119 protein-coding genes (2 of these 119 cut by a window edge) are annotated in these 109034 nt (G+C 59.7%); 67 read left to right on the forward strand and 52 right to left on the reverse strand.

The genetic code is table 11. The features are described from left to right. Positions 1 to 54, forward strand: the 3' end of a protein-coding gene (gene pheT, locus ACXAH8_RS13335; RefSeq protein WP_475219141.1) for a phenylalanine--tRNA ligase subunit beta. The gene continues 2343 nt to the left of window position 1, outside the view; only the last 54 of its 2397 coding nucleotides appear in the window; its start codon lies off the left edge, out of view; its stop codon occupies positions 52 to 54. A gap of 80 nt (positions 55 to 134) precedes the next feature. Next, a complete protein-coding gene (locus tag ACXAH8_RS13340) occupies positions 135 to 581 on the forward strand; it encodes a YtoQ family protein (RefSeq protein ID WP_170379140.1) in 447 nt (148 codons plus the stop codon). Positions 582 to 629: 48 nt separating this feature from the next. Here ACXAH8_RS13340 and ACXAH8_RS13345 read toward each other — a convergent pair whose 3' ends face one another. Next, on the reverse strand, positions 630 to 1328 hold the full coding sequence (locus ACXAH8_RS13345; RefSeq protein WP_475219144.1) for a glutathione S-transferase N-terminal domain-containing protein: 699 nt from the start codon (positions 1326 to 1328) through the stop codon (positions 630 to 632). A 211-nt stretch (positions 1329 to 1539) separates the two neighbouring features. On the opposite strand from ACXAH8_RS13345, the gene ACXAH8_RS13350 reads away from it, so the two are divergent. Beyond that, positions 1540 to 2352, forward strand: a complete 813-nt coding sequence (locus ACXAH8_RS13350) for a mechanosensitive ion channel family protein (RefSeq protein WP_475219146.1) — start codon at positions 1540 to 1542, stop codon at positions 2350 to 2352. A gap of 195 nt (positions 2353 to 2547) precedes the next feature. Here ACXAH8_RS13350 and ald read toward each other — a convergent pair whose 3' ends face one another. Then, a complete protein-coding gene (gene ald / locus ACXAH8_RS13355; RefSeq protein ID WP_475219148.1) occupies positions 2548 to 3666 on the reverse strand; it encodes an alanine dehydrogenase in 1119 nt (372 codons plus the stop codon). Between the two features lie 138 nt (positions 3667 to 3804). On the opposite strand from ald, the gene ACXAH8_RS13360 reads away from it, so the two are divergent. After that, positions 3805 to 4263, forward strand: coding sequence for an Lrp/AsnC family transcriptional regulator (locus ACXAH8_RS13360; protein WP_170462590.1), 459 nt, complete (start codon positions 3805 to 3807; stop codon positions 4261 to 4263). A gap of 220 nt (positions 4264 to 4483) precedes the next feature. Then, positions 4484 to 5401, forward strand: a complete 918-nt coding sequence (gene ppk2, locus ACXAH8_RS13365; protein WP_170379135.1) for a polyphosphate kinase 2 — start codon at positions 4484 to 4486, stop codon at positions 5399 to 5401. 51 nt (positions 5402 to 5452) lie between these two features. On the opposite strand, the gene ACXAH8_RS13370 is transcribed toward ppk2, so the two are convergent. Beyond that, positions 5453 to 6664 (reverse strand): CAP domain-containing protein, encoded by a 1212-nt coding sequence (locus tag ACXAH8_RS13370; protein WP_475219150.1) that lies wholly within the window; start codon positions 6662 to 6664, stop codon positions 5453 to 5455. A 291-nt stretch (positions 6665 to 6955) separates the two neighbouring features. Beyond that, positions 6956 to 7162: a 30S ribosomal protein S21 gene (gene rpsU, locus ACXAH8_RS13375; protein ID WP_005614280.1), complete on the reverse strand. Its 207-nt coding sequence runs from the start codon at positions 7160 to 7162 to the stop codon at positions 6956 to 6958. Between the two features lie 111 nt (positions 7163 to 7273). Here rpsU and ACXAH8_RS13380 point away from each other — a divergent pair, with 111 nt between their 5' ends. Further along, positions 7274 to 7966 (forward strand): COQ9 family protein, encoded by a 693-nt coding sequence (locus tag ACXAH8_RS13380; protein ID WP_475219152.1) that lies wholly within the window; start codon positions 7274 to 7276, stop codon positions 7964 to 7966. Positions 7967 to 8021: 55 nt separating this feature from the next. Further along, positions 8022 to 9020, forward strand: a complete 999-nt coding sequence (locus ACXAH8_RS13385; RefSeq protein WP_475219155.1) for an NAD(P)H-quinone oxidoreductase — start codon at positions 8022 to 8024, stop codon at positions 9018 to 9020. Positions 9021 to 9032: 12 nt separating this feature from the next. On the opposite strand, the gene ACXAH8_RS13390 is transcribed toward ACXAH8_RS13385, so the two are convergent. Then, entirely contained in the window at positions 9033 to 9890 is an 858-nt protein-coding gene (locus ACXAH8_RS13390; RefSeq protein WP_475219157.1) for a DUF2189 domain-containing protein, read from the reverse strand. 193 nt (positions 9891 to 10083) lie between these two features. On the opposite strand from ACXAH8_RS13390, the gene ACXAH8_RS13395 reads away from it, so the two are divergent. After that, positions 10084 to 11067, forward strand: a complete 984-nt coding sequence (locus tag ACXAH8_RS13395; protein WP_475219160.1) for a quinone oxidoreductase family protein — start codon at positions 10084 to 10086, stop codon at positions 11065 to 11067. A gap of 54 nt (positions 11068 to 11121) precedes the next feature. Here the strand turns inward: ACXAH8_RS13395 and ACXAH8_RS13400 are convergent, their stop codons facing one another. The 10 genes from ACXAH8_RS13400 to ACXAH8_RS13445 form a co-directional block, all read right to left on the reverse strand. Beyond that, positions 11122 to 11652: a porin family protein gene (locus ACXAH8_RS13400; RefSeq protein WP_170639852.1), complete on the reverse strand. Its 531-nt coding sequence runs from the start codon at positions 11650 to 11652 to the stop codon at positions 11122 to 11124. A 267-nt stretch (positions 11653 to 11919) separates the two neighbouring features. Continuing rightward, positions 11920 to 12393, reverse strand: a complete 474-nt coding sequence (locus tag ACXAH8_RS13405; protein ID WP_170553758.1) for a YHS domain-containing (seleno)protein — start codon at positions 12391 to 12393, stop codon at positions 11920 to 11922. Positions 12394 to 12584: 191 nt separating this feature from the next. Beyond that, the gene (locus ACXAH8_RS13410) at positions 12585 to 12713 is read right to left on the reverse strand and encodes a hypothetical protein (RefSeq protein WP_475219165.1); all 129 of its coding nucleotides are present in this window, start codon (positions 12711 to 12713) and stop codon (positions 12585 to 12587) included. 136 nt (positions 12714 to 12849) lie between these two features. Then, complete coding sequence (gene plsY / locus ACXAH8_RS13415) at positions 12850 to 13455, reverse strand: glycerol-3-phosphate 1-O-acyltransferase PlsY (RefSeq protein WP_170721334.1); 606 nt, start codon at positions 13453 to 13455, stop codon at positions 12850 to 12852. After that, complete coding sequence (pyrC, locus tag ACXAH8_RS13420) at positions 13455 to 14735, reverse strand: dihydroorotase (RefSeq protein ID WP_475219167.1); 1281 nt, start codon at positions 14733 to 14735, stop codon at positions 13455 to 13457. Before pyrC ends, plsY begins: the two co-directional genes overlap by 1 nt. Next, positions 14732 to 15184: a hypothetical protein gene (locus ACXAH8_RS13425; RefSeq protein WP_170666774.1), complete on the reverse strand. Its 453-nt coding sequence runs from the start codon at positions 15182 to 15184 to the stop codon at positions 14732 to 14734. The genes pyrC and ACXAH8_RS13425 overlap by 4 nt, the downstream gene beginning before the upstream one ends. Continuing rightward, positions 15181 to 15567, reverse strand: coding sequence for a hypothetical protein (locus ACXAH8_RS13430; RefSeq protein WP_170480953.1), 387 nt, complete (start codon positions 15565 to 15567; stop codon positions 15181 to 15183). The genes ACXAH8_RS13425 and ACXAH8_RS13430 overlap by 4 nt, the downstream gene beginning before the upstream one ends. Beyond that, positions 15552 to 16070 (reverse strand): hypothetical protein, encoded by a 519-nt coding sequence (locus ACXAH8_RS13435; protein ID WP_475219170.1) that lies wholly within the window; start codon positions 16068 to 16070, stop codon positions 15552 to 15554. The genes ACXAH8_RS13430 and ACXAH8_RS13435 overlap by 16 nt, the downstream gene beginning before the upstream one ends. Then, complete coding sequence (locus ACXAH8_RS13440; RefSeq protein WP_475219173.1) at positions 16067 to 17002, reverse strand: aspartate carbamoyltransferase catalytic subunit; 936 nt, start codon at positions 17000 to 17002, stop codon at positions 16067 to 16069. Before ACXAH8_RS13440 ends, ACXAH8_RS13435 begins: the two co-directional genes overlap by 4 nt. Before the next feature lie 162 nt (positions 17003 to 17164). After that, positions 17165 to 17797 carry a scavenger receptor class F, member 2 gene (locus tag ACXAH8_RS13445; RefSeq protein WP_475219175.1) on the reverse strand — a complete coding sequence of 211 codons (633 nt, stop codon included), beginning with the start codon at positions 17795 to 17797 and terminating at the stop codon, positions 17165 to 17167. 83 nt (positions 17798 to 17880) lie between these two features. On the opposite strand from ACXAH8_RS13445, the gene ACXAH8_RS13450 reads away from it, so the two are divergent. From ACXAH8_RS13450 to ACXAH8_RS13475, 6 genes are all read left to right on the forward strand, one after another. Then, positions 17881 to 18645, forward strand: coding sequence for a uracil-DNA glycosylase (locus ACXAH8_RS13450; RefSeq protein WP_475219177.1), 765 nt, complete (start codon positions 17881 to 17883; stop codon positions 18643 to 18645). Then, positions 18645 to 19244: a metallophosphoesterase family protein gene (locus tag ACXAH8_RS13455; protein WP_475219179.1), complete on the forward strand. Its 600-nt coding sequence runs from the start codon at positions 18645 to 18647 to the stop codon at positions 19242 to 19244. The genes ACXAH8_RS13450 and ACXAH8_RS13455 overlap by 1 nt, the downstream gene beginning before the upstream one ends. Next, positions 19241 to 19861 carry a LysE family translocator gene (locus tag ACXAH8_RS13460; protein ID WP_475219181.1) on the forward strand — a complete coding sequence of 207 codons (621 nt, stop codon included), beginning with the start codon at positions 19241 to 19243 and terminating at the stop codon, positions 19859 to 19861. Before ACXAH8_RS13455 ends, ACXAH8_RS13460 begins: the two co-directional genes overlap by 4 nt. Before the next feature lie 6 nt (positions 19862 to 19867). Beyond that, positions 19868 to 20410: a molybdenum cofactor biosynthesis protein B gene (moaB, locus tag ACXAH8_RS13465; protein ID WP_170379098.1), complete on the forward strand. Its 543-nt coding sequence runs from the start codon at positions 19868 to 19870 to the stop codon at positions 20408 to 20410. Between the two features lie 107 nt (positions 20411 to 20517). Beyond that, positions 20518 to 21966 carry an efflux RND transporter periplasmic adaptor subunit gene (locus ACXAH8_RS13470; protein WP_475219185.1) on the forward strand — a complete coding sequence of 483 codons (1449 nt, stop codon included), beginning with the start codon at positions 20518 to 20520 and terminating at the stop codon, positions 21964 to 21966. Positions 21967 to 21971: 5 nt separating this feature from the next. Then, positions 21972 to 25373, forward strand: a complete 3402-nt coding sequence (locus ACXAH8_RS13475) for an efflux RND transporter permease subunit (protein WP_475219187.1) — start codon at positions 21972 to 21974, stop codon at positions 25371 to 25373. On the opposite strand, the gene ACXAH8_RS13480 is transcribed toward ACXAH8_RS13475, so the two are convergent. Together ACXAH8_RS13480 and ACXAH8_RS13485 are read right to left on the reverse strand one after the other, a co-directional pair. Next, positions 25370 to 25789 (reverse strand): NUDIX hydrolase, encoded by a 420-nt coding sequence (locus ACXAH8_RS13480; protein ID WP_475219189.1) that lies wholly within the window; start codon positions 25787 to 25789, stop codon positions 25370 to 25372. The genes ACXAH8_RS13475 and ACXAH8_RS13480 overlap by 4 nt on opposite strands. Before the next feature lie 4 nt (positions 25790 to 25793). Continuing rightward, positions 25794 to 26603, reverse strand: a complete 810-nt coding sequence (locus ACXAH8_RS13485) for a protein-disulfide reductase DsbD domain-containing protein (RefSeq protein ID WP_475219193.1) — start codon at positions 26601 to 26603, stop codon at positions 25794 to 25796. Positions 26604 to 26751: 148 nt separating this feature from the next. Between ACXAH8_RS13485 and ACXAH8_RS13490 the strand changes: the two genes are divergently transcribed. Beyond that, complete coding sequence (locus tag ACXAH8_RS13490) at positions 26752 to 27306, forward strand: YqgE/AlgH family protein (protein WP_170666785.1); 555 nt, start codon at positions 26752 to 26754, stop codon at positions 27304 to 27306. Here the strand turns inward: ACXAH8_RS13490 and ACXAH8_RS13495 are convergent, their stop codons facing one another. Further along, positions 27307 to 28254: an L-threonylcarbamoyladenylate synthase gene (locus ACXAH8_RS13495; RefSeq protein WP_475219197.1), complete on the reverse strand. Its 948-nt coding sequence runs from the start codon at positions 28252 to 28254 to the stop codon at positions 27307 to 27309. 129 nt (positions 28255 to 28383) lie between these two features. Here ACXAH8_RS13495 and ACXAH8_RS13500 point away from each other — a divergent pair, with 129 nt between their 5' ends. The 7 genes from ACXAH8_RS13500 (at position 28384) to ACXAH8_RS13530 (ending at position 34882) form a co-directional block, all read left to right on the forward strand. After that, complete coding sequence (locus tag ACXAH8_RS13500) at positions 28384 to 30087, forward strand: acyl-CoA dehydrogenase (RefSeq protein ID WP_475219201.1); 1704 nt, start codon at positions 28384 to 28386, stop codon at positions 30085 to 30087. After that, positions 30087 to 31133: an MBL fold metallo-hydrolase gene (locus ACXAH8_RS13505; protein ID WP_475219203.1), complete on the forward strand. Its 1047-nt coding sequence runs from the start codon at positions 30087 to 30089 to the stop codon at positions 31131 to 31133. The genes ACXAH8_RS13500 and ACXAH8_RS13505 overlap by 1 nt, the downstream gene beginning before the upstream one ends. A 3-nt stretch (positions 31134 to 31136) precedes the next feature. After that, positions 31137 to 31589, forward strand: coding sequence for a DUF6173 family protein (locus tag ACXAH8_RS13510; protein ID WP_170379083.1), 453 nt, complete (start codon positions 31137 to 31139; stop codon positions 31587 to 31589). 55 nt (positions 31590 to 31644) lie between these two features. Then, positions 31645 to 33483 carry a glycerophosphodiester phosphodiesterase gene (locus ACXAH8_RS13515; protein WP_475219206.1) on the forward strand — a complete coding sequence of 613 codons (1839 nt, stop codon included), beginning with the start codon at positions 31645 to 31647 and terminating at the stop codon, positions 33481 to 33483. Further along, a complete protein-coding gene (locus ACXAH8_RS13520; RefSeq protein WP_475219208.1) occupies positions 33470 to 34030 on the forward strand; it encodes a hypothetical protein in 561 nt (186 codons plus the stop codon). Before ACXAH8_RS13515 ends, ACXAH8_RS13520 begins: the two co-directional genes overlap by 14 nt. Before the next feature lie 67 nt (positions 34031 to 34097). After that, positions 34098 to 34232 (forward strand): aa3-type cytochrome c oxidase subunit IV, encoded by a 135-nt coding sequence (locus tag ACXAH8_RS13525; protein WP_170379077.1) that lies wholly within the window; start codon positions 34098 to 34100, stop codon positions 34230 to 34232. A 17-nt stretch (positions 34233 to 34249) separates the two neighbouring features. Continuing rightward, a complete protein-coding gene (locus ACXAH8_RS13530) occupies positions 34250 to 34882 on the forward strand; it encodes a hypothetical protein (RefSeq protein ID WP_170379075.1) in 633 nt (210 codons plus the stop codon). Here the strand turns inward: ACXAH8_RS13530 and ACXAH8_RS13535 are convergent. Together ACXAH8_RS13535 and ACXAH8_RS13540 are read right to left on the reverse strand one after the other, a co-directional pair. Further along, complete coding sequence (locus tag ACXAH8_RS13535; RefSeq protein ID WP_170469111.1) at positions 34871 to 35203, reverse strand: AzlD domain-containing protein; 333 nt, start codon at positions 35201 to 35203, stop codon at positions 34871 to 34873. The two genes, ACXAH8_RS13530 and ACXAH8_RS13535, sit on opposite strands and share 12 nt — an antisense overlap. Next, on the reverse strand, positions 35200 to 35916 hold the full coding sequence (locus ACXAH8_RS13540) for an AzlC family ABC transporter permease (RefSeq protein WP_170379071.1): 717 nt from the start codon (positions 35914 to 35916) through the stop codon (positions 35200 to 35202). The genes ACXAH8_RS13535 and ACXAH8_RS13540 overlap by 4 nt, the downstream gene beginning before the upstream one ends. Before the next feature lie 49 nt (positions 35917 to 35965). Between ACXAH8_RS13540 and ACXAH8_RS13545 the strand changes: the two genes are divergently transcribed. From ACXAH8_RS13545 to ACXAH8_RS13570, 6 genes are read left to right on the forward strand one after another with little or no spacing between them, the layout of a single operon-like run. After that, a complete protein-coding gene (locus ACXAH8_RS13545) occupies positions 35966 to 36853 on the forward strand; it encodes a formate dehydrogenase accessory sulfurtransferase FdhD (RefSeq protein WP_475219464.1) in 888 nt (295 codons plus the stop codon). Next, a complete protein-coding gene (locus ACXAH8_RS13550) occupies positions 36850 to 37380 on the forward strand; it encodes a hypothetical protein (RefSeq protein WP_475219214.1) in 531 nt (176 codons plus the stop codon). The genes ACXAH8_RS13545 and ACXAH8_RS13550 overlap by 4 nt, the downstream gene beginning before the upstream one ends. Continuing rightward, a complete protein-coding gene (gene mobA / locus ACXAH8_RS13555; protein WP_475219217.1) occupies positions 37377 to 38018 on the forward strand; it encodes a molybdenum cofactor guanylyltransferase MobA in 642 nt (213 codons plus the stop codon). Before ACXAH8_RS13550 ends, mobA begins: the two co-directional genes overlap by 4 nt. After that, positions 38015 to 38506, forward strand: coding sequence for a molybdopterin-guanine dinucleotide biosynthesis protein B (mobB, locus tag ACXAH8_RS13560; protein ID WP_475219220.1), 492 nt, complete (start codon positions 38015 to 38017; stop codon positions 38504 to 38506). Before mobA ends, mobB begins: the two co-directional genes overlap by 4 nt. Positions 38507 to 38526: 20 nt before the next feature. Beyond that, positions 38527 to 40572, forward strand: coding sequence for a molybdenum cofactor synthesis domain-containing protein (locus ACXAH8_RS13565; protein ID WP_475219466.1), 2046 nt, complete (start codon positions 38527 to 38529; stop codon positions 40570 to 40572). After that, positions 40569 to 41162, forward strand: a complete 594-nt coding sequence (locus ACXAH8_RS13570) for a GNAT family N-acetyltransferase (RefSeq protein ID WP_475219222.1) — start codon at positions 40569 to 40571, stop codon at positions 41160 to 41162. The genes ACXAH8_RS13565 and ACXAH8_RS13570 overlap by 4 nt, the downstream gene beginning before the upstream one ends. On the opposite strand, the gene ACXAH8_RS13575 is transcribed toward ACXAH8_RS13570, so the two are convergent. From ACXAH8_RS13575 to ACXAH8_RS13585, 3 genes are all read right to left on the reverse strand, one after another. Beyond that, entirely contained in the window at positions 41159 to 42148 is a 990-nt protein-coding gene (locus ACXAH8_RS13575) for a hypothetical protein (protein WP_170678678.1), read from the reverse strand. The two genes, ACXAH8_RS13570 and ACXAH8_RS13575, sit on opposite strands and share 4 nt — an antisense overlap. Positions 42149 to 42163: 15 nt before the next feature. Further along, a complete protein-coding gene (gene greA, locus ACXAH8_RS13580) occupies positions 42164 to 42634 on the reverse strand; it encodes a transcription elongation factor GreA (protein WP_170379061.1) in 471 nt (156 codons plus the stop codon). Positions 42635 to 42868: 234 nt separating this feature from the next. After that, on the reverse strand, positions 42869 to 43249 hold the full coding sequence (locus tag ACXAH8_RS13585; RefSeq protein ID WP_170469094.1) for a VOC family protein: 381 nt from the start codon (positions 43247 to 43249) through the stop codon (positions 42869 to 42871). Between the two features lie 88 nt (positions 43250 to 43337). On the opposite strand from ACXAH8_RS13585, the gene soxR reads away from it, so the two are divergent. The 8 genes from soxR (at position 43338) to ACXAH8_RS13625 (ending at position 51108) form a co-directional block, all read left to right on the forward strand. After that, the gene (gene soxR / locus ACXAH8_RS13590; protein ID WP_170379057.1) at positions 43338 to 43793 is read left to right on the forward strand and encodes a redox-sensitive transcriptional activator SoxR; all 456 of its coding nucleotides are present in this window, start codon (positions 43338 to 43340) and stop codon (positions 43791 to 43793) included. Between the two features lie 136 nt (positions 43794 to 43929). Continuing rightward, positions 43930 to 45576 carry an electron transfer flavoprotein-ubiquinone oxidoreductase gene (locus ACXAH8_RS13595; RefSeq protein ID WP_475219225.1) on the forward strand — a complete coding sequence of 549 codons (1647 nt, stop codon included), beginning with the start codon at positions 43930 to 43932 and terminating at the stop codon, positions 45574 to 45576. A 152-nt stretch (positions 45577 to 45728) separates the two neighbouring features. Beyond that, a complete protein-coding gene (locus ACXAH8_RS13600) occupies positions 45729 to 46280 on the forward strand; it encodes a TetR/AcrR family transcriptional regulator (protein WP_475219228.1) in 552 nt (183 codons plus the stop codon). A gap of 34 nt (positions 46281 to 46314) precedes the next feature. Beyond that, positions 46315 to 47418: a mandelate racemase/muconate lactonizing enzyme family protein gene (locus ACXAH8_RS13605; protein WP_475219230.1), complete on the forward strand. Its 1104-nt coding sequence runs from the start codon at positions 46315 to 46317 to the stop codon at positions 47416 to 47418. A gap of 9 nt (positions 47419 to 47427) precedes the next feature. Beyond that, the gene (locus ACXAH8_RS13610) at positions 47428 to 48522 is read left to right on the forward strand and encodes an alcohol dehydrogenase family protein (protein WP_475219232.1); all 1095 of its coding nucleotides are present in this window, start codon (positions 47428 to 47430) and stop codon (positions 48520 to 48522) included. Beyond that, the gene (locus ACXAH8_RS13615) at positions 48519 to 49643 is read left to right on the forward strand and encodes a mandelate racemase/muconate lactonizing enzyme family protein (protein WP_475219234.1); all 1125 of its coding nucleotides are present in this window, start codon (positions 48519 to 48521) and stop codon (positions 49641 to 49643) included. Before ACXAH8_RS13610 ends, ACXAH8_RS13615 begins: the two co-directional genes overlap by 4 nt. A gap of 2 nt (positions 49644 to 49645) precedes the next feature. Then, positions 49646 to 50377, forward strand: coding sequence for an SDR family NAD(P)-dependent oxidoreductase (locus ACXAH8_RS13620; RefSeq protein WP_475219236.1), 732 nt, complete (start codon positions 49646 to 49648; stop codon positions 50375 to 50377). After that, entirely contained in the window at positions 50374 to 51108 is a 735-nt protein-coding gene (locus tag ACXAH8_RS13625) for an SDR family NAD(P)-dependent oxidoreductase (protein ID WP_475219238.1), read from the forward strand. Before ACXAH8_RS13620 ends, ACXAH8_RS13625 begins: the two co-directional genes overlap by 4 nt. Before the next feature lie 2 nt (positions 51109 to 51110). Here the strand turns inward: ACXAH8_RS13625 and ACXAH8_RS13630 are convergent, their stop codons facing one another. Genes ACXAH8_RS13630 through ACXAH8_RS13645 form a run of 4 tightly spaced genes read right to left on the reverse strand, consistent with a single transcriptional unit; the run spans position 51111 to position 55886 of the window. Then, positions 51111 to 51902, reverse strand: a complete 792-nt coding sequence (locus ACXAH8_RS13630; RefSeq protein ID WP_475219239.1) for an NAD(P)/FAD-dependent oxidoreductase — start codon at positions 51900 to 51902, stop codon at positions 51111 to 51113. Beyond that, positions 51869 to 52348 (reverse strand): FAD-dependent oxidoreductase, encoded by a 480-nt coding sequence (locus tag ACXAH8_RS13635; RefSeq protein WP_475219241.1) that lies wholly within the window; start codon positions 52346 to 52348, stop codon positions 51869 to 51871. Before ACXAH8_RS13635 ends, ACXAH8_RS13630 begins: the two co-directional genes overlap by 34 nt. Positions 52349 to 52360: 12 nt before the next feature. Continuing rightward, positions 52361 to 53374, reverse strand: a complete 1014-nt coding sequence (locus tag ACXAH8_RS13640) for an Ldh family oxidoreductase (protein ID WP_475219243.1) — start codon at positions 53372 to 53374, stop codon at positions 52361 to 52363. 58 nt (positions 53375 to 53432) lie between these two features. After that, entirely contained in the window at positions 53433 to 55886 is a 2454-nt protein-coding gene (locus ACXAH8_RS13645; protein WP_475219245.1) for a GcvT family protein, read from the reverse strand. A 357-nt stretch (positions 55887 to 56243) separates the two neighbouring features. Here ACXAH8_RS13645 and ACXAH8_RS13650 point away from each other — a divergent pair, with 357 nt between their 5' ends. Both ACXAH8_RS13650 and ACXAH8_RS13655 read left to right on the forward strand, forming a co-directional pair. Continuing rightward, positions 56244 to 57959: a tetratricopeptide repeat protein gene (locus ACXAH8_RS13650; protein ID WP_475219247.1), complete on the forward strand. Its 1716-nt coding sequence runs from the start codon at positions 56244 to 56246 to the stop codon at positions 57957 to 57959. Then, positions 57949 to 58770: a 4-(cytidine 5'-diphospho)-2-C-methyl-D-erythritol kinase gene (locus ACXAH8_RS13655; RefSeq protein WP_475219249.1), complete on the forward strand. Its 822-nt coding sequence runs from the start codon at positions 57949 to 57951 to the stop codon at positions 58768 to 58770. The genes ACXAH8_RS13650 and ACXAH8_RS13655 overlap by 11 nt, the downstream gene beginning before the upstream one ends. On the opposite strand, the gene ACXAH8_RS13660 is transcribed toward ACXAH8_RS13655, so the two are convergent. Further along, a complete protein-coding gene (locus ACXAH8_RS13660) occupies positions 58763 to 59761 on the reverse strand; it encodes a polyprenyl synthetase family protein (protein ID WP_475219251.1) in 999 nt (332 codons plus the stop codon). The genes ACXAH8_RS13655 and ACXAH8_RS13660 overlap by 8 nt on opposite strands. Before the next feature lie 56 nt (positions 59762 to 59817). On the opposite strand from ACXAH8_RS13660, the gene ACXAH8_RS13665 reads away from it, so the two are divergent. The 3 genes from ACXAH8_RS13665 (at position 59818) to ACXAH8_RS13675 (ending at position 61089) form a co-directional block, all read left to right on the forward strand. Continuing rightward, the gene (locus ACXAH8_RS13665; protein ID WP_037316655.1) at positions 59818 to 60033 is read left to right on the forward strand and encodes a putative signal transducing protein; all 216 of its coding nucleotides are present in this window, start codon (positions 59818 to 59820) and stop codon (positions 60031 to 60033) included. After that, positions 60030 to 60809: a tRNA1(Val) (adenine(37)-N6)-methyltransferase gene (locus tag ACXAH8_RS13670; protein ID WP_475219253.1), complete on the forward strand. Its 780-nt coding sequence runs from the start codon at positions 60030 to 60032 to the stop codon at positions 60807 to 60809. Before ACXAH8_RS13665 ends, ACXAH8_RS13670 begins: the two co-directional genes overlap by 4 nt. Positions 60810 to 60924: 115 nt before the next feature. Beyond that, positions 60925 to 61089: a YdcH family protein gene (locus ACXAH8_RS13675; protein WP_170379030.1), complete on the forward strand. Its 165-nt coding sequence runs from the start codon at positions 60925 to 60927 to the stop codon at positions 61087 to 61089. Here ACXAH8_RS13675 and yddG read toward each other — a convergent pair. The 9 genes from yddG to ACXAH8_RS13720 all read right to left on the reverse strand — a co-directional run bounded on the left by yddG (position 61086) and on the right by ACXAH8_RS13720 (position 68656). Further along, entirely contained in the window at positions 61086 to 61952 is an 867-nt protein-coding gene (yddG, locus tag ACXAH8_RS13680) for an aromatic amino acid exporter YddG (protein ID WP_475219255.1), read from the reverse strand. The two genes, ACXAH8_RS13675 and yddG, sit on opposite strands and share 4 nt — an antisense overlap. Next, positions 61949 to 62896: a transcriptional regulator GcvA gene (locus ACXAH8_RS13685; protein WP_475219257.1), complete on the reverse strand. Its 948-nt coding sequence runs from the start codon at positions 62894 to 62896 to the stop codon at positions 61949 to 61951. Before ACXAH8_RS13685 ends, yddG begins: the two co-directional genes overlap by 4 nt. A 300-nt stretch (positions 62897 to 63196) precedes the next feature. Continuing rightward, the gene (phbB, locus tag ACXAH8_RS13690) at positions 63197 to 63919 is read right to left on the reverse strand and encodes an acetoacetyl-CoA reductase (RefSeq protein ID WP_039523022.1); all 723 of its coding nucleotides are present in this window, start codon (positions 63917 to 63919) and stop codon (positions 63197 to 63199) included. A gap of 187 nt (positions 63920 to 64106) precedes the next feature. Continuing rightward, a complete protein-coding gene (locus ACXAH8_RS13695) occupies positions 64107 to 65282 on the reverse strand; it encodes an acetyl-CoA C-acetyltransferase (protein WP_170379022.1) in 1176 nt (391 codons plus the stop codon). 195 nt (positions 65283 to 65477) lie between these two features. Next, a complete protein-coding gene (locus tag ACXAH8_RS13700) occupies positions 65478 to 66311 on the reverse strand; it encodes an EAL domain-containing protein (protein WP_475219260.1) in 834 nt (277 codons plus the stop codon). 76 nt (positions 66312 to 66387) lie between these two features. Further along, positions 66388 to 66576, reverse strand: coding sequence for a hypothetical protein (locus ACXAH8_RS13705; protein ID WP_170639893.1), 189 nt, complete (start codon positions 66574 to 66576; stop codon positions 66388 to 66390). 94 nt (positions 66577 to 66670) lie between these two features. Beyond that, positions 66671 to 67642, reverse strand: coding sequence for a sterol desaturase family protein (locus tag ACXAH8_RS13710; RefSeq protein WP_475219262.1), 972 nt, complete (start codon positions 67640 to 67642; stop codon positions 66671 to 66673). After that, entirely contained in the window at positions 67639 to 68025 is a 387-nt protein-coding gene (locus ACXAH8_RS13715; RefSeq protein WP_475219264.1) for a hypothetical protein, read from the reverse strand. Before ACXAH8_RS13715 ends, ACXAH8_RS13710 begins: the two co-directional genes overlap by 4 nt. Positions 68026 to 68089: 64 nt before the next feature. Then, positions 68090 to 68656 (reverse strand): TlpA disulfide reductase family protein, encoded by a 567-nt coding sequence (locus ACXAH8_RS13720; protein WP_475219266.1) that lies wholly within the window; start codon positions 68654 to 68656, stop codon positions 68090 to 68092. A 21-nt stretch (positions 68657 to 68677) separates the two neighbouring features. Between ACXAH8_RS13720 and argH the strand changes: the two genes are divergently transcribed. The 5 genes from argH to ACXAH8_RS13745 all read left to right on the forward strand — a co-directional run bounded on the left by argH (position 68678) and on the right by ACXAH8_RS13745 (position 74410). Beyond that, positions 68678 to 70066 carry an argininosuccinate lyase gene (argH, locus tag ACXAH8_RS13725; RefSeq protein ID WP_475219268.1) on the forward strand — a complete coding sequence of 463 codons (1389 nt, stop codon included), beginning with the start codon at positions 68678 to 68680 and terminating at the stop codon, positions 70064 to 70066. Beyond that, positions 70066 to 70248, forward strand: coding sequence for an argininosuccinate lyase (locus tag ACXAH8_RS13730; protein ID WP_170721231.1), 183 nt, complete (start codon positions 70066 to 70068; stop codon positions 70246 to 70248). Before argH ends, ACXAH8_RS13730 begins: the two co-directional genes overlap by 1 nt. Before the next feature lie 94 nt (positions 70249 to 70342). Beyond that, positions 70343 to 70492, forward strand: coding sequence for a hypothetical protein (locus tag ACXAH8_RS13735; RefSeq protein WP_170379006.1), 150 nt, complete (start codon positions 70343 to 70345; stop codon positions 70490 to 70492). 71 nt (positions 70493 to 70563) lie between these two features. Continuing rightward, positions 70564 to 71829, forward strand: a complete 1266-nt coding sequence (lysA, locus tag ACXAH8_RS13740) for a diaminopimelate decarboxylase (RefSeq protein WP_475219271.1) — start codon at positions 70564 to 70566, stop codon at positions 71827 to 71829. Between the two features lie 37 nt (positions 71830 to 71866). Then, a complete protein-coding gene (locus ACXAH8_RS13745; RefSeq protein ID WP_475219273.1) occupies positions 71867 to 74410 on the forward strand; it encodes a TIGR02302 family protein in 2544 nt (847 codons plus the stop codon). 108 nt (positions 74411 to 74518) lie between these two features. On the opposite strand, the gene ACXAH8_RS13750 is transcribed toward ACXAH8_RS13745, so the two are convergent. Continuing rightward, positions 74519 to 75229 (reverse strand): zinc-ribbon domain-containing protein, encoded by a 711-nt coding sequence (locus tag ACXAH8_RS13750; RefSeq protein ID WP_475219275.1) that lies wholly within the window; start codon positions 75227 to 75229, stop codon positions 74519 to 74521. Between the two features lie 184 nt (positions 75230 to 75413). On the opposite strand from ACXAH8_RS13750, the gene ACXAH8_RS13755 reads away from it, so the two are divergent. From ACXAH8_RS13755 to ACXAH8_RS13770, 4 genes are read left to right on the forward strand one after another with little or no spacing between them, the layout of a single operon-like run. Further along, positions 75414 to 76091, forward strand: a complete 678-nt coding sequence (locus tag ACXAH8_RS13755) for an ATP-binding cassette domain-containing protein (RefSeq protein ID WP_170379000.1) — start codon at positions 75414 to 75416, stop codon at positions 76089 to 76091. After that, on the forward strand, positions 76088 to 76987 hold the full coding sequence (locus ACXAH8_RS13760) for a cell division protein FtsX (protein ID WP_170661201.1): 900 nt from the start codon (positions 76088 to 76090) through the stop codon (positions 76985 to 76987). The genes ACXAH8_RS13755 and ACXAH8_RS13760 overlap by 4 nt, the downstream gene beginning before the upstream one ends. Next, positions 76987 to 77727: a lysophospholipid acyltransferase family protein gene (locus tag ACXAH8_RS13765; protein ID WP_475219278.1), complete on the forward strand. Its 741-nt coding sequence runs from the start codon at positions 76987 to 76989 to the stop codon at positions 77725 to 77727. The genes ACXAH8_RS13760 and ACXAH8_RS13765 overlap by 1 nt, the downstream gene beginning before the upstream one ends. Next, positions 77714 to 78319 (forward strand): pyridoxamine 5'-phosphate oxidase family protein, encoded by a 606-nt coding sequence (locus ACXAH8_RS13770; protein ID WP_475219280.1) that lies wholly within the window; start codon positions 77714 to 77716, stop codon positions 78317 to 78319. Before ACXAH8_RS13765 ends, ACXAH8_RS13770 begins: the two co-directional genes overlap by 14 nt. A 9-nt stretch (positions 78320 to 78328) precedes the next feature. On the opposite strand, the gene ACXAH8_RS13775 is transcribed toward ACXAH8_RS13770, so the two are convergent. Then, the gene (locus ACXAH8_RS13775) at positions 78329 to 78922 is read right to left on the reverse strand and encodes an NAD(P)H-dependent oxidoreductase (RefSeq protein WP_475219282.1); all 594 of its coding nucleotides are present in this window, start codon (positions 78920 to 78922) and stop codon (positions 78329 to 78331) included. Positions 78923 to 79024: 102 nt separating this feature from the next. On the opposite strand from ACXAH8_RS13775, the gene ACXAH8_RS13780 reads away from it, so the two are divergent. Continuing rightward, the gene (locus ACXAH8_RS13780) at positions 79025 to 79603 is read left to right on the forward strand and encodes a TetR/AcrR family transcriptional regulator (RefSeq protein ID WP_170553923.1); all 579 of its coding nucleotides are present in this window, start codon (positions 79025 to 79027) and stop codon (positions 79601 to 79603) included. 22 nt (positions 79604 to 79625) lie between these two features. On the opposite strand, the gene lpdA is transcribed toward ACXAH8_RS13780, so the two are convergent. The 8 genes from lpdA to sucC form a co-directional block, all read right to left on the reverse strand. Then, on the reverse strand, positions 79626 to 81014 hold the full coding sequence (gene lpdA / locus ACXAH8_RS13785; RefSeq protein ID WP_475219284.1) for a dihydrolipoyl dehydrogenase: 1389 nt from the start codon (positions 81012 to 81014) through the stop codon (positions 79626 to 79628). A gap of 51 nt (positions 81015 to 81065) precedes the next feature. Continuing rightward, positions 81066 to 81458, reverse strand: coding sequence for an MAPEG family protein (locus ACXAH8_RS13790; protein ID WP_170666823.1), 393 nt, complete (start codon positions 81456 to 81458; stop codon positions 81066 to 81068). Positions 81459 to 81581: 123 nt separating this feature from the next. After that, entirely contained in the window at positions 81582 to 81857 is a 276-nt protein-coding gene (locus ACXAH8_RS13795; RefSeq protein WP_170469015.1) for a hypothetical protein, read from the reverse strand. Between the two features lie 2 nt (positions 81858 to 81859). Further along, complete coding sequence (gene odhB / locus ACXAH8_RS13800; RefSeq protein ID WP_475219287.1) at positions 81860 to 83368, reverse strand: 2-oxoglutarate dehydrogenase complex dihydrolipoyllysine-residue succinyltransferase; 1509 nt, start codon at positions 83366 to 83368, stop codon at positions 81860 to 81862. 3 nt (positions 83369 to 83371) lie between these two features. Then, on the reverse strand, positions 83372 to 86329 hold the full coding sequence (locus tag ACXAH8_RS13805) for a 2-oxoglutarate dehydrogenase E1 component (protein WP_475219289.1): 2958 nt from the start codon (positions 86327 to 86329) through the stop codon (positions 83372 to 83374). After that, on the reverse strand, positions 86326 to 86868 hold the full coding sequence (locus ACXAH8_RS13810) for a DUF805 domain-containing protein (protein ID WP_475219291.1): 543 nt from the start codon (positions 86866 to 86868) through the stop codon (positions 86326 to 86328). The genes ACXAH8_RS13805 and ACXAH8_RS13810 overlap by 4 nt, the downstream gene beginning before the upstream one ends. Before the next feature lie 441 nt (positions 86869 to 87309). Beyond that, entirely contained in the window at positions 87310 to 88191 is an 882-nt protein-coding gene (gene sucD / locus ACXAH8_RS13815) for a succinate--CoA ligase subunit alpha (protein ID WP_170378979.1), read from the reverse strand. An 84-nt stretch (positions 88192 to 88275) separates the two neighbouring features. Next, a complete protein-coding gene (sucC, locus tag ACXAH8_RS13820) occupies positions 88276 to 89469 on the reverse strand; it encodes an ADP-forming succinate--CoA ligase subunit beta (protein WP_170469002.1) in 1194 nt (397 codons plus the stop codon). Positions 89470 to 89732: 263 nt separating this feature from the next. Here sucC and ACXAH8_RS13825 point away from each other — a divergent pair, with 263 nt between their 5' ends. Further along, positions 89733 to 91313 (forward strand): hypothetical protein, encoded by a 1581-nt coding sequence (locus ACXAH8_RS13825; protein ID WP_475219294.1) that lies wholly within the window; start codon positions 89733 to 89735, stop codon positions 91311 to 91313. A 58-nt stretch (positions 91314 to 91371) separates the two neighbouring features. Here the strand turns inward: ACXAH8_RS13825 and mdh are convergent, their stop codons facing one another. After that, the gene (gene mdh / locus ACXAH8_RS13830; protein WP_170378975.1) at positions 91372 to 92334 is read right to left on the reverse strand and encodes a malate dehydrogenase; all 963 of its coding nucleotides are present in this window, start codon (positions 92332 to 92334) and stop codon (positions 91372 to 91374) included. 161 nt (positions 92335 to 92495) lie between these two features. Between mdh and ACXAH8_RS13835 the strand changes: the two genes are divergently transcribed. After that, positions 92496 to 93251 carry a sulfite exporter TauE/SafE family protein gene (locus ACXAH8_RS13835; RefSeq protein ID WP_475219297.1) on the forward strand — a complete coding sequence of 252 codons (756 nt, stop codon included), beginning with the start codon at positions 92496 to 92498 and terminating at the stop codon, positions 93249 to 93251. Here ACXAH8_RS13835 and ACXAH8_RS13840 read toward each other — a convergent pair. Beyond that, positions 93248 to 93553 carry a hypothetical protein gene (locus tag ACXAH8_RS13840; RefSeq protein WP_170480827.1) on the reverse strand — a complete coding sequence of 102 codons (306 nt, stop codon included), beginning with the start codon at positions 93551 to 93553 and terminating at the stop codon, positions 93248 to 93250. The two genes, ACXAH8_RS13835 and ACXAH8_RS13840, sit on opposite strands and share 4 nt — an antisense overlap. Positions 93554 to 93722: 169 nt before the next feature. On the opposite strand from ACXAH8_RS13840, the gene ACXAH8_RS13845 reads away from it, so the two are divergent. From ACXAH8_RS13845 to ACXAH8_RS13895, 11 genes are all read left to right on the forward strand, one after another. Then, positions 93723 to 94580 (forward strand): HpcH/HpaI aldolase/citrate lyase family protein, encoded by an 858-nt coding sequence (locus ACXAH8_RS13845; protein WP_475219300.1) that lies wholly within the window; start codon positions 93723 to 93725, stop codon positions 94578 to 94580. A gap of 6 nt (positions 94581 to 94586) precedes the next feature. Further along, on the forward strand, positions 94587 to 95138 hold the full coding sequence (locus ACXAH8_RS13850; protein ID WP_475219302.1) for an NnrU family protein: 552 nt from the start codon (positions 94587 to 94589) through the stop codon (positions 95136 to 95138). 15 nt (positions 95139 to 95153) lie between these two features. Further along, entirely contained in the window at positions 95154 to 95360 is a 207-nt protein-coding gene (locus ACXAH8_RS13855) for a DUF1737 domain-containing protein (RefSeq protein ID WP_170378966.1), read from the forward strand. Further along, positions 95360 to 96388: a MaoC family dehydratase gene (locus tag ACXAH8_RS13860; protein ID WP_475219305.1), complete on the forward strand. Its 1029-nt coding sequence runs from the start codon at positions 95360 to 95362 to the stop codon at positions 96386 to 96388. Before ACXAH8_RS13855 ends, ACXAH8_RS13860 begins: the two co-directional genes overlap by 1 nt. A 53-nt stretch (positions 96389 to 96441) precedes the next feature. Then, positions 96442 to 97101: a DUF1194 domain-containing protein gene (locus ACXAH8_RS13865; protein ID WP_475219307.1), complete on the forward strand. Its 660-nt coding sequence runs from the start codon at positions 96442 to 96444 to the stop codon at positions 97099 to 97101. Between the two features lie 213 nt (positions 97102 to 97314). Then, on the forward strand, positions 97315 to 97698 hold the full coding sequence (gene sdhC, locus ACXAH8_RS13870) for a succinate dehydrogenase, cytochrome b556 subunit (RefSeq protein WP_170378960.1): 384 nt from the start codon (positions 97315 to 97317) through the stop codon (positions 97696 to 97698). Positions 97699 to 97708: 10 nt separating this feature from the next. Further along, on the forward strand, positions 97709 to 98080 hold the full coding sequence (locus ACXAH8_RS13875; RefSeq protein ID WP_475219309.1) for a succinate dehydrogenase, hydrophobic membrane anchor protein: 372 nt from the start codon (positions 97709 to 97711) through the stop codon (positions 98078 to 98080). 22 nt (positions 98081 to 98102) lie between these two features. Then, the gene (gene sdhA, locus ACXAH8_RS13880) at positions 98103 to 99911 is read left to right on the forward strand and encodes a succinate dehydrogenase flavoprotein subunit (RefSeq protein ID WP_475219311.1); all 1809 of its coding nucleotides are present in this window, start codon (positions 98103 to 98105) and stop codon (positions 99909 to 99911) included. Positions 99912 to 100002: 91 nt separating this feature from the next. Beyond that, a complete protein-coding gene (locus ACXAH8_RS13885; RefSeq protein WP_170666837.1) occupies positions 100003 to 100629 on the forward strand; it encodes a sulfotransferase in 627 nt (208 codons plus the stop codon). A gap of 13 nt (positions 100630 to 100642) precedes the next feature. Continuing rightward, entirely contained in the window at positions 100643 to 101422 is a 780-nt protein-coding gene (locus ACXAH8_RS13890) for a succinate dehydrogenase iron-sulfur subunit (protein ID WP_170462678.1), read from the forward strand. 124 nt (positions 101423 to 101546) lie between these two features. Next, positions 101547 to 101693 (forward strand): hypothetical protein, encoded by a 147-nt coding sequence (locus ACXAH8_RS13895; RefSeq protein WP_475219313.1) that lies wholly within the window; start codon positions 101547 to 101549, stop codon positions 101691 to 101693. A 275-nt stretch (positions 101694 to 101968) separates the two neighbouring features. On the opposite strand, the gene deoD is transcribed toward ACXAH8_RS13895, so the two are convergent. From deoD to ACXAH8_RS13910, 3 genes are all read right to left on the reverse strand, one after another. Beyond that, entirely contained in the window at positions 101969 to 102682 is a 714-nt protein-coding gene (gene deoD, locus ACXAH8_RS13900) for a purine-nucleoside phosphorylase (RefSeq protein WP_475219315.1), read from the reverse strand. Between the two features lie 19 nt (positions 102683 to 102701). Continuing rightward, positions 102702 to 103019: an H-NS histone family protein gene (locus tag ACXAH8_RS13905; RefSeq protein ID WP_475219317.1), complete on the reverse strand. Its 318-nt coding sequence runs from the start codon at positions 103017 to 103019 to the stop codon at positions 102702 to 102704. Positions 103020 to 103141: 122 nt separating this feature from the next. Next, entirely contained in the window at positions 103142 to 105109 is a 1968-nt protein-coding gene (locus tag ACXAH8_RS13910; protein ID WP_475219319.1) for a methylmalonyl-CoA mutase family protein, read from the reverse strand. A gap of 144 nt (positions 105110 to 105253) precedes the next feature. On the opposite strand from ACXAH8_RS13910, the gene ACXAH8_RS13915 reads away from it, so the two are divergent. The 3 genes from ACXAH8_RS13915 to ACXAH8_RS13925 form a co-directional block, all read left to right on the forward strand. Next, positions 105254 to 106642, forward strand: coding sequence for a 1-acyl-sn-glycerol-3-phosphate acyltransferase (locus ACXAH8_RS13915; RefSeq protein ID WP_475219321.1), 1389 nt, complete (start codon positions 105254 to 105256; stop codon positions 106640 to 106642). 111 nt (positions 106643 to 106753) lie between these two features. Continuing rightward, a complete protein-coding gene (ccrA, locus tag ACXAH8_RS13920; protein ID WP_475219323.1) occupies positions 106754 to 108040 on the forward strand; it encodes a crotonyl-CoA carboxylase/reductase in 1287 nt (428 codons plus the stop codon). 365 nt (positions 108041 to 108405) lie between these two features. Continuing rightward, positions 108406 to 109034, forward strand: partial view of a helix-turn-helix transcriptional regulator gene (locus ACXAH8_RS13925; RefSeq protein ID WP_475219325.1) — the 5' portion only. The gene runs 91 nt beyond the window's last position; only the first 629 of its 720 coding nucleotides appear in the window; it begins with the start codon at positions 108406 to 108408; its stop codon lies beyond the right edge, outside the window.

A 109034-nucleotide genomic window follows, 5' to 3' on the forward strand; every position in this document is an offset into this window, starting at 1 on the left:
GAGAAGATCATCGCCAAGGTGTCAAAAGCCACAGGCGGCGTTCTGCGCGGCTAGGGGTGATCCACCCTCGGTCAGAAGATTTTTAGAAAGATGAAGGGGCGAATGCGCCCCTTTTTCATGGGAGGAAACGCAAGATGTTGAAAGTTTATCTTTCTGGTGAGATTCACACCGATTGGCGCGAGCAGATCATTTCGGGTGCTGAGGGGCTGGATGTCACGTTCAGCAGCCCAGTGACCGATCACGCGGCCAGTGATGATTGTGGTGTCGCCGTCTTGGGCGCAGAGCCGAACAAGTATTGGCACGACCACAAGGGCGCGATGGTGAATGCGATCCGTACGCGCAAGGGGATCTCGGACGCAGACGTTGTGGTTGTCCGGTTTGGCGACAAATACAAGCAGTGGAACGCCGCCTTTGATGCCGGCTACGCCGCCGCTTTGGGCAAGTCGATCATTGTGCTGCACGGCCCCGATCATCAGCACGCGTTGAAAGAGGTCGATGCCGCCGCGCTGGCAGTTGCGGAGGAACCGCGCCAAGTGGTGGAGATCCTGCGCTATGTTCTGACCGGCGCACTGCCGGGCTAGGTTGCGAAAAGGGCTTGCGCGCCGGGATGGTGGCAAGCCCCTTTGGGGTCAGTCGCGTGCGGGTGTCACCAAGCCTTTTTGCACGGCGGGGCGGTCAAGGAACCGATCTAGATAGGCGGTGAGATTGGCGTGGTCATCCCACCCAACGACCTCTTTAGCGCCATAGAAATCCAGCCCGCGCAGCCAAGGCGCGATGGCCATATCTGCGATCGAGTAGTCTCCGGCGATCCAGTCCTGACCCTCGAGTTCCTGGTTCAGGACGTTTAGCAGGCGCTTGGCTTCGGTGATATAGCGCTCGCGCGGGCGGGGGTCTTCGATCTCGCTGCCGGCGAATTTGTAGAAAAAGCCCAATTGTCCGAGCATCGGCCCAAGGCCACCCATCTGGAACATCAGCCATTGCGTGATGCGATGCTTGTCGGTGGCGGATTGACCAATGAATTGCCCGGTTTTCTCGGCCAGATAGAGCAGGATCGCGCCGCTCTCGAACACGCCGATGGGGTTGCCATCCGGGCCATTGGGGTCAATGATCGCGGGGATCTTGTTGTTGGGGTTGAGCGACAGAAACTCGGGGCTTTTGACATCGGCATCGGCCAGGGTAACTTTGTGCGCCTCATAAGGCAGGCCGGTTTCTTCCAACATGATCGAGGCTTTGACCCCGTTGGGTGTCGGGAAGGAATAAAGCTGAAGGCGATCGGGGTGTTGCGGCGGCCATTTGGCCATGATCGGGAAAGAGGCGGTGTCCAGCATGCGAAAGCTCCTGTTCGGGCGGTTCTATTCGAGTTAGGCACGGAGTCGTGTATTTGTCAGCCCCCCAAGCTGTGCAGTGTAGGTCACCCGTTGTTTGCTGGCGAACAATGGGGAAAACTGCCGTAACTCGCACCTAGACCGATTTGCGTTTTTCACTCACAATTCAGCGAGTCCCGCGCGAAAGCCGCGGGATTGATGTTTGAGAAAGGAAATGCGCGTGGATGAAGTTGCAACACAGGTGGGTGCTTTTGCGCCTCTGATCATGAGCGCGGTCAAGGCGCTGATCGTATTGATTTTGGGTTGGATCGTCGCTGGAGCAATCGGTGGCATGGTGCGGCGGCGCATCAACGCGACCCCGCAGATCGACCCGACATTGGGCAATTTCGTGGCCAGCCTCGTCAAATGGGTGATCCTGGCGATGGTTCTGGTCGCTGTTCTCGGGATTTTCGGGATCCAGGCGACAAGCATCGTGGCCATTTTGGGTGCCGCGTCTCTAGCGATTGGTCTAGCGTTGCAGGGGACACTCAGCGATCTGGCAGCTGGTGTGATGCTGGTGGTGTTCCGGCCTTATAAACTGGGCCAGTTTGTTGACATCGGCGGGACAGCTGGGACAGTGAAAGACCTCAACCTGTTCACGACCGAATTGGTGACGCCGGACAATGTGCAGATCATCGTGCCAAACGGGCAATCCTGGGGGTCGATCATCACCAACTACTCGGCGCATGACACGCGCCGTGTGGATTTGGTGTTCGGTATCGACTACGGCGACAGTGCGGATGAGGCGATGAAGATCATTCTGGACGTGGCGAACGCGGATGAGCGTATTCACAAAGACCCCGAGCCTTGGGTGCGTGTGACCAATCTCGGTGACAGTTCGGTCGATCTGACCGCGCGTCTGTGGTGCGCGGCGGCGGACTATTGGGATGTGAAATTCGAGCTGACCAAAGCTGTGAAGGAAGCCTTCGATGCGAAGGGCGTCTCGATCCCCTATCCGCATTCGGTGGAGATCCACAAGGAGGGCTGAACGCTCCCGCCCGTCGCGCGGGCATTGGAAATGCCCTCCTCCTGTTGGGCCAAGCGCCGCACATTTGTGCGGCGCTTTCGTTTTTGCGGATGGGGTTTCAATCAAGACCAACCGCGCCGCGCCAATAGGCGTGGCGCCATGCCCAACGCTGTAAATCGCCTTTCGGCAAAAAGGTGATTTCAGGGGCGGGAGTTGTTACGACTTGATTACTATATTGGGGGAGACAACGTCGATGCCAAGGGCTTTACCAACCGCATAATAGGTCAGTTGCCCGGCGTGAACGTTCAGACCCGCCAGCAGGTGTGGGTCGTCCTGACAGGCCTGTTTCCAACCTTTATCGGCCAGCGCCAGCATGAACGGCATAGTCGCGTTGCCCAAAGCGATGGTCGAGGTCCGGGCCACCGCGCCCGGCATGTTGGCCACGCAATAGTGCATCACACCATCGACCTCGTAGATCGGGTCGGCATGGGTCGTTGCGCGCGAGGTTTCAAAGCAGCCTCCCTGGTCGATAGCCACGTCCACCAGCACCGCACCTGGCTTCATCGTCGACAGCTGCTCTCGACTGATCAGCTTCGGAGCGGCAGCGCCAGGGATCAGAACGGCTCCGATCACCATATCGGCGTCCTGGATCAGTTCAGCCGTCGCGCCAGCCGTCGAGTATTGGTTCTTGAATTGCCCGCCGAAAACGTCGTCCAGATAGCGCAGCCGAGGCAGTGAACGGTCAAGAACCGTCACATCTGCGCCCATACCTGCAGCGATCTTGGCCGCGTGGGTACCAACGACCCCACCACCAATCACGACGACTTTGGCTGGACCTACGCCGGGAACGCCGCCCATCAGCACGCCTCGGCCGCCATTGGCCTTCTGCAGGGTCCACGACCCGACCTGAGGCGCCAGACGGCCCGCAACCTCGGACATGGGCGCCAGCAGAGGAAGACCGCCGCCTGCGTCCGTGACAGTCTCATAGGCGATTGCGGTACAACCCGAGGCCAGCAGGTCGTGGGTCTGATCTGGGTCCGGGGCGAGGTGCAGGTAGGTGAACAGCAACTGGCCTTCGCGCAGCATCTTGCGCTCACCGGCCTGAGGTTCCTTGACCTTCACGATCATGTCGGCCGTGGCAAAAACCTCTTCTGCGGTGCCCACGATGCCCGCGCCAGCGGCGACATAGGCGGCATCGTCAAATCCAGCGCCAATACCGGCACCAGATTCGATCAGCACGTCGTGTCCGCGCGCAACGGCTTCCTGAGCGGCATTGGGCGTCATGCCGACGCGAAATTCCTGGGGTTTGATTTCCTTGGGGCAACCGATTTTCATCTGCACCGTCTCCGTTCATAAACTGCCTAAATTATGTGCAATTCAAGGCGCAATTTTTGTGAAACAAGACGGGGCTTTGTGTTTTTTGTCGGAAGATTTTCGCGTAAACTGCAGAAATCTCGCAAAGGAATTGCAGCAATGAGCCTCGATACGACTGATCGGAAGATACTTTCTGCACTGCAGCGCAATGGTCGGATGTCGAATGCCGAGCTGTCAGAGCAGGCGAACCTGTCCCCCTCGGCCTGTCATCGCCGGGTGCAACGGCTTGAGGCGGACGGCTATATCCGCAACTACGTGGCTTTGCTGGATGCGCGCAAGATGAATGTGCCAACTACTGTCTTTGTCGAGATCACGTTGCAAGGCCAGGCCGAAGAGGTTCTGGACGCGTTCGAAAAGGCGGTTTCGCGCATCCCGGACGTTCTGGAATGCCACCTGATGGCCGGAACTGCTGACTACATCCTGAAAGTGGTGGCCGAAGATACCGAGGATTTCGCCCGGATCCACCGCCAATACCTGTCGCGGCTGCCCAAAGTGGCGCAGATGCAAAGCTCTTTTGCTTTGCGCACGGTGTTCAAGACAACCGCTCTACCGGTTTGAACACCGCCTATTTTCTGCACGCAGAAAGGCAAAGGGCCGCCTTGCGTCAATTCTACGGCTTGTATCCCCGAGGCGGGGCGTCCAAAATTGAAACGACGAGACCCTCGCGCTGCGCCTCTCCCTGATCCCGGTAGCGCGATGTCATCAATTCATCTGATGACATCAGGCGGTTACACAAACCTGCCAGGGTGGGAACCCGAAGAATAATAAGGAGTTGACCTTGGCCTACGAAAACGATGGCGCCCCCAAAGACTGGTTGGAGGCTGAGCTGGAAGATACGCTGGATGAGGACTTCGAGATCGAATTCAGCGAGCCGATGCTGTCGATGGAAGTTCGCAAAATCTATCGGGAACAGCATCCGGACATGCTGGACCGAAAGGTCTATTTTCGAAACCTGCTACGCCTTCAGGCCGAGTTGATCAAGGTGCAGGACTGGGTTCAGCACACGGGTGCCAAGGTCTGTATCCTGTTCGAAGGCCGTGACAGTGCGGGCAAGGGTGGTGTGATCAAGCGGATCACCCAGCGCCTCAATCCGCGGGTGGCGCGTGTGGTCGCCCTACCTGCCCCCAGCCGCCGGGAACAAAGCCAGTGGTATTTCCAGCGCTACGTGCCGCACCTGCCTGCAGCCGGTGAGATCGTTCTGTTCGATCGGTCCTGGTACAACCGTGCAGGCGTAGAGCGGGTGATGGGCTTTGCGACCGAGGATCAGGTCGAACAGTTCTTTCAGGACGTTCCTGAATTTGAGCGTATGTTGGTGCGCTCGGGGATCATCTTGCTGAAATACTGGTTCTCAATCACGGATGAAGAACAGCAACTGCGATTCCTCATGCGCATCCATGATCCGATGAAACAGTGGAAGCTGTCGCCCATGGACCTGGAATCCCGCATCCGCTGGGAATCCTACACTAAGGCCAAGGAAGACATGTTCTTCCGCACCAATATCCCCGAGGCGCCGTGGTACATTGTGGAAGGTAATGACAAGAAACGCGAGCGTCTGAACTGTATCGAGCATCTTCTGACCATGATCCCCTATACGGATGTTCCGCATGAGAGGGTCAATCTGCCCGATCGCCGCTACAATCCGGACTACGAACGCCGCGTTCTGCCCGACGAGCTGCACGTACCCAAGATCTACTGATCGTGTTGTGAGGATGCGAGGCAGCGGACTGCCTCGCATCAGGATGGGCCGTCAGGCGACGTCCATCATGCAATCGAAATTGAAGAAGTTGACGAAGAAGACGTCTCCGGAGTCGTCCGATGCCATCTCCGGGCACGACGTGTCATCCGAGGATGGGTCCATATCGTCGACCATCACCAGATCCAAGTCATCCTCGGGCTCGTCCGGAGTCATGACGTCGTCATTCCAGGCGAATTGATCCAACTGCGTCTGTAGCTGTTGAATGAATGCCTCAATTTCGGCGAGGAAAGCTGCGACGTCGAAACAACCGCTGTCGGGTTCTTCGATCTCGGTGACGTCAGTTTCGGGCTGTTCCGGTTCCGGGTCCTCGGTCTCGGTGACGTCAGTTTCGGGCCGTTTAGGTTCCGGATCTTCGGTCTCGGTGACATCCGTTTCAGGCTGTTCGGGTTCCGGGTCTTCGGTCTCTGTGACGTCGGTCTCGGGCTGTTCAGGTTCTGGATCTTCGGTCTCCGTGACGTCAGTCTCCGGCTGTTCAGGTTCCGGGTCTTCGGTCTCTGTGACGTCAGTTTCCGGCTGTTCAGGTCCCGGATCATCCGTCTCAGTGACATCGGTTTCGGGCTGCTCGGATTCTGGATATTCAGTCTCTGTGACGTCGGTCTCAGGCTGTTCGGGTTCCGGGTCTTCCGTCTCAGTGACATCGGCTACGGGCTGTTCCGGAGTTGGATCTTCGGTTTCGGTCACATCTGTTTCCGGTTCCTCGGGCACTGGATCTTCAGCCGTGGGCGGCGTCCTGGCGGTGTCGTCAATGTCCAGCATGACCTCTGCGTCAGTGGTGGCAAAGTTCTGCGTCACCATGACCGCGTCAAAGCCCTGCATGTCGCCCGTCTCAACGCCGATCCCGATATATTTGAAATCGGGGTTCAGAATGTTGGCCCTGTGGCCGGAGCTGTTCATCAGGTTCTGATGCAGTTGCGCGACATCATCGCTGATGCCTGGGGCGCCGCGCTCGGATTGCCAGGCGATATTCTCGCCCGTGCGCCAGCTGCCTTCCAGATCGAAACCGGCCGACTGCATGCGCTGGGTTGCGCTGGATCCGCCCGATCCGGTGTGGCTGAACCGGTCCGTATTCAGCATCCATGCGCTGTGGTCTTCTGATGACTCGTTAAGCTGTCTTTCAAGTTGCAGGGGGTCCAGACCGCGGGATGTGCGCTCTTGGTTGATGAGCGCCAGCATCTCTCGTTCTACTTCACTTGCTGTAGACATTTTTGCCTCCGTTTTATGCTTTGTCTGAGTGGACGAGCCCAGTTATCGGGGCCACCAAAGACATGAATAGAGAGGCGATGAAAATTGGCGCTTTTCGGCGAGACGATGCAGTCGGACGCAGATTCGCTGCGCTGGAAAACGCCGAGAAAGAGGCGAGACTAAGACTCGGCGAGTTATCGCACTGGTTGTGCAGGGGCGCGGGCAAGAACGCACTTAGAAACGACAAACCCCCGGGCGATGCCTCGGGGGTCGTCAAATAGTGTCATCCAAAGCTGGACGAGCGTCAGGTGCTTAGAGCAAACCTTCGCGCTGTGCTTTCTTACGTGCCAGTTTACGGGCACGACGGATCGCTTCAGCCTTCTCGCGCGCTTTTTTCTCGGACGGTTTCTCGAAATGTTGCTTCAGCTTCATTTCACGGAACACGCCTTCGCGCTGCAGCTTTTTCTTCAGGGCACGAAGCGCCTGATCGACGTTATTGTCGCGAACACTAACCTGCATGTGGTTGTCACCACCTTTCTAGATAGAGTTGCAAGGAAATTGCAGGAGTTGGCCGTATAGCAAAGCCGCTCTATCTTGTCTAGTACTGTGCCCAAGCACCGGAGACCCACCATGACCGTCACATATGAAGACACCAAGCAACAGCTGCTGGACGCGATCCTGATGCATGTTCCGTTCGATGGCTGGTCCGAGGCCAGCTTTCGCGCGGCCGTTGTCGATTGCGATCTGGATGACGGTCTGGCCCGTGCGATCTGCCCGCGCGGCGCGGTCGATCTGGCGCTGGCCTACCACGCGCGGGGCGATCAAGTCATGCTGGACAGAATCAAGTCCACCGACATGAGCGAGCTGAAGTTTCGCGAAAAGGTTGCCGCCGCCGTTCGGTTCCGACTTGAGGCGGTCGAGGACAAGGAGCTGGTGCGCCGGGGCATGACCCTGTTTTCACTGCCCAACCACGCCGCGGACGGGGCCAAGGCCGTTTGGGGCACCTGTGATCTGATCTGGGATGCGCTGGGTGATATGTCGGATGATGTAAATTGGTACACCAAGCGCGCAACCCTTTCGGGGGTCTATTCGTCGACGTTGCTGTTTTGGCTGGGGGATGATTCGCCGGATCACCAGAACAGTTGGGCGTTTCTGGATCGTCGCATCGAAAACGTGATGCAGTTCGAAAAGCTCAAGGCGCAGGTGAACGGCAACCCGCTGCTCAAGCCCTTGCTGGCCGTTCCGAATTGGTTTGCAGCTCAGGTGAAACCTCCGATGAAGATGCGGGCTGATTTGCCCGGGATGTTGAACCCGCGCAAGTAAGCATCTGGGCCTTTGCTTTTTGGCCTGCTAGGCATTGGGCAAAGGAGATTTGCCCATGACCTCGCCCGAAACCCAGACAATGCGTGCCGTCGAAATCACCGAGCCCGGCGGCCCTGATGTCCTGCAACTAACCGAACGACCGATTCCTGAGCCGGCGGCCGGTCAAGTCGTGTTGAAGGTGGCCTATGCCGGTGTCAACCGACCGGACGCGTTGCAGCGCGCGGGGGCCTATGATCCGCCTCCTGGTGCAAGCGATCTGCCGGGGCTTGAAGCCTCGGGCGAAGTGGTTGCCCTTGGCGCGGGTGTTGAGGGGCTCTCGATCGGTGACAAAGTCTGCGCGCTGCTTCCGGGCGGCGGATATGCCGAATATGTCGCCACGCCCGCCGCGCATTGCTTGCCTGTCCCCGATGGCATGGACCTAAAGCAAGCCGCCTGCCTGCCCGAGACCTTTTTCACTGTCTGGTCGAATGTCTTCACACGCGGCGGCCTAAAAGCGGGTGAGCGGTTCCTTGTCCATGGTGGCTCAAGCGGTATTGGGACGACGGCGATCCAACTGGCGAACGCGTTTGGCGCGCGTGTCTTTGCGACGGCGGGCTCGGTTGAGAAATGTGAGGCCTGTTTGAACTTGGGGGCCGAAAAAGCGATTAATTACCGGGATGAGGATTTTGTCGGGGTCATGCGGGCCGAAGGGGGCGCGAACCTGATCCTCGATATGGTTGGCGGTGACTATATCCCGCGCAACGTGAAAGCGCTGGCCGAGGATGGACGTCTGGTTCAGATCGCCTTTTTGCAAGGACCCGTGGCAGAGCTGAACTTTGCCCTGATGATGGTGAAACGCCTAACGCTGACCGGCAGCACCTTGCGGCCGCAAAGCGATCTGGCCAAGGCGAAGATCGCTCAGGACCTGCACGAGGCCGTCTGGCCGCTGCTCTCTGCAGGCAAGGTCGCGCCGGTGATGCACAGCGAATTCCCTCTGGCCGAGGCCGCGGCGGCGCACACGCTCATGGAAAGCTCGCAGCATATTGGCAAGATCGTTCTGAACATCGCGGGCTAGAGACCTTTTGGGTTACGCAACAGCGCGCCGGTAGAGGTGCCATGTTGCGTGGCCCAGAATGGGCATCACGACGATCAGTCCCAGCAGCATCGGGATCGCGCCCAGCACCAGCAAGGTCGCGACGATGAAGCCCCAGCCCATGATGACGCCAGGATTGTGGCGCAGCACGCGAACGGATGTCACAACGGCCACGGGCAGCCCTACCTTACGGTCCAGCAGAAGCGGGAAGCTGACAACGCTGACAGCCAGCGCAATTAGTGCGAAAAAGAACCCCGCAGCAGTGCCGAAGATGACCATTGTCCACCCCGCGCCTGTTGTCAGAACCTCGGTCGCAAACGCGCCCAGAGAGGCAGGCGGTTCAGGGCCGAGCGTCTGCGCATAGACGCTTTGAGCGACCATCAGCCAGACAAGCAGCAGCAGGACTAAATAGAACCCGAGCGCGAGAATGGCCCCGAAGGAGGGCGATCGGAATACGCCGAACGCGTCCAGCCAATGGACCTCTCCGCCTTGTTCGCGCTTGCGGCTGATTTCATATAGGCCAACGGCTGCGATCGGGCCGATCAGGGCAAAGCCTGCGATCAGGGGTGCCAGCAATGGCACCAGATCCATGTTCATTGCAAAGCCCACCATAAACAGCCCGGCGATTGGGTAGATCAGCACAATAAAGATCGCATCCGCGCGGGTTTCCAGAAAGTCCGTGTATCCGGCCCTCAGGCAGTATTTCAGGTCGTTGAATGTGAGTGGCTGCACCATGGGCAGGTGGCGCACGTCCGAGCTGCCCAGGTGCGAGACGCTTTCCGAGACGTGATCGCTGGTTGCTCCAAGGCTTTGGGCCGCCCAGCTGATCGGATTACCGATAGTTTTTGCCATTTTGTTCCCTTCCTTGGCGAGTGGTGCGCCGCAGAATGGATCCGGCTGAGGGTTGCTCGTGGCCGGACCAGCCGGCAACGCCTGCGTTCAGTATAGCACAGTTTTAGAAATTCCCGAATTGCCGCCGCCGCATCGCCCGGATTGTCTTGCCGCGCAAGCGTGTTAGCTTGAGCAAAGGCAAGAGGAGGTCAGAATGCAGCAAACTGCGCGTACAGTTGTCATTGAGGAATTCGGCGGACCTGAGGTCCTACAGATCAAGGACCAGCCTTTAGGCGATCCCGGCCCCGGCGAAGTTCGCATTCGCCACGAGGCTTGCGGGTTGAATTTCATAGATGTCTATCAACGAACGGGCCTCTATCCTCTTGAATTGCCGCATGCGTTGGGCATGGAGGCTGCGGGTGTGATCGAGGCTGTCGGCGAAGGCGTGACGCATTTGCAGCTGGGCCAACGCGCGGCCTATGCCAGCGCTCCGTCCGGCGCCTATTGCGAGGCGCGGGTGATGCCTGCGGCACAGGTATGCCCACTGCCGGATGGCATCCCCTTCGAAATAGCCGCCGGGATGATGTTGAAAGGTCTGACGGTCGAATACCTGTTCCATCGCACCACCCCCTTGAAGCGCGGCGACACGGTTCTGTTTCACGCCGCTGCAGGCGGTGTCGGCCTGATCGCCTGCCAATGGGCGAAATCAGAGGGCATCAAACTGATCGGAACCGCGGGAACGGATGAGAAGTGCAGCCTGGCGCAATTCAACGGCGCGGCCCATTGCATCAACTACCGGACCGAGAACTTTGCCGAACGCGTTGCCGAACTGACCGGCGGCAAGGGTGTCGATGTGGTGATGGATTCCGTCGGCGCCGATACGTTTGACGGTTCATTGGACTGTCTGAAGCCCTTGGGCATGATGATATCCTTCGGCAATGCATCCGGGCCGGTGCCGCCGGTGAATATCGGCATTCTAGGGCAGAAAGGCTCGCTCAAGATCACCCGCCCGACGCTGTTCACGCATATTGCGGACCATGCGGTCTGTCAGGCCATGGCGCGGCGGTTGTTTGGCAAAGTGCAGGGCGGAGAGGTCAAGATCCATATCGACCAGCGCTTCCCTCTGGATCAGATTGCCGAAGCGCACCGCGCGCTAGAGGCGCGGCAAACCACCGGCAGCACAATTTTGGACTTGTAAACGCAAAGACCCGGCGCAGGACGCCGGGTCTGCTCCAGCACAAAACCGGAAAAATCAGAAGCGGTAGGCCGCTCGGATCTGCAGTGTTGTGGCGTCAACATCCACGCTGGACGAGTTGAAGTTGTCAAACTCGTGATAAAGCAACTCGCCTGCGATGCTGACATTAGGGGCCACGATCTGCTCATAGCCTGCGCCGATGAACCAGCCGTCGTCGCTGCCCAGATTGTCGGTGCCAGCATCCGCATAGCCGCCAACGCCGTATAGAAGACCCTGAGGGTTCACCTTGTAGCCAGCACGCACTTTGATCCGCCAGACGTCCTCGACAGTTGCGGGGCCGAGATCGATATTGGTCCAGTCATAGTCAAAGCCGCCGCCCACGACCCAGTCGCCTAGATCGTAGTCATATCCAAGGATGATACCGCCAATCGCGCCATCACCATCGACGCCCGAGACGCTGGTGTCCACGTCGATATAGCCCAATTGCAGACCGCCGTAGAACCCTGTCCAGTTGCCCGAGGATTGGGCCATCGCGGCCCCTGCCGCTAGGGTGGACGCCGCTGTCACAATTGCCAATCTGCCTATCATGTCTTGATCCTTTCATTCCAAATAACCGCGCGCCAATTTGTGGGTCTGGCTACGCATATCCATACTCAAATACGGCCCTGCCTCAGGACCGGATCATCGTTTGTGGCATATTCCGTACTAGGTCTTGGATCGTTCAGGCCGTTTGGCCCGATGTCCGCCCGTTAGACCCGGGCTTGTCTCAATAAGATAGTTAGCGTTTTCAAAGCTTCAAATAAAATGCGGCGGCAGATCACTCTGCCGCCGACGCGTGCTGTCAATTTCAGCGGATTATTGCTGCAGCTCAGCCGGGCTTTTGTCTGCGATGGTTTCCCAGTTGGTGCTGGCTTGCTCGATGAAGCCCGGGATGTCGCCTTCCCAACGTTCTTGGATGTCTTGCGACAGGTTCAGGTACAGTTTGTTGTCGACGATTTTCCAGTGGTTCGGGTCGCCATCGAATTTGAAGCCCATGGCCGCGCCGAAGGCGCAATAGCCGCCATATGCGGGCAGGTAGGCCTCGGGGTTGGCTTCAAATGCCACTTTGTTTTCTTCTGACGAGAAGCGGTACAGAGCGTCGTTGTGCAGGGTGGTGATGCGGTAGTCGCCTTTGGTTGCTTCGCCAGCGGTGAAATAGGCAACCGGGTCATAGCCTTGCATCGCCAGACCAGTCGAGCTTGCGTTGAGTTCAACACCAGCGGCCAAAGTCGAAGTGGCCAGAGCAACAGACAGGGCAACGCCGCCGATCAGAGATTTAAACGTGTTCATAGCTTCACCTTTCGTGAAAGGGCCGCGCGACCTCGCCTGAATTGCGATTTGCGGACCCGGGGATTTTATCTTGTGAGACCGGTAATTGGCCGCCACGGAATGCAGATGGGAGGCGGCTTGATCACGTTCAAAACAATGAATTGTGATTGTGCCACGACACAGAGGCGCTGTGCAAAAATGCGGAATATCAATCAGATATCCGGGATCAGCGCCAACACGAAATCCACCACTTTGCGCGCGGACATTTCACAGGGACGCAGCAGCGCGCCGCTGTTTCGTGTCTGATAGAGGTTCAGGCTGATATAGTCCGTCCCGCCCAATTCATGCGCGACAAGCTTATGGGTTTTTCCCCCGCCAAAACCTGACGTGAGAGGACATAGCGCTTGGTATCTGCTCGGCCAGTGAACGTACCGGTGGGCAGGGCGAAAAATGCCGTCAGAAAGTCTTCTGGCGGGGTCACGATTTCCCGATTTTCGGCTCGGTCCGGGATTTGATGCGGGCGACGTTGTCCTTGTGACGCCAGTAGATCAGGAAGGTCAGGGCAATTCCGAGGATGAATGTCGAACCGTCTGTCAGGGTGATGATCCAAGTGGTCGACAAGGCCGCTGCGGCCAGCGCTCCGGCCGAGGACATGCGCCAGATCGCGACGGAGACCAGCCAGGTCAGACAGCAAGCAACACCGACGCGCCAGTCCAGCGCAAGCCACAGGCCGATGAAGGTTGCAACGCCCTTACCGCCCTTGAAGGCAAGCCAAACAGGCAGGCAGTGGCCGAGAAAGGCCATCAGGGCGGCAATCTGCGCCGCGTCCTCACCTGCATAGGCGCGTGCCAACAGGACTGCCAGCGCTCCTTTGCCGCCATCCAGCAGCAGCGTCAGCGCGGCGGCGGGTTTGCTGCCGGTACGCAGAACATTTGTTGCGCCGATATTGCCTGATCCAATCTGCCGCAGATTACCCAGCCCCATGACGCGCGCGATGATCAGGCCGAAAGGGATCGATCCGATCAGGTATCCCAAGGCCGCCCACAGGGCGAGTACATTCATTGAGCTGTCGAATTCGGGCATCAGGTTCTCCGGTACACGTCTTTGCCGGCCACATAGGTCGCAAGGACCTTACCTTGCATGCGCTGACCGTCAAACGGTGTGTTCTGCGATTTCGATTTCAGGGCAAACCGGTCCAGCACAAAGGGCACATCCGGGTCGAACAGGACCAGATCGGCAGGCGCGCCCGGCTCCATACGCCCGCTGTCCAACCCCAATCGTTTCGCCGGATTCAGCGCCATGGCCCGGAACAGACTGGGCAGATCCAGCTGCCCCGCATGATAGAGGCGCAGGGCTGCGGGCAGGAAGGTTTCCAACGCGACCGCGCCCGAGGCAGCCTCTTCGAACGGCAGACGTTTGCTTTCTTCATCCTGCGGCGTGTGCATCGAGCTGATGATGTCGATCAGGCCGGTGCGCACCGCTTCGATCACGGCTTGCCGGTCATCCTCAGACCGCAGGGGCGGCTTGACCTTGAAGAAGGTGCGATAGTCGGCCACGTCCAGCTCATTCAGCGTCAGATGGTGGATCGAGGTCCCGGCAGTGATGTCCAGCCCGTTGCGCTTGGCGCGCTCCAGCGCAGGCAGGGCGCGGGCGGTGGTGATCTGGTCGGCGTGATAGGCGGCCCCGGTCATCTCTAGCAGGGCAATGTCGCGGTCCAGCCCCATCCGTTCCGCCATCGGCGAGACAGCAGGCAACCCGCGCAGGGCAGCGAACTTGCCGCTCGTGGCGGCGGCCCCTTTGCTCAATCCCGGTTCCTGAGGGTGCGCGATGACCAGCGCGCCGCAGGATTTGGCATAGGTCAGCGCGCGGGAGAATACCTTGGTGTTGGTGATGACATGATCGCAATCGGTGAAGGCGACCGCGCCCGCGTCCTGTAGAAATCCGATCTCAGTCATCTCACGCCCTTCGCGCCCCTTGGTAAGGGCGGCCATGGGCAGGACGTTTACAGGCGCATCCGCTTGCGCCCGCCGAGTGGCAAATTCCAGCGTTTCCGGCGTGTCGACCGCAGGCAAAGTGTCCGGACGAGTGACGATGGTGGTCACACCGCCCGCAGCGGCGGCCAGACCGGCGGATTTGTAGCTTTCCTTGTGCCGTTCACCCGGTTCGCACACCTTGACGCCGATATCGACAATACCGGGGGCGAGGCATTTGCCGTCGCAGTCGATGACCTCTGCGTTGATGGCAGGGGCGTTTCCGCCCCCCAGCGCCACGATGTGTCCGTTTTCGGCGTGTAGCCAGCCCAAGCTGTCCGTACCGGTTTCCGGGTTGATCAAGCGGGCATTTGTGAAAACGACAGAAGTCATGCTGAGGCCTCTCGGGCTTGGTTCAAGGCCGCCAAAGCGGCATCAGGGTCGGACAGGTATTCGAATACAAGAAACAGGCGGCGTGAAAACACCACGTTCTGACCGCTGCGATGGTAGTTCAACGCGTGGTCGATAGGGACGTTTTTGGGCTTGAAGATCTTGCTGATCCACCAAGCGTTGCGGGTGGTCACCACATAGATACGACTCCTGCGCAGCAGGCGGTCGTACCACATGAGGAACGCAACGAACCCCGTGGACCCGATGAGTTTCCAATAATCGCGCAAGGTGTCGGCGAACCACGGGCTGGCCAGCCATGCCAGACCGAGGCTTAGGATCAAAATCCGGTAAGCCCATCCCACATGAGGTGGGAAATACCCCTGATGCGGTTGCCCGGTCCAGAGGACCTCTTCACCCTCAGGGATATGGGGTCGCCACCACCCGTCACTCATCCCGCGGCCCTTTCGATGGCGGCCTTGGTGGCGGCGGGGTTCGCCTGATACTTGATGAGGTGCTTGTCACCGCCCCGTGTCACAACCTGAACAAAGCTGCCCATCGTATTGACGGCTTCGATCTGGTTCAGCGCGACGACCCGAGGGCCGGGGCCGGTGAGGGTGGTGTCAGACAATTCCCACGTATTGTTCAGCTCTTCGGAGGCCAGATACCAGGCGCGAAACCCGATAGCGGCCAGCCCGGCTGGCGCGCCGGTCCAGACATAGGGGTTGCCAATCAACCACAGCACCAGCATCGCGCCCGCCATTGCAATGGCGGCGAGGGTCAGGTTGGTCTGGATATAGGCGCGTTTGTCCGGGGTGAAGGTCACAGGATCAGCCATAGGGCACCTCCGATAACAAGCAGGGCGAGAACCGCCATCAGGGCCGATCCAACACGGCGAGGGGCATCATTGTCGATGGGCGCCTGCGGGGCCGAAAACGGCTTGGCGCTTTCAGTTTCTATCGCACCGCCGGTCCAGTTCGTGGCCTCTTCGGTGAACAGACCCAGCAAATGCAGACGAGGATCAGGGTTCAGCTGCGCGGAGCACCCACCAAAGGCCGCACTGCGGACGACCATGACCCAGCCTTCGATGGCTTCAAGCATGCTGCGATCCAGTTGATCCTCGGACACGCCTCCGCCCTCGTGCAGGTAGCCATAAAGCCCAAGGTCTTCGAGATCGGAGACCGGGAAAATGTCAATTTGATCCGGGTCCAGACCATCGACACCCAGAACCTGATCGGCCGCACCGGGTTCGCGCAGGAACTTGGCCTCTTCCGGGCGCATGTCCAGCGCGAACAGGCGGATCACGCCGTGTTCCTGGGGGGCGACAGTCAGATCGCTCATGCGACCTCGCGCAGGTTGCGGGCCAGAAGCTCCATCGCGGCCATGCGGACGGCGACGCCCATTTCGACCTGTTCCTGAATGACCGAGCGGTTGATGTCGTCGGCCAGCGTGCCGTCGATCTCAACCCCGCGGTTCATCGGTCCGGGGTGCATGACAATCGCATCGGGCTTGGCCTGCGCCAGTTTGGCGGCGTCCAACCCGTAGCGGTGATAATATTCGCGCTCTGAGGGGATGAAGCCGCCATCCATCCGCTCTTTCTGAAGGCGCAGCATCATAACGACGTCGACGTCTTTGAGGCCCTGGTTCATGTCGTCATAGATTTCGGCCCCGAACTCGGCGAATTGCGAGGGGACCAGCGTCGGCGGGCCGATCAGGCGGATGCGGTTCTCCATCTTGCCCAGCAGGATCAGGTTCGACCGCGCCACGCGGGAATGTGCAACGTCGCCGCAGATCGCGATGTTCAGGCGATGCAACCGACCCTTCGCCCGGCGTATCGTCAGCGCATCCAGCAAGGCCTGTGTCGGGTGTTCGTGCCGCCCGTCGCCCGCGTTCAGAACCGCGCAATTCACCTTCTGCGCCAGCAGGTCCACGGCCCCGGAATGCGGATGCCGAACCACCAACAGGTCGGGATGCATCGCGTTCAGCGTCATGGCGGTGTCGATCAGCGTCTCGCCCTTTTTGATCGAGCTGGCCTGCATCGCCATGTTCATCACGTCCGCGCCCAACCGCTTGCCCGCCAGTTCGAAACTGGCCTGGGTACGGGTCGAGTTCTCAAAGAACATATTGATCTGCGTCAGCCCCGACAGCACGTCTGAATGCTTGGTCGATTGCCGGTTCAGGTCGACGTATTTTTCGGCCAGATCCAGAATGGCGGTGATATCGGATTGCGACAGATGCTCGATGCCAAGAAGGTGACGATGGGCAAAACGCATGGCGGGCTCCTGTCTGACAATCGGACCGCTTATAGAAAGCCACGCGGGCAGAGGCAACCTAAAGCGTTTCGGGTTTTATCTGAATCACTCTACGACGCGAATGTCCCGAGAACGCCGCAAGCGTGGCAGGGTATTCGTGTCTCAAGTTAAACCCGAAACGCTCTATGGTTCCGACCCTTCGGGCAGTTTCTCGCACCCGCCTTCGGGCAGGCATTGCTCGCCGGGTTTGCACCACTTGCCATAGCCACAATCGATGGCCTTGATCGGCACGCATCCCTGATGTTCCGAGCATTTGAAGCCGGGGCGGCATTGCGATCCGGTTTCCTCGCACAAGAACCATCCGGGACGCGTGCATCCGCCCCCCGGCAGGCACGACGACCCGCGCGCGCAGGTCAGGCCGTCATCGCATATCTGCGGCGGGTCAAGGGCCTCAGGCGCGCTGGGGTTGAAATCTGGTATGGTTTTTTCACATTGGCCGCGCGCACTGCAAAAGCTGCCTGAGGGGCAATCCAGACTTGAGGTGCAGGCGTTTGCCCCAGCAGGCGCACAGCGCGTGCCACCCGCGACGCAGCGCTCGAACGCGCCACAGCTGCGCCCGCCACCGCAATAAGTTCCGCCCAGGGGAATGCAGTGGCCATCAAAGCTGCACCTCTGCCCGCCCGAGCAGCACCGGCTGCCGCAGGCAAACTGACCCGCGCGGCATTGATCCGCCCCGCCAAGCAACTGGGCCGAGGCGGGTTCGCCGCCGAGGGCAAGCGCCAGAGCTACCAGAAGGAATCGCAGAAAAGACAGCATGACGCCCGCATGGTCGGTCTGTCCCGGTGCCGAGGCAAGGTCTATTCGCTTTCCCTCAGGCAAAAGCTGGTTAGATTGAGGGCATGGAATCGGGCTTGGACTATCACACGGCAAAGGCGCTGCTGGAATGGCAGATCGAACTGGGCGCGACCGAGGCGATCGGGGACGCGCCGATTGATCGCTATGCCTTGCCGGATACGACGCCCAAGGCGAAGAAGCCTGCAACCCCGCAAGCCGCGCCGGAAAAGCCCAAACAGGTCGATCCGGTGGCGATTGCCAAAACTGCCGCCCAAGGTGCCGGGTCTCTGGACCAGCTGCGCGCGGTGATGGAGGCGTTCGATCATTGTGAGCTGAAGCGCGGCGCGCGGCAGTTGGTCTTTGCCGATGGTACTCCGGGTGCGCGGGTGATGATCATTGGCGAGGCTCCGGGTCGGGATGAGGATCGCGAAGGCAAACCCTTTGTTGGTCGGGCCGGGCAGCTTTTGGACCGTATGTTGGCCGCGATTGATCTGGACCGCGCGCATGATGTCTACATCACCAATGTTCTTCCCTGGCGCCCACCGCAGAACCGCGACCCTAAACCCGAAGAGATTGGCATGATGAAGCCGTTCTTGGAACGTCACGTGGGGCTGGCCAAGCCCGAGGTGCTTGTGGTGATGGGCAATATCAGCTGTCAGGCGGTTTTGGGCAAACGCGGCATCACACGCTTGCGCGGGAATTGGGATCAGGCGCTGGACCTGCCCGTCATCCCGATGTTCCACCCCGCCTACCTGCTGCGACAACCGCAGATGAAACGACAGGCCTGGGCTGATTTGCTCGAGCTGAAAGCGCGCCTGGGGGCCGGGTGATGCGTATCCTGGCGTTCTCGGACCTTCATATGGCACGCAACCGGGCGGCTGATCTCGTCGCCGCCAGCGCCGATGCGGATTTGGTGATCGGGGCCGGAGACTATTGCAACATGCGGCAGGGGCTGGATGAAGCGATGCAGATGCTTTCTGGCATTGCCGCACCGCTGGTTCTAATCCCGGGCAATGCCGAAAGCGCGGCTGAGTTGACAGACGCGGCCCCCGAGGGGGTCCACGTGCTGCACGGAGCAGGGATGACAGTTGACGGGTTGCGTCTGTTTGGTTTGGGCTACGGCGTGCCGGTCACGCCGTTTGGAGACTGGTCCTGTGACCTGAGCGAGGCCGAAGCCGCAGAGATGCTGGACCGTTGCGATGGGACGGATGTGCTGGTTGTTCACTCTCCGCCCAAGGGGTTTGGCGATACTACGTCACAGGGGATGTCCGTCGGATCGGTCGCGGTGCGCGATGCGGTCGAGCGCCTGAAACCGGAACTGGTCTTTTGTGGGCATATCCACGATAGCTGGGGCTATCGCGGGTCATTGGGTCGTTCAGAAATCGCCAATCTTGGCCCCAGAACAAATTGGTTTGAGGTTGCGATATGATCGAAACCGTTACTCTGCTGGCCTTTGTCCCTGCCGCGATGTTTCTGAATCTCACACCCGGCGCGGATATGATGTTCTGCTTCGGGCAGGGCCTGAAATCCGGACCCCGTCCGGCGCTGGTGGCAAGCGCCGGGATATCGCTGGGTTTGACGGTGCATGTCCTGCTGGCAGGGCTGGGCCTTGGAGCCTTGGTCAATTCGATGCCATGGCTGTTTGATGTCATCCGCTGGATGGGTGTTGCTTATCTGCTGTATCTGGCCTGGGGCGCAATCCGCAACGGAGCGGTCTCGACCGAAGGGCCAGCAAGGCCGACGCGCATGGCGTTCCGAGACGGGATGGTGGTCAACCTGACAAACCCCAAGATCATTCTGTTCGTTCTGGCCTTTATCCCTCAATTTGTTGATCCCGCGGCGGGCTCGATCCTAGGGCAATTCATGATCTTTGGCGCGATCATCGCATTGGGTGGTTTTGTCGTGAACGGATTGGTTGGCGTGTTCGCTGGCGGTGCCGGCCGGTTGCTGATCGGAAATCCACGCGCCTCGCGCATTATGGGATGGGTGACGGGCGGGATTTTCACCGCGCTCGCGCTGCGGCTTGCTATCATGGAAAGGGCTTGACGCCTCATGTCACGTATCGACGAAACGATTGAGTTCATTCCCATCCGCATCGCGGTTCTGACCGTCTCGGATACGCGCTCGGTTGATGAGGATCGCTCGGGCCAGACATTGGTGGACCGCATCGAAAAGGCGGGGCATGTGGTTGCAGATCGCAAGATCATCCGGGACGAGCGCGCCCAGATCGCCGATCAACTGCGCGCCTGGGTTGCCGATACCGGAATCGACGTGGTGATCTCGACGGGTGGCACCGGGCTGACCGGGCGGGACGTTACGGTCGAGGCGCATCGCGACGTCTATGAGAAAGAGATCGACGCCTTCGGGACTGTTTTCACCATTATTTCAATGGAAAAAATAGGAACCTCGGCGGTGCAGTCGCGCGCCACGGGTGGTGTGGCGGGCGGAACCTACCTGTTTGCACTTCCGGGCAGCCCCGGGGCCTGCAAGGACGCTTGGGACGGTATCCTCGAGAAACAGCTCGACTATCGCCACCGGCCCTGCAATTTCGTGGAAATAATGCCCAGATTGGACGAACATCTGCGACGGAAGTAGACTGGTCGCACGTTCAACACCTTATAACCGCTTTGTGGCTTGGCATATTTCGTGCCTCCGCTACATTTTCCGCAGGGCAGCCCATTTGCAACCGGGATGAATAACTGATGCGTTTCTTAAGGCAGAGTCTGGTCGGTGTGTTTCTGGCGTCGTTGACGCTGGCATTGCTCTTTGTCGCCGTTCAGATCGTCACAGGCGCCGTGCAAGAGGTCCTGATCCGCGAGAATGAGCAACCCAAAGCGCGCGAGCGGGTCTTTGCGGTGACCGTCCGTCCGGCTGTATTCGAAACCGTCACGCCCAATCTCGAAGCCTTCGGCGAGGTGCAAAGCCGCCGCCGTCTGGAGTTACGCGCTGCGCTGGGTGGACGCGTGATCGCATTGGCGGATGATTTCGAAGATGGCGGCACCGTTACCACGGGTGAGGTCTTGGTTGAACTTGATCCGGCGGATGCGCAATCGGCGCTGGATCGTGCGAAATCGGACGTATTGGATGCTCAGTTTGAAGAACGTGATGCTGAACGGTCATTGCTGCTGGCGCAGGATGAATTGAAATCAGCTGAGGCGCAGGCTGAGCTGCGTGAAAGGGCCCTGCAGCGTCAGCGCGATCTTGAATCCCGCGGTGTGGGGGCACCCGCCAGTGTGGAAGAGGCCGAATTGATCGCCGCCGCCGCACAACAATCGGTTCTGGCGCGCCGCATTGCCCTTGCGCAGGCGGAATCGCGGGTGGATCAGGCTACGACTCTGCTGGCCCGCGCGCGGATCGCGCAGGAAGCGGCAGAGCGTGACCTGGAGGACATGACCATCCGCGCCCGGTTCGGAGGCACGCTGACAGATGTCACGCTGGTCGAAGGGCGTTTGGTTTCAGCAAATGAGAAGCTGGCTGAACTGGTGGACCCTAACGCATTGGAGGTGGCCTTCCGCGTTTCAACCGCGCAATTCGTGCGTTTGCTTGACAAAGACGGAGCGCTGATCAACGCCCCCTTCACCATCTCGCTTGAGGTCACGGGGGCCGACCTGACCGCGAGGGGCCGGATCAGCCGTGACAGCGGCTCGGCGGGTGAGGGGCAAACCGGGCGTCTGATCTATGCCCGGCTCGACGATGCCTCGGGGTTCAAGCCCGGCGACTTCGTGACCGTGACGGTGCAGGAACAGCCCTTGGAACAGGTCGCACGCCTTCCTTCTTCGGTTCTGGACGCAGCTGGCACCGTTTTGGTTTTGGGTGCGGATGATCGTCTGGAAGTCCTGCCTGTGCAACTGATCCGCCGTCAGGGCGATGAGGTTCTGCTGCGTGGCGAAGGGCTGGAAGGGCGCGAGGTCGTGATAGGCCGCACGCCTCTGCTGGGGTCTGGGGTCCGCGTGCGCCCCCTGCGTCCCGAGGCCAGTGCCGATCCTGATCTGGTTGAATTGACCGATGCGAAACGGGCCGAACTGATCACTCATGTCGAGGCTAGAGAGGATATGCCTGAGGCCGAGAAAACACGCATGCTCGGCCAGTTGGAAGAGGCGAAGGTTCCGGTCTCGCTGGTGCGTCGCATTGAAAACCTGGCCGGGGGCTAAGCGCCATGATGCGCGACATCCCTAGCGCTGCCGGTGGTATCCTGAGCTATTTCACCCGGCACAGAACCGTGGCCAACCTGCTGTTGCTGGTGATGCTGGTGTTGGGCGCGGCGGCCATCCCGAATATGCGGGCGCAGTTCTTTCCGGATGTGGTTCTGGAACGGGTCGATGTGAATGTCGAATGGGAAGGGGCCGGCCCCGAAGATGTCGACAATGGCATCGTCCAACTGCTCGAACCCGAATTGCTGGCGGTCGAAGGTGTGGCAAGCACCACGGCGACCTCTCGCGAAGGCTCTGCCAGTATCCGGCTGGAGTTCGAGCCGAACTGGGACATGTCCCGCGCCGTTGAGGAGGTGCGCACCGCCGTCGACAGCGTCACCAATCTGCCCGAAGATGCCGAAGAACCTACGATCCGGCGTGGGGCCTGGCGTGATCGGGTGACAGATGTGGTCGTCACCGGCCCGGTTGATCCGGACCAACTGGCCAAGTTTACCGATGAGCTGATCAACCGCCTATTTGCCGCTGGCGTGACCCGTACCACGATCCGCGGTCTCGCCGCCCCGCGTGTGGTGGTTGAGGTGCCGACCGCGCAGTTGATTGCCAATGACGTGGCTTTGGCCGACATCGCCTCGGCCATCTCGGCTGAGGTCAATGCCAGCCCTGCGGGGGACGTGACGGGCGCCAACGCGCGCATCCGGACCGGCGCAGAAAAGCGCACGCCGGAAGAGATCGAGACCATCGCTCTGCGGACCTTTGCGGACGGCTCGAAACTGTTTGTTGGTGATTTGGCGCTGATCCGGGTGGAAGGGGTCAATCGCAACCGTAGCTATTTTGTCGGCGACAATCCCGCAATGTCGGTTCGGGTGGACCGGTCCAATCTGGGGGATGCCATCGCGATCCAGCACACAGTTGAGAACGTGGTGACTGAGATGCAGGCCAGCCTGCCCGAAGGTGTCTCGGTCGAGATGATCCGTACCCGCGCGCAGGCCATTACCGACCGTTTGGATATTCTGATTGACAATGGGCTGGTTGGCCTTGGCCTTGTCGTGTGTCTGCTGTTTCTGTTCCTGAACGCGCGCATTGCGTTCTGGGTTGCTGCGGGTATTCCGGTTGCGATGTCGGCGGCGATTGCGCTAATGTATATCGGTGGCCTGTCGCTGAACATGGTGTCTCTGTTCGGTTTGATCATCACGCTTGGGATCGTGGTGGATGACGCCATCGTTGTCGGCGAACACGCCGATTTCCGCGCCCGCCGTCTGGGAGAGCCGCCCATCGTGGCCGCCGAACGCGCCGCCCGCCGGATGGCCATGCCGGTTTTTGCCGCCACGATCACCACCGTGATCGCCTTTTTCGGCCTGACCCTCGTGGGTGGCCGGTTCGGAGAATTGATCCGTGATATTCCCTTTACGGTGATCGCGGTGCTGGCGGCCTCACTTATCGAATGCTTCCTGATCCTGCCCAACCATATGTCCCACGCCATTGCGCATTCCGCCAAGGAGCATTGGTACGACCTGCCCAACCGAGTGGTGAACCGGGGCTTCCGCTGGGTGCGGGACACGCTGTTTCGGCCGTTTATCGGCTGGGTTATCTGGGCGCGCTATGTCGTGGTTGCATTGATGCTGGTGATCCTGGCGACCCAGGCTGCCCTGTTCATTCGCGGCGATGTGAACTGGCGGTTTTTCAACGCGCCCGAGCGCGGCTCGGTCACCGGCAATTTCATCATGGCTGAAGGTGCAACGCGTTCTGACACTATCGCCATGATGCGCGAATTGCAGCGCGCCACCGAAGAGCTGGGCCAGATTTACGAAGAAAGGCATGGTCGCAATCCTCTGGAATACGTTTTGGCCGAGGTTGGCGGCAGCGCAGGGTTCGGTCTGTCCGCTGCTGAGGGCAAGGATGACGACCTTCTGGGTGGTATTTCGATCGAGCTTATCGACGCCGACCTGCGCCCCTATTCCAGCTTCGAATTTGTTGGTGAGCTTCAGGATTTCGTCCCCCGCCATCCCAAGGTTGAGCTGCTGAGCTTCCGGGGTTGGCGCTCGGGTCCCGGAGGGGACGCGATTGATGTGCAGTTCTATGGCGCGGATGTGGACACGCTGAAAGCTGCCTCCGAGGACTTGCAGACCGAACTGTCCAAATACCCCGAAGTCTCGGCGCTTGAGGACAATCTGGCCTATGACAAAGAGGAGTACATCCTCGACCTGACGGCACAGGGTCAGGCGCTGGGCTTCCGCATCGAAACGCTGGGCCGCGTGCTGCGCAACCGGTTGAACGGGATTGAGGCCGCGACCTTCCCCGACGGCCCCCGCAGCGCTGAAATCCGCGTCGAACTGCCCGAGGGCGAGCTGACCGCAGATTTCCTGGAACGCACCCTCATGCGCACGCCAGACGGGGTCTATGTCCCGCTGGCCGACATCGTCTCGGTCGAGCGTAAATCAGGCTTTTCGACCGTCCGGCGCGAGAACGGGTTGCGGGTGATTTCGGTGAATGGCGATATCTCCGAGGATGATCCCGCCCGCGCCGCCGAAATCAGTCGTGCCATGAACGAAGAGATCCTGCCGCGCATTGCGGGCGAGTATCAGGTCGACTGGCGCATGGCAGGCCTGAGCGAACAAGAGGACGAGTTCCTGTCCGAGGCGCGCACCGGTCTGATCCTGTGCCTGACCGGCATCTATCTTGTTCTGGCCTGGGTTTTTGCCAGCTGGTCGCGGCCTCTGGTGGTGATGTCGATCATTCCGTTTGGCTTGGTGGGCGCGATCTGGGGGCACTACATTTGGGATGTGCCGCTGAGCATGTTCACCGTTGTCGGGCTTCTGGGCATGACGGGCATTATCGTCAACGACTCGATTGTGCTGGTGACCACCATTGATGGCTACCAGCAGGAGAGGGGGTTGGTGCCCTCAATCATCGAAGGCACAGCCGACCGGTTGCGGCCTGTGATGCTGACCACGCTGACGACGGTGCTGGGTTTGACGCCGTTGCTCTATGAAGGTTCGCAACAGGCGCAGTTTCTCAAGCCAACGGTGATCACGCTGGTCTACGGGCTGGGTTTCGGAATGGTTCTGGTGCTGGTTCTGGTGCCCGCGCTTTTGGCAATCCTGAACGATTTCGCGCGTCCGATGACTGCGATGCGTCGGGCGATCTATGCGCGGGACCGCGTGGTGCAGGCCGCACTTGGCGCGACCGCTTTGGCTCTGATGCTCTGGTTTGCTGTGACGCTGATCTGGCCGATGGTCTCAGGTGCGCCTGCGGCTCCGCTGGTCGGTCTGTACGGAGGCGCGGAGGCCCCCGAGATTCTTCGCATGGGGCTCGGGGCGTTTGTGGCCGGAGCGATCCCAATCGTGATCCTGAGCGTACTGCTGTCCGGCATGTTCTATGCCCGGTTCAAAAATCGGGTCGGAGCCTAGCCTGCCTTTAGCGCAAGCTGCAACAGGCTTGCCACACGGTTGCTCATCGGTAGGTCGCCTTTGAGTATCTGTTCGATAGGAAACCACTGCGCGTCCAGCGCGTCATCCCCTGCCAAAGGCGTGCCCGATTGATAGCGGCAAGCCACACCGACCAGCAGATAATGCGACAACACTTGCCCATCCGCATCCCGCCGCAACAGGTCTAGATTGTCCAGATAGTGCAGCGGTTCAGCCGTGACCGATGTTTCCTCAAGCAGCTCCCGTACTGCGGCCTGAAGGACGGTTTCACCCCATTCTACATGGCCGCCGGGAAACCCCCACAAGCCTCGATCCGGTTCCTTGCTGCGTTGTACCAACAGAACGTTTTCCTGATGCAGGACAACGGCCAGCGCACCGATCTTGGGGGATTGAGTCATAGGGTCAGCCTGCAGAGCATCCCTGAATGTCCACGGCATGATTGGCGCCCAGAACCGTGATCCGAATCTCGGACCGGTCCAGCGCAAAGGGAGCGCCCGAGGCGCTGATGACCTCGGACCTTGCAATCAGAGTGCCGCCCTGCCGCTGCGTTTCGGGTTGCGAGGCCCAAAGGACCGGGTTCCCTGGCTCGATCACCGCAACCTCTTGCCCTCCGGCCGAAGGCATGGTCACCCGCGCCTCGATCTGCATACCGTCCGAAGTCGGTGTCAGGTGGCAGCTGGCCTTTGCCACACGCGCTTCGCGGGCCGAGTAGGGGCGCTGCGCCAACGCGGCCGCAATTGCGGGGTTGCGCCCGGCATTGGTGTTAACCTTATGGTCGAAATCCAGACGCTGCGGGATGCACACGTCCTTGCAGACCCCCAGATCCATCTCACCACGCAGGCGCACAGGTTTGGCGGGGTTCTTGGGCGTAATCTCGACCGGCAGTACCAATTGATCCTCGTAGCCGATGGATTTCAGGCCGTTCTGGTCGAAAATCTCGGGCGCGGGCCAGGTGATACGCACGTCGCCCACGTTTCCGGACCCGCTCCAATCGAATTGCGGCGGGATCCCGGCGTCGCCCGGCGCGCGCCAATAGGTCTTCCAACCCTCTTTGAGGGTCAGACGCAGCGCGCCCAGATAGGTCCCATTGGCCGTGCGCCCTCCGTCCAGAACATCCAGCGCAACAACGCCGTCCAAACCCTGCGCCGAGGCGGGTGCGGACAGGCCCAGACAGGCGATCAGAAGGGCAACCGAGGATTTCATGCGAGTCATCATACCCCATTACATGCGCCGTGCGGACCTGAAATCCAAGTCACGTTCGGGTCACCTGAGTGAAATCTGCTGAAATCAGCTTTGCTCCCTTGCCAATACCAGTGCCGCAGGTTCATTGTTTAGGGGTAACGAGCAAGAGAAACCTCGCATGGACCTGACCGGAAAACTGTTGATTGCGATGCCGGGGATGGGCGATCCGCGCTTTGATCACTCGGTTGTGTATATCTGCAGCTACGGCGACGATGGCGCGATGGGTTTGATCATCAACAAACCCTCTGATCTGCGGTTCAAAACCCTGCTGGGGCAGCTCAACATCCCGTGTCGCATTCCTATCATAGGCGAGCGTCTGGTGCATTTTGGAGGCCCGGTCGAGATGTCGCGTGGCTTTGTACTGCACAGTTCCGACTATGATGCCAACTTGCACTCGATGCAGATTTCGGAAGACTTCAGCATGACGGCCACGCTCGATGTGTTAGAGGATATGGCCGCGGGGCGTGGCCCGCTGAACGCGATGCTGACGCTGGGCTATTCCGGCTGGGGGCCCGGCCAGCTGGAGGATGAGATTGCGATGAATGGCTGGCTGACAGCGGATGCATCCTCGGAGTTGGTGTTCGATGTGCCCGATGACGACAAATGGGAAAAGGCCCTGGCCACGCTGGGCGTTGACCCGCTGACCCTTTCGGCCAGCGCGGGTCGTGCCTAGTTAAGTGTCGCGCGGCGCGGCGGCGCGGCGTAGACGGTCATTGATCGCCGCCCCCAGCCCATGATCGGGGATCGGAGAGACGGCGATCGGACGCCCGGTTTCATTCAGGCTGTGCAGCGCGGCGAACAGATTGGCCGCTGCCTCGGTCAGATTGCTTGTTTCAGACAAGTTCACGTCACAGGCGATCGGGCCGAACCCCAACAAAACCTCATCCCCTTGCACGGTTTCGGCATTCAACCTGACCGGTGCATCCGGAGCGTAGTGCGATTGCAACTGCCCCGGAGCGGTCAGCATATCTCCCGCTTTGTGCAGGTGAAGACGGGTGTTCAAGACGGTCTCGATCTGTTCCAGCGCGACGCCTCCGGGGCGCAGCAGGCTGGGCTCTCCGGCCAGTCCGACGATGGTGGATTCCAACCCGACACCGCAGGGGCCGTCATCCAGAACGGCGGCGATCCGACCACCTAAACCCGCATGAACATGTGCTGCCGTCGTTGGGCTAATCTGACCCGAGGGATTGGCCGATGGCGCCGCAACCGGCCCGTCAACTGCCGCCAGCAAAGCGCGCGCCGTGGGATGCGCAGGCACGCGAACGGCCAAAGTATCCAACCCTGCAGTAACCAGCGATGACACACCGTGCCCCGGCTTCAGCGGCAGAACCAAGGTCAGCGGACCGGGCCAGAACGCATTCGCCAAACGCTCGGCCTGATCCGACCACTGCACAAACCGCTGCGCCGCCTCGATCGAGGCGACATGGGCGATCAGTGGATTGAAACTGGGACGACCCTTGGCCTCGTAAATCCGGGCCACGGCCTCACCGTCTCTAGCATCACCTCCCAGGCCATAGACCGTCTCGGTCGGGAAGGCGACCAGCAGGCCCTGACGCAAAAGATCTGCAGCACGGGCGATGCCGTTGGGGTCGGCTGTCAGCTCAAGAGTGGTGGGGATCATATCTGGTGACGCCGCGTTTTGGTTGCTTGCAACATGGGGAAGAGTAGGTAATCCCAATACGCAAAGATGCATACCGGCGCTGATCGCAGATTCCAAGTGCGGCCGTGCCGACAGACCGCAAGGGAAGCCATGCCATACCGCGCCCCAGTTTCTGACTATGAATTCCTGTTCCACCATGTGGTGGGTTTGGATCAGATCACGGCCACCGAGAGATTCGCTGACGCAACCCCGGATGTGGTCAGCGCGATCCTTACGGAAGCGGGCAAGATGTGCGAAGAGGTTCTTGCCCCGCTGCAACGCCCCGGTGATCTGGAACCGGCGCGCTTGGAAAACGGCGTTGTTCGCACCTCACCCGGATATTCTGAGGGTTGGAAAGCCATCGCCAAAGGCGGCTGGATCGGGATGAGCGGTAGCCCCGACTATGGCGGCATGGGTCTGCCGATGGCCGTCACTTCGGCGGTCAATGAGATGATGAGTGCGGCCTGCCTGTCGCTGCAGGTGGCCCCCTTGATGTCGCAGGGTCAGATCGAAGCGCTTGAGGCGCATGCCAGTGACGAGCTCAAGGCGCTGTACCTACCCAAGCTGATGTCTGGCGCCTATTCGGGCACGATGAACCTGACCGAGCCGCAGGCCGGGTCAGATGTAGGTGCTTTGACGACACGGGCAGAGCCCAATGGTGACGGCACTTATGCGGTCACCGGGCAGAAAATCTATATCTCCTGGGGCGACAACGATTTCTGCGAGAATATCTGCCATCTGGTTCTGGCCCGTCTGCCCGACGCGGTTCCGGGCACCAAGGGGATTTCGCTGTTTTTGGTTCCGAAATACCTGCCCGACGCGCAGGGCAACCCCGGCGCTGCCAACGACCTGAGCGTCGTGTCGCTGGAACACAAGTTGGGTCTCCATGGCTCTCCGACCTGTGTCATGCAGTATGACGGGGCCACGGGTTGGCTGGTTGGGAAAGAGCATGGCGGTATGGCGGCCATGTTCACCATGATGAACAACGCACGCCTGGGTGTTGGCGGTGAGGGCGTCGGTGTCGCCGAGGGCGCGTATCAGCACGCGCTGGCCTACGCGATGGAACGGAAACAGGGCAAGACGCCCTCGGGCACGATCATCGACCACGCGGATGTGCGCCGGATGCTGGCCGAAATGCGGGCGGATGTATTTGCGGCGCGGGCGATCATGCTGGCGAATGCCGCAGCGATTGATATGGCGCACGCGACCGGAGATGCCGACTGGGCCGCGCGGGCTGCTCTGCTGACCCCGATTGGCAAGGCTTTTGGCACACAGACCGGGATGCGCGTCGCCGAGACCGGTGTACAGGTTCATGGCGGCATGGGCTTCGTCGAAGAAACAGGGGCAACCCAGTACTACCGCGATGTCCGCGTGACCGCGATTTATGAGGGAACCAACGGCATCCAAGCAATGGATTTGGTCGCCCGCAAGATGATGGATGGCGGAGACGCTGCCGCCAGCTTGCTCGATGAGATCGAAGATCACGCCGAAGAGGCCCGCTCCAAGATGCCCGATCTCGCCGGTCCGGTGTGGGAGGCCACGGAATCCCTGCGCGAAGCGACCGAGTGGATGGTGGCGCAGGACAATATGAACGCGCGCTTTGCGGGTGCCGCGGCCTACCTGCGCGCCTTTGCGCGGGTTTTGGGAGGGCACTACCATCTGGCCGCAGCCCTTGCCGATCCGGATGGCCCGCGGGCGCGACTGGCGCGCTACTACATCAATGCCTTGCTGCCCGAATATCTCGGTCTGCTGGCGCAGGCGCAGAACGGGGCGGATGACCTCTTTGCCCTCAGCGCCGAAGATCTGGGCGCGTAATGGACGGAGTGGAGCCATCGGGCATCCGATATCCGTGGCCTGAGCCGCCCGCCCCCGGTGAAGCCATCGAGATTGCCGAGGGCGTGTTGTGGATGCGCTTGCCGCTCCCAATGGCGCTCGACCATGTGAATATTTATGCGCTGGATGACGGTGACAGTTGGACGGTGATTGATACCGGGATGTCCTCGAACAAAACCCGTCGCATCTGGGCTGAGTTGATGTCGGGCCCTCTGGCCGGAAAGCCCATTCGTCGCGCTGTTGTCACCCATCACCACCCCGACCACGTGGGCAATGCCGGCTGGTTTCAGGCCGAACATGGGGTCGAGCTGGTGACAAGCCGCACCGCTTGGCTGTTTTCGCGGATGCTGACGCTGGACGTGCAGGAAAACTGGCCGCAAGAGACGCTGGATTTCTATCAGAGCGCGGGTATGGACCCTGCCTTTCTGGAAAAGCGCAAGGCCGATCGTCCCTTCAACTTTGCCGATACGGTCTATCCAATGCCCCTCGGCTTCACACGGATCAAACAGGGCGACGTAATCCGTATCGGTGGGCGCGAGTGGGGCGTGCATATGGGCAACGGTCACGCGCCCGAACACATAACACTCTGGAGCCGGGATGATCATCTGGTGCTGAGTGGCGATCAGATCCTCGGCTCGATCAGCCCCAATCTGGGCGTCTATGCAACTGAACCCATGGCCGATCCGGTCTCGGACTGGATCGAGGCCTGCGAGCGGCTGCAAAAGCTGGCCCGCCCGGATCATCTGGTTCTGGGTGGCCACAAATTGCCCTTTACCGGTCTGCCGCTGCGCATGCGTCAGCTGATCGAGAACCACCACGGCGCGCTAGAGCGTCTGCTGGAATATCTGGACCAACCCAAAGCCGCAGCCGAGTGTTTTGCCCCGCTCTTCAAGCGTACCATTCGTGAAGGTGAATACGGTCTGGCGCTGGTCGAAGCGGTTGCACATATGAACCATCTTCATCACAGTGGAGCTGTTACCCGGACGCGACGCGCGGACGGGGCGTGGACGTTTCAGCGAAAAGGGTGATGAATGCAGGACAAGATTGAAACCTCGGCTGAGGCCGCCGAAGCGGATGCCCTGCCGCGGTGCTATGAGGTTCATGCAGATTCCGAGGCCGAGTCCGGCACCCAGCCCCTGCCGGGGCAGCTGAAAAAACCTGTTGAAACCAAGAGCGCCGCGCAATGGGCATATGAGCGTCTAATCCTTTATATCCAGAACTTCGAGAAAACACTCGATGGCGATCACGAGGTCGCAATGGGTTTCACCGGAGGTGACGCGGGTGTGATGCGGATTCAGGGGATGGGCTATTTCGACCCAGATATCATCACGTTCTTCGGCTCGGATGGAACAGGCGCGCGCACGCAGCTGGTGCAGCATGTCAGCCAGCTGAACGTGATGCTGCGCGCCTTGCCCAAATCGGTCGAGGACAAGCCCGCGAACCGCATCGGGTTCCGTTTAGCGGCCGATCTCGAAGACAGCTGACTTGCAATTCACGCCTGCACACCCTTGAATGCATGCATCATTCAAGGGTGTTCGCATGTCCATTTTTTCAACCGTTACAAATGCCTATTCCGGCGCCTGGGCAAGACGCAGGGTCTTTGTGCCCATTTATCTGGCGGTGCGGCTGCTGCTAATCGCGCTGGTCGCGCCCGGTGTCGCTCTGGCGGTCAATCTGGCGGTTTCACTGTCCGATCAAACTGCGCTGACGGATCAGGATATCGCGGCCTTCATCCTTTCGCCCGCCGGTTTCATCGCGGCCATCGTGGTGCTGAGCCTTTTTCTATTGGCCGAGGTGTTTGTCTTCGCGGTCATGGCAGCCTCTTTGAGGATGGGAGAGGCCGATCCGTGGCGCGCGGGCAGTGCGGCGATCGGTCTGGTCCTGTCGCGCCTGCCATCGCTATTCGGCTTTGCGGCCCGGTTCATTCTGCGGGTTTTGCTATTGGCGCTGCCGTTTCTGGCGGTTGCCGCGTTGATCGCATGGTGGACGCTGACCGAATACGACATCAACTACTACCTGACCTTCCACCCGCCCGCCTTTATGGTGGCTGTGGCCGTGATCGGCGCGGTGGCTCTGGCCATGGCTTGGGTGCTGATCCGCAAGCTGTCGGGCTGGGCTCTGTCACTTCATTTGGTGCTGTTTGAAAACGTCCACCCGGCGCATGTGTTCAATATCAGCACGTCCCGGATGGAGGGCAAACGCGGGCGCTTGAAACTGGCCTTGGTTGCATGGCTGGCGATGCGCCTTGCGATTGCAGCGGCGATTGCATGGGTGGCCGGGCTTTTGTTTGGACTGGTGCCGTTGCAAGGCAGCAGTAACCTAAAATTGGCGCTGACCTATAGCCTCGCGATTGCAGGGCTGTGGTCTCTGGCCGGGCTGGTGCTGGCCGCCTCTGCGCTGGGTGCATTGGCGGTTCTGCTGGACAAGTTCTTTGAACCTCAGACGGATGAGCCGCCCCATCCCGAGCCGCGCCGCATTCAGGCCTCGCTGTTCACAGCGGTCGGGCTGGCGGCAGCTGCTCTTCTGCTGGGTGGCTGGTTCGGCCACAACCTGCTGGAACGCGTTCAAGCCGAGGATCATGCCGATGTTATCGGCCATCGCGGGGCTGCGGCGCTCCGGCCAGAAAACACCATGGCTTCGGTTATTAAAGCGATCGAAGATGGCGCGGATTGGGTTGAGATCGACGTTCAGGAAACGGCTGATGGCGTTGTTATCGTGGCCCATGACAGTGACTTCATGAAACTGGCAGGGGTCCCGACCAAAATCTGGGACGCTACGATGGAGGATGTGGAATCCATCGACATCGGCAGCTGGTTTGGCCCGGAATATGCCGACCAACGCACCCCAACACTGCGTGAGGTACTGGAGGCGACAAAAGGCAAATCCAAAGTCATTATCGAGCTAAAATATTACGGCCATGATGTCGATCTGGAAAACCGGGTCGCCGCGCTGGTCGAAGAATTCGATATGCAGGACGACATCGCCACTATGTCGCTGAAATATCCGGCCGTGCAAAAGATGAAAGCGCTGCGCCCGGATTGGCGCGCGGGTGTGCTGGCTGCGACGGCGGTGGGCAATCTGGCGGGGCTGGAAGGCGATTTTGTTGCGGTGAACGCGGCAACCGTGTCTCCGGGACTGATCCGCTCGGTCCACGCGGCGGGGAAGGAGATCTATGTCTGGACGGTGAATGACCCGCTGCAGATGTCCGCAATGGCCTCGATGGGGGTGGACGGGCTGATTACGGACCGTCCCGCCATGGCGCGCGAGGTTCTACGCGTCCGCGCCGAAATGGGCCCTGCCGAACGCGTGCTGCTTTGGCTGGCCACAACCTTCGGCATGACCGTCGATACCGAGGCGATGCGCGATGACAGCCCATAAACTGGCGCTGGGCCTGGTCTTGCTGGCCAGCCCGGCCACGTCTCAAGACCTGATGCGCGCGGTCGAGATGCCCTCGCACCGTGCCCTGATCGCACAACGCGGCGATGCCGAGCTGATCCCGTTCGAAACTGACGGATGCTCGGGCGGCTTGTCGGCCAGCTGGCGCTGGGTGGCCGATACGTTCCCTCAGATCGGTGAGTTGTATCAGGAACACCCGCCTTGGGAGTATTGCTGCGTGACCCATGACCGCGCCTATCACAACGCCGGTGGCGCGCAGACGGCCGCTGAAAGCTATGATGCACGCCTTGCTGCCGATCAGGCTTTGCAGGTCTGTGTCGAAACCCATGGCGAGACCCACGCGCAGGCCTATGCGGAACGCTATGACATGACGCCCGAGCAGATACGCTCGGTCCATTCGCTGACCTCGGACGCCCTCTACGGCGCGGTCCGATTCGGTGGCGGCCCCTGTAGCGGACTGCCGTGGCGGTGGGGATTCGGCTATCCAGGGTGTTTTGTGTTGGGTGACAGGGTCCCTGCGCTGGAATGACGTGGTGACAGGCCCGAAATTTTCGATTATCCAGCGATTAAACACGCGAACTGGGAATCTGAGACTCATGGCTGAACACAAGCACGGCGAAATGGACATCACCGTTCAAACCAAAACCTTTGAGGGCTTCATCAAGGCCACCGTCTGGTGCTGCGTCGCCATCGCGATACTGGCCTTCCTGCTGGCGCTTTACGCGTCCTAAATCTTTCGGGGTCGACCGTGTTCAGAATTTTGATCGCCTGCCTGCTGGCGGCAACAGTGGCTGGTTGCGCGAATTCTAAACGCCCTCAGGCAGATCAGGCTGAGATCGTATCGCGGTCCTACCGAGATCCGGGGCCGTCAACCCTGACTCTTTACACGATGATCAACACGCGTTCCGGTTCGGGAGCGCATACCTCGTTGATGATTGGTGCCAGCGAGAGGGTTATTTTTGACCCAGCAGGCTCGTTCCGCGCGGATATCGTTCCGGTGCGGGATGATGTTCTCTATGGCATCACCCCGGCGGTCGAGCGCGCCTATCGCAGCTCTCACGCGCGCGAGACGCATTTTGCCCGTATCCAGACCATTCAGGTGACGCCGCAACAGGCCGAGATCGCGCTGCAATTGGCCAAGCAGACCGGCCCTGTCGCAGGGTCTTTTTGCGCCAATTCGACCGCGCGGCTGTTGCAGCAGGTGCCCGGATTCGAGCAGATCGAAGTGACCTTCTTTCCGATCAAGCTATCGGAACAGTTCGCCGAAATTCCCGGTGTCATCACTGAAGAATATCGCGAGAATGACGATGCCGATCTGCAAAAAGGTCTGGCGGCCAATAATGCCGCTCTGAACCAGCTGGACGCAGCTTCAAGCCAGTAGATATAGCAGACCGTAAAGTGTGGCCGCGCCTGAAAAGATCGCGGCCAGCACGTTTTTGGTGAATACTCCAACAGACAGCGTCACTGCCGCAGCTGCCATTCGGGCCGCATCGGGTTGGCCTTCGGTCGCGGCAGGCCACACGACCAGCGGCGCGATCAGCGCGGGCAGGATCGCCACGGCGGTGTAGCGCAGGTGGCGCAGCAGCCAGGGTGGCATCGGGCGGTCTCCGACAAAGCCGATGAACACAAAGCGCAGGGCAAAGCTGCCGATGGCCAGGCCGATAATGACGGTCCACATGGTGGTGGGGTCGATCTGCGTCATGCGTGCGCCTTTCTACGATCCAAGATCACCTCGGCCTGAGCACCAGCGATCATGCCTGCGGTTCCGGCGATCAGCAGGCCCAAATTGAACGGCACGCTCACGGCCAGCAACGACACGACCAGCGCCACAAGGGCTGCAATGACATGGGGCAGCGTCCGCATCATCGGCCCCAGCATGGCCAGAAAGGTAATCGGCAGGGCGAAATCCAAAGCCCAGCTTTCTGGGATCCGGGTGCCCAAAACTGCGCCCAGATAGGTCGCCAGAATCCAGCACGGCGTGATCGGCGTGACCGAGCCGATGAAATAAGCCATGCGCTGCGGCACGGTCATCTTTGGCTCTTTCTCAAACTGAACGATCGAACAGGCATAAGACTGGTCAACCGTCAGATAGGCGGCGCAGGCCCGCTGCCACATTGGGGCAGCCCCCAGAAACGGCGTCAGTGAGGCTGAATACATCGCCACTCTCAAATTCACCGCAAGGGCCGAGGCCAGTACAATGGCTGTCGGCGCGTTCTCCTGCAGCAATTGCAGGGCGGTGAATTGCGCTGCTCCGGCGAAAACCGTGGCCGAGAATGCGACGACCTGAACGATATCCAGCCCGGCCTCGGCGGCGAAAACCCCGAACAGGGTGCCAAATGGAATCGCGACAAAAATGAAGGGTGTCCCGTCGCGAAACCCTTTCCAGAAGTATGACTTGGATGTGGCGTCTGCCATGGCTAAATCCTATGGTATTCGCAGCAGCAGTAGCGGTCTTGGGAAGGGGTTGCAATTGGTGACAGAACTGGATGTCTCGGACTATATCATCGCCCCCGATCCCGGCGCGGCCCGTTTGACGCGTGCGGTTGAAGGCGTGGACCAGAATGGCGAAGTCAGCCAGATTTCGGTGGTCGAGGAACGCCCGCTGACGATTTTCCTCAATTCCCAGGAAATCGTGACCGCAATGACCATTGGCGACTATCCCGAGTATCTGGCGCTGGGTTTCCTGCGCAATCAGGGGATGTTGCTGGCTGATGATGAAATCACACGGGTCGACTATGATGATGACCTCGAAACCGTGGTTGTGCGGACGGCCCGCGAAACCTCCTATGAGGACAAGCTGAAGAAAAAGACCCGCACCAGTGGCTGTGCCGTGGGCACGGTCTTTGGAGACATGATGGAGGGGTTGGAGGACGTGCGCCTGCCGCAAGTGTCGGTCCGGACCTCGTGGCTCTACGATCTGGCTGCCAAGATCAATCGTACGCCTTCTTTGTACCTTGAGGCCGGTGCGATCCATGGCACGGTTCTCTGCCGTGAAAACCGGCCGCTTGTGTATATGGAGGATGTGGGTCGCCACAACGCCGTCGACAAAATCTCCGGCTGGATGCTGTCCGAGAACGAGACGGCGGAGGACAAGATCCTCTACACCACGGGGCGTTTGACCTCGGAAATGGTGATCAAAACGGCGATGATGGGCATTCCGGTTCTGGCGTCCCGGTCCGGTTTCACCGCCTGGGGTGTGGAGATCGCCCGCGAGGTCGGCCTGACCCTGATCGGTCGCATGCGCGGGCAGCGCTTTGTGTGCCTGTCCGGCGAGGATCGCCTGCTGCGCGACGTGGACCCGGCAAGCGTGGCGGTCGAGGACAAGAAACATCGCAGGAAGAGTGCGGGATGAGTGCGGTCTTGTTCATGATTCCATTTCTTCTCGTGATTCCGATAGGATGGGTTATGATAAGATCGTTTCTGCATTTCGAACGCAGCAAGAAAACCATCGTGGAAGGGCTTGAAGCTCTTGGTCCCGATAAGCTGAATCTCCTCGGCTTGAAAGCGGGGCCATATGTCAGCATTTGGGAGACTCTGCCATTTCTGGGTTCGGACTGGAAAGCAGATGGGCTGCGCCTTCGAGACCAGATGCAAACTTTTCAGCGTGTTGCGATCCGCGGCTTGCCTTTGCCCGAAGAGTTAGACACTTCCGTTCGAAAGGCTGCGAGGTTCTATCGGCGCTGCTTCTGGATAGTGGGGTTGCCGGGTTTGTCGTTGATCTATCTTGCTGGTTCAGCGAAGATCGGTGCGTGGCTCGGAACTGCCACATCTTCGCCATCGATTTTTTGGCTTGTTGCGATGCTAGCCATAATTGGCAGTGGCTATGTTTTGCCGCTCGAAAAATTCCAAAAATGGCCGGAGGTCGAAGACCAAACATGACCAAACCCCTCGGAGTGATCCTCGCAGGTGGCCTTGCGACCCGGATGGGCGGCGGCGACAAAGGGCTTTTGCAGATCGGGGGGCAGAGCTTGTTGTCTCATGTCATCGACCGCCTCGGCCCGCAGGTGGATGGCCTTGCGTTGAACGCCAACGGAGACGCAGCGCGGTTTGCGGAATTGAATCTTCCCGTTCTGCCGGACTCGATAGAGGGGTTTGCAGGCCCTTTGGCCGGGGTTCTGGCCGGGCTGGATTGGGCGGCAGAGAAGGGGGCTGACAGTATCGTCACCGCCGCTGCAGACACGCCGTTCTTCCCGCGTGATTTGGTGGCGCGGCTGACCGAGGCGGCTCAGGGTCAAACGCACCCGCTCGTCCTTGCCACGACGCCCCGCACCGGAGATGAGGCCTTGAAGTCAGGCGGCAAGAAGGTCAACCGGCACCCGACATTCGGCCTCTGGCCCGTGGCGCTGCGTGACGATCTGCGCGCCGCTTTGAACGACGGGCTACGCAAGGTTGTTCTGTGGACCGACAAGCATGACGGGCGTGAGGCGCTTTTCCCCGCAGGCCCGTTTGACCCGTTCTTCAATGTCAACACACCGGACGACCTCGCGCGCGCCGAAAAACTGTTGGAGCAGACATGAGGATTTACGGCGTCACCGGCTGGAAGAACGCTGGCAAAACCGGGTTGATGGAGCGGCTGGTGGCCGAGATCACCGGCCGCGGCTACACCGTCTCGACCGTCAAACACGCGCATCATTCCTTTGACGTCGATCAGCCGGGTCGCGACAGCCATCGCCACAGAATGGCAGGCGCGAGCGAAGTTCTTCTGGCCTCGGGCCAACGCGTTGCCCTGATGCAGGAATTGCGCGGCGCGGAGGAGCCTACACTGGCCTCTCTGCTCGCCCGCCTCTCTCCCGTCGATCTGGTGCTGATCGAGGGCTATAAACGCGAACGCCACCCCAAAGTCGAGGCCTTCCGCGCCGAACCGGGTAATAACCTGATCGCCCCGTCGGATGGCACGATCCGCGCTGTGGCCAGTGATACGCTGCTGGAATTGGACCGGCCTGTGTTCGATCTGAACGACACGGCGGCGATTGCGGATTTCATCCTCTCCGAGGTCGGTTTGTGAGCCTTTTCGACAGCTTTGTGATGGTCGATTGGTCCGGAGGCAACGACACTGGACCGCGCCCTCGCAAAGATGCCATCTGGGCCTGCGTGGTGCGCGACGGCGCAGTGCAGGCGCTGGACTATCTACGCAATCGGGTGGTCGCCGAGGAGTGGCTGTACAGTCTGATCGACACTGAACTGTCTGCAGGTCGCCGCCTGATGCTGGGCTTTGATTTCCCTTTCGGCTATCCCGCAGGCTTTGCCAAGGCAATCACCGGAACACATGATCCGCTTGCCCTGTGGGACTGGTTCGAAGATCGGATTGAGGACTCTCCGAGCTCCAACAACCGCTTTGACCTCGCGGGGGAGATCAATTCGGGCTTTGGCGGTAAAGGCCCGTTCTGGATGAATGGCCTGCGGCGCGACATCGCTGGCCTGCCGCGTACGAAACAGGACTATCACAACCCGTTTCCGGATCGACGAAAAGTCGAGCATTTGGCCAAGGGTACCTTTACCTGCTGGCAAATGGCCGGGGCAGGGGCCGTCGGTGGGCAAGTCATGATGGGCTTGCCCGTGTCGAACCGGCTACGCCGCACCTTCGCGGACAAGATCGCCGTTTGGCCCTTTCAGCCACTGGATAAACCGGTGGCGTTTGTCGAGATCTGGCCCTCGCTCAACCTTGGTGCGGCTCCGCCGGATCGGATCAAGGATGCGTGGCAGGTCGAACAGGTTGCCTTGACTCTGTCGCGGATGACGGATCAGGAATTGGACAGACAATTGAACGTTTCAGCCTCAGAGGAGGGGTGGATCTTGGGTGTAGCGCAGGACAAACCGAACATATCGCCTCCGCCATTGCGAAACGATTGTTTTGCCTTACCCGCCGGGGTGAATTGGACGCCCGTGGATGACGCGCTTGGGTTGCTGCGGGATCGGTTGCGCCCCGTCACAGGGGCCGAGGTGGTGCCGCTTGCGCAGGCAATGGGTCGCGTTCTGGCCGAGGACGTGGTGGCGCAGCGCTCGAACCCGCCGCAGCCCAACACGGCTGTGGACGGTTATGGGTTCGCAGGCCCAGTCGCCGAGGGCGCGCAGGTGATGCCGCTGACCGAAGGGCGTGCAGCGGCGGGTATTCCGTTCGACGGCACGGTTCCCTCAGGCCACGCGTTGCGCATCCTGACCGGCGCGGCTCTGCCAGAAGGCGTGGACACGGTCATCCTGGAAGAGGACGTGACGGTTCAGGACGGTCACATTGCCTTTCACGGCCCGTTGAAACAGGGCGCAAACACGCGCTGCGCGGGTGAGGATGTTTCAGCAGGAGAGGTGGTCCTGACAGCCGGTCGCAAGCTGACACCGGCCGATATGGCGCTTTTGTCAGCGGTCGGTGTTTCCGAGGTGGCCGTGCGCAAACCTCTGCGCGTGGCCGTTCTGTCCACCGGGGATGAACTTGTCGAGCCCGGCGAGACAGCAGGTGTCGGGCAGATATATGACGCGAACAGGCCCATGCTGCTGTCTTTGATCGACCGCATGGGATTTGTGCCGGTCGATCTGGGACGTGTCGCCGACGACCGCGAAATCCTGCGGGCGAGGTTGGATGAGGCCGCAACACAGGCCGATGTGATCCTGACCAGCGGCGGCGCTTCGGCAGGGGATGAGGACCATGTTTCGGCCTTATTGCGCGAGGCGGGGGCGATGCAGGAATGGCGGATTGCCCTCAAACCCGGTCGCCCTCTGGCGTTGGGCATGTGGTCGGGCACACCGGTCTTTGGCCTACCCGGCAACCCGGTGGCCGCCAAGGTCTGTACCTTGATCTTCGCCCGCCCTGCCCTGTGCCAGATGTCGGGGCAGGGGTGGGAGGAACCACAGGGCTTCGAAGTGCCCGCCGGTTTTGAGAAACGCAAGAAACCCGGTCGCCGCGAATATCTGCGCGCGCGTATTCGCGAGGGGCGGGTCGAGGTTTTCCACTCGGAAGGCTCTGGCCGGATCAGCGGGCTAAGCTGGGCCGAGGGGCTGGTTGAGATCGAAGACGGCGCGCGCCACGTCCAGCCGGGCGATCTGGTGCGCTTTATCCCTTACGGCAGTTTTGGGCTGTGACGGTCACGGTTTCCAAAGGCTTTAAAGAGGCTGAAAGACCCCAAGCCGCAGCCCTGTTCTGGCAGGCCTTTGCGGCCAAGTTGCACAAGGTGATGGGACCGGATGGAAAAGGGTTGGCCTTCTTTGGAACGGCCCTCGACCCGGAATTCGCGCTGGTTGCTCGTGATGCTGAAGGCCGGATGCTGGGCCTAGCGGGTTTTAAGACCAACAAAGGCGGCTTGGCGGGAGGCAGTCTGTCGGACCTTGCATGCGTCTATGGCTGGTTCGGGGCGCTCTGGCGCGGCGTGGTTCTGAGCGTGTTAGAGCGCGATCTGCAGCCCGGTGTGTTCCAGATGGACGGCATCTTTGTCGCGGCCGAGGCCCGCGGGCAAGGCATAGGCACAACACTGCTCTCTGCCATCAAGGCCGAGGCTCAGCGCCGTGGTATGGTCGAGGTGCAGTTGGATGTGATCGACACCAATCTACGGGCAAAGGCCCTGTACGAACGCGAAGGGTTCAAACCTGTGGGTGTCGAGAAGACGGGTCCATTTCGGCACCTGTTCGGCTTCAGCCGCGCCACCAAGATGAGCTGGCCTGTACCTGCCGCCTAGTCGAAGGTGCCAGCCACGCGCCCCAACAACATGAAGGCCCGCGCGGTTCTTGTATCACCAAGGGCGGTCAGCTCCGCGTCACTGGCATTGGCTTCGAATTCGACGATCATGTTGTCGAAGCGGCGCAGGAAGTGATGTGCTGCATCCCGGAAAATCGGGTCCTGTTTCATCCGCGCCGCCGTCAACGCCAGCGACGAACGGTCCCGAATCCCCCCCAAAGCCGCGACCGAGCGTCCACGTGCGCCCTGCGCAAACTGACGCCAGACCTCGGGCCGCGCCATATCGGGTCGCAGGTCATCCATATAGATGCCCTCCTGGCTGAGCAGGGTCAGAACATCCTGCGAGGCCTGCACCAGTTTGGAGGCTTTTCGATCCTTCAACGCCATCCGAAGCGCGGTGAAGCCCTCGGTGTCTTTCTCGGTCTCCGGGAAGTTCAGCGCGCGGATGAAGGTATCGGTGGTCAGCGGCGGTGTGATCTCTTCAGCGGTGGTGCCCAGCGCCAGCGAGGTCTGTCCTCCTTGCGCAGGTGGGTCGACCTGCAAGGGTTCACGCCGCTTGCTGGAGAAGGTGGCAAGCGCGTCCTCGGCCTTTTTCGTCACAGCGGCGATTTCGTCCAGCTTCTTGGACACCGTCGGCTCATACGAGCTGGCGGCGCGCTGTTGCTGAACGACATAGGCCTGACGGATCGCATCAATCGCGGTTTGCAACCGTGCGCTTTCCTCGCGCATGACGCGGCTGGCACGCATCGCCGTTGCGGCAACCCAAATCATCGCTACCGGCAAGAAAACCGCCAATAGGGTCACAATGAACCCGCCACCCTGTGTCTGGTCGGGCAGCACAAGGAATACGACCGAGACCACCAGCCAGATGACACTTAGCACCCCGGCCGCAATCTCGATCGAGGTCACAGACGGGCGCTGAGGACGATCATAGATGCCCAGCGAGGTTGGCCGTTCGCTTTCCTGGTCAGGTTGTGGCCCCGACATGACAGACCCTCCGGGTCAGGCGAATTCGATGTTGAGAACTTCGTAAGAGCGGACACCGCCGGGGGTGCGAACCTCGACACTGTCGCCTTCGTCCTTACCAATCAGGGCGCGGGCCATGGGCGATTTGATGTTCAGCAGGCCTTTTTCGATATTGGCCTCGTACTCACCAACGATCTGCCAGGTCTTTTCCTCATCGGTGTCTTCATCGACCAGCGTAACCTTGGCGCCGAACTTGATCGCGCCCGACAGTTTGGCTGGATCAATCACGTCGGCCAGAGACAGGATGCCCTCAAGCTCTTTGATGCGGCCTTCGATGAAACCCTGCTTTTCACGGGCCGAGTGGTATTCGGCGTTTTCCTTCAAATCACCCAGTTCGCGGGCCGAAGCGATGGCTTCGATGATCGCCGGGCGCTCGACGGATTTGAGGTTTTTCAGCTCCGCCTCGAGCGCGGCATTGCCCGCAGGCGTCATTGGAATCTTTTCCATAATCTTGTTGTCCACGCATAAATTGAGCCGCCCCGCCGCGGGTAAAGCGTCGGGGCGAATGATGGGTCGTTCAGTACCTGACCCAAATGGAGCGTGAAATGCAAGAGGCCAAGAGGACGTCACACGTCGATTTGCGACTTAACGCCGTTTCGCTGAGGCGGTTCACGCCTGTGGCGGTGATCCGGGGGTTTGTCTCTGCGCCACCGCTGTGACGGGGTGCAGAGCCACAACATCTCAATCATATTGCACCACCTCGAACTCGATCCCGTTGTCATCGTCGAAATAGAACCTCTTACCCGGCTCATAATCGGCGTGGTTATGCGGTGTGAAACCTGCCGCGCGCACCTTGGCCTCGGTCGCTTCGATATCCTCGACCAGAACGCCCACGTGGTTCAGGCCGCCGACCACGTCATAGCTGCTTTCGTTTGATGGCTCGGGGTGTTCGGGGCGGTAGAGGGCAAGATAGGTGTGTTTTGTGCCGACATGCACCGTATAGCCGCCCGCCATCGCGGCGCCTTCCCAGCGGATATCCCATCCAAACACTTTGTGCATCCACGCGGCCGAGGCTTTGGGATCGCTGACGGTGAAGTTGGTGTGTTCAAGCGTGGCCATCATGGCAGGTCCTTTCCTCTTTCAGGCTTGTCACGACTCAGCGTAATTTCTAAACCTAGCTTTAGGTCAAGGTATTTCTTGCGAGGGTGAAATGGCAGCTTCCGAAGGTCTGGCAATTGGCGCTTTGGCACGGCGTACCGGGTTGGCGGTGTCGGCGATCCGGTACTATGAGGCGCAGGGGTTGATCTCGCCCTGGCGTAACGCAGGCGGGCAGCGGCGGTATCAGCGGGCCGATATCAGGCGGTTGAGCTTTGTGATGATCGCCCAGCAATTCGGCCTGACCCTGCCCGAGATCCGTGAGGTGCTATCGGGACTGCCCGGCAACCGAACCCCTACGCCGCAGGATTGGAAAGACATCAGCGTCACGCTGCGCGCTCATCTGGATCAGCGAATCAATACCCTGACGCGATTGCGCGACAATCTGGACGGCTGCATCGGCTGCGGGTGCCTCAGCCTGCCGAAATGCGCCCTTTACAACCCCGATGACCGCGCCAAATCACATGGTAGCGGTCCCAGATACCTTATGGGCGACTCGCCAAACACGTGAAGTGTCGAATAGCGGCATTGTTACGCCGTGTTTCGATTGACCTGAGTCTTTCTCACCATGTAATCAGCCGAGAAACAAAATTGCGCCGACCGCATGAGAAAAGCGCCAATTCGGAAAGTTAGCTAAGGAGCCCGCGATGGCCGAGATTGAACGCGAAGCGATGGAATACGATGTGGTGATCGTGGGCGCAGGCCCCGCGGGCCTGTCGGCGGCCATCCGTCTGAAACAGCTGGATGCCGACCTGAATGTCGTGGTTCTGGAAAAGGGCTCGGAAGTGGGCGCGCATATCCTGTCGGGCGCGGTGCTTGATCCCTGCGGTTTGGACGCTCTGATCCCGGATTGGAAAGAAAAAGGCGCACCGCTGAACACACCGGTGAACGAAGACAACTTCTACATGCTGGGTGAGGCCGGAAAGCTGCGTATCCCCAACGCGCCCATGCCGCCGCTGATGAACAACCACGGCAACTACATCGTCTCGATGGGCAATGTCTGCCGCTGGATGGCCGAGCAGGCCGAGGAGCTGGGCGTGGAAATCTTCCCCGGCATGGCCTGTTCCGAGCTAGTCTACGGCGAAAATGGCGAAGTCAAAGGCGTGGTCGCTGGTGTCTTTGGTCTGGAGGCAGACGGCTCCTACGGTCCCGGCACCGAACCGGGCATGGAATTGCACGGCAAGTACGTCTTCCTGTCGGAAGGCGTGCGCGGCTCGCTGTCCAAGGAAGTCATCGCCAAATACGATCTGTCTGCTGGCAAAGAGCCGCAGAAATACGGCGTTGGCATGAAAGAGATTTGGGAGATCGACCCGGCCAAGCACAAAGAGGGCTCGGTCACGCACACCATGGGCTGGCCTCTGGGCAGCAACGCAGGTGGTGGCTCGTTCATCTATCACCTGGAAAACAACCAGGTCTATGTCGGTTTCGTGGTTCACCTGAACTACAAGAACCCGCACCTGTATCCCTACATGGAATTCCAGCGCTTCAAGCATCACCCGATGGTGGCCGAGCTGCTGAAAGGCGGCAAGCGCGTGGCTTACGGCGCCCGCGCGATCACCGAGGGTGGCTATCAGTCGATGCCGAAGCTGGTCGCTCCGGGCGTGGCGCTGCTGGGCTGCTCGGCCGGTATGGTCAACGTGCCGCGCATTAAGGGCAACCACAACGCGATGCTGTCGGGCAAAGCCGCAGCCGAGGCCGCCTTTGATGCCATCAAGGCTGACCGTTCCGGTGATGAGCTGACGGCCTATGAAACCGACGTGCGCGAAGGGGCCATTGGTCAGGACCTCAAGAAAGTGCGCAACGTCAAGCCGATGTGGTCGAAATGGGGCCTCATACCCTCGCTGGCGCTGGGTGGTCTGGACATGTGGACCAACACGCTGGGCTTTTCGCTGTTCGGCACGATGGGGCACGGCAAGAACGACGCCGAGTCGACCGAAGAGGCCAGCAAGCACAAGCCGATCGACTATCCCAAGCCCGACGGCACGCTGTCCTTTGACCGTCTGACCAACGTATCCTTCGCGATGACCAACCACGAAGAAAGCCAGCCCTGCCACCTGAAGCTGGGCGACCCATCGATCCCGGTTGCCGTCAACCTGCCCAAATTCGCCGAACCCGCGCAGCGCTATTGCCCGGCTGGCGTCTATGAGATGGTCGAGGATGACGACGGCCCGCGGTTCGTGATCAACTTCCAGAACTGCGTCCATTGCAAGACCTGCGATATCAAGGACCCCAGCCAGAACATCACCTGGACCACTCCGCAGGGTGGCGACGGCCCGAACTATCCAAACATGTAACTGAAAACTCCGGCACTGGCGGCGCGACCCTGCCGCCATCCCGCCCTTGTTCCATGCCACCGGTCCCGCCGGTGGCATTTTTTGTCGTTGGGAAGAAAGTCTGTGTCGCAAACGGTGATGTGTGGGTAGAGTGATCGCTCTACCACCGAGATATGACTGAGACACAGCAGAAAATCGCAGAAAACCTAGACCGGCAGTTTTCAGAGATGGGATTTGCCACCCAAGGTGTAGAAGCCTTGCGAGAGGGCGCTAATGTTTCCCTGCGCACGCTCTACAAGTATTTTCCCAGCCGCGAAGCGATGGTCATCGGCGCGTTGGATCACCGCGATGCCGCCTATTCCGATTGGATCGGCACCGATCAACTCCAGGGGGCGGATCACGTGTTGCACGTTCTGACCCGCCTGGCGGACTGGCTGCGCGAGGTTTCAAACACCGGATGCCTGTTCCGCAATGCGCTGGCGGCCTACCCCGAAAGTGATGCGATCCGCGATGCCGTCACTACGCACAAACAGCATGTCCGCGACATGTTCCGCGCGCGGTTGACCCACGTGGCCCCCGATTGCGATGTCGAGGCTTTGGCCGAGGCTCTGCTCATCCTGCACGAAGGCCTGACCGAAAGCGCACGTTTAATGGGGGCTGAGGTCGCAACCGCGGCCACAATGCGTTGCGCCCGCGCGTTGCTGGCCGATGCCGATATTCACTAGGCCGGGCCTCCGGCGAACGACAAAAGAGACTGATATGAAGATCAAGGAAATCCACATCTACGCCCATGATCTGCCGGTCAAAAACGGCCCCTACACCATGGCCAATGCCGAGGTCTGGGCACTGGACACCACGTTGGTCAAGCTGGTGGCTGAGGAGGGCACGACCGGCTGGGGAGAGACCTGCCCGGTCGGTCCCACCTATGCCGAAGCGCATGCAGAGGGCGCGCGGGCGGCCTTGAAGGCGATGGCAAAAGGTCTGATCGGCGCGGATCTGTGGCCTGTGGCCCTGCACCACCGGATGAACGGGCTGCTCAATGGGCACAACTATGCCAAGGCCGCCATCGACATCGCGGCCCATGACCTGATTGGCAAGAAGCTGGGCGTGAATGTCGCCGACCTGCTGGGCGGCGCGCAGACCGATCGCGTGCCGTCCTACTACGCGACGGGTGTGGGCGCGCCGGACGATATCGCGCGCCTTGCCAAAGAGAAGCTGGCCGAGGGCTACCCTCGCCTGCAAATCAAAGTGGGTGGCCGTCCTGTCGAGATTGATATCGAAACCATCCGCAGAGTCTGGGAGGTTGTCGGCGGAACAGGCATGCGCCTTGCGGTCGATGGCAATCGCGGGTGGACCACGCGCGATGCGCTGCGCGTCAGCCGCGAATGCCCGGATGTGCCCTTCATCATGGAACAGCCCTGCAACACCTATCAGGACCTGGAAAAGATCCGCCCTCAGGTGACCCATGGCATCTACATGGATGAAAACAGCGTCGACCTGAACACCGCGATCTCGGCCGCCGGGACGGGGCTTGTGGATGGGTTTGGCATGAAAGTCACCCGGATCGGCGGCCTTCAGAACATGCGCACATTCCGCGACATCTGCGAGGCGCGCAACTTGCCGCATACCTGCGATGACAGCTGGGGTGGGGACATCATCGCCGCCGCCTGCACGCAGATCGCATCCACCGTGCGTCCGACGCTGATGGAAGGCGCGTGGCTCGCCGCCCCTTACATCGAAGGCAACTACGATCCCGAAAACGGCATCACAATCCAAGGCGGCCACATTCAGCGCCCGACCGGGCCGGGTTTGGGCGTCACCCCCGACGAAACGCTGTTCGGCGCGCCAGTCGCCTCATACTAAGGAGACACCATGATCCCCGAAACCATGCATGCGGTCCAACTGACCGGCCATGGCGGTATCGAGATGCTGCACTACCGCTCGGACGTGCCTGTCCCGCAGCCGGGGCGCGGAGAAGTTCTGATCCAGGCCGCTGCCGCGGGTGTGAACAACACCGACATCAACACGCGGATCGGCTGGTACTCCAAGGCTGTCACCGAAGACACCAATACCGGCGGTGCCTCGGGTTTTGAGACCGTGGACGATGACGACGCCAGTTGGTCGGGTACGCCCTTGACCTTCCCCCGCATTCAGGGCGCGGATGTCTGTGGCTATGTTGCTGCCGTAGGCGATGAGGTCGACCCGGCACGCATTGGCGAGCGTGTGATCGTGCGCAACATGTTGCGGACCTATGTCGACTACCGTCCCTATGAATGCTGGACCATCGGCAGTGAATGCGATGGCGGTTTTGCGCAGTTCTGCATCGCACCTTCTCAGGAAACCCACGCGGTGAATTGCGACTGGGATGATGTGGAACTGGCCGCCATCCCCTGCGCCTATTCCACGGCTGAGGGCATGCTGCACCGCGCCAGCGTCGGGGCCGAGACCGTTCTGGTCACCGGTGCCTCGGGCGGTGTTGGTTCGGCTGCGGTGCAACTGGCGAAACGGCGCGGCGCGTATGTAATCGCTCTGTGCTCGCCCGCGAAGGCCGAGGCCGTTCTAGCTTTGGGTGCAGATCGCGTGCTGGACCGCAACGCCGATCTGGTTGCTGAACTGGGTGAAGGCTCGATCGACGTGGTGGTCGATCTGGTGGCCGGTCCGCAATGGCCCAGCCTGTTGGACGTGCTGCGCCGGGGTGGTCGCTATGCGACCGCCGGGGCCATTGCCGGGCCGATCTGTGAAATCGACGTGCGGACGCTCTACCTGAACGACCTCACCTTGTTTGGCTGCACCTTTCAGGAAGACATCGTGTTTGAAAACCTTGTGAAATACATCGAGGCCGGAGAAATCCGCCCCGTCGTTGCCAAGACCTATCCGCTGAGCGAGATCGCGACGGCGCAGGAAGAGTTTCTGACCAAAACACATACCGGCCAGTTTGTGCTGATCCCGCCGCAGGTGGCCTCATGAAAATCCGCAAGATCGAGCTTTTTGAACTGCACCTGCCCTATGCGGGCGGCTCTTACGAGCTGTCGGGCGGGCGCATTTACACCGGTTTTGACAGTGTCATCGTCTGTATCACCGCCGATGACGGGGCGGAGGGTTGGGGCGAATCCACGCCATTCGGCCCGAACTACATCGCCGCCCATGCACGGGGTGCCCGCGCCGGGGTCGAAGAAATCGCCCCCTATCTGATCGGTCGAGACCCGCGCGATGTGGACCGGATCAATGACGCGATGGATGAGGCGCTGTTGGGCCATAACCACGCGAAATCGGCCCTTGATCTGGCCTGTTGGGACCTGTTCGGCAAATCGGTTGGCCTGCCGGTCTATAAACTGCTGGGCGGAGCGACGGGCAATCGCCTGCCCGCGATCAGTTCGATCTACGCGGGTACGCCCGAGGATATGCGTGTCCGCGTCGCGGAACACCGCGCGATGGGCTATATGGGCCATTCGGTCAAGGTCGGTGCGGTGGATTCCGAAGGCGGCCCGGCGCTGGACGCCGAACGCATCGCGGCCTCATTGGCGGATCGGCAACCGGGCGAATATTTCATCGTTGATGCCAATGGTGGCCTGATCCCGGAAACCGCGCTGCGGATGCTCCGCGCCCTGCCGAGCGGGTTGGATTTCGTGCTGGAGGCCCCCTGTGCCACTTGGCGCGAGACGCTTTCCCTGCGCCAGCGCTGTGACGTGCCGATCATTCTGGACGAGTTGGCGCAAGAGGATGGCGATATCGCCAAGCTGGTGGCGCTGGATGTGGCCGATGGCATCGGGCTGAAGATCTCGAAAGCCGGGGGGCTGACCCATGCCCGCCGTCACCGCGACATCTGCCGTGCCGCAGGGCTGACGATCAGTGTGCAGGACACGGTGGGATCAACCCTGTCTGCCGCGTCGATCTTTCATATGGGTGCGACCGTGCCCGAACGGCTGCTGCGCTGCGTTCTGGACCCGCGCGACATGGTGACGATCCAGACTGGGGCGTTCAACGCTCCAATCGAAAACGGTGGCGTTCTGCCGCCCGATGCGCCGGGCTTCGGCGTGACAATGAACCGGGACCTGCTGGGGCAGGCCGACGCAATCTGGGAAGACTAGACATGTTTAAGGACAAAAATGCCCTTGTCACCGGCGCGGCCGGAGGGATCGGGAAGGCCATCGTCAAACAGCTGCGCGCGCAGGGCGCTCGGGTTGCGGTTGCGGATCGCTCGACCGACGGGATTGAGGCCGAGGCCCATCTGCCCGGCGATCTGCTTGACCCGGCCTATTGCGATCAGCTGGCCGCCGCCGCGCAACAGGCTTTGGGCGGTCTCGATATCGTGATCAACAATGCCGGCGTCATCACCCGCGGCCCGGTGACCGAGACCTCGGACGCCGACTGGGCCCTATCCTTGGGCGTGAATGTCGAGGCTCCGTTTCGGATTTGCCGCGCTGCCATTCCGCTGATGGCCGAGGCGGGCGGTGGAGCCATCGTCAACACGGCGTCCTGCTGGGGCGGCAAGGCGCCGGGGCCAAACCATGCGCTCTATTGCATGACCAAGGCGGCGATCGCCTCGCTGACCGAATGCATGGGGATGGATCACGCGCATCAGGGCATCCGCATCAACGCCGTCTGCCCGAATGAGGTCAACACGCCGATGCTGCGCTCGGGCTTTGCCAAGCGCGGGTTTGATCCTGACGAGGCCGTGACCGAACTTGGTAAGACCGTGCCTCTGGGCCGGATCGCCGAGCCTGAGGATATTGCCGATGTGGTCCTGTTCCTCGCCTCGGACGCGGCGCGCTACATGTGCGGCACGCTGGTTGAGGTCAATGGCGGGAAACCGGTCGCATGAGGCGGTTTGAGGGTAAGGTTGCGCTGGTCACCGGCGGCCGCTCCGGGATCGGGAAAGCCATCGCGGCACGGCTGACAGAGGAGGGCGCGCGCGTCTTTACCGCCCAGCGCGGCGGGGATGATCACTTCGAAGGGATTGCAGCCGATTTCACTGATCCAGCCGCGCCTGCACAGGTGGTGGCGGAGGTCATCGCCCGCGCCGGACAGCTGGACGTTCTGGTCAACAATGCAGGGATGATGCAGGAGGCCCGCGTCGAAGAGATGGCGTTGGATGACTGGCAGAAAAACCTGACCGTCAACCTGACCGCGCCATTTCTGATGATCCAGGCCGCTTTGCCCCATCTGCGCAAGACAAAGGGCAGCATCGTCAATACCGGCTCGATCGAGGGACTGGGCAGCAATCCCGGCCACGCCGCCTATTGCGCGTCCAAGGCCGGTCTGCACGGGCTGACCCGCGCCGTGGCGGTGGATCACGGGGCCGAGGGTATCCGTTGCAACGCCATCGCTCCCGGCTGGATCGACACCGAGTTAAACCTCGACTTTGTCGACTCGATGCCCGACCCGGATGCGTTTCGCCGGGATATCGGCCAGATCCACCCGGTCGCGCGCACCGGCAGGCCCGAAGAAGTGGCCGCACTGGCAGCGTTTCTGGCCGCCGAGGAAAGCGGCTTTATCACGGGGCAGGTCTACACGGTCGATGGCGGGCGGATGGCCAAGCTGAGCCTGCCCTGACCTTAGAACCGGTCCGGGCTGAAGGCCTGAATGTCGATTGAGGGCGCGCGGCCCGCGATCTCATCCTTCACCAGCCGCGCGGTCGTGGCCCCAAGCGTCAGGCCCAACTGTCCATGGCCGGTGGCGAAGGTGACATTCGCCATTCGGCCGCTGCGTCCGATGATGGGCCGGGTGTCCGGAGTGAAAGGACGTCGCCCCATGCGGCGTTCGGCCTTGTCCGTTCCAAGCCCCGGCAACACGCGTTTTGCGCGTTTGACCAGAATATCGGCGCGGTTCCAGTTGGGTTTCGCGTCGGCATCCGCGAACTCGATGGTTCCGGCCACGGCCAGAGCGTCCTCATACGGTGTGATCCCGAACCCGCCCTTGGCGTAGAACACCGTGTGGGCCAGATCGACACCGCTGTCAGGCAGGGCGGTGGAGTAGCCAATCACCCCTTCCAACTGGATGGGCACGCCCAGATCCTGCGCCAAGCCGCGCGAGTGTGTGCCCGCCGCAAGAACGAACTCGTCCGCAGTCAGAACCTGACCGTCTGCAAGGCGCACGCCCTGCACATTGCGCCCGCTGCGTTGGAACACTTCGGCCTTGCCGGTGACGACAGTACCGCCACGGCTGGCAAAGGCCTGATGCAGGGCTTCGACCAGCCGCTTTGGCTCGGTCACGAAGCTCCAGTCATGCAGCAGGGCGGCGTGTTTGAAATCGGGCGCGATGGCCGGATCAATCTCATGCGCTGCGGGGCCGGGGATGTCTTCGATCGAACAGCTCAGCTCTCGGGCCAGATCAAAGGCGGCGGCCATGGTGGCGCGGTCGCTGTCATCGTCGAACAGTTTGACACCGGCTTTTCGACCATCAACTCGGGCCGACCGATATCGGCCAGTTGCGCCTTGAAATCATCGGTGGCGGCAAATGTCAGCCGGGCCAGATCCGCCGCGATGGCCCGCATCCGCGCCCGACGCGCATTTGCGGTGAAGCGCGCGAACCAGGGCAGGACCCGCAGCGCCGAGGATGGGCGCAGCGCCAAGGGGGCCTCGGGGTCCAACAGCCAGCCCGGCACCTTCATCAGCATGCCCGGCTGCGACAGCGGTACGATCTCACCGATGGCGATACAGCCGCATGAGGCCCAGCTGGTCCCTTCACCCACGGGTCCGGGTTCGACAACCGAAGCCGCGTGCCCATCGGCCTGCAATGCCAGCGCGCAGGAGATACCCACGACGCCCCCGCCGACCACAACCACCTTTGCCATTGGTTCGGACCCTTACTGCAAGTCTTGCAACTGCGACAGCAACTCGGTGCTGACGCTGACGCCACCGTCCTGAGAGGCGGCGCGGTTCTTCAGCCGCCCGTCACCGGGGATGCGGGCGGTGCCGTTGCCGTCGATCTCGGCACAGATGCGCGTGACATAGTCGTTGAAGGCGGCATTTCCGAACCGTGTCGGATCCATCGCGATCAGGGTCGCGCCGCCCTTGACGTTCAGCGCGCCATGCGCCTCGCGCTCGGCATTGTCGACCGAGAGGGTGCCGCCGGCCAGCGCCGCGCCCATGACCTCGATCAGGAAGGCAATCGCGGCCCCTTTGTGCTCGCCGAACGGTAACAGGCTGCGGGTTTCCAGAATGGCGTTGGGATCGGCACTGGGCTGGCCATCCGGGGCCAGACCCGCCGGGCGCGGCAGGTCATGCCCTTCGGCGGCGGCCATGCGGATATCCATCAAGGCTACTGTCGAGGACGCCTGATCCCAGACGATCGGCTCCATGCCGTCGCGCGGGCAGGCAAAGGACATCGGGTTGGTGCCAAAGACCGGGCGCACACCGCCCTGAGGCACCACCATCGACAGTGAGTTCACGACGGCCAGGGCCACCAAGCCCGCCTCGGCCAGAGGTTCGGTGTCAAAGCGCAACGCGCCAAGGTGGTGACTATTGGCGCAGGTGAAGGCAGCGATCCCGTTTTCACGGGCCATCGCGATCAGCTCGTCCCGGGCTGCGGCCGCGGCGATCTGGTAGTACCCGTTGTCTGCGTCGCCGCGCAGAACGCCCGGTGCGATACGCTCGAATGTGGGATGGGCAGAGGGGTTGGCGTAGCCCGAGTTAAAGCTCTGCGCGTAGACCGGCAGCATGCGTAAACCGTGGCTGCGCGGGCCGTCACGTTCGGATTTCACGACAATCTCAGCGATCATGTCGCTGCCCGGATCATCCATGCCCGCAGCCACAAGGACGGATTTCGCCAATTCCCTAACCTCTTGGAGTGAGAGCGTTTTCGTCGAGGTATCGGTCATTGGCAAAATCCTGTCCTTGTGTTCGTGAAAGGGACCGCAAGCCCCCTTGTTGTTCTTGTCAGGCGCGTGCGCGGGCGCGGGTGGGATCAACGGCGCAGGTGTCGATGACTTCGGCTTCGCGCATCTCGTTATGGACTAGAACCTGCATTCTGGTGCCCGGTGCCGTCATATCCTGCGGCACCAGCGCCATCGCGATGTCATGGTTGCAATAGTATGAGAAACCGCCCGAGGTGACGCGCCCGATCAACCTACCATCGGAGTAGACGCCTTCGTCAAACATCACCGAGGTATCGCAATAGGGCAGCTTCAACGTGACCAGAGTGTTGTATCCCCCCACATCCTGCTGTTTCAGCAGCGCGGGTTTGCCGATGAAGTCCCGTTCGACCACTTGCCCGCCGATCTTCTCGGTCATAGCGACGAACCGGCCCAGATCGGCCTCAAACGGGGTCAGGTCTTTGCAGATCTCGCGGTTGATAGCGCGATAGGATTTCTCGAGCCGCATGGACTCCAGCGCCTCAAGACCGAAGGGTTTCACGCCCGCTTTCAGCAATAGATCCACGAGGTGACGGTTGTAGCCCGCCGGATGGTGCAGCTCCCATCCCAGCTCACCGGTGTAGGAGACGCGCAGCAGGTGAACGCCCTTGGCATAGCCCACCTCACCCATCTGCGCCGAAAGCCAGGGGAAGGCCTCGTTCGACAGATCATTGTCGGTCAGTTTCGACAGGATCTCGCGCGATTTCGGACCAGCCAGAGCGATCACGCCCAGCTGTTCCGAGATATCCTCCATCACGACCGAGCCGTCTTTGGGCAGCAGACGCTGCATCTGGTCCCAGTTATAGGCCTGCCAATTCGGGGTCGAGATCAGATAGAAATCATCCTGCGCCTTGCGTGCGATGGTGTATTCCGCATCCATCCCACCGTTGTCGTTCAGCATCAGAGACAGGGTCATTCGCCCCACCTTGGGCAGTTTGTTCGCCATCAGACCATCCAGCCATTTGGCCGCGCCCAGCCCGCGCACGGTGAATTTGGTCATCGGAGACATCTCGATGAAGCCTGCCTCTTCCCGCGTGCGGCGCACTTCTTCCTGTACCAGCTCCATATGATTAGTGCGGCGGAAGGAGTGTTCGGGGATCGCCTCCTTGGGTGATTTGGCGAACCAGCGCGGGAATTCATAGCCGTTGAAGCTGGTCCAGACGGCGCCATGTGCAGTCAACAGATCGTATGAGCCCGCGGTTTTCATCGGGCGAGCCTCGGGGAAATCCTCACCTGGGATGTGCGCATCCATATGGGTTCCCCATGTCTCGCGCACCTTGTCCATGGTCCACCGTTTCGAGGCATAGTCCGAGAACCGGCGCGGGTCGAGTTCCGACATGTCCATGCCCGGATCGCCATCCACGATCCACTTGGCCAGACGGTTCCCTACCGTGCCGCCCCACAGGATACCTCCGGGCATCCCTTCGGCCAGCCACAGGTTCTCGTGCCCGGGTGCAGGGCCGGCCAGAGGCAGCTCGTCCGGGGTCATCTGGAACGGGCCGCGGGTGTTAGCCTTGATGCCAACCTCGCCCAGCGTCGGAACCCGTTCGATTGCGCGTTCCCACTGGGTTTCCACGGCATCGAAATCTTCGGGCAGAAGGTCGGCCCCGAAATCAGGCGGCACGCGGTCTTCGGCGAACAGCTTGAGGTCCTTGGTGAATTCATAGGGGCCAAACTGGATGCCGCCCACATCCTCGCGCAGATAGGCGCCATAATCCTCGTCCCGCAGGATCGGGAATTCAGGCAGACCTTGTGCCTTGCGCTCTTTCAGCAAGGGCACGGTCTCTGTCGTCCAATATTGGTGAACGATCGGGATACAGGGCAGGTCCAGACCCACACGGCGCGCGTTTTCACGGGCGTAGTTGCCGGTGGCAAAGATCAGATGCTCGCAAGTGATCTCACCCTGGTTGGTGGTCACTTTCCAGTGGCCGTTCTCGAGCTTTTCGTAAGCGGTGGCTTCGGTGTTCTGATAAACCTTGGCCCCGGCATCGCGCGCCAGCTTGGCCAGCGCCATGGTGATGTCGGCGGGGTTCACGTAGCCGTCTTCAGTGTGCAGGATGCCGCCACGAATATCCGGGCTTTGGTTCAGCAGAGGATGCACCTCGGCAATCTCTTCCGGTGTTAGCAGCTTGCACGGCACCCCGGCGGCTTCGGCGATCGAGATATAGGACTGGAACTCATCCCAGCGCTTTTCGGTATTGGCAACACGCAGCTGACCCACTTTGCGAAGGCCCACCGAGGAGCCCATCTTTTCCTCAACCTCGGTATAGATGCGGATGGTCTCCATGGTCATCTTCGACACGTTGCGCGACCGTACAAAGGTCACAAGCAAACCGGCGGCGTGCCAGGTGGAGCCTGACGTCAGCGTCGTCCGCTCCAACATCACCGCATCCGTGCGGCCATGTTCGGTCAGACCATACAGGATCGAGGCCCCAACGCAGCCGCCCCCGACCACAACTACTTTCGCATGTGACTTCATCGTATGTTTATACCGTGTCTGGTTTGCCAACAGTGTTTGGAAGCACCATTCCGTCAGTCGGCCTTTTGCGCAATCGCAAAAATATTTCACTCTGAATGAGTTGAAATCACCCAAACCGAACATGTGCCTTATGAAACGCGAAGGGTACCCAAATCCTCCGCCAGGGTGAGCCAACCAAAAGCCCTATTGATGAGCTGCCATTGAGTTTTGGACGGCGCTCCTGCTTGATCCGTTCAACAGAGCGGCCAGTTCTTAGGCGAAATCCGGTGCAATGGCGGCGTCGTGAACCTTGAGCCATTGCCTCTTGCGGGCCGAGGCCCTAGCTTAACGTGCAGTCAACGATAGCAAGGCAGGATTTTGGTGGTTTCCCTGGTTCGTCGCGTGGCACTGGCCGCGCTGCTTTCATCCTCGGTCGCAATCCCGGCGTTTTCGGATACCGGGTCCGGGGCCTATTTGGCCGGACGTCAGGCAATCTACGAAAACGACTATGCCGCCGCCGAAAGGTATTATGCGCAGGCGTTGCGGTCTGATCCGCAGAACGCATTGCTGTTGGAAAGCGTCGTCGTCGCGCGGCTGGCGCTGGGCGAAGTTGAGCGCGCACTGCCCATCGCTGAGACGATTGAAGAGAATGGCCTTCCGAGCCAAGCAGCCCGGATTGCCATCGCCGCAAACCTGATCGCAGAGGGCGATTGGGAGACCCTGCTGTCACGTGATCCCGAAACGCAGGGCGTGGGTCCATTAGTCGATGGGTTGATGATTGCCTGGGCCTATCTTGGTCAGGGTGAGATGACCAAGGCTATGGAGCAGTTCGACTCGGTTACAACCCAGGAAGGGTTGCGCGAGTTTGCTCTGTATCACAAAGCGATGGCTTTGGCGTCGATCGGTGATTTCGAAGGGGCTGAGGCGATTTTCGCGGCCGATGACGGGGTCGTGGCCCGGTTCACACGCCGCGCCGCGTTAGCCCGGACCGAGGTTCTGTCGCAGCTTGACCGGAATGAGGACGCTCTGACCTTCCTGGCCGATGTGTTTCAGGCCGGAAGCGATCCGTCGATCGCAGATTACACAAGCCGATTGTCTGATGGCGAAACGCTGCCCTTCACCCATGTAGGAACGGCGCAAGACGGCATGGCCGAGATCTTCTTTTCGGTTGGTGCCGCGTTGAATGACGAGGCCGCGCCGGACTACGTTCTGCTCTATGCTCGCACGGCCAGCTTCCTGCGGCCCGATCACGTCGACGCCCTTCTGATGAGCGCTGAGCTTCTGTCGGAACTCAACCAGCTTGATCTTGCGGTCGAAGCGTATCGCGCGGTTCCCAAGGACAGCACCGATCACCACGTGGCCGAACTGGGCCGGGCTGATGTTCTGGGGCAATCCGGCAAAACCGATGCGGCGGTTGAGGTTCTGCAATCGCTGGCTGCGGAAAAGCCTGATCTTCCCAGTGTCCATGTCGCTTTGGCCGATCTGCAGCGCCGCGAGGAAAACTATGCCGCCGCGGTTGATTCCTACAACACCGCAATTGATCTGGCGGAGAGTGTCTCGACCGCGAATTGGTTCCTGCACTACGCGCGCGGGATTTCTCATGAGCGCCTCAAGCAATGGGATCAGGCCGAAGCCGATTTCCGTCGCGCGCTTGAGCTGAACCCGGATCAGCCGCAGGTTCTGAACTATCTGGGCTATTCGCTTGTCGAACGTCGCGAAAAACTCGATGAGGCGCTGGACATGATCGAACGCGCCGTCGCGGCTCGCCCCGACAGTGGTTATATCGTCGACAGCCTGGGCTGGGTCCTGTTCCGCCTTGGTCGCTATGACGAAGCGGTCGAGCACATGGAGCGTGCGGTTGAGTTGATGCCGGTGGATCCGGTGGTCAACGACCATCTGGGCGATGTCTACTGGGCCGTCGGACGTGCCCGCGAAGCTGAGTTCCAGTGGAAACGGGCCCTGTCCTTCGTTGATCCCGAAGACACCGATGGTGAGGCTGATCCCGAACGCATCCGACGCAAGCTCGAGGTCGGTCTGGATACGGTTCTGTCCGAAGAGGGCGCGGATCCGTTGAAGGTTGCCAATGGCAACTAGCGCCTTTGCGCCCGCCAAGGTCAATCTAACCCTGCATGTCACCGGCCAGCGCGCCGATGGCTATCATCTGTTGGATTCACTAGTGGCTTTTGCCGACATTGGCGATCAGCTGACGTTTGACCCGGGCGTAGGTATTTCGATCTCGGTGAGCGGAGAGCATGCCGACGGGGTTCCGACGGACAGCCGAAATCTGGTCTGGAAAGCGGCCGAGGGCACTGGGTGGACAGGCCAAATCACGTTGAACAAGGTGCTGCCTCATGGTGGAGGCATCGGCGGAGGGTCCTCGGACGCGGCGGCCGTTCTGCGCTACGCGGCGGCGCAAGGGTTTGATATCCCGCCGCATCTTCCGACCGCGTTAGGGGCCGATGTACCGGTCTGCATGGTGGCCGAGGCTGCGCGGATGCGGGGGATTGGCGAGCAGGTGGACCGGGTCGCTTTGCCCCCATTGCCTGTCCTGCTGGTCAATCCTGGGGTTGAGGTTCCGACCGGATCGGTCTTTAGCGCTATGTCGTCGCGGGACAATCCGGGCTTGCCGGATCAAATCCCCTCATTCGCGGGCGTGGAAGACTGCGTCGCGTGGCTCTCGAACCAGAGAAACGACCTTGAACAGCCCGCCATAAGCCAGGCCCCGCAAATCGGGCGTGTGTTGGAGGAATTGGCGGACACAAGGGATGTGCTGCTGGCCCGAATGTCGGGGTCAGGGTCGACCTGTTTTGCGCTCTACCCGTCGATGAAGACCGCGCATTTCGCAGCCTATGAGATCGGCGCGGCCCAGCCAAATTGGTGGTGCCGCGCAACGATGCTCAGTTAAGGCGCGAGACCACGTAGTCGGCCAGATCGCGCAGCAGAGTGCGGATTTCGTGATCAGGCAAAACCTCGAGCGAGGCTTTGGCCTTGTTCGCCCATCCCAGCGCGTCCTGACGGGTCGCCTCGAGCGTCTGGTATTTGTTCATAAGCCCAAGCGCATATTCCAGATCGCCATCCTGCTGGCGGCCTTTTTCGATCGTGCGCTCCCAGAAGATACGCTCATCCGCTGTGGCCTGCGCAACGGCTTTGATCACCGGCAGGGTCAGTTTGCGTTCGCGGAAATCGTCGCCCACATTCTTGCCAGTTGCCTTGCTGTCACCCTGATAATCCAGCAGATCGTCGGCGATTTGGAAGGCAATGCCCAAGGCATCTCCATAGTCGAACAGAGCTTTGACCTGCGCATCTGAGGCTTCCGCAATCACGCCGCCAACTTCGGTCGCTGCGGAGAACAGGGCTGCGGTCTTGCCGCGTACGACTTGCAGATAGATGCTCTCATCTGTGTTCAGGTCGGTGGCAGCGGTCATCTGCAGCACCTCGCCTTCGGCAATCGTGGCCGAGGCATTGGCGAGGATGTCCAGAACGCGCAGCGATCCGGTTTCAACCATCAGTTGGAAGCTGCGGGAAAACAGATAGTCGCCCACCAACACGCTGGATTTATTGTCCCACAACAGGTTCGCCGTAGGCCGCCCGCGCCGCTGAGCGCTTTCGTCGACCACATCGTCATGTAACAGGGTCGCGGTGTGAATGAACTCGACAGTCGCGGCCAGACGCACGTGATGCTCGCCCGAATAGCCAAACAGCCGTGCCGCCGCCAATGTCAGCATCGGGCGCAGTCGCTTGCCGCCCGCTTCGACCAGATGCGCGGTTACCTCGGGGATACGGGGCGCGTGCTCGGACGCCATCCGGGTCCGGATCAGCGTATTCACCGCCTCCATTTCGCCGGTCAACATTTCGGCCAGCCGTTCGTGCGGCTTCGAGATTGTGCTGATGCCCATCACACTCCTGATACAAGGCTCGACTTTCGCCTTGCCTTGCCCTTACATCCATCCCCATGAAAGAACTATTGCGCAGCACCGATCCGACAATCCTGGCCTTTGCATCCGCTCTTCTTGAGGGCGAGGATATAGACTGCTTTCAGATGGACGTAAATATGAGCATCCTCGAAGGCGGCATCGGAATTTTCCCACGCCGTCTGATGGTTCGGGCTGACGACCTGACCCGAGCAGAGCGTGTGATGCGCGACAACGAGATCCCGCTGGGGCGATGACCGGGTTCAAGGAGGATGAGCTAAGCCGGAACGATTTCCTCGGCGGGCGGTTGCGCCTGTGGCAACCCGTGTCGGGCTATCGCGCAGGGGTTGACCCTGTTTTGCTGGCGGCCAGCGTGCCCGCAACCTCTGGTCAGTCGGTGCTGGAGCTTGGCTGCGGGGCCGGCGCTGCAATCTTGTGTCTTGCGACACGGGTCCCGGGTTTGGACCTGTGCGGCGTGGAACTGCAAATGGCCTATGCGGATCTGGCCCGCCGCAATGCCGCCGATAACAACAAGGTGTTGGAGGTCGTCTCGGCTGATCTGACCGAGCTGCCCTCCGATCTGAAGCAGCGTCAATTCGACCATGTGATCGCCAACCCGCCCTACTATCGCGCAGGCGCCCATAGCGCAGCCATAGACCGGGGGCGCAGTGTGGCTTTGGGAGAGGAGACACCTCTTGCCGATTGGATTGATGTCGCGGCCAAACGGCTGGCCCCGCGCGGCTATCTTCACATGATCCAAAAGGCGGATCGCCTGCAAGATATGCTTTTGGCCTGTCGGGGACGTCTGGGCTCGGTCGAAGTGCTGCCGCTTTCGGCCCGCGTAGGGCGAGAGGCCGAGCTTGTGATTCTGCGGGCCCGCAAAGGCGGGCGGGCGGCGTTCCGGCTGCATGCGCCTATCATCCTGCATGCAGGTCAATGGCATGAGCGCGACGGTGACAGCTATACGCCGGAACTCTCGGATGTGCTGCGGCAAGGCGCTGCGTTGGGGCCGTTTCACATCAATCGGCAATGACCAGCCGAATTTGTCGGATTTATCACTTTTTCTTCGCGTCTGCGGCGTGACAGGGTGGAAACGATATGCTCAACTTCTTACGTGACATCTAGACACGTAAACAAGGAGGATCGCCATGAGCGTGAGCGCACATCTGACAGAACTGAAGAAGAAGCACGAATCTCTCGGTCTCGAAGTGGAACAAGCTCAACGCGCGCCAGGCATTGATGATCTTCATATCGCCCAGCTAAAGAAACAGAAGCTAAGGCTGAAGGAAGAGATCGAGCGCTTATCGACCTAACCTTTAAGACTGGCGCGCGCCGCAACCACGGCCCCGCCGGTGATCAAGACCGCCGCGATCGCCAATGTCCATGTCGGCATGGCGATCCCGGCAAAAACCAGAACCACGGTAGACAGCAAAGGCGCCGCGTAAGAGCTGGTGCCCAGCATCTGAATATCGCCCTGCTTGACCCCGATATCCCAGACATAGAACGCCAGACCGACCGGCCCCAGACCAAGGGCCAGTGTCGATAACCAACTGAGCGTGGTGTCCGGCCAGACAGGTGCCTCAAGCGCGAAATGCAGGCCCCATGAGGCGATCGCCGTGAACACGCAGAAAACAGCGACCGAGCTTGTGGGCGTTTCACCCAGTCTCCGCGATAACACGGAGTAGCCTGACCATGTCAGAGCGCACAGGAACGCTAGCGCGTATCCCGGTAGGTGGTCGGCTTGAAACCCGGCGCTGCCGCCTCCAGTGATGATCAGCGCAGCCCCGGCAAAGCCCAAACAGGCCCCGATCAGGTGGCCCGCGCGCAGATTCTCTCCTGGCAACAGGCCCGAGAACAGGACGATAAGCAGCGGCCAGAGATAGGCAATCAGCCCCGCCTCGGCCGCCGGGGCCAACCGAAGGGCCGAAAAATACAGCGCGTGGTAGCCGAACAGTCCAACCGTCCCAAAGGCGTAGACCTTCCAACTGATGCGGCGCAGCTGGGACAATCCGCCCGATCGCCACGTCCAGACAAGCCCCAAAGTACCGCCGATACTGAAGCAGATCGCATTCAGTAGAAGCGGCGGTGTTGGGGCTGACCCGACCGTGAACAGGGCCAACAGCGCCCAAAGCAAAACCGCAATGAAGCCGATAGCGGTAGCGCGTTGTCTGGTCATGTGGATGAGACGTCTTCTACAGGAACGATGGTGAATTCATCCGAGATATGAGCGGTTTTTTCAATCTCCGCAACAAACCAATCGCGAAATGCTGCGACTTGAGGCCGGTTCTCCGCGCCGGGCAGGCAGAGAAATCGAAAGCGGCCTTTGGTCTCAATGGCGGTTTTGAACGGCGCGACAAGCCGCCCTTCTATCATGTCCTTGATGATCATCGCCCGTCGCCCCAAGGCCACGCCTACTCCGGCAACTGCCGCGTCAATCGCGTGGTCTGCGTTGGAAAAATGCGCCCCGTGGGTCGGCGTAAACTCCACGCCAACAGCGCGGAACCACGTCGGCCAATCTGCCGGAGGTTTCAGAAACGCGATCGAATCGTCATGAATCAGAGGCGCTTCGCGCAGGCTTTCGGGCGTTGTGAACTCGGCGGCCAATTCGGGCGTCATGACAGGAGTTAGCCACTCCTTGCGAACTGGCAGGCAATAGAGGCCATCATCCCCGCCATAGCCGAACCGGATTGCTACGTCCACGTCGTCCCGCTCAAGGTCCATATTGCGCAGGGTGGCTGAGAACCTCAGGTCGATTTCGGGATGGGCGCGGGCAAAATCATAGAGACGCGGAGCCAGCCATTTGGCCGTTAGCGCAGGTCCGGCCGTCACGGTGAGGGTGGTGTTGTCCTGAAGCCTCCGTGTTGCGGCCCAAGCAGCCTTGAGCGACGCAAACCCCTCGGCAGCCCCCGGGGCAAGGGCTTTGCCCGCCTCGGTCAGCTCGACCGCGCGATTCAGGCGGCGAAACAGCGGATGGCCCAAATGGTCCTCAAGCGACTTGATCTGGAAGGACAGCGCCGCGGGCGTGACGTTCAACTCTTCTGCGGCTTTGGCAAAGGACATGTGCCGCGCGGCAGCGTCAAAGGCGCGCAAAGCGGTGAGAGGGGGAAGGCGATCACTCATGTCACTTAAGTAATACTTATCTGAATGCTTGAAAACTCTCGTTTGTGCCTTTTTCAATCAAGGGTCATGTTTAGGGCAAGTCAAGTTCAGCTTTAGCAAAGGGGATCTGCCATGATCGAGATGTCAACAAACCCGTCTGTCCAGATTGCAATTCGTCGTGCCCATGAAGAGCGCAGCAAGCTTGTTCACAAAGTTCTGGGATGGGTGTTTGGTTCCCGCTGACCGCAGCGCGCGCGGACTTACGGGATAAAGAAGGGCCGGTCCAAAAGGACCGGCCCGTTTTCGTTCAGTGCGCTGAAATCAGACGAAGAACTGAGCGCCGTTGGCCGAGATGGTCGACCCATTGATGAACTGAGAATCGTCCGACGCCAGGAAGGCGACGCAGCGCGCGATTTCCTCAGGCTCACCCAAGCGACCGGCCGGAATCTGGCCGATAATCGACTCGCGGACCTTCTCAGGCACAGCCATAACCATTTCGGTTGCGATGTAGCCGGGGCAGATCGCGTTGGCGGTGATACCGGCACGCGCGCCTTCCTGCGCCAGCGATTTCACGATACCCAGATCACCCGCTTTGGTGGCTGCATAGTTTACTTGGGCAAACTGGCCTTTCTGGCCGTTGATCGAGCTGATGACGATAACGCGGCCAAACTTGCGTTCGCGCATGCCGGACCAGACGGGGTGCACGGTGTTGAACACGCCGGTCAGGTTGGTGTCGATGACTTGATGCCACTGTTCAGGCGTCATCTTGTGGAAAGGTGCATCGCGCGTGATGCCCGCATTAGCTACGACGATGTCGATGGGGCCGACTTCGGCCTCGACCTTTTCGATGCCCGCTTTGGATTCGTCATAGTCGGCCACGTTCCACTTGTAGGTGGCGATGCCGGTTTCCTCGGTGAATTTCGCTGCGGCTTCGTCATTCCCCGCATAGGTGGCGGCAACATTGTATCCTTCGGCCTTGAGCGCCTTGGAAATTGCTGCGCCGATGCCGCGAGAACCGCCGGTTACGAGTGCTGTACGTGCCATGGATGACTCCTCCAATTTTGGTCGTCTTGGTAATTCTGTTACTCTGAGAGAGAATGTTGCGCAATATCGTTTCGTGTTCGATCTTGTCTTTCTGTCTGGCGATATTGTCGCAGCGGTTGTGTAAAGCTTGATTGTAACAAAAAAGGGCGTCCAGTGGACGCCCTTTTCTATTTAGATGTCAACGCACTTAGTCGCGCTCCACGCAGAGGGCGACACCCATGCCGCCACCAATGCAGAGGGTGGCCAGACCCTTCTTGGCATCACGGCGCTTCATTTCGAAAAGCAGCGTGTTCAGAACACGGCAACCGGATGCTCCGATCGGGTGGCCAATGGCAATCGCGCCACCGTTCACGTTCACGATCGACGGGTCCCAACCCATGTCCTTGTTCACGGCGCAGGCTTGCGCGGCGAAGGCTTCGTTGGCTTCGACCAGATCCAGATCGTCAACCGACCAACCTGCTTTCTCCAACGCTTTACGCGAGGCATAGATCGGGCCAACACCCATGATCGACGGGTCAAGACCGGCAGTCGCGTAGGATGCGATACGGGCCAGAGGTTCAATCCCGCGCTTTTCGGCGTTCTCAGCCGACATCAGCAGGGTCGCCGCCGCGCCGTCGTTCAGGCCCGAGGCGTTTGCCGCAGTGACCGAGCCGTCTTTGGTGAAGGCCGGGCGCAGTTTGGCCATTGCTTCCATTGTTGCGCCGTGACGGATGTATTCGTCCTTATCCATCACGATGTCGCCCTTGCGGGTTTTGATGGTGAAAGGAACGATCTCATCTGCGAACTTGCCTGCGTTTTGCGCAGCCTCAGCCTTGTTTTGTGAGGCAACGGCGAATTCGTCCTGCATGTCGCGGCTGATCTGCCATTTCTCGGCGACGTTCTCGGCAGTTTGACCCATATGGTAGCCGTTGAACGCATCCCACAGACCGTCACGGATCATGGTGTCGATGTATTTCATGTCGCCCATCTTGTGACCAGCGCGCAGCGCAGCGGCGTGGGGGGACAGGGTCATGTTTTCTTGGCCACCAGCGGCGACGATATCCGCATCGCCCAGTTGGATGTGCTGAGCACCTAGCGCAACAGCGCGCAGGCCCGAGCCACAAACCTGATTGATGCCCCAGGCCGCGCTTTCCTGCGGCAGACCGGCGTTAATATGCGCCTGACGTGCGGGGTTCTGGCCCTGAGCAGCAGTCAGGACCTGACCCATGATGGTTTCGCTGACTTCGCCTTTGTCGACGCCGGCGCGTTCGACGACGGCTTCAAGGACGGCAGCGCCCAGATCATGTGCGGGGGTATTGGCAAACGAGCCGCCAAAGCTGCCCACACCTGTACGTGCGGCGGATGCGATTACTACATTGGTCATATAATTTGTCCTTTACCGTCGTTGTCCAGCGGGAAATGTGACGACGCGGACCGCAGAGGGCTCCCTCTGCCCGTACCAGAGCGCCAATTTCTCCCCCCTCTAGTGCCACCTGCAATAGCGCAATGCTGCACTTGCAGCAACGGACAGCTTGCCTCAGGCGGCAATCAGGCAAGTGTTCGCGCGCCGGTGGGTCAACTAAGTCCCTGTTTTGGAACTTCTTTCTGCCTTCCACGGCGGCGACAACGACGGCGCGCCAAACAAGAAACCCTGCATGCAGTCGACACCGCTTGCGCTTAGAAAAGCTGCGTCTTGCGGATTTTCGACTGATTCGGCTGTGACCAGAATTTCGAACTCACGCGCGACTGCGATCAATGCGCGGACGAGGGCCTGGTTGTCGGGGTCGTTGCTGATGCCACGAATGAATTGACCGTCGATCTTGGCGGCATCAAACAAGAATTCTCGGAAATGCCGAAAGCAGAAATTGCTTGTGCCGAAGTCATCCAAAGCAAAGGCAATGCCGCGCTCTTGCAACCTGTCCATCAGGTCGATCACCAGCTCGGGCACCTGCATCGCCGATTTCTCGGAGATCTCCAAAATCAGTCGTTCTCCCAGATTGCTGTCCCGTTTGAGAAAGCGATCCAGAATGCGGGACCAGTGCGAGTACCCGATCGAACGCGCCGACATGTTGATCGACAGCCGGATCTGAGGGTTCCTGATCAGTGTTTGAAGCCCCATCTCTAGCGCGATGCAATCCAACTCGCGCCCGATGGGCGTGTTTTCCACCTGAGGCATGAATTCCCGTGCAGGGATAACCCGCCCGGTTTCGTCCAACACACGGATCAGACCTTCGTAGAAGGCAACGTTATGAGGCGCCTGTGCCTGCATCACCGGCTGAAAGGCCAGTTTGCATTGTTTGTGCCGAACTGCATCCGAGGCCATCTGCAATACAGATTGATCCCGACCGGAAATTGCTGAGGTCAAAGGGCTGTCTGGCCCGTCCTCGGCATCTGCAATTGTCTTGTCTCGCATGCGCGCTGATCCCGAATGGCTCTTCGGTTGCAGTTTCGCAGGAAACAGATGAATCCTTGGTTAATGCAGATGACGTTTAGCGCGCTGATTGCCACGCATGGCTGAGAGATGCCGCTGCTCCGAACACCGCGCCCATCACGCCAAGGATCATCATGGAGAACCCGATCAGGACAAGCGCTGATGCTGCCGTTGCGATGGCGGCAAACATGGCCAGAAGCACACCTAGCAGTCCGACTGTGGTTGATACGGTTGTCACTCGGGTCATTCCGGCCTCCGGTCACTGGTTACGTCACGCCTGACGCTCCATATGGACCGTTCGGGCCGGATTTCAACCAGAGCGGCGTGGCGCCGCGCCGGGATCAGGCCTGTTTTGCTGCGGAATTAGGCAAGTTTTCGCGAGTCTGCTCGAATCCGGGCGTTCCGAGATCTTCAGGATGGCGGGCCAGATGCTTTGCCTTGATCTGCTCTGAGCTATCCCGGCTTCCATCATGGCTATAGCCGGGCGGGGCAAAACAATAGGCGAGGCGTTGCTTCAGCGTCAGCCCCGGTTGGGTCGCATCGCGCCAGATGCCGACCCATTCGTGAAAGGCTACGCGCAGCGGGTTGAAGGTAGCGATGTTGTGAACCAGCCCGTAGTCTACGCGGTCGTTCTCTTGCTCGGGGACAAAAGTGCCGAACATCTTGTCCCAGATGATGAAAACGCCAGCATAGTTGCAATCCAGATAGCGCGCGTTGCGGCCGTGATGCGCCCGGTGATGGCTGGGGGTGTTCATGACCGCTTCGAACCAACGGGGCATTTTGCCGATGGCTTCTGTGTGAATCCAAAACTGGTAGATCAGGTTCAGCCCGCCCACGAACAGCACCATCGCCGGGTGAAAGCCCAGCAGGATCAGCGGCGCGCGCACCACCATCATGAAGGTAAAAGTATAGGTCCATGTCTGCCGTAGCGCGGTGGTCAGGTTGTAGTGCTGCGAGCTGTGATGGTTCACATGGCTGGCCCAGACCCAGCGGATACGGTGGCCAAACCGATGCACCCAGTAGTAACGCAGGTCATCCAGCACAAAGCACAGGATGATGATCGGGATCGACGTGCCCAGATCGAGCGGTGTGATCCGCCACAGCCACATGAAGAACCCATAGGCGATGAACCCCAGAAGGAACCCCGACGCAATATTGCCTGCCCCCATGATCAAAGAGGTCACGGCATCGCGCGTCTCATACCGCCCGCCGCGACCTTTGACGGCGATCCAGACGAACTCGGCCAAAATGGCGGCGATGAAGAACGGGACGGCCCATTGGACGGCATCGGGAAAGGTGATCTGGTCGGTCATGCGGGCTCCATCAGGTTGCGCCAGTGGGGGCGCTCGAGGTCATCCAGATGGATGATGGCTTTGGGGGTGCCGAAATCGTGGAACAGAATCTCGAACCCGTCGCTGCGATCCAGCAGGTCATAGTCCAGCAGGTGTTGCGCCACAGTATCCGCACCAAAGGACCAGAGGAGACCCGGCCCTTTCTCCGTCCGCACCAGCGCGGCGTGGCGATCATGGGCAACTGTGACGTCGATAATTGTGTCTTCCGGGAAATGCCGGACCCATTGATCGCGCGCGGTTTCAGGAGACAGAACGTACCGCTGCGATCTGCCGGTCAGATGCAGCAAAAGAGTGACCCCGGCGATCCCGCCGACCACAAGCACCAACAGAATTTCAAGTGGCATTCCATCCTCCTGCTCACAGAGTGCGGATCGGAGGATGGGCTGTCAAAGGTGGCGTTGCGTCAGCTTAGCTGTTGGCCTCGACGAGAGTCGAAATGATCGCCTTTGCGCTATCCGAGTTCCATTCGGCATCGCCGATCAGGCGGGCGATTTCATTGCCATCCGGGTCGATGATGACGGTGATCGGCAGCCCGATGACACCCATCTCACGCGCCACAGCTTGCGAGGGATCCTGATGGCGGGGCAGGTTAACGATGCCGTTTTCCTCGAAGAACTTCTTGATCCCGGCAGGCGAGTTGCGCCCGGTCGCCAGTGTCAGAACCTCGAACTTGTCTCCCCCGAACTCGTCCTGTAGCTCGGCGATCTGGGGCATTTCCTTGCGGCAGGGCGCGCACCAGGTGGCCCAGAAGTTCAGCAAGACGTATTTGCCTTTATAGTCCGCAAGTGAGGCCGTGCCGCCGTCATCTTCCAGCTGGAAGTCAACCGGCGTCACCGGTTTGGGTTCTTTATGCAGGATCAGCCGTTTCAGGCTGTCTTCACGCAAGGGGCCGAGCGTTTCGGCATCGGTCGCAAAAGCGGCATTTGCACCCAGCGCAAGGGCCATATAAAGGGGGATCAGACGAAATAGGCGCATATCAACTCCGGGTTTTCTTACATGACCGATCAATCCTCGAACCAGATGTGGGGCGGCCGCTTTGCCGCCGGTCCAGACGCGATCATGGAGGCAATCAATGCCTCGATCGGGTTCGATCAGCGGATGGCAGCCCAGGACATCGCAGGCTCGCGCGCCCATGCCGCTATGCTGGCGGCGACAGGCGTTATTAGTGATAGTGACGCGCAGGCCATTCGGGAAGGGCTACTCACAGTCTTGTCAGAAATCCAGAAGGGTGAATTTCAGTTCTCGACCGCGTTGGAAGACATCCACATGAACGTCGAAGCGCGCCTGAAAGAGGTGATCGGTGAACCCGCAGGCCGTCTGCACACGGGTCGGTCGCGTAATGATCAGGTGGCAACCGATTTCAAACTCTGGGTCCGCGATCAACTGGATGCGGCAGAAACCGGCCTTCTGGCCCTGATCCGCGCGCTTTTGGCGCAGGCCGAGGCCGGCGCGGATTGGGTCATGCCAGGCTTCACTCACCTGCAAACGGCGCAGCCGGTGACGTGGGGCCATCATATGATGGCTTATGTCGAGATGTTTGGCCGCGATCTCAGCCGTGTGCGCGATGCGCGCGCCCGGATGAACGAATCCCCCCTTGGTGCCGCCGCGCTGGCCGGGACATCCTTCCCCATCGACCGCCGCATGACGGCTGAGGCGCTGGGCTTTGACCGCCCTGCTGCGAACTCGCTGGATGCGGTCAGCGACCGCGACTTCGCGCTGGAGTTCCTGTCCACTGCCTCGATCTGCGCCGTTCACCTGTCGCGCTTTGCCGAAGAGCTGGTGATCTGGTCCTCGGCCCAATTCCGGTTTGTGACGCTCTCGGATCGGTTCTCGACCGGGTCCTCGATCATGCCGCAGAAGAAAAACCCCGACGCAGCAGAGCTGATCCGCGCCAAAGTCGGCCGCATCTACGGCGCAAACACCGCGCTGATGATGGTGATGAAAGGCTTGCCGCTGGCCTATTCCAAGGACATGCAGGAAGATAAAGAGCAGGTTTTTGATGCCGCCGACAACTGGATGCTGGCACTGGCGGCGATGGAGGGCATGGTCATGGATATGACTGCAAACCGCGACAGCCTTGCCGCAGCGGCGGGGTCGGGATTCTCGACCGCAACCGATCTGGCCGACTGGCTGGTGCGTGTTCTGGGCCTGCCGTTCCGTGATGCCCACCATGTCACAGGTTCGCTGGTGGCGATGGCTGAAAACAAGGGCTGCGACCTGCCTGATCTGACCCTGGAAGACATGCAGTCGGTCCATGCGGATATCACCGATGACGTCTATTCTGTTCTTACTGTCCAAAACTCTGTAAACTCGCGTCAGTCCTATGGTGGCACCGCCCCCGATCAGGTGCGGGTGCAGGTTGAGCGATGGAAGGCGCTGGTGTGATGACAGTTCTACGCATAGCGGTGATTGTGGCGGCTGGGTTCGCGCTGTCCGGATGTGGCGCGGATGGTGAGCCGGTGCAGCCAACGGCAAGCGTGGGTGTTGGCGTCGGCTCGAGCGGAACGCATGTGGGCGGAGGCATCGGCTTCCGCCGCGGGGGTTTTGGACTCTACCTGGGCGTTTAATCGCTGATCTCGTTGTAATTCCGGGTGAAACACCCAAATAGGGTCTGGCACGCCCAGGCGCGGACCTTCTTTCCAGCACTCTGAGACTGACCTCATGCGAATTTTCGGATTTCTTCTGGCGCTCGTCGCGCTTGCGGCTTGCGAGCCGACCTCCAGCCAACGGCCTGCACCGCAAAAAGAGCCTAGTTCAACCGGAGTCTCAGTGTCCGGCTATGCGCGTGTCGGCGTGTCGAACGATTTCTGAACGCCCTGCGGCGTATCGTTTCAGTGCGAATCCATTGATCCATAGGGCGGTTTTGGTCTAATCGCGCTTCTATGGATCACTTTCTCTACCGCGACGGCGCGCTTTTCGCCGAGGATGTCCCGATCTCCGAAATCGCAGCCGCGGTCGGAACCCCGTTCTATGTCTATTCGACTGCGACCCTGTTGCGGCATTTCAAGCTGTTCGATGACGCGCTTGAAGGCACTGATCACCTTGTCTGCTATGCGATGAAGGCCGCCAGCAATCAGGCGATCCTGAAGACGCTGGCGCAAGCGGGCGCCGGGATGGATGTGGTCTCGGGCGGGGAATACCTGCGGGCCAAGGCCGCCGGAGTGCCGGGTGACAAGATCGTTTTTTCAGGTGTTGGCAAGACGGTGGATGAGATTCGTACAGCGCTGACCGGTGGCATCCGGCAGTTCAACGTCGAATCCGAGCCTGAGATGGAAGTGATCAACGCGGTGGCAACAGAGCTGGGCGTTGTTGCGCCGATCACCGTTCGGGTGAACCCGGATGTGGACGCCAAGACCCATGCCAAAATCGCAACCGGCAAGTCCGAGAACAAGTTCGGCATCCCGATCTCGCGCGCGTCCGAGGTCTATGCCCACGCGGCATCTCTGCCTGGGCTGGAGGTCATCGGCGTCGACGTCCATATCGGCTCGCAACTGACCGAGCTGGAGCCGTTTGAGCTGGCCTATACCAAGGTCGCCGAACTAACCGAACAATTGCGTGCAGAGGGCCACAATATCCGCCGCCTCGACTTGGGCGGTGGGCTTGGCATTCCCTACACCCGCTCGAACGACGCGCCGCCTCTGCCGTTGGAATATGGTGCGCTGATCAAGAAGACTTTGGGCCATCTGGGCTGTGAGATTGAAATCGAACCCGGTCGCCTGATTGCGGGTAATGCCGGTTTGATGGTTAGCAAGGTGATCTATGTGAAATCCGGCGAAGGCCGTGATTTCCTCATCCTTGACGGCGCGATGAACGATCTGATCCGCCCGGCCATGTATGAGGCTCATCACGATATCGTTGCGGTACAGGAACCCGCAGCGGGGGTAGAACAACAGCCCTATGACATCGTGGGCCCGGTCTGCGAGTCCGGTGATACTTTTGCCAAACAGCGCAACATGCCGCCGCTTGCACCGGGTGATCTGATCGCCTTCCGCAGCGCCGGGGCTTATGGCGCAGTGATGGCCAGCGAATACAACACGCGCCCCCTGATCCCCGAGGTTTTGGTGAATGGGGATCAATTTGCCGTAATTCGTGAACGCCCAAGCTTTGACGAAATCATAAACCGCGATACCATACCTGAGTGGCTCTGACGCGGTAGGCGCGCGGGCCAACCTCCGGAGGCCCGCTTTGAGCGTCAAACAAAACCTGCCCATTCCCCGTCTGTCCGTGTGGATGACACATGCCGGATTGCTGGCCGAGCAGGTTTTGCGCGCGTTTTGGCCGTTTTTCTCGGTTCTGATGGCTGTTTTGGCCGCCTTGATGCTGGGTCTGCATGATCTTGTGCGGGTCGAGATCGTGTGGGGCGCAGCTGTCGTCGTAGCTATTGCGCTGCTGGTCAGCGCGATCTGGGGGATTCGGCAATTCCACCTGCCATCACGAGCCGAAGCGCTGGCCCGATTGGATGAGACCCTGCCCGGGCGTCCGATTCAGGCATTGATGGATGATCAGGCGATTGGTGCGGGGGATGCGGATTCGGTTGCCCTCTGGCAGGCGCACAAGGCGCGAATGGCTCAGCGCGCCGCGCAAGCGCGCGTTGCCAAACCCGACCTCAGATTGGCCTCGCGCGATCCTTATGCCCTGCGCTACGCGGCTTTGCTGGCGCTGGTGGTCGCGGGCCTGTTCGGTTCGTTCTGGAGGATTGGCTCGGTGGCCGAGATGGCCCCCGGAACGGCGGTGGCAGGACAAGGGCCGACATGGGAAGGCTGGGTTGAGCCTCCGCGGTATACCGGGTTGCCGACACTTTATCTGGCCGACCAGACCGGTCCCACGCTGTCGATCCCGCAAGGCAGTCGCGTTACTCTGCGTTTCTATGGTGAGGTTGGCGCGCACAGCCTGACAGAAACAAGCTCTCCCCTCGGTGCCGAGGCCGCGACCGAAACAGAGCAGGATTTCACCGTCGCCCGTTCAGGCCAGATGCGCATTGATGGCCCCGCAGGACGGGATTGGATGGTGGACGTCATTCCCGACACCCCGCCGAGCATTGCGGTTGCTGATAAGGCCGAAGCCGAGGCAGGCGGGCAGATGAAGCTACCTTTTGCGGCTTCGGATGACTATGGGATTGTCTCCGGCTCGGCGGTGATCGAGTTGGACATGGCCTCGGTTGATCGTCGCTATGGTCTGACGGCCGACCCGGAACCGCGCGAGGTGATCGAGGTTGAATTGCCAATGCCGATCACCGGAGATCGCGCGGATTTCACCGAAGATTTGATCGAGGATTTCTCGCAGCACCCATGGGCGCATATGCCGGTTCGCATCACGTTGATGGCGCGCGACGCCTCGGATCAGGAAAGCACGTCCGAGCCATATTTGACCGATCTGCCCGCGCGCCGGTTCTTTGATCCTTTGGCGGCCGCGGTGATCGAACAGCGCCGCGATCTGCTTTGGTCGCGGACCAATGCACCGCGTGTGGCTCAGGTGCTGCGCGCGATCTCACACCGGCCCGAGGAACTGTTTCGCTCCGACACCGCCTATCTGCGGCTGCGGGTCACGCTGCGGCGGTTGGAAACCTTCAACGACTACGGTTTGAAGGATAAACAACAGGCCGAGATCGCGCAGGCCCTTTGGGATCTGGCGGTTTTGATCGAAGAGGGCACTCTGGCAGATGCGCTGGAGCGGATGCGCCGGGCACAGGAGCGTCTAACCGAAGCGATGCAAAACGGGGCCAGCGATGAGGAAATCGCCGAGCTGATGCAGGAACTGCGCGAGGCCACGCAGGACTACCTGAACCAGTTGCAGCGTCTTGCGCAGGAAAACGGCGACAGTGATGAGCGCCAGTCCGGTCAGAACGGCGAAAGCATGCAGATGACGCAGGACGATCTTCAGGCCATGATGGATCGCATCCAGGAATTGATGGAACAGGGCCGCATGGCCGAGGCTCAGCAGGCGCTGGAAGAGTTCCAGCAGATGATGGAAAACATGCGCGTCACCCAAGGCCAAGGGCAGGGTGGTCAATCCGAGGGACAACAGGCCATGGAAGGCTTAGCCGAGACCCTGCGCGAACAGCAAGGTTTAAGTGATCAGGCGTTCCGCGATTTACAGGAACAGTTTAACCCCGGCGCTCAGGCCGGAGAAAATCAGGGTAATGAAGGCCGCAATGGCGGTCAGGGCCGTGGTGAAAGCCACGAGGGTCAGGGCGGCCAGGGTCAGGGTTCGGATCAGGCGGGCGAAGGCCAATCGGGTGAGGGGTCTCTGGCGGATCGGCAGCAGGCCCTGCGGCAGGAACTGAACCGACAGCAACAGGGCTTGCCCGGTGCAGGCACCCCCGAAGGCGACGCGGCGCGCGATGCTTTGGGCCGCGCGGAAGGTGCCATGGAAGAGGCCGAAGAGGCGCTGCGCGGCAATGATCTGGCCGAAGCGATCGACCGTCAGTCTGAGGCGATGGAGGCCCTGCGCGAAGGGATGCGATCCTTGGGTGAGGCCATGGCGCAGAACCAGCAGAACCAATCCGGACAAGGCACCGAGGAAGGTGAGGCGCAAGCCAACAGCCGCGACCCGCTGGGCCGCAATCCAGGTGCGGCCGGGTCGATTTCAACCGATGACAACCTGTTGCAGGGCGAAGACGTTTACCGCCGCGCACGTGAGTTGCTGGACGAAATCCGCCGTCGGACCGGCGAAACCGACCGGCCCGAGATCGAGCTGGAATACCTCAAGCGTCTGTTGGAACGGTTCTGAGCCGCTATATCGTTTCGGCTTAAACCTGAGATATAAATACCCTGCCAAGCTTTCAGCGTTATCGGGACATTCGTGTCACTTGATGACTAAGGTAAAACCAGAAACGCTTTATTCCTGCGGCGCGCCTGCCCCGGCCTGCGTCTCAAGCCAGATACGGGCCTGATCAATCAAAGAGACGTAGGAGTCCAGCACGGGATCGGCTTGCGGCACGGCCTCGCTGATCTGTTGCGCATTGCCGTAGATCAGATAGAGGATCACGCCGATGACCAGCATCACGGCAAAGCCGCGCACGAAGCCACGGGATTGTTTGGCCGGGGGCGCGTCATCGCCCTCATCGCTCATCATGCCTGAATTGATGGTCTCAACGTCAGGAAGTTCATCCTTTTGGCCCGCATCCTCGGCGGTCTCGGTCGCAGTTGGGCGCTTGATCTGAAACTCGGGTTCGACGGAATCTTCCAGCGCCAGATCCGGTTGCGTCTCAAGGCTGCTGCCTTCTTGAGAGCGCAGCTCCCTCTCACGCGCAGCCTCCTCCTTAAGAATGCTGGCAACAGCGGGGTCGACATTGCCGGTCTTGCCGGTATCGGGCGGAGTCTCATCAACGACCTCGACTTTTGTGTCGCGTTCAGGTGTCGGCTCCGGCTTAGCGTCCGGCTCGGGGGTGGCTTCAGGCGCGTCGGTAGTGGGTGCTGCGTCTTCCGGGTGCTTGGGCTGAAACCACGTCTGGTCACAGGCGGAGCACTGCACATCGCGCCCCTCTTCGGGGATAACCTCGTCCGGCACTTCGTACTGAGCGCCGCAATTCGGACATGTAAGTCTCATACTGCCTCCCCGGCCTGACGTTCGGCCCGATAGTAGTTTTTTCAGGGATGATATTCCGTTAAGACCCAACAGCAAAGGGCGTTTTCGGTTTCATGGGGCAAGTGTCGCCAATTGGACTCGGTGCAGGCATTGAAACCGCAGGCAAGCTCGGGCAAGAAGATCGGCAAAAGAACTGGGGACACCTGTGATCGAGCTGGAAAATGTCAGCTATACTTATGGCGACGGCGCATTGCTGAGCGATGTCTCAGTCAAATTGCAGCCCGGCTCGTTCCATTTTCTGACCGGACCTTCGGGCGCGGGCAAAACCACTTTGCTGAAGCTGTGCTATGGCGCGTTGTTGCCGACTTCGGGTCGGTTGAGCGTGTTTGACGAAGATATCGCGCGTCTGGATCGGGACCAGATGGCCCTGTTGCGGCGTCGGGTTGGTGTTGTGCATCAGGATTGCCAGTTTCTGGATCATATGACGCTGGCTGAAAACGTTGCCCTACCGTTGATGGTGTCGGGCCGCGCTGAGTCGGAAGAGCAGGACAACCTGACCGAGCTTTTGTCCTGGGTTGGGCTGGGCGCCCGATTAGACGCGCATCCACCTGAACTGTCGGGTGGTGAACGTCAGCGTGCGGCTTTGGCCCGAGCCGTAATTCTGTCGCCAGACGTTGTGCTGGCGGATGAGCCGACCGGCAACGTCGATTGGGAAATGTCGCAGCGGTTGCTGCGGCTGCTGATTGAGCTGAACCGCATGGGCAAGACCGTACTGATCGCTACCCACGATCTGAGCTTGATCCGCGCGGCCAAAAGTCAAGTTCAGGCCCGCGTGCTGCGCATCTCGCAGCGCAAACTGAATCTGGCCGGAGCGGACCTATGAGCAATGGCGACATCCGCAACCTCCTGCGCCGGGATACGCGCGCGGATCGCGTGGTCCCTCCGACCGGATATACTGCGCATCTGACACTGTTTGTTTCGGGCGCAATGGCGTTTCTGGCGGTGTTTGCGCTGGCGCTGTCACTTGCCTCGGGCCGGATTGCAGACCGTTGGGCCTCGGAGCTGGCGGGGGCTGCAACCTTGCGCATCAACGCCCCGGCCGAGCAGATGGCGGCACAGACGGAAACCGCCCTGACCGTTCTTGGCCAGACACCCGGCGTCGCCTCAGCCCGTGCACTGACGGCCGAGGAACAGGCCGCGCTGCTGTCGCCATGGTTTGGGCCTGATTTGCCGATTGAGACACTGCCGATCCCGCAACTGATTGAAATCGTTGAAGGTGAGCCCGGTCTGGATACGGCTGGTCTCCGTCTGCGATTGGGCGCCGAAGTACCCGGAGCGGTTCTGGATGACCACACCCGCTGGCGCGAGCCTCTGGTGGATGCAGCGATGTCCCTGCGGCGGCTGGGCTGGGTCTCGATCCTGCTGATCGGTGGTGCAACTGCGGCTATGATCACGCTGGCGGCCAACGCCTCGCTTGCTGCGAATGCCAGCATCATCGCAGTGCTGCGGCAAGTGGGCGCGCGGGATCGGTTCATCGCCGGCGCATTTGTCCGCCGCTTTACCTACCGCGCCTTCTTTGGCGCGTTTGTCGGGACGATGTTGGGGATGACAGGTGTTTTGCTCTTGCCCGACCCTTCGGACGAGGGCGGATTTCTGACCGGAGTAGGGTTTCAGGGGCTTGGCTGGGTGTTGCCCTTGCTGATCCCCGTTCTGGGCGCTGTGGTTGCCTTCTTCGCCACCTGGACCGCCGCCCGCCGCAAGTTGAAGGAGCTTTCCTGATGTCACAGGGCTTTCAGTGGATCCGTTCCCTGATCTTCATGATTGTGATCTACGTTTGGATGCTGATCCTTGGAATCGTCTATCTGCCATATGCGATCTTCACGAAACAGGGCGCTTTGCGTGCATGCAAAACCTATGCGCGCAGCACGATGTGGTTGGCGCGATGGATGGTCGGCATAAGATGTGAGGTGCGTGGCACGGTACCCACCGGCGAGGTTGTCATCGGGGCCAAGCACCAGTCTTTCCTTGATATCATCATGATCTTCAACGCCATCCCGCATGGTAAATTCATCATGAAGCGAGAGCTTCTCTGGACCCCGGTCATCGGAATGTATGCGCGTCGTTTGGGCTGCATCCCGGTCAATCGCGGCAAGAAGGGTGCGGCAGTGGCCAAGATGGTCAAAGACGTCGCCAAGGAATTCGCCGAACCCGGCCAACTGGTGATTTACCCTCAGGGCACCCGCGTCGCGCCGGGCGTGTCCAAACCATATAAGGTCGGTACGGCGATCCTGTATAGTGGGCTGGGCTTTCCCTGCGTGCCGGTTGCGACCAATGCCGGCGTATTCTGGCCACGCAGCGGTATTTTGCGCAAACCGGGGTTGGCGATTGTCGATTTCCTCGACCCGATTGAACCGGGCGTCGAACGGGACGCGTTTCTGAGCCGTTTGGCAGATGTGATCGAGACACGCTCAGACGCTTTGATGAAAGAAGTGGGGTTTGATCCGGATGGAGTTCATTGAAGACATCCCGAGCCTGGAGGCATTCTATGGCACGCCCGCTGCGCCGTCGTTGCGCAAGGTCGCGCACAGTCTGACGCCGCTTTACCGCCAATGGATCATGGCATCGCGCCTATGTGTCCTCGGCACTGTTGGCCCTGAAGGCGTCGATGGCAGCCCGCGCGGGGACGATGGGCCCGTTGTTTTTGAGCTTGATCCCAACACGCTGGCAATGCCGGATTGGCGGGGGAACAACCGTCTGGATTCGTTGCGCAACATTGTGCGCGATCCAAGGGTTTCGCTGATGTTCATCGTGCCCGGATCCAACACTGTGGTTCGCTTGAACGGGACGGCACGTGTATCTGCGGATGAGGGGCTGAGGGCCAGGTTCGAAAAACAAGGCAAGCAGCCGACCACAGTGATCGTCATCCAGATTGCCGAGATCTACACCCAATGCGCCCGGGCCTTGATGCGGGCTGGCACTTGGACGTCCGGCAATCAAAGTAGCGGATTGCCCACGGTTGGCGAGATTCTTGCAGAAGCCTCATCCGGTGAGGAAGGCGGCGCGCAATACGACTCCGAATGGGGCGCGCGCGCCGCGAAGACGATGTGGTAGGCAGGGCACCTAGATAGCCTCTGCGCCAATTCTGGCGACCTTGGAAATCCAGCGTTCAACGCTACCCGGTTTTGGCTCGCTGGCCCCTGCGAAATAGGTGAACCGCGTTGGCTTAAAGCCGACAAAGCCGAGTATTTGATCGCGGACTTGCCGGATCAATGCTTGACGGTAGATCAGGCGCATGAACCAGCCAGGTGTGTCCGAGGTCAGGATGACGCGTGCGGTGCGGCCGGTCAGCATCGGGGCCGGAAAGCCCAGCTTGGTGGTGTTTCGGGTATCAAACGTTCGCCCTGGGATGAACATGCGATCGATCAGGCCTTTCAGCTTTGCAGGCAGGCCACCCCACCACATAGGCGCGGTCATAACGAGATGGTCGCTCCATTCGAAATCTTGCAACAGCTTCTCAAGCTCGGGCTCAAGAGGTTTGAACTCGTGATAGTTGCCCTGTCCAAAATCGAGATCGAACTGAAGGTCGCTCAGATGGATCAGGCGGACGTCATGACCGTTCTGGCTCGCAGCGTCGCCGTAGGTTTTCGCAAAAGTACGGGACAGGCTGCTTTCGGCGGGGTGCCCGTCGAGGATCAGGATTTTCTTGGTGTGCATGGGATGTCTCCTAAAAATGACCGTGGTCAGTTTATAAGATGTAGAAATGACCACGGTCAATATAAAATTTGACCACGGTCAAAAAATATGCAATCTGGCCTCATGCAGAAGACAGTTCAGAAACGCACATTGAAAACCCGCGCCCGCCTGATGGCGGTGTCGGAAGAGTTGATTCAGAAAAGCGGGTATGAGGGCCTTCGGGTGGAAGAGGTGGTGCAGACGGCTGGTGTCGCCAAGGGCACCTTCTTTGCACATTTTCGCGACAAGGACGCGTTAATGGAAATCCTGATCGCGGACAGATTGAATGCGTGTCTGGATCAGGCCGAGGCGGGGACATCGCCCAAAAACGTAAAACAGCTTATCGCTGCCTTGGAACCGGTCCACAGCTTCATGATGTCCGAACGGTATGTTTTCGATCTGCTGATCCGGTATTCCGGCGCAACCGCCATCGCGGATGTTGGGCCGATCGCCTATTGCTTTGAGCGGTATTTCCGGGTGGTGATGATGTGGCTTGAAGTGGCCGAGACGCGCAAGGATGTGCCGTCCGAACTTTTGGCCGAAGGTGTTCAGGCCTTTGCGATTCAGGCCATGTCACTGAGGTTCTGCGCGTTGCATTCGGCAACAACCTTCACCGACAGGCTTGAAACTTACCTGAATGCCTGGTTGACCCCGACAGGCTGATCGCCGCCGGGGTCAGAGACCTTTAGCTGTGAATTGGGCCGTCACCACAGGCCAGAGCGGCCTCACGCACGGCTTCCGAATAGGTCGGGTGGGCGTGACAGGTCAGCGCCAGATCTTCGGCTGAGGCACCGAATTCCATCGCAACGCAAACCTCGTGGATCAGATCGCCTGCAGCGGGGCCGATGATATGCGCACCCAGAATCCGGTCGGTTTCCTTGTCGGCCAGAATCTTGACGAATCCGTCAGAGGCAAAGTTGGCCTTGGCCCGGCCATTGCCCATGAACATGAACTTGCCGACCTTGTAGGCGCGGCCCTGTTCTTTCAGAGTCGCCTCGGTTTCACCCACATTGGCAACTTCGGGCCAGGTGTAGATCACGCCGGGGATGACGCCGTAGTTCACGTGGCCGTGCTTGCCGGCCACCTGCTCGGCGGCGGCCATGCCTTCGTCTTCGGCCTTGTGGGCCAGCATCGGGCCTTCGGTGACGTCGCCGATCGCGTAGATACCCGGCACGTTGGTCTGCCAGTCCGCGCCGACCTTGATCTGACCGCGCGGCGTCATCTCAACACCCAGCGCATCCAGCCCCAGCCCGTCCGAGTATGGCTTGCGACCGGTGGCGACCAGAACGGTATCGGCTTCGATCACATGCTCGCTGTCATCCTTGAGCAGCTTGTAGGTGACTTTCGCTTTTGTTTTCGACGCTTCGGTCTTTTGTACCGCCGCGCCCATCACAAAGTTGAGGCCCTGTTTCTTGAGGATCCGCTGGAAGGTCTTCTGTACCTCGGGGTCCATGCCCGGGGTGATTTCCTTGAGGAATTCGATCACCGTCACTTCAGCACCCAGACGGCTGTAGACCGACCCCAGTTCCAGACCGATCACACCGGCACCAATCACCACCATCTTTTTCGGGATCTTGCCCAGCGACAGCGCCCCGGTTGAGGTCACGACGACCTTCTCGTCAACCTCAACACCCGGCAGGGCCGACGGCTCGGACCCTGACGCTATGATGATGTTCTTGGTGTCGTGAACCTCATCACCCACTTTGACCTTACCGGCAGCCGGGATCGAGCCCCAACCTTTCAGCCAGTCGATCTTGTTCTTCTTGAACAGGAACTCGATGCCCTTTGTGTTGCCCTCGATCACCTCTTCCTTGTAGGCCTGCATCTGTTTCCAATCGACGGACGGAGATTTGCCCTTCAGGCCCATCTTGGCAAAGTTATGCTCGGCCTCGTGCAGTTGATGAGATGCATGCAACAGCGCCTTCGATGGGATGCAGCCCACGTTCAGGCAGGTGCCGCCCAGCGTCTCACGCCCTTCGACAACGGCGGTTTTCAGACCCAGCTGGGCGCAGCGGATGGCACAGACATAGCCGCCGGGACCGGCTCCGATTACGATAACGTCATAGCTGGACATTGAGGGCACTCCTTGGTGTGTCTTGGCCGCTTCTGGGTGCGGCGTACTAAGCTATAGGGCTAGCAGGTAAAGGTAGATCGTCGCAAGAAACCCAGCCATCCACACGATCGTGCGCAGGAAGGGAACCGGGATCGCGAAGGCGTAGATCGGAACGAAAACCACACGCGCGATCAGAAAAATCTGCGCGGCCAGCAGCGATCCGGAGGTGAAGGCGTCCTTGGCGGACAGGATCAGAACGGCAGGGGCAAACAGGGCCATAGCGACGACCGAATTGGTCAGAGCCCGCTCGACCCGGCCCGCAACACCGGTCAGGGCGGGCATGTCGTCCCGCGCGCCGCCCAATGTCATCAACCCGACCTGCGACATGGCTGTCAGCACATTCAGCAAAACCACTACGACGATCAGAAGGCCGTACAGAGCAAGAATGGAAAGTTCGGAAGACATGACGAGTATCCTTTTTCAACCAGAGTCCGTTTGTCGGTTAGCATTCTCTGACATCAATAGCAGGCGCGCTTCACGTGTATTTGCGGGGCTGTGTGCAGGGCGGCCCCGCACACAGCAGAGTTTTTACGGCAAGACCGGGTCCAGAAGTTTCACCTGAATATGGGCGACCCCACCGCGTTCGAGATGCATGGCCAGTTCTTCCGAGTCGAAGAAAGCGCGGGCTTTTTGTATGTCATCCACTTCGAACATGGCGATGGCGTGATCCTTTTGATCGGGGTCACGCCAGACATGCAGGTCGTGGATACCGGCGGCCTGGCGCATCGCGATGTCTTCGCGAAACACCTTTAGCCAGGCATCAAAGTCGGCCACATCGGCTTGCCACAGAACATGCGTTGCCATGATTACAGATCCATCAGCAGGCGGCGCGGGTCTTCCAGCGCCTCTTTCACGCGGACAAGGAAGGTCACCGCGCCTTTGCCGTCAACGATCCGGTGGTCATAAGACAGTGCCAGATACATCATCGGACGGATCACAACCTGACCGTTGATCGCCATCGGGCGGTCCTGGATTTTGTGCATGCCCAGAATACCCGATTGCGGGGGGTTCAGGATCGGCGAGGACATCAGCGAGCCATAGACGCCACCGTTCGAGATGGTGAAGGTGCCGCCTTGCATTTCGGCCATGCTCAGTTTGCCGTCACGGGCGCGTTTGCCTTTCTCGGCGATGGCCTTTTCGATCGCTGCAAAAGACATCGAGTCCGCATCGCGAATGACCGGAACAACCAGACCTGTGGGCGTACCGGCGGCGACACCCATATGGACGAAGTTCTTGTAGACGATGTCGGTGCCGTCGATCTCGGCATTCACCTCGGGCACTTCTTTCAGCGCGTGGCAGCAGGCCTTGGTGAAGAAGGACATAAAGCCCAGACGCACGCCGTGCTTCTTCTCGAACTGGTCCTTGTACTGGCTGCGCAGGGCCATCACTTCGGTCATGTCCACCTCGTTATAGGTGGTCAGCATGGCAGCGGTATTCTGGCTGTCCTTCAGGCGCTTGGCGATGGTCTGGCGCAGGCGGGTCATCTTGACCCGCTCTTCGCGCGCGGCGTCATCGGCGGCCACAGGCGCGCGTGGCGCAGGGGCCGGAGCCGGAGCGGCAGCAGGCGCGGGTGCAGCAGCCGTTGCCACGGCGCGGGCCACGTCTTCTTTCATGATGCGGCCATCACGTCCGGTGCCCGAGACTTGAGCGGCGGACAGACCGGCCTCGGCCATGGCTTTTTCTGCTGACGGAGCGTTGGCGACATCTTTGCCAGTTGCTGCTGCGGCCGGGGCTGCGGCGGCGGCAGGGGCGGGTGCAGGAGTAGCGCCGGCGCCGGCGCTCGAGATCACGGCCAGTTTGGCCGAGGCATCCACGGTTGTGCCTTCAGGCGCAACGATTTCCGCCAGAACGCCAGCAGCAGGGGCGGGAACCTCGACCGAGACCTTGTCGGTCTCCAGTTCACACAGCATCTCGTCCTGCGCGACCGCGTCACCAACCTGTTTGAACCATGTCGAGACGGTGGCTTCGGTGACCGATTCACCCAGCGTGGGCACCATCACATCAACATTGCCACCCGACGCTGCCGGAGCGGCCGCAGGGGCGGGCGCTGCTGCGGCCGGGACAGGGGCTGCACCTTCGCCTGCAGCGATGGTCGCCAGCAGGGCGTCGACGCCAACGGTTTCACCTTCGGCGGCGACGATCTCGCCCATAACGCCAGCGGCGGGCGCGGGGACTTCGACCGTCACCTTGTCGGTTTCAAGCTCACAGAGCATCTCATCCACGGCCACGGCATCACCGGGTTTCTTGAACCAGGTCGCAACCGTGGCTTCGGTAACAGACTCGCCTAGCGTGGGAACACGAACTTCAATGGTCATCGTTTACTTTCCTTCGAGGCTCAGCGCTTCGTTCACGAGCGCTTCTTGTTGAGCTTTGTGTTGGCTGGCCAGACCCGTCGCAGGCGAGGCCGAGGTTGCGCGGCCGACATAGAGCGGCCGTGTATGTTTGGCGCCGATACGGGTCAGCACCCATTCGATATTTGGCTCGATGAAGGTCCAGGCACCTTGGTTTTTAGGCTCTTCCTGGCACCAGACGATCTCAGCCCCTTTGAAACGCTCAAGCTCGTTGATCAACGAGTGCGCCGGGAACGGGTAATACTGTTCGATCCGCATCAGGTAGACGTCGTCGATACCACGGGCGTCGCGTTCCTCCAGTAGGTCGTAGTAGACCTTGCCGGAACACAGAACCACGCGCTTGATCTTGTCGTCCGCGGCCAGCTTGGTGTCCGAGTTGCCCTGTTGCGCATCGTCCCACAGCACCCGGTGGAAGCTGGAGCCAGTGGTAAAATCCTCGGCCGTGCTGACAGCCAGCTTGTGGCGCAGCAGCGATTTCGGGGTCACCAGGATCAGCGGTTTACGGAAGGTACGGTGCAGCTGGCGGCGCAGGATGTGGAAATAGTTCGCCGGTGTCGTGCAGTTCGCCACGATCCAGTTGTCCTGACCACACATCTGCAGGAACCGCTCCAAACGCGCCGAGCTGTGTTCGGGGCCTTGCCCTTCGAACCCGTGGGGCAGCAGCGTCACCAGACCCGACATGCGCAACCATTTGCTTTCGCCCGAGCTGATGAACTGGTCGAACATGATCTGCGCCCCGTTGGCGAAGTCACCAAACTGCGCTTCCCACAGGACAAGGGCGTTCGGTTCGGCCAGCGAATAGCCGTACTCAAAGCCCAGAACCGCATATTCAGACAGCATCGAGTCGATCACTTCGTAGTGCGACTGACCCTCGCGGATGTTGTTCAGCGGATAAAACCGCTCTTCCGTTTCCTGATGGACAAAGCCCGAGTGACGTTGACTGAACGTCCCGCGCGTCGCGTCCTGACCGGACAGTCGAACCGGAAAGCCCTCGGTCAGCAACGAGCCAAAGGCCAGCGCTTCACCTGTGGCCCAGTCAAAGCCCTTGCCACTGTCGAACATCTGTTTTTTGTGGTCCAGCAGACGCGCAACGGTTTTGTGTACCGCAATATCCGCAGGGGCGTGGGTCAGCGCGTTGCCGATCTCGGCCAGAGTCGCCGGGGCGATGGCGGTTTCGCCGCGCACATAGTCCTCTTTGTTCTTGTCCAGATGCGACCAGCGCCCATCCAGCCAGTCGGCCTTGTTGGGTTTGTAGTCTTTGCCGGCCTCGAACTCATCATTCAGATGGGCCTGGAAGGCGGCTTTCATATCCTCGATCTCACCTTCGGGGATAAGCCCATCTTTGACCAGACGTTCGGTGTAGAGCGACAGAGTGGTCTTATGCGTCTTGATCTTCTTGTACATGATCGGGTTGGTGAACATGGGCTCATCGCCCTCGTTGTGACCAAACCTGCGGTAGCAGAAGATGTCGATGACCACGTCCTTGTGGAACTTCTGACGGAACTCGGTCGCGACCTTGGCGGCGTGAACAACCGCCTCGGGGTCGTCGCCGTTGACGTGGAAGATCGGCGCTTCGACCATCAGCGCGATATCCGTGGGATACGGGCTGGAGCGCGAGAAGTGCGGCGCCGTTGTAAAGCCGATCTGGTTGTTCACGACGATATGCATGGTGCCGCCTGTCTTGTGGCCCTTGAGGCCGGACAGACCAAACCCTTCGGCGACCACACCCTGACCAGCAAAGGCCGCGTCACCGTGCAGCAGGATGCCCATAACCTTGGTGCGGTCGGTGTCGTTCAACTGATCCTGTTTGGCGCGGACCTTCCCAAGAACCACCGGGTTCACCGCTTCTAGGTGCGAGGGGTTGGCAGTAAGCGACAGGTGGACGCTGTTGCCGTCAAACTCACGGTCGCTGGAGGCACCGAGATGATATTTCACGTCGCCAGAGCCATCCACATCTTCAGGCTTAAAGCTTCCGCCCTGGAACTCATTGAAAATCGCGCGGTAGGGCTTGCCCATAACGTTGGCTAGAATATTCAGGCGGCCTCTGTGCGGCATGCCGATGACAATGTCGCTGACGCCCAGAGCACCACCGCGTTTGATAATCTGCTCCATCGCCGGGATCAGGCTTTCACCACCATCCAGACCGAACCGTTTGGTCCCCATGTATTTGACATGCAGGAATTTCTCGAAACCCTCGGCCTCGACCATCTTGTTCAGGATCGCCTTACGGCCTTCCTTGGTAAAGGCGATTTCCTTGCCGTAGCCTTCGATCCGCTCCTTCAGCCAGGCGGCTTGTTCCGGGTCTGAGATATGCATGTATTGCAGCGCGAAGGTGCCGCAGTAGGTCCGCTTCACGATCTCGACGATCTGCCGCATCGACGCCATCTGCAGGCCCAGAACATTGTCGATAAAGATCGGCCGGTCCATGTCGGCCTCGGTAAAGCCATAGGTCTTCGGATCGAGTTCCGGGTGTGTGCTGGCCGCGCGCATGCCCAGCGGATCCAGATCTGCGGCCAGATGGCCCCGGATCCGGTAGGCCCGGATCAGCATCAGCGCTCGCAAGCTGTCCAGCACGGCGCGCTTGATCTGGTCATCGCTGACCTCTACGCCCTTGTCTGCGGCCTTTTCCTCGATCTTCTTGCCCGCCGCCTTGGCATCGATCTCGGCCCACTCACCGGTCAGCGCCCCGGTCAGATCATCCGCAGGCATCGGCGGCCAGTCGGTCCGCGCCCAGGACGGCCCCTCGGCCTCGCGTTGAACGTCCGGAGAAGCGTCACCCATCGCCTTGAAGAACTCGGCCCAGGCGGCATCCACTGCCCCAGGGTTCTTCGTGTATTGGGCATAGAGCTGCTCCAGATACTCGGCATTGTGGCCTTGCATAAAGCTTGAGGCATGGAACGCGGAATTGGGCGTATGTTCGGTCATTGGGCTACCTCATATGGGTTGGGACCGTATTGGTTGGTGCCTGGTTGAGACGGACGGGTCAGCCACCACAGAACCAGGAGGGGCGACACAAACAAAACAAGTAGTGTCGGAATGACGACCAGCAGGGTGGCACGTGTGAACAGAATGTCCAGATTGCCGCCATGCTGGAAACTCGAGGCAAGGCCGATACCGAAGATCAGAACCGCGAAGGCCCCGAGGATCAGCAGAATCGGCAACAGAGCGTAAAGCCCACTGCGCCCGGTATCATGCATCCGCCGCCACGCGACGGCCAGATGCGGGAAGAACACAATCAGGCTGACGATGCTTTGCACTGGTTGACGGGATGTGGCGGTGACGGATTTCACGCCATCCCCCTCGGTCACCGAGACCTGAGTGAAGAACTGCGCATCAATAATCCCGGCAAGAATGCTCCAGATTACGATGAACAGGAAAAAGAACCAATATTCGGGCCGTGAGGCACGACCCGAAAAGGTGAAGAATTTGGAAAAACAAGTGCGGATCGCGTCTGAGAAAGTCATGGCAAATCCCTACCCCTCAATTCTCAGTTGCGCAGTCATAGGTGGTTTGGCGACGCCCTATCAACCATAGATAGCTACCCACCTGTACATCGGATTCAAGCTGAGCTGTTCCATCTAATTGTGAACACCAAAACTCCGCTGCCATTCGCATTTCGTCCTTATCGACGCGAAAGCTTACATACGTGAACGCGACTTTGTCGCCTGCCAATATGTCTGTCTCGGCACCATCTAGACTGGGAATAGCCCGAACAATGAATTGATCCATCGGAGTGAATTCATTGTTTTGGGCTGCGAGGGATGTGCCGCTACATGCAAGAAGCAAAGCAAGTCCCGCCCGGCGGTAATGCCGGGTAGGGCCCGACCCTCCCCCCGGGAGGGCGCTTTCAGCACCCACCCAAGGTCGGGCGCTGTCCTGAGCGCCTGTGGAGAGTCGGGCTGCCATCAGCCAATCGCTTCCAGCACTGCCTCACCCAGCGTCGCAGGGCTTTCTGCCACAACGATACCGGCCGAGCGCATGGCTTCGATCTTGTCCTCGGCACCGCCTTTGCCGCCGGCGACGATCGCGCCCGCGTGGCCCATTCGGCGGCCCGGCGGGGCGGTGCGGCCTGCGATGAAACCGGCAACCGGCTTTTTGCGGCCCTTCTTGGCCTCATCCGCCAGGAACTGTGCAGCTTCTTCTTCGGCCGAGCCACCGATCTCACCGATCATGATGATCGAATGGGTCTCGTCATCCGCCAGGAACCATTCCAGCACGTCGATATGCTCGGTGCCTTTGATCGGGTCGCCGCCGATACCAACGCAGGTGGACTGGCCCAGACCTACATCGGTGGTCTGCTTAACGGCCTCATAGGTCAGAGTTCCCGAGCGGGACACAACGCCGACCGAGCCGCGCTTGTGGATGTGGCCGGGCATGATGCCGATCTTGCAGGCGTCAGGTGTGATGACACCGGGGCAGTTCGGGCCGATGAGGCGCGATTTCGAGCCTTCCAGTGCGCGCTTCACCTTCATCATGTCCAGAACCGGAATGCCTTCGGTGATGCAGACGATCACTTCCATCTCGGCGTCAATTGCTTCGAGGATCGAGTCAGCCGCGAAGGGCGGCGGCACGTAGATCACTGAGGCATTGGCTTCGGTCACGTGCTTGGCTTCGTGGACCGAGTTGAACACGGGCAGGCCCAGATGCTCCATGCCGCCTTTGCCAGGGGTCACGCCGCCGACCATCTTGGTGCCATAAGCAATGGCCTGTTCAGAGTGGAATGTGCCCTGCGAGCCAGTAAAGCCCTGACAGATCACTTTGGTATTTTCGTCGATGAGGACTGCCATTTGGCGTTCTCCTATTTTAGGCGGGCCAAGGCCTGCCAGAATTCTTCAGAAAAGTGGGGCGAAACCCACTCCACGGAATTGGGCTTAGCCTTTCACGGCTTTCACGATCTTCTCGGCGCCGTCTTTAAGGTTGTCCGCCGCGATCACGTCCAGGCCAGAGGAATTGATGATCTCTTTGCCCTTTTCGACATTCGTGCCTTCCAGACGTACGACCAGTGGAACCTGCAGGCCGACCTCTTTCACCGCGGCAACAACGCCCTCTGCGATGACGTCACAGCGCATGATGCCGCCGAAGATGTTGACCAGAATGCCTTTGACGTTCGGGTCCGAGGTGATGATCTTGAACGCCTCGGTCACTTTCTCCTTGGTGGCACCGCCGCCCACGTCGAGGAAGTTGGCAGGCTCGGCCCCGTATAGCTTGATGATGTCCATCGTGGCCATCGCCAGACCGGCACCGTTGACCATGCAGCCGATCTCACCATCCAGTGCGATGTAGTTCAGATCGTATTTGGAGGCTTCCAGTTCCTTGGGGTCCTCCTCGGTCTCGTCGCGCAGCTCGGCGATGTCGGGGTGGCGGTAAACCGCGTTGCCGTCAAAGCCCAGCTTGGCGTCTAGTACTTTGAGCTCGCCGCTGTCTGAGACGATCAGCGGGTTAATCTCCAGCATCTCCATGTCCTTCTCGACGAAGGCTTTGTAGAGGATGCCCATCAGGCGCACACATTGCTTGACCTGAGCGCCTTCCAGACCCAGCGAGAACGCGATGCGGCGGCCGTGATAGGCCTGATAACCGGTCACAGGGTCCACCGAGAAGGAGAGGATTTTTTCGGGCGTGGACGCGGCCACTTCTTCGATATCCATGCCACCTTCGGTCGAGCAGACAAAAGAGATGCGGCTGGTCTGGCGATCTACCAGGAGCGCCAGGTACAGTTCACGCTCGATGCCGGAACCGGCTTCGATATAGATGCGGTTGACCTGCTTGCCCGCGGGGCCAGTCTGGTGGGTGACCAGAGTGCGACCCAGCATCTTCTTTGCTTCCTCGGCCGCTTCTTCCACCGACTTGGTCAGACGGACACCGCCTTTTTCACCTGCGTCGGCCTCTTTAAAGCTGCCCTTGCCGCGTCCACCTGCGTGGATCTGCGCCTTAACAACCCAAAGAGGGCCGTCCAGTTCACCGGCTGCGGTTTTGGCTTCCTCGGCGCGCAGAACCGCGCGACCGTCGGAGACTGGAGCGCCATAGCTGCGAAGAAGCGCCTTGGCTTGGTATTCGTGAATGTTCATCGAAATTGTCCCGTCTGACTACGATTAAACCGATATAGAGGTGTCTAGGGCGCAATTATAAAGGCTTTTTTGACCTCGGAGTGGTTTTTAGTGAAGATTTTCCATATTTGTGATCACAGTTTTTTAAGGTGTGATCACAAATATTCAGACTGATTCTTTCTATATTTTGTTCCTTCGCAGCTTTGGCGCAAAATCACTTTCTTGGCCAGTTGGCATTGCCTATAGAGGATGTGCGAATGACGTACCTGATTTTGGAGTGATCAATGCTTGAGGCAGAACGGCTTTGGAGTCTTAGGCGACGTTACCTGCCCGAGGTATTCAGGTTCCAGTATGTTCTGGACAAAACCGGACTTGATGTCGGCTTTTTGACGAGCTTGAATTTTGGTGCATCAATACTGTACGTCGGGCAGGATCTTCCGGTTTGTGAATTGGAAGATGCGGATGGGCTCGCGGTTGGTTATTTGCTTGGTGTAGCTGTTGGTCCGGAAGGTTTAGTCGATCGCAGTGCAGTGCTGCCGTTTTCGGTACGAGACGGCGACGCATGGAGAAAATTCGAGCGATACTTGACCGAGTGTGCAGGCCGGTTCGCCTTTTTCCTGCAGATCGGCGGCGAAGCGCGTCTCTATACGGATCCGGTTGGAATGATTGGCGCGGTTTACGAATGCGACGCGCAGCGCGTCGCAAGTTCACCGCTTCTTGCGATTGACCGGGAGATTATTCCAAACAGTCGATATCAAGCGGACTGTTTGGCCGGGCTTCCCACGCGGTATTCGCTATTTCACACATGTGATGACAAGGTGAAACGGTTGAACCCAAATTTTTACCTGAACCTGAACACATTTGATGTGGAAAGGTTCTGGCCTAGGGATGAGGTGTTTTCGCTTGAAAATTCGAGCCATGCCGAAACCTATGACGAAATCACCGAGCGACTGGCTTTCAACATTGATCAGATCACCGAACGTTACAAATGTGCTATGCCGATTACTGGAGGAAGAGATAGCCGAATTCTGGCAGCAGTTGGTCGCAACAGCTTGCACAAGATCCCTTTTTTTTACACTCATGTAAAAAACTATAATTCCGAAGTAGATGCCCATGTCGGTGCTGCAGTTGCCAAAAGCCTCAACACTCCGCATGTCGTTTTGGGAACGCGTTTTGGCAAGGAAACCAAGCGCTGGGAGCAGAAATTCCTAGCCCAAGCCTATCAAGTTTCGCACGGGTCCGATACGGCCCCTCCAAAAGAGTATGTAACCGGAGCAACCAACGCCATTCCGTCCAATCACCTTATCTTGAGGGGGCATCAAACCGACCTTTTACGTGCTGTCTATGTATTCAAACCCAAGGCCATGTGGCGCGACGCGGCTTGGCAGATTGAGCGAATGTTCATCGTGCCTCGGCGATCATTCAATTCAGATATCTGTGCGCATTTCGAAGGGGATTTTTTTGCTTGGCAAGCGACTCTTCAAGACAATGCCATGGAAAAAGCAGCCGACTTTATGTTTCTGGAAGTCTACTATAATTCGACCGTCGGGGCATCTTTTCCCGCCTTATGGCAACACTTCTATCTTTCACCTTTCAACAGTCGCCGGCTTATAGAATTGTCTTTGCGGTTTGACGAGGCCGAACGCAGAGGCTGCCTGCCCGTTTATGATATTGTGCAAAGGGCCTCGGTTGATTGCGCAAAAGTACCCTTTTTAGGGGAAGGCGGCACACATTTTTTCGAAACGAACCAACCTTCGGACTTTGAGTCGCTTTCTCAGCAGCGCGTCATCAGCACCGAGCAACGACTTGCCGCGCACTATGGTGGGTTGCCCAAAGTCGAAGCAATCGCGGGTGAGGGCAGGTAGCGTCGAATAAATACGGGCAGACCGAAAGGCCCGCCCGCTTTTGTCTCAAGTCCTACTTTTAAGCCAAAGAGCCATCAATGCCCTTGCAAGCCTCAATCAGGCCCTTCACGGCGTTGACCGAGTTTTCAAAGCCTGCTTGTTCGTCTTCGTTCAGCTTGATGTCGACGATACGCTCGATACCACCTGCACCGATGACTGTCGGAACGCCGACATACATTCCGTCAACGCCGAACTCGCCGTTGCAATAGGCCGCGCAGGGCAGAACGCGCTTCTGATCTTTCAGGTACGCTTCGGCCATTTCGATCGCCGAGGTCGCAGGCGCATAGAATGCCGAGCCGGTTTTCAGCAGGCCAACGATCTCGGCCCCGCCGTCACGGGTACGCTGAACGATGGCGTCCAGTTTCTCTTGCGTGGTCCAGCCCATCTCGACCAGATCGGGCAACGGGATACCGGCAACGGTCGAATAGCGCACCGACGGCACCATCGTGTCGCCGTGACCGCCCAAAACAAAGGCGGTGACGTCGCGCATCGAGACATTGAACTCTTCCGACAGGAAATGCGCAAAACGCGCCGAGTCGAGAACGCCCGCCATGCCGCAGACCTTGTTGTGCGGCAGGCCCGAGAATTCGCGCAGAGCCCAGACCATCGCGTCCAGAGGGTTGGTGATGCAGATCACGAACGCATCGGGCGCGTGAGCTGCGATGCCTTCGCCGACCGATTTCATGACTTTCAGGTTGATGCCCAGCAGGTCATCGCGGCTCATCCCCGGTTTACGGGCGACACCTGCGGTGACGATGCACACGTCTGCGCCTGCGATGTCCGCATAGTCGCTAGAACCTGACATTGCGGCGTCAAAGCCTTCGGACGGGCCGGACTCGGCGATGTCGAGCGCCTTGCCCTGAGGCAGTCCGTCAGCGATGTCAAACAGGACGACGTCACCGAGTTCTTTGACAGCTGCAAGATGCGCAAGCGTGCCGCCGATGTTCCCAGCGCCGATCAGCGCAATCTTGGGTCTGGCCATTTGGAATATCTCCGGTCGGTATTGAAATCGCGGGTTTGCTAGTCGTTAAATGGCTTTTGCGCAAGGGTCCTGCGGCGCGGCATGCCACCGCATACCGTTTGCCATCCCCAATCCGGTTGCGCTAAACCGCCTGTGAATCAAGCCAATTCCCGGGACGCTGCATGTTTGAATTGAACCTGATGTTTTTTGCAGTCGCGATCCCGGCGGTGATCTTTGCGGGCATCTCGAAGGGTGGGTTTGGTTCGGGCGTGGCCTTTGCGTCGTCGTCGATTCTGGCTTTGATCCTGACACCGGGGCAGGCGCTGGCGCTGATGTTGCCAATCCTCATGGTGATCGATCTGGCCACACTGGGACCCTATTGGAAACGCTGGAGCTGGCCGGATTCGCGTCTGCTGATCCTGGGCGCGGTTCCGGGTGTTCTGCTGGGTACCTGGCTATACCGCGTGACAGATGACGACCTGCTGCGCCTGCTGATCGGAGGGATCTCGGTCGGGTTCGTGATCTGGCACGTCGCCCAAAGCAAAGGCTGGATACGCGGCTTCACCCGCCGGTTGCCTGCCTCCGCCGGTCTGTTCGCGGGGCTTGTCGCCGGGTTTACCAGCTTTGTCAGCCATGCAGGAGGTCCCCCAGCTGCTGTCTACCTGCTGTCGCAACGCCTGTCGAAGACCGAGTTTCAGGCCTCGACCGTCTTAGTGTTCTGGGTGATCAACGCGGCGAAATTCGTGCCCTACGCCTTTCTTGGCCTGTTTACATGGCACACGGCGCTGGCGGATCTTCTGCTGACCCCGTTCGCCATATTGGGGGCCTGGTTGGGCGTCCGGGCGCATTTCATGTTGTCCGAACGCCTGTTCTTTAGCATCGCCTATGTGTTGCTGACCCTGACCGGAGGCAAGCTGATCTGGGACGCACTGACTTAGGTGTTTGGCGGCAGGACATCGGCCATCTGCTCATAGGCTTGCCCCGAGGCCACAAGGCAGGTCATTCCGTCTGGCAGGGTCACCGTGATCGTCCAACTGCCGGATTGGTCCGAGGCAAACAGCTCCATCACCGCACCCTGACGAGCAATGCCGATCCCCCGGCGCGTTTCGCCATAGGTCTCGGCAAGGCGTTGCAACACATCGGCCCGAGGGGCGCAGTTGCGGGCCTGCGCCTGAACCTGTTGCGCCGCGAGGACCATGATTCCCAGCCCGATTGTCATTTTCAAAACTGTCTTTTTCATCTCTGACCCCATCTATCACCAGTCGCCTAGAGCCTGCGGTCAAGAGGGCGATATTGCGTTAAAGCAAAGAGCGTTGCGTCATTTATGCTGCGTTGCGGCGATTTTTACCTTGAACTTTCCTGAGAAAAATGCCCCTTTCTGCGCAACATTATTTCAACGGGAGAGGCCAATGCACCCGCGTCAGCGCCCTTATCGCTCGGTTCTTTACATTCCCGGTTCGCGCGACCGGGCCTTGGACAAGGCCCGCACCTTGCCGGTTGATGCCATCATCTTCGATCTCGAAGACGCAGTGGCCGCCGACGAAAAACCCAATGCACGCGAGACGCTCAAGGCAGCGCTGACCGCTGGCGGATACGGCCCTCGGGTCAAGATCGTGCGCATCAACGGGCTGGATACTCCGTGGGGTGCAGGTGACGCCAAAGCCGTGCGAGAGATGGATGCCGATGCGGTTCTGTTGCCCAAGGTGAACTCCGCCGCAGATGTGGACGCGCTGGCCGCGATCACCGGGGATTTGCCAATCTGGGCCATGATGGAGACCCCGCGCGGTATGTTGAATGCAGCCGAGATTGCGGCGCATCCGCTAATGGCAGGGTTCGTGATGGGGGCAAACGATCTGGCCAAGGACCTGCAAACCCGGTTCCGTCCGGACCGTCTGCCGCTGATGACCTCGCTTGGCCTATGTCTTCTGGCCGCCAAGGCCGAAGGGCTGATCATCGTCGACGGCGTCTACAACGCCTTCAAGGACACCGACGGTTTGGCCGCCGAGTGCGAACAGGGCCGTGACATGGGCTTTGACGGCAAGACGCTGATCCACCCGGCGCAGATTGAGGTCACCAATGCAGCCTTCGCCCCGTCGGATGACGAGATAGACCTCGCCCGCCGCCAGATCAGCGCGTTTGAGGAAACCGAGGCGCAAGGGCAGGGTGTTGCCGTTGTCGACGGTAAGATCGTCGAAAACCTGCATGTTGTAACTGCCCGCGAAATTCTGGCAAAAGCGGAGGCGATTTCAGCTTTGCAAGCGGGGTAAGCCAGCATGGGCTTTGTTCTTCTGATCCTTGGTGTGGCGCTATGGTGGGTCGCACATCTGTTCAAACGCATCCTGCCTGCGCAACGCGCGGCTATGGGCGATGGCGGCAAGGGGGCTGTGGCGCTGGCGCTGGTGGCCGCGATCCTGCTGATGATCTTCGGCTACCGCATGACCGAGTTCATCTATGTCTGGGCGCCGCCAAGCTTCATGACCCATATCAACAACCTGTTGGTGCTGATCGCGATCTACATGATGAGCCCGGCCCCCAAAAAAGGCCGTCTGCTGCATAAGCTGCGCCATCCGATGCTGGGTGGGTTCAAGCTTTGGGCCTTTGCGCATCTACTGGTGAATGGCGATCTGGCCTCGATCATCCTGTTCGGCGGGCTTTTGGCCTGGGCCGTGGTCGAAGTGATCGTGATCAACAAATCCGAACCCGACTGGACCCCTGGCGAACCCGGCACCTATGGCATGGACGCGATGTTCTTTGTTGCCTCGATCGTGCTGCTGGGTGTGATCGGCTATATCCACGGGCTGGTCGGCCCGTCTCCGTTCGGATGATAAGGACCTGAAAGAATGGCAAAACTCTATCGCCTGCTGACCGAGGAAGACACCTCGGCCTTCTGTCACAAAGTGTCGGACGCCTTGGCAAAAGGGTGGGAGCTTTATGGCGATCCCTCCTACGCTTTCGATCAGGCCAACAACGTCATGCGGTGCGCGCAGGCTGTGACCAAAGAGGTCGACGCGGACTATTCACCTGAGATGAAACTGGGACAGCAATAATGGCAAAAACCAATCCGGGCCGCTTTTTTGAGGACTATTCCGTCGGGCAGGTGCTGCCGCACGCCGTCCCTCGCACCGTGACGGAGGGAGAGCGCGGCCTCTATCATGCGCTCTATCCTGCGCGTCATGCGCTGTATTCTTCGGATGAGTTCGCCCGGGCCTGTGGATTGCAGGAAAGCCCGATTGATGATCTGGCGGCCTTCCACGTCGTGTTCGGCAAAACGGTGCCCGATATCTCGCTGAATGCAGTGGCCAATCTGGGCTATGCCGAGGGGCGTTGGCTGCTACCGGTTTATGCGGGTGATACGCTGCGGTCGGTGTCCGAGGTGATCGGGGTCAAGCAGAACTCGAACGGTAAGACTGGTGTGGTCTGGGTGCGGACGCGTGGTCTGAACCAGTTGGACGAAGTGGTCATGGAATATGTCCGCTGGGTGATGGTGCGCAAGGCAAACCCGGATGCGCCAGCACCGGAAACCGTCGTGCCCGATCTGAAGAAAGTGCTGGAGCCGAGCGATTTGGTCATCCCCGAGGGGCTGGATTTCTCGAATTACGATTTCACCCTGGCGGGTGAACCGCATCGTTGGGGCGACTATGAGATCGGCGAGACCATTGACCACGTGGACGGCGTGACGGTGGAAGAGGCCGAGCATATGTTGGCTACGCGCCTGTGGCAGAACACGGCCAAGGTGCATTTCGACCTGACCTTCCGCCCTGAAGGCCGCCTGATCTATGGGGGCCACGTGATCTCGATGGCGCGGGCCTTGTCGTTCAACGGTCTGGCCAATGCGCAGATGATCGTGGGTCTGAATGGCGGCGCACATGCCAACCCCTGTTTCGCAGGAGACACGATAAAAGCGTGGTCCGAGGTTCTGGACAAGGCCGAAACCGACGTGCCCGGGGTCGGAGCGATCCGTCTGCGTTTGGTAGCGACCAAAGGCGGCGCGCCGTTCGAGCTGCGCGGCGAGGACGGAAAATACACGTCGGATGTGTTGCTGGACCTCGACTATTGGGCCTTGATGCCGATCTAGTCGGGTTACAGTGATGTGAACACAGCACCCGCAATCCATGCTAGGGTGGCGGCATGTTTCTACGTTTTCTCACCCTTTTCCTGTGCCTTACACGCCCCGCCTGGGCGTGCGATCTGGCGCTGGCCTTGGCGGTGGATGTCTCTGGCTCTGTCGACAGCAGCGAATACCGTATTCAGATGGATGGCCTCGCCGCTGGGTTGCGTGACCCGATCGTGTCCGAGGCTTTGGTGCGCGGGCAGGCGCAGTTGATGTTGGTGCAATGGACGGGCGAATCCCGCCAGCGGGTGACGATCCCGTGGACGAAAATCGACAGCTTTGTCGCTCTGGAGAAGTTCGCTGATCAAGTTGCACAGGACCCAAGGGTCTGGCGAAACTTCTCAACCGCGATCGGAGAAGCTTTAGAGGCCACCCTGCTGCGGTTTGACGACGTGGCAGAGTGCAGGCGTCTGCTGATTGATATCTCGGGCGATGGGGTTTCCAACGAAGGGATTGAGCCGACGCAGATTCACGGCCTTCTGAAAGATCGAGGCGTGACAGTAAATGCCATAGCCATCGAAGAAAGCGAACCGGATCTGACGGCCTACTTCTTTGAGAACGTTATTTCCGGAGAGGGGGCGTTTGTCGTGTCAGCCTCGGGTTTTGCAGATTATCCAGAACGCATACGAAAAAAGCTGCTGCGCGAGGTGACGCAGCAATCTGCCGGTTTTCGATGATCTGCAGGGATTCGTGATCACAATGCTTCGACGTTGAAAACGCTAACATAGAATGATCGCATTGTATTTTGTGATCACACTTTCAAAGTGCGTGATCACAATTGGTCAAAATCACCGTTTTTGAGGCAATTTTACCTGTTTTTGCAGGTGCAGCACGTGACAGAAGCGCAAAAACAAGTAAAAAGTCTGGTAGCCAAAGTAAGAGGAGCCGCCATGGCCGATGTCAATCGGGGCAACCGCCCGCTCTCGCCACATATTATGATCTATCGCCCACAGATGACTTCCATGTCGTCCATCATGGTTCGTTTTTCCGGCCTCGGGGTGTTTGCCGTTGCCATTCTGGTCGTCTGGTGGCTGCTGGCAGCGTCAACTTCGGAAAGTGCATTTGCGCTGATCGACGGGTTCCTGACCAGCTGGTTCGGCAAGCTGATCCTCATCGTCGCGACCTGGGCACTTTGGTATCACACGCTGGGCCGCCTGCGTCACGTTTTCTGGGACTTCGGCTACTGCCTCGACGTGAATACCTCGGAAAAACTGGGGATGGGCATGTTCATCGGGGCCACAGTCCTGACCATTCTCACCGTGCTTGTGGTTTAAGGAGACGGAGATGCGATATCTGACCGACCGCAAACGCGCGCAGGGCCTGGGCGCAGGGAAATCGGGAACACAAACCCATTGGCGTACCATGGTGCGCGCGATGATCCTGACCGGGCTGGTTCCCATATTTATCATCACCTTCGGAATGGGCCTCGGCGGCACGTATGAAGAAGTTCTGGCCTATTTCAGCCGTCCCTTCCCTGCGATTGTCACCGCCCTGACGCTGGTCGTGGGCCTGCAGCAGCTTATGTATGAGGCGCAGGAAACCATCGAAGACTATATCCATGGCATTCTTGAGAAAATCTCTCTCGTTGCAATGTGGGCGCTTGGCTACACTCTGATGGCTGCGGGGTTGTTTGCCTTGATCAAGCTGGCCCTGTGATGCGCGATAAGGAACAAGAACAATGACAGCAGCATATGAATATGAAACCCACGAATACGACGTGGTTGTCGTAGGTGCAGGTGGGGCCGGTCTGCGGGCAACATTGGGCATGGCCGAGCAGGGCTTGCGCACAGCCTGTGTCACCAAAGTGTTTCCGACACGCTCACACACGGTTGCCGCGCAAGGTGGTATTGCCGCGTCCCTGTCCAACATGGGGCCTGACCATTGGCAATGGCACATGTACGACACCGTAAAGGGTTCGGACTGGCTGGGTGACACCGATGCGATGGAGTACCTAGCGCGCGAGGCTCCCAAGGCAGTTTATGAGCTGGAACACTACGGCGTGCCCTTCAGCCGTACGGAAGAGGGTAAAATCTATCAGCGTCCCTTCGGCGGTCACACCACCGAGTTTGGCGAAGGCCCTGCCGTGCAGCGTACCTGCGCGGCCGCAGACCGGACCGGTCACGCGATCCTGCATACACTTTATGGACAATCGCTGAAAAACAACGCTGAATTCTACATCGAATATTTCGCCATCGACCTGATCATGTCCGAGGACGGGCAGTGTCAGGGCGTCGTCTGCTGGAAGCTGGACGACGGCACGATGCATGTCTTCAACGCCAAGATGGTTGTACTGGCGACCGGCGGTTACGGTCGTGCGTATTTCAGCGCGACCTCGGCCCATACCTGCACCGGCGACGGTGGCGGCATGGTGGCCCGTGCCGGTCTGGCCCTGCAGGATATGGAGTTCGTTCAGTTTCACCCGACTGGAATCTACGGCTCGGGTTGCCTAATCACCGAGGGTGCTCGGGGTGAGGGCGGTTACCTGACCAACTCTGAAGGTGAGCGTTTCATGGAGCGCTATGCGCCCCAGTATAAGGACTTGGCGCCGCGCGACTATGTCTCGCGTTCGATGACGATGGAGATCCGCGAAGGTCGTGGTCACGGCGATGACGGGGATCATATTCATTTGAACCTGAGCCACCTGCCAGCCGAGGCGCTGGCGGAACGGTTGCCTGGAATCTCGGAATCGGCACGTGTCTTTGCTGGTGTTGACGTTACCAAGGAACCCATCCCGGTTCTGCCGACCGTGCATTACAATATGGGCGGTATTCCGACGAATTATTGGGGTGAGGTTCTCAACCCAACTGCAGACAACCCAACCGCAGTTGTTCCCGGCCTGATGGCAGTGGGCGAAGCGGGTTGTGCTTCGGTCCACGGTGCCAACCGTCTGGGCTCTAACTCTCTGATCGATCTGGTCGTCTTTGGTCGCGCGGCGGCCATCCGAGCCGGTAAAGTAGTGGACGCAGACGCGCCGAACCCTGTGCTGAACCAGGCATCGGTTGATAAGGCATTTGATCGGTTTGACGCCGTACGGAACGCCTCGGGCGCAGTCCCGACCGCGGACCTGCGGCTTGAGATGCAAAAGACCATGCAGCAGGACGCGGCTGTGTTCCGGACCGCCAAGACCATGGCGGAAGGCGTCGAAAAGATGACGGCGATCGCTGCCAAGATGGACGATCTGAAGGTTTCGGACCGCTCTCTGGTCTGGAACAGTGACCTGATGGAGTCGCTGGAACTGACCAATTTGATGCCGAGTGCTCTGGCTACCATCGTGGGAGCCGAAGCGCGCAAAGAGTCCCGTGGCGCACATGCGCATGAGGATTTCGCAGAGCGCGACGATGAGAACTGGCGTGTCCACACCGTCAGCCGGGTCGAGGGTAACAGGGTTGAACTCAGCTACCGTCCGGTGATCGTTGATCCTCTGACCAACGAGGATCAGGGCGGCATCAGCCTCAAGAAAATCGCGCCGAAAGCGCGGACGTTCTAAGTAGGAGCAACCATCAGGCAATGCGGTGCAAGCGCCACATACCCACCGACACGACAAACGCCCCATGCGGGCGCGGTGAGGGGTGCTTGCCATGACGGTTGAACAGCTGCCCTCGGGTCCGCGGGATCCCAAGATCATCCTGATCGGCCTGAACCGCTGTGCCACCACGTCGCTGCACAAGCTGTTTCAGAACAGTGGCATCGCGTCGGTGCATTGGGTGGACGATCAGGGCAACAACTTGGCCCAGAAAATGGTGACGAATATCGCCATGGGTCGGAAACCGCTGGATGGGTTCGGCTCGGTCCGGGCCTTTACTGACATTGCCTTTGTGAATGCCCGGTTCATGCTGGATGGCACGCGGTTCTTCCGCGAGCTGCATGCGGCTTACCCGGAAGCCTATTTTCTGCTGAACACGCGCGATCGCGAGGATTGGATTTCCTCACGCGCGCTGCACAGCAATGGCGGCTATCTCGAACGCTGCTGCAAGGCCAACGGGATGGGCGCAGACGAGGTGAAACAGGGCTGGCGCCGGATGTATGACGTACACCACGCCGAGGTGCAGGCCCATTTCGACGGGAACCCAAGTTTCCTGCGCTTTGATATCGACCGCGACGACCCTCAGGCGATTGCCGACTGGTTATCTGCGGATTTTGACGTGAACATTGCCCATTGGGGGCACTACAATCGAGGCGCGTCTGACCGCGCCCGGACAGGCTGAATGGAGAATTGACATGGTTCAACTGACCCTGCCCAAGAATTCCCGGATCACCACCGGTAAGACATGGCCCAAACCGGACGGCGCGAAGAACCTGCGCAAGTTCCAGATCTATCGCTGGAACCCCGATGACGGCCAGAACCCACGTGTCGACACGTATTTCGTCGATATGGACACCTGCGGCCCGATGATTCTGGACGCGCTGATCAAGATCAAGAACGAGATCGATCCAACCCTGACATTCCGCCGTTCGTGCCGGGAAGGGATCTGTGGCTCCTGCGCGATGAATATCGACGGGATCAACACGCTGGCCTGTATCTACGGCATGGATGAGATCAAGGGCGACGTGAAGATCTACCCGCTGCCGCATATGCCAGTGGTCAAGGACCTGATCCCCGATCTGACGCATTTCTACGCGCAGCATGCCTCGATCATGCCGTGGCTGGAAACCAAGACCAACCGTCCCGCGAAAGAGTGGAAGCAGTCCATCGAAGACCGCAAGAAGCTGGACGGCTTGTATGAGTGCGTGATGTGCGCCAGCTGCTCGACCTCGTGCCCGAGCTACTGGTGGAACGGCGACCGCTATCTTGGCCCCGCAGCTTTGCTGCACGCCTATCGCTGGATCATCGACAGCCGTGATGAAGCCACCGGTGAGCGTCTGGATGAGCTGGAGGATCCCTTTAAGCTGTATCGCTGCCACACGATCATGAACTGCGCCAAGACCTGCCCGAAGGGTCTGAACCCTGCTGCGGCGATTGCGCAGATCAAGAAGATGATGGTCGAGCGCTCTGTCTGATCGACCTATGCGCTTGCCGTGCTGCGGCAAGCGCATGCCCCCTTTGCAAAAACGTCCGATGTCGACGGACCACTGACGCGGTATATTTGCAGAAGGGAGGAGTGATGAAATCAGGATCACTCCGATGAGTACACAATCAAACACACCGAAAGCTGACGCCAAGGAAGCTCTGACCCTGTTGGAGCAAGCTTGGGCGTATTACTCGCCTGAACCAGCTGTCGCAGAAGATCAGCGAGAGCCTGAGCTGTTCGAATACGCAAACGCAGCGTAACACCAGCCTTGCCATTTGCGGCTGGAACGGGCCAAACAGATTTATGCCTGTTCTTCTACTTCTTCTTGCCGCTGGGGTTTTCGCCTATTTCTTCTGGCGGTCCCGCACGTTTTCGCTGACACGCGACTGTCGCTGGCGCGAACACCGAGACGAAGATCTGTGGTTTTGCGCCTTTTGCGGCGCAACATCAGACGGTTCAGATCGTCCTTCGAAATGTCTGCGGCAATCAATTGGCAAATAGAAATCGGGCCGAGACATGCTCGGCCCGTTTCACGTTATGCTGCGTCCGGGAAGGCCGCTTGCAGTGCGATCTCGACCATGTCACCAAAGCTGCGCTCCCGCTCGGATGAGGGCAGGGCCTCGCCCGTCAGCAGGTGGTCCGAGACGGTCAGAACCGCAAGCGCGCGGCATTTGTGTCTTGCGGCGAGGATATACAGCTCGGCCGCTTCCATCTCGACCCCCAGAATGCCGTGACGCACCATCTGTTCATTCAGATCGGGGCGCTCATCATAGAACACGTCAGACGAATAGATCCCGCCCACATGGGTTGGTGTTCCCTTGGCTGCCGCCGCATTGGCCGCGGCCTGCAACAGACCCCAATCGGCGCAGGGGGCAAAGTTCAGTTCCTTCATGATGCCCCGGGACGGCGTGCTGAGCGTGGTCGACGTCATGGCCAGAATTACATCGCGGACATTGATGCTGTCCTGCATACCACCGCAGGAGCCAATGCGGATCAGTGTCTTTGCACCGAAATCCCGGATCAATTCGTTCACGTAAATGGAAAGTGAAGGCATCCCCATGCCGCTGCCCTGAATGGTAACAGGGTTCCCTTTCCACGTACCGGTAAACCCGAGCATGCCGCGCACGTCATTGACCAACCTAACGTCATCCAAAAACGTTTCCGCCGCCCATTTCGCCCGATAGGGATCTCCGGGCAAAAGAACGGTTTCTGCGATGTCACCTTTTTCTGCGCCAATGTGGATTGTCATTTCTGAAACGACCTCAAATTTAGATTTTCAACTCGGCGATATCGGTGCCGGAATTCAGCGCGTCATGGACCCATTGAGGCTTGCGTCCACGGCCGGTCCAAGTTTGATCTGGGGCGTTCGGGTTGCGGTATTTCGCTTTTGATTTCTGTAGCTTGGCGCCTTTCGGGGCGACGTCCGAAAGCTCGGACAAGGAAAATCCGAATTCGGCTGCGGCTTTTTCCGCGGCTTCCAGAGCGGCTTTGCGCTCGCGCTTTTCAGCATTTGCCAGGGCTTTATCGATATCGTCTCGCAATTGAAGAAGTTCATTGCGCGACATTTTTTCAAGCTCAAGTCCCATTGTTTCTTCCTCTTTCAGACGTGAGTGACTGCAATTCAAATAATTGCAGTAATTTCACACGCTGATATAGGCTTTTCCCGTCTTTTCGGGAACAGCCATCAAGAGTTTTTCAAAATGGGCCGTTATTCGGCGGCGATTTCCCGCGGATCCACCAATTCAACGATATCGCCCATAATTGCGTTCAACTCGAAATTCTTGGGTGTGTAGATTCTGGCAACGCCCATTTTCTTCAAAGCTTCTGCGTCATCATCCGGAATAATCCCTCCGACAATGACAGGCACATGCGACAGGCCTGCCTGTTTCAGGCGGGTCATTACGTCTTCGACCAGGGGCAGATGACTGCCAGACAGGATCGACAAACCGATCACATGGGCATCGTCTTCGGACGCGGCCGAGACGATTTCTTCTGGTGTCAGGCGAATGCCCTCATAGCTGATATCCATGCCGCAATCGCGGGCGCGGAAGGCGATCTGCTCGGCTCCGTTGGAATGGCCATCCAAGCCCGGCTTGCCGACCAGGAATTTCAAGCGACGCCCCAAACGGTCGCTGACCGCATCGACCGACGCGCGCAGGTCCTCCAAGCCTTCGGTCTTGTTCGAGACCGAGCCGGACACACCGGTTGGGCCGCGGTAGGTCCCGTAGACCTTGCGCATTTCCTCGGCCCATTCACCCGTGGTTGCACCGGCCTTGGCGGCAGCAATCGAGGGCTCCATGACATTCGCGCCGGTTTGCGCCGCCTCGCGCAGAGCAGCCAGCGCCGCTGCTACGGCTACCTCATCACGTTCGGCCCGCCATTCGTTCAGACGATTGGTCTGCTCCTGCTCGACTGCAGGGTCCACAACCATGATGCCGCCATCCTCGGTTTGCAGAGGCGAGGGCTCACCGTCGACCCATTTGTTCACACCGACCACAATGGTCTCGTTCCGTTCGATGCGGTTCAGGCGTTCTGCATTGGAGTCCACCAGTCGGGACTTCATGTATTCGATTGAGGCCACGGCGCCGCCCATAGAGTCGAGATTGGCCAACTCGGCGCGCGCGCCTTCTTTGAGTTCTTCGACCTTGGCATCGACCGCCGGGTTACCGTCGAACAGATCGCCATATTCCAACAGGTCGGTCTCATAAGCCAGAATCTGCTGCATGCGCATCGACCACTGCTGGTCCCAGGGGCGGGGCAGGCCCAAAGCCTCATTCCAGGCAGGCAATTGAACGGCACGGGCGCGCGCCTTTTTCGACAGCGTCACGGCCAGCATCTCAATCAGGATGCGGTAGACGTTGTTTTCCGGCTGCTGTTCAGTCAGCCCAAGCGAGTTCACCTGTACGCCATAGCGGAACCTGCGGAACTTGGGGTTCTCAACGCCGTAGCGTTGTTGAAGGATTTCGTCCCAAAGATCGACGAATGCCCGCATTTTGCACATCTCAGTAACAAAGCGGATGCCGGCATTCACGAAGAAGGAAATGCGTCCGCACAGGGCGGGGAAGTCCTCGGCGGGCACGCGCGGACGGAGCTCATCCAGCACAGCGATGGCCGTGGCGAGCGCGTAGGCCAGCTCCTGTTCCGGGGTCGCGCCGGCCTCTTGCAGGTGATAGGAACACACGTTCATCGGGTTCCATTTTGGCACGTTGGTGTAGCAATACTCGGCCACATCCGCGATCATCTTCAGTGACGGCTTGGGCGGGCAGACATAGGTGCCGCGGCTGAGATATTCCTTGATCAGGTCATTCTGAACGGTGCCCTGCAGCTTTGAGACATCCGCGTCCTGTTCCTCGGCCACGGCGATGTAAAGCGCCAGCAGCCACGGGGCCGTTGCGTTGATCGTCATCGAGGTGTTCATCTGCTCCAGCGGGATCTGATCAAACAGCACGCGCATGTCGCCCAGATGGCAGATCGGCACACCCACTTTGCCAACTTCACCGCGCGCCAGCGTGTGGTCGCTGTCATAGCCCGTTTGAGTCGGCAGATCGAATGCCACAGACAGGCCAGTCTGTCCTTTGGCTAGGTTGCCGCGATACAGCGCGTTCGAGGCCTTGGCGGTGGAATGACCGGCATAGGTTCGGATCAGCCAGGGGCGGTCTTTCTGCATCTGCTTCATGGGCGAGCCTCGTGTTTGAGAGAGCAACAAAATTACGTCTACGGGTTCTAAATCGCAATTTTCAGGCATTGTCAATTCGCTGCGTTGCGGCATATGCGAAATGTCTAGATTGTGAGCTGTCTCGTTTGGTGGCAGTGTGGCCCGATGTTGAGAACTGTGGAACTTCCGCTGTGGCTATTCCTGTTGATCGTGGTCTTTGCCATGGTCACTTTTGCCTCGCATTTTCTGTTCCCGTCTGTCCGCTGGTTCTTTCGCCGCAGGCTTGAAAGGGCGGTCTCTCGGTTGAACCAGCGCCTGCAGCGGCCGATCCAACCGTTCAAGCTGGCGCGGCGGCACGACATGATTCAACGGCTCATCTATGATCCTCAGGTCGGGCAAGCGGTGCAGCAGCACGCCCATGAAGAAGGTATCCCCGAAGCCGTTGCGTTCGAACAGGCCCGCAGATACGCGCGTGAAATCGTGCCTTCCTTTTCGGCTTTTGCCTATTTCAGCTTCGCCATTCGTCTGTCCCGGTTGCTGAGCAACGCGTTCTACAACGTGAATCTCAGCTACAAGGATGAAAGCGCGATCAAGGATATCGACCCCGAGGCGACGGTCGTCTTTGTGATGAACCATCGCAGCAATATGGACTATGTTCTGGTCACTTATCTGGCGGCGCAGCAATCCGCCCTATCCTATGCAGTGGGCGAATGGGCGCGGGTTTGGCCGCTCAGCCGGTTGATCCGGGCGATGGGCGCGTATTTTATCCGGCGCAAATCGGGCAGTGAGCTATATCGACAGGTTCTGGCCAGCTATGTAAGACACGCAACCGAAGCAGGTGTGACGCAGGCCATGTTCCCCGAAGGCGGGCTTAGCCTGACCGGTGCTTTGGGGCGGCCCAAGCTAGGATTGTTGAAATACATTATCGACGGTACCTCGCCCGAGGGGCGCGATGTGGTGTTTGTGCCGGTGGCCCTGAACTATGACCGCGTGCTTGAAGACACGATCCTGACGCGCGCCGCCCTCGGAACCGATCGACGTTTTCGCGCGCGGATCGGGGTAATCACAAGCTGGGTTCTCAAACAGATCTGCCGGCGTCTGATCGGTCGCTACAAGCGGTTCGGATTGGCTGCGGTTCGGTACGGTGAGCCGATCTCGCTCAAAGAATTCGAGGCACGGGCTGGGGATGACGTGATGACTGACCTCGCGCGTACTTTGATGAAACGGATTGGCGCGGCGATTCCCTTGGTGCCCGGACCGGCGGCCTGCTGGCTGCTGCGCGAGAGTGGCCCAATGCCCGAACAGGAAGTGCGGAGTCGTATCCTTGCCCTCATGGAAGCCGATGGTCTGGCGCTGGCGGAATCAGAGGACGCCATCACCAGCGCTGTGGATCAAATGGTCGAACGGCGCATTCTGACCCTTGAAGACAGGGTTTTGAACCTGTCCGGGCAGCGCGAGGATCTTTTGGATTATTATGCAGAGTCGGTACCAGAACAGGTGAAATCTGCTAATGCTGCGCTCGCGAAAGATGTTTCTGCACCCGCTGGGTCATAAAATTACAAAAATAGACCAAAGATGGTTGCAATATTGCGCAACCCCTCCTATCCCTCTGTAGGAGAGGCGGCGATTCTGCGCCGCGGCAAAGGTATTGAAAAGGAGGCCAGCATGGCTTTGGACACCGAAAGCGGTATCGCGTCGTACGAGGCACCCGAAAAGGACCTCTATGAAATGGGGGAAATCCCTCCGATGGGGTTTGTGCCCAAGCAGATGTACGCCTGGGCGATCCGCAAAGAGCGTCACGGAGAACCAAATACTGCGATGCAGCAGGAAGTGGTCGATGTGCCCGAGCTGGACAGCAACGAGGTTCTCGTCCTCGTGATGGCGGCGGGCGTCAATTATAACGGCGTCTGGGCCGCTTTGGGCCAGCCGATCAGCCCGTTTGATGGCCACAAGGCCCCGTACCACATCGCTGGTTCGGATGCGTCGGGCATCGTTTGGGCCGTGGGTGACAAGGTCAAGCGCTGGAAGGTCGGCGATGAGGTGGTGATCCACTGCAACCAGGACGATGGCGACGATGAGGAATGCAACGGCGGCGATCCGATGTACTCGCCCAGCCAGCGCATCTGGGGCTATGAGACCCCAGACGGGTCGTTCAGCCAATTCACCCGCGTGCAGGCACAACAGTTGATGCCGCGTCCCAAGCACCTGACCTGGGAGCAGGCGGCGTGCTATACCCTGACGCTCGCTACGGCCTACCGGATGCTGTTCGGGCACGAGCCCCATGACCTGAAGCCCGGCCAGAACGTTCTGGTCTGGGGTGCCTCGGGTGGTTTGGGCTCTTACGCGATCCAGTTGATCAACACGGCCGGTGCAAATGCGATCGGTGTGATCTCGGACGAAAGCAAACGGGATTTCGTGATGGGGTTGGGCGCCAAAGGCGTTCTGAACCGCAAGGACTTCAACTGCTGGGGTCAGCTGCCCACGGTCAACACACCCGAATACGCTGAGTGGTTCAAAGAGGCCCGTAAGTTCGGCAAAGCGATCTGGGATATCACCGGTAAGGGCAATAACGTTGATATGGTGTTTGAACACCCCGGCGAAAGCACCTTCCCAGTGTCGACCTTCGTGGTGAAAAAGGGCGGCATGGTCGTGATTTGTGCCGGTACCACCGGGTTCAATTGCACTTTTGACGTGCGCTACATGTGGATGCACCAGAAACGCCTACAGGGGTCGCATTTTGCGCATCTGAAGCAAGCGGCAGCCGCCAACAAGCTGATGGTCGAACGCCGTCTGGACCCCTGCATGTCGGAAGTGTTCTCGTGGAACGATCTGCCCGAAGCGCATATGAAAATGCTGCGCAACGAGCACAAGCCGGGCAACATGTCGGTTCTGGTTCAGGCCCCGCGCACCGGCATGCGCACTTTGGAAGAGGTTCTGGACGCGCGACCATAAGCCCATCCTGAAATATCTAAAAAAACACCCGCGAATCGGAACTCCGATACGCGGGTGTTTTGCCGTCTTGGAGGGCCCTTTTTTGTTTCAACAGGTTGGAATTTTGCCCCTCACTATTTTCGGGGAATAGAAACCGGTGAATAGGTCAAAAAGATCGCACATGTTATGGTTGTGTTAACACTTCGTTAACTGTTTCAGAGAGACCCTTATGACGCAAAATGAGTGGATACTGGACGTATTGTCGGACCTCAACGCGTTCGCTGTTGCGAATGGGTTGACTGCCTTGGCCGAACAGCTGGACGACACCAAGCTGATTGCCGCAGCCGAGATCGCGTCCATGACAGATAAGGCACGGGCGCCCGCGGATGGGAACAGAACTCGATTTGGGTCAGATCCTGAAGGATTTGGAAAACACCAGCACGCTTGATGAGCTTGGCTCGGTCGCCACTCGCCTGCGCGACTGTCTGAAAGTCGAACATCTGACATATCATTGGGTGGATGCCGCCGGGGATCAGTACGGCTATACCACCTATTCCGATGCCTGGGATGAACGGTATCGCGAACAAAACTATCATCGCATCGACCCCGTGATACTGGGGTGTTTCCAAAGATTTCACCCGGTTGATTGGAAATCGCTGGACTGGTCCGGCAGGGTGTCCAAAGCGTTTCTTCAGGATGCCTTGGAACATGGGGTGGGCAATCAGGGGTATTCGATCCCGATCCGAGGGCCAAATGGGCAGTTTGCGCTGTTCACCGTCAATCACAGTTGTGACGACGACACCTGGCAGAATTTCATCTCGACCTTTGGCCGCGAATTGATTCTCGTGGCGCATTACATCAACCGAAAAGCACTGGAGTTTGAAAAGGACAGGCAGCCTGAAGCGACCCGAGGTCTGTCTCCGCGTGAAATTGATGCGATGACGTTGCTTGCGCAGGGCTTCAGCCGCGCACAGGTTGCACACTCGCTGTCGATCTCGGAACACACGCTGAGGGT

Source organism: Ruegeria sp. ABV3_008 (genome assembly GCF_056161185.1).

What these genes read in the sequence shown, in the direction of transcription:
- mdh (WP_170378975.1), bottom strand. Translation starts at nt 92,334, where the DNA reads ATGGCCAGACCCAAGATTGCGCTGATCGGCGCTGGGAACATCGGCGGC.
- ACXAH8_RS13435 (WP_475219170.1), bottom strand. Translation starts at nt 16,070, where the DNA reads ATGAGCGATCTGACTGTCGCCCCCCAGGAACACGGCGTGATCCGCCTG.
- ACXAH8_RS13715 (WP_475219264.1), bottom strand. Translation starts at nt 68,025, where the DNA reads ATGCCACTTGAAATTCTGTTGGTGCTTGTGGTCGGCGGGATCGCCGGG.
- ACXAH8_RS13915 (WP_475219321.1), top strand. Translation starts at nt 105,254, where the DNA reads ATGTTGAGAACTGTGGAACTTCCGCTGTGGCTATTCCTGTTGATCGTG.
- mobB (WP_475219220.1), top strand. Translation starts at nt 38,015, where the DNA reads ATGAGGATTTACGGCGTCACCGGCTGGAAGAACGCTGGCAAAACCGGG.
- ACXAH8_RS13405 (WP_170553758.1), bottom strand. Translation starts at nt 12,393, where the DNA reads ATGAACACGTTTAAATCTCTGATCGGCGGCGTTGCCCTGTCTGTTGCT.
- ACXAH8_RS13695 (WP_170379022.1), bottom strand. Translation starts at nt 65,282, where the DNA reads ATGACCAATGTAGTAATCGCATCCGCCGCACGTACAGGTGTGGGCAGC.
- ACXAH8_RS13480 (WP_475219189.1), bottom strand. Translation starts at nt 25,789, where the DNA reads ATGACTCAATCCCCCAAGATCGGTGCGCTGGCCGTTGTCCTGCATCAG.
- ACXAH8_RS13485 (WP_475219193.1), bottom strand. Translation starts at nt 26,603, where the DNA reads ATGACTCGCATGAAATCCTCGGTTGCCCTTCTGATCGCCTGTCTGGGC.
- ACXAH8_RS13710 (WP_475219262.1), bottom strand. Translation starts at nt 67,642, where the DNA reads ATGACCGACCAGATCACCTTTCCCGATGCCGTCCAATGGGCCGTCCCG.
- ACXAH8_RS13400 (WP_170639852.1), bottom strand. Translation starts at nt 11,652, where the DNA reads ATGATAGGCAGATTGGCAATTGTGACAGCGGCGTCCACCCTAGCGGCA.
- ACXAH8_RS13765 (WP_475219278.1), top strand. Translation starts at nt 76,987, where the DNA reads ATGTCACAGGGCTTTCAGTGGATCCGTTCCCTGATCTTCATGATTGTG.
- ACXAH8_RS13760 (WP_170661201.1), top strand. Translation starts at nt 76,088, where the DNA reads ATGAGCAATGGCGACATCCGCAACCTCCTGCGCCGGGATACGCGCGCG.
- ACXAH8_RS13340 (WP_170379140.1), top strand. Translation starts at nt 135, where the DNA reads ATGTTGAAAGTTTATCTTTCTGGTGAGATTCACACCGATTGGCGCGAG.
- rpsU (WP_005614280.1), bottom strand. Translation starts at nt 7,162, where the DNA reads ATGCAGGTTAGTGTTCGCGACAATAACGTCGATCAGGCGCTTCGTGCC.
- ACXAH8_RS13750 (WP_475219275.1), bottom strand. Translation starts at nt 75,229, where the DNA reads ATGAGACTTACATGTCCGAATTGCGGCGCTCAGTACGAAGTGCCGGAC.
- ACXAH8_RS13845 (WP_475219300.1), top strand. Translation starts at nt 93,723, where the DNA reads ATGCACCCGCGTCAGCGCCCTTATCGCTCGGTTCTTTACATTCCCGGT.
- ACXAH8_RS13610 (WP_475219232.1), top strand. Translation starts at nt 47,428, where the DNA reads ATGATCCCCGAAACCATGCATGCGGTCCAACTGACCGGCCATGGCGGT.
- ACXAH8_RS13445 (WP_475219175.1), bottom strand. Translation starts at nt 17,797, where the DNA reads ATGCTGTCTTTTCTGCGATTCCTTCTGGTAGCTCTGGCGCTTGCCCTC.
- ACXAH8_RS13660 (WP_475219251.1), bottom strand. Translation starts at nt 59,761, where the DNA reads ATGGGCATCAGCACAATCTCGAAGCCGCACGAACGGCTGGCCGAAATG.
- ACXAH8_RS13585 (WP_170469094.1), bottom strand. Translation starts at nt 43,249, where the DNA reads ATGATGGCCACGCTTGAACACACCAACTTCACCGTCAGCGATCCCAAA.
- ACXAH8_RS13910 (WP_475219319.1), bottom strand. Translation starts at nt 105,109, where the DNA reads ATGAAGCAGATGCAGAAAGACCGCCCCTGGCTGATCCGAACCTATGCC.
- ACXAH8_RS13655 (WP_475219249.1), top strand. Translation starts at nt 57,949, where the DNA reads ATGGCAACTAGCGCCTTTGCGCCCGCCAAGGTCAATCTAACCCTGCAT.
- ACXAH8_RS13895 (WP_475219313.1), top strand. Translation starts at nt 101,547, where the DNA reads ATGAGTACACAATCAAACACACCGAAAGCTGACGCCAAGGAAGCTCTG.
- ccrA (WP_475219323.1), top strand. Translation starts at nt 106,754, where the DNA reads ATGGCTTTGGACACCGAAAGCGGTATCGCGTCGTACGAGGCACCCGAA.
- ACXAH8_RS13665 (WP_037316655.1), top strand. Translation starts at nt 59,818, where the DNA reads ATGAAAGAACTATTGCGCAGCACCGATCCGACAATCCTGGCCTTTGCA.
- ACXAH8_RS13630 (WP_475219239.1), bottom strand. Translation starts at nt 51,902, where the DNA reads ATGGCCGCCGCCTTTGATCTGGCCCGAGAGCTGAGCTGTTCGATCGAA.
- ACXAH8_RS13370 (WP_475219150.1), bottom strand. Translation starts at nt 6,664, where the DNA reads ATGTCTACAGCAAGTGAAGTAGAACGAGAGATGCTGGCGCTCATCAAC.
- ACXAH8_RS13675 (WP_170379030.1), top strand. Translation starts at nt 60,925, where the DNA reads ATGAGCGTGAGCGCACATCTGACAGAACTGAAGAAGAAGCACGAATCT.
- ACXAH8_RS13860 (WP_475219305.1), top strand. Translation starts at nt 95,360, where the DNA reads ATGGCAAAAACCAATCCGGGCCGCTTTTTTGAGGACTATTCCGTCGGG.
- ACXAH8_RS13685 (WP_475219257.1), bottom strand. Translation starts at nt 62,896, where the DNA reads ATGAGTGATCGCCTTCCCCCTCTCACCGCTTTGCGCGCCTTTGACGCT.
- ACXAH8_RS13615 (WP_475219234.1), top strand. Translation starts at nt 48,519, where the DNA reads ATGAAAATCCGCAAGATCGAGCTTTTTGAACTGCACCTGCCCTATGCG.
- ACXAH8_RS13565 (WP_475219466.1), top strand. Translation starts at nt 38,527, where the DNA reads ATGGTCGATTGGTCCGGAGGCAACGACACTGGACCGCGCCCTCGCAAA.
- sucC (WP_170469002.1), bottom strand. Translation starts at nt 89,469, where the DNA reads ATGAACATTCACGAATACCAAGCCAAGGCGCTTCTTCGCAGCTATGGC.
- ACXAH8_RS13455 (WP_475219179.1), top strand. Translation starts at nt 18,645, where the DNA reads ATGCGTATCCTGGCGTTCTCGGACCTTCATATGGCACGCAACCGGGCG.
- ACXAH8_RS13345 (WP_475219144.1), bottom strand. Translation starts at nt 1,328, where the DNA reads ATGCTGGACACCGCCTCTTTCCCGATCATGGCCAAATGGCCGCCGCAA.
- ACXAH8_RS13770 (WP_475219280.1), top strand. Translation starts at nt 77,714, where the DNA reads ATGGAGTTCATTGAAGACATCCCGAGCCTGGAGGCATTCTATGGCACG.
- ACXAH8_RS13850 (WP_475219302.1), top strand. Translation starts at nt 94,587, where the DNA reads ATGGGCTTTGTTCTTCTGATCCTTGGTGTGGCGCTATGGTGGGTCGCA.
- ACXAH8_RS13670 (WP_475219253.1), top strand. Translation starts at nt 60,030, where the DNA reads ATGACCGGGTTCAAGGAGGATGAGCTAAGCCGGAACGATTTCCTCGGC.
- odhB (WP_475219287.1), bottom strand. Translation starts at nt 83,368, where the DNA reads ATGACCATTGAAGTTCGTGTTCCCACGCTAGGCGAGTCTGTTACCGAA.
- ACXAH8_RS13855 (WP_170378966.1), top strand. Translation starts at nt 95,154, where the DNA reads ATGGCAAAACTCTATCGCCTGCTGACCGAGGAAGACACCTCGGCCTTC.
- ACXAH8_RS13635 (WP_475219241.1), bottom strand. Translation starts at nt 52,348, where the DNA reads ATGGCAAAGGTGGTTGTGGTCGGCGGGGGCGTCGTGGGTATCTCCTGC.
- ACXAH8_RS13835 (WP_475219297.1), top strand. Translation starts at nt 92,496, where the DNA reads ATGTTTGAATTGAACCTGATGTTTTTTGCAGTCGCGATCCCGGCGGTG.
- ACXAH8_RS13700 (WP_475219260.1), bottom strand. Translation starts at nt 66,311, where the DNA reads ATGCGAGACAAGACAATTGCAGATGCCGAGGACGGGCCAGACAGCCCT.
- sucD (WP_170378979.1), bottom strand. Translation starts at nt 88,191, where the DNA reads ATGGCAGTCCTCATCGACGAAAATACCAAAGTGATCTGTCAGGGCTTT.
- soxR (WP_170379057.1), top strand. Translation starts at nt 43,338, where the DNA reads ATGGCAGCTTCCGAAGGTCTGGCAATTGGCGCTTTGGCACGGCGTACC.
- ACXAH8_RS13730 (WP_170721231.1), top strand. Translation starts at nt 70,066, where the DNA reads ATGACAGTTCTACGCATAGCGGTGATTGTGGCGGCTGGGTTCGCGCTG.
- ACXAH8_RS13470 (WP_475219185.1), top strand. Translation starts at nt 20,518, where the DNA reads ATGCGTTTCTTAAGGCAGAGTCTGGTCGGTGTGTTTCTGGCGTCGTTG.
- ACXAH8_RS13515 (WP_475219206.1), top strand. Translation starts at nt 31,645, where the DNA reads ATGTCCATTTTTTCAACCGTTACAAATGCCTATTCCGGCGCCTGGGCA.
- ACXAH8_RS13890 (WP_170462678.1), top strand. Translation starts at nt 100,643, where the DNA reads ATGGTTCAACTGACCCTGCCCAAGAATTCCCGGATCACCACCGGTAAG.
- ACXAH8_RS13510 (WP_170379083.1), top strand. Translation starts at nt 31,137, where the DNA reads ATGCAGGACAAGATTGAAACCTCGGCTGAGGCCGCCGAAGCGGATGCC.
- ACXAH8_RS13505 (WP_475219203.1), top strand. Translation starts at nt 30,087, where the DNA reads ATGGACGGAGTGGAGCCATCGGGCATCCGATATCCGTGGCCTGAGCCG.
- lysA (WP_475219271.1), top strand. Translation starts at nt 70,564, where the DNA reads ATGGATCACTTTCTCTACCGCGACGGCGCGCTTTTCGCCGAGGATGTC.
- ACXAH8_RS13805 (WP_475219289.1), bottom strand. Translation starts at nt 86,329, where the DNA reads ATGACCGAACATACGCCCAATTCCGCGTTCCATGCCTCAAGCTTTATG.
- ACXAH8_RS13395 (WP_475219160.1), top strand. Translation starts at nt 10,084, where the DNA reads ATGCAGCAAACTGCGCGTACAGTTGTCATTGAGGAATTCGGCGGACCT.
- ACXAH8_RS13865 (WP_475219307.1), top strand. Translation starts at nt 96,442, where the DNA reads ATGTTTCTACGTTTTCTCACCCTTTTCCTGTGCCTTACACGCCCCGCC.
- sdhA (WP_475219311.1), top strand. Translation starts at nt 98,103, where the DNA reads ATGACAGCAGCATATGAATATGAAACCCACGAATACGACGTGGTTGTC.
- ACXAH8_RS13825 (WP_475219294.1), top strand. Translation starts at nt 89,733, where the DNA reads ATGCTTGAGGCAGAACGGCTTTGGAGTCTTAGGCGACGTTACCTGCCC.
- ACXAH8_RS13720 (WP_475219266.1), bottom strand. Translation starts at nt 68,656, where the DNA reads ATGCGCCTATTTCGTCTGATCCCCCTTTATATGGCCCTTGCGCTGGGT.
- ACXAH8_RS13500 (WP_475219201.1), top strand. Translation starts at nt 28,384, where the DNA reads ATGCCATACCGCGCCCCAGTTTCTGACTATGAATTCCTGTTCCACCAT.
- deoD (WP_475219315.1), bottom strand. Translation starts at nt 102,682, where the DNA reads ATGACAATCCACATTGGCGCAGAAAAAGGTGACATCGCAGAAACCGTT.
- ACXAH8_RS13390 (WP_475219157.1), bottom strand. Translation starts at nt 9,890, where the DNA reads ATGGCAAAAACTATCGGTAATCCGATCAGCTGGGCGGCCCAAAGCCTT.
- ACXAH8_RS13905 (WP_475219317.1), bottom strand. Translation starts at nt 103,019, where the DNA reads ATGGGACTTGAGCTTGAAAAAATGTCGCGCAATGAACTTCTTCAATTG.
- ACXAH8_RS13380 (WP_475219152.1), top strand. Translation starts at nt 7,274, where the DNA reads ATGACCGTCACATATGAAGACACCAAGCAACAGCTGCTGGACGCGATC.
- ACXAH8_RS13595 (WP_475219225.1), top strand. Translation starts at nt 43,930, where the DNA reads ATGGCCGAGATTGAACGCGAAGCGATGGAATACGATGTGGTGATCGTG.
- ACXAH8_RS13440 (WP_475219173.1), bottom strand. Translation starts at nt 17,002, where the DNA reads ATGCGTTTTGCCCATCGTCACCTTCTTGGCATCGAGCATCTGTCGCAA.
- ACXAH8_RS13605 (WP_475219230.1), top strand. Translation starts at nt 46,315, where the DNA reads ATGAAGATCAAGGAAATCCACATCTACGCCCATGATCTGCCGGTCAAA.
- ACXAH8_RS13460 (WP_475219181.1), top strand. Translation starts at nt 19,241, where the DNA reads ATGATCGAAACCGTTACTCTGCTGGCCTTTGTCCCTGCCGCGATGTTT.
- ACXAH8_RS13450 (WP_475219177.1), top strand. Translation starts at nt 17,881, where the DNA reads ATGGAATCGGGCTTGGACTATCACACGGCAAAGGCGCTGCTGGAATGG.
- ACXAH8_RS13490 (WP_170666785.1), top strand. Translation starts at nt 26,752, where the DNA reads ATGGACCTGACCGGAAAACTGTTGATTGCGATGCCGGGGATGGGCGAT.
- ACXAH8_RS13620 (WP_475219236.1), top strand. Translation starts at nt 49,646, where the DNA reads ATGTTTAAGGACAAAAATGCCCTTGTCACCGGCGCGGCCGGAGGGATC.
- yddG (WP_475219255.1), bottom strand. Translation starts at nt 61,952, where the DNA reads ATGACCAGACAACGCGCTACCGCTATCGGCTTCATTGCGGTTTTGCTT.
- ACXAH8_RS13625 (WP_475219238.1), top strand. Translation starts at nt 50,374, where the DNA reads ATGAGGCGGTTTGAGGGTAAGGTTGCGCTGGTCACCGGCGGCCGCTCC.
- ACXAH8_RS13495 (WP_475219197.1), bottom strand. Translation starts at nt 28,254, where the DNA reads ATGATCCCCACCACTCTTGAGCTGACAGCCGACCCCAACGGCATCGCC.
- ACXAH8_RS13875 (WP_475219309.1), top strand. Translation starts at nt 97,709, where the DNA reads ATGCGATATCTGACCGACCGCAAACGCGCGCAGGGCCTGGGCGCAGGG.
- ACXAH8_RS13790 (WP_170666823.1), bottom strand. Translation starts at nt 81,458, where the DNA reads ATGTCTTCCGAACTTTCCATTCTTGCTCTGTACGGCCTTCTGATCGTC.
- ACXAH8_RS13780 (WP_170553923.1), top strand. Translation starts at nt 79,025, where the DNA reads ATGCAGAAGACAGTTCAGAAACGCACATTGAAAACCCGCGCCCGCCTG.
- ACXAH8_RS13775 (WP_475219282.1), bottom strand. Translation starts at nt 78,922, where the DNA reads ATGCACACCAAGAAAATCCTGATCCTCGACGGGCACCCCGCCGAAAGC.
- ACXAH8_RS13575 (WP_170678678.1), bottom strand. Translation starts at nt 42,148, where the DNA reads ATGTCGGGGCCACAACCTGACCAGGAAAGCGAACGGCCAACCTCGCTG.
- mobA (WP_475219217.1), top strand. Translation starts at nt 37,377, where the DNA reads ATGACCAAACCCCTCGGAGTGATCCTCGCAGGTGGCCTTGCGACCCGG.
- ACXAH8_RS13885 (WP_170666837.1), top strand. Translation starts at nt 100,003, where the DNA reads ATGACGGTTGAACAGCTGCCCTCGGGTCCGCGGGATCCCAAGATCATC.
- ACXAH8_RS13550 (WP_475219214.1), top strand. Translation starts at nt 36,850, where the DNA reads ATGAGTGCGGTCTTGTTCATGATTCCATTTCTTCTCGTGATTCCGATA.
- pyrC (WP_475219167.1), bottom strand. Translation starts at nt 14,735, where the DNA reads ATGACTTCTGTCGTTTTCACAAATGCCCGCTTGATCAACCCGGAAACC.
- ACXAH8_RS13600 (WP_475219228.1), top strand. Translation starts at nt 45,729, where the DNA reads ATGACTGAGACACAGCAGAAAATCGCAGAAAACCTAGACCGGCAGTTT.
- ACXAH8_RS13475 (WP_475219187.1), top strand. Translation starts at nt 21,972, where the DNA reads ATGATGCGCGACATCCCTAGCGCTGCCGGTGGTATCCTGAGCTATTTC.
- ACXAH8_RS13385 (WP_475219155.1), top strand. Translation starts at nt 8,022, where the DNA reads ATGACCTCGCCCGAAACCCAGACAATGCGTGCCGTCGAAATCACCGAG.
- ACXAH8_RS13540 (WP_170379071.1), bottom strand. Translation starts at nt 35,916, where the DNA reads ATGGCAGACGCCACATCCAAGTCATACTTCTGGAAAGGGTTTCGCGAC.
- ACXAH8_RS13645 (WP_475219245.1), bottom strand. Translation starts at nt 55,886, where the DNA reads ATGAAGTCACATGCGAAAGTAGTTGTGGTCGGGGGCGGCTGCGTTGGG.
- ACXAH8_RS13640 (WP_475219243.1), bottom strand. Translation starts at nt 53,374, where the DNA reads ATGACCGATACCTCGACGAAAACGCTCTCACTCCAAGAGGTTAGGGAA.
- ACXAH8_RS13795 (WP_170469015.1), bottom strand. Translation starts at nt 81,857, where the DNA reads ATGGCAACGCATGTTCTGTGGCAAGCCGATGTGGCCGACTTTGATGCC.
- ACXAH8_RS13705 (WP_170639893.1), bottom strand. Translation starts at nt 66,576, where the DNA reads ATGACCCGAGTGACAACCGTATCAACCACAGTCGGACTGCTAGGTGTG.
- ald (WP_475219148.1), bottom strand. Translation starts at nt 3,666, where the DNA reads ATGAAAATCGGTTGCCCCAAGGAAATCAAACCCCAGGAATTTCGCGTC.
- ACXAH8_RS13430 (WP_170480953.1), bottom strand. Translation starts at nt 15,567, where the DNA reads ATGGCTGATCCTGTGACCTTCACCCCGGACAAACGCGCCTATATCCAG.
- greA (WP_170379061.1), bottom strand. Translation starts at nt 42,634, where the DNA reads ATGGAAAAGATTCCAATGACGCCTGCGGGCAATGCCGCGCTCGAGGCG.
- ACXAH8_RS13360 (WP_170462590.1), top strand. Translation starts at nt 3,805, where the DNA reads ATGAGCCTCGATACGACTGATCGGAAGATACTTTCTGCACTGCAGCGC.
- ACXAH8_RS13810 (WP_475219291.1), bottom strand. Translation starts at nt 86,868, where the DNA reads ATGACTTTCTCAGACGCGATCCGCACTTGTTTTTCCAAATTCTTCACC.
- ACXAH8_RS13735 (WP_170379006.1), top strand. Translation starts at nt 70,343, where the DNA reads ATGCGAATTTTCGGATTTCTTCTGGCGCTCGTCGCGCTTGCGGCTTGC.
- moaB (WP_170379098.1), top strand. Translation starts at nt 19,868, where the DNA reads ATGTCACGTATCGACGAAACGATTGAGTTCATTCCCATCCGCATCGCG.
- phbB (WP_039523022.1), bottom strand. Translation starts at nt 63,919, where the DNA reads ATGGCACGTACAGCACTCGTAACCGGCGGTTCTCGCGGCATCGGCGCA.
- ACXAH8_RS13520 (WP_475219208.1), top strand. Translation starts at nt 33,470, where the DNA reads ATGACAGCCCATAAACTGGCGCTGGGCCTGGTCTTGCTGGCCAGCCCG.
- sdhC (WP_170378960.1), top strand. Translation starts at nt 97,315, where the DNA reads ATGGCCGATGTCAATCGGGGCAACCGCCCGCTCTCGCCACATATTATG.
- ACXAH8_RS13535 (WP_170469111.1), bottom strand. Translation starts at nt 35,203, where the DNA reads ATGACGCAGATCGACCCCACCACCATGTGGACCGTCATTATCGGCCTG.
- ACXAH8_RS13525 (WP_170379077.1), top strand. Translation starts at nt 34,098, where the DNA reads ATGGCTGAACACAAGCACGGCGAAATGGACATCACCGTTCAAACCAAA.
- argH (WP_475219268.1), top strand. Translation starts at nt 68,678, where the DNA reads ATGACCGATCAATCCTCGAACCAGATGTGGGGCGGCCGCTTTGCCGCC.
- lpdA (WP_475219284.1), bottom strand. Translation starts at nt 81,014, where the DNA reads ATGTCCAGCTATGACGTTATCGTAATCGGAGCCGGTCCCGGCGGCTAT.
- ACXAH8_RS13350 (WP_475219146.1), top strand. Translation starts at nt 1,540, where the DNA reads ATGCGCGTGGATGAAGTTGCAACACAGGTGGGTGCTTTTGCGCCTCTG.
- ACXAH8_RS13840 (WP_170480827.1), bottom strand. Translation starts at nt 93,553, where the DNA reads ATGAAAAAGACAGTTTTGAAAATGACAATCGGGCTGGGAATCATGGTC.
- plsY (WP_170721334.1), bottom strand. Translation starts at nt 13,455, where the DNA reads ATGCCCGAATTCGACAGCTCAATGAATGTACTCGCCCTGTGGGCGGCC.
- ACXAH8_RS13425 (WP_170666774.1), bottom strand. Translation starts at nt 15,184, where the DNA reads ATGAGTGACGGGTGGTGGCGACCCCATATCCCTGAGGGTGAAGAGGTC.